Annotated in this window: 85 protein-coding genes, 1 tRNA gene, 2 rRNA genes and 1 other RNA gene (1 of these 89 running past the window's edge); 33 read left to right on the top strand and 56 right to left on the bottom strand. The window is 73.3% G+C overall.

The window, feature by feature from the left end:
- From ACFYWG_RS11510 to ACFYWG_RS11490, 5 genes are all read left to right on the top strand, one after another.
- Positions 1 to 614: the end of a betaine/proline/choline family ABC transporter ATP-binding protein gene (locus ACFYWG_RS11510; RefSeq protein ID WP_383504350.1), read on the top strand. Its footprint begins 628 nt before the window's first position; only the last 614 of its 1,242 coding nucleotides appear in the window; its start codon lies beyond the left edge, outside the window; the stop codon is at positions 612 to 614.
- Between the two features lie 5 nt (positions 615 to 619).
- Positions 620 to 1,429: an ABC transporter permease gene (locus ACFYWG_RS11505; RefSeq protein WP_389200864.1), complete on the top strand. Its 810-nt coding sequence runs from the start codon at positions 620 to 622 to the stop codon at positions 1,427 to 1,429.
- A gap of 116 nt (positions 1,430 to 1,545) precedes the next feature.
- Positions 1,546 to 2,514, top strand: coding sequence for a glycine betaine ABC transporter substrate-binding protein (locus tag ACFYWG_RS11500; protein WP_385420565.1), 969 nt, complete (start codon positions 1,546 to 1,548; stop codon positions 2,512 to 2,514).
- A 65-nt stretch (positions 2,515 to 2,579) separates the two neighbouring features.
- Complete coding sequence (locus ACFYWG_RS11495) at positions 2,580 to 3,155, top strand: ArsR/SmtB family transcription factor (RefSeq protein ID WP_376333350.1); 576 nt, start codon at positions 2,580 to 2,582, stop codon at positions 3,153 to 3,155.
- 14 nt (positions 3,156 to 3,169) lie between these two features.
- Positions 3,170 to 3,349, top strand: coding sequence for a hypothetical protein (locus ACFYWG_RS11490; protein WP_383504357.1), 180 nt, complete (start codon positions 3,170 to 3,172; stop codon positions 3,347 to 3,349).
- Here ACFYWG_RS11490 and ACFYWG_RS11485 read toward each other — a convergent pair.
- The 4 genes from ACFYWG_RS11485 to ACFYWG_RS11470 all read right to left on the bottom strand — a co-directional run bounded on the left by ACFYWG_RS11485 (position 3,346) and on the right by ACFYWG_RS11470 (position 8,989).
- Positions 3,346 to 4,137 carry a S16 family serine protease gene (locus ACFYWG_RS11485; protein WP_383504360.1) on the bottom strand — a complete coding sequence of 264 codons (792 nt, stop codon included), beginning with the start codon at positions 4,135 to 4,137 and terminating at the stop codon, positions 3,346 to 3,348. The genes ACFYWG_RS11490 and ACFYWG_RS11485 overlap by 4 nt on opposite strands.
- 227 nt (positions 4,138 to 4,364) lie before the next feature.
- The gene (locus tag ACFYWG_RS11480; RefSeq protein ID WP_333933606.1) at positions 4,365 to 5,006 is read right to left on the bottom strand and encodes a helix-turn-helix domain-containing protein; all 642 of its coding nucleotides are present in this window, start codon (positions 5,004 to 5,006) and stop codon (positions 4,365 to 4,367) included.
- 299 nt (positions 5,007 to 5,305) lie between these two features.
- Positions 5,306 to 7,105: a DEAD/DEAH box helicase gene (locus tag ACFYWG_RS11475; protein ID WP_376333344.1), complete on the bottom strand. Its 1,800-nt coding sequence runs from the start codon at positions 7,103 to 7,105 to the stop codon at positions 5,306 to 5,308.
- Positions 7,106 to 7,495: 390 nt separating this feature from the next.
- Positions 7,496 to 8,989 (bottom strand): MFS transporter, encoded by a 1,494-nt coding sequence (locus tag ACFYWG_RS11470; RefSeq protein WP_389200860.1) that lies wholly within the window; start codon positions 8,987 to 8,989, stop codon positions 7,496 to 7,498.
- 184 nt (positions 8,990 to 9,173) lie between these two features.
- Between ACFYWG_RS11470 and ACFYWG_RS11465 the strand changes: the two genes are divergently transcribed.
- Positions 9,174 to 9,245: transfer RNA gene (locus ACFYWG_RS11465), tRNA-Cys, on the top strand.
- A gap of 106 nt (positions 9,246 to 9,351) precedes the next feature.
- Here the strand turns inward: ACFYWG_RS11465 and ACFYWG_RS11460 are convergent.
- From ACFYWG_RS11460 to ACFYWG_RS11405, 12 genes are all read right to left on the bottom strand, one after another.
- Entirely contained in the window at positions 9,352 to 9,693 is a 342-nt protein-coding gene (locus tag ACFYWG_RS11460) for a hypothetical protein (RefSeq protein WP_376333338.1), read from the bottom strand.
- A gap of 204 nt (positions 9,694 to 9,897) precedes the next feature.
- Entirely contained in the window at positions 9,898 to 10,395 is a 498-nt protein-coding gene (locus ACFYWG_RS11455) for a DUF6083 domain-containing protein (protein WP_389200858.1), read from the bottom strand.
- A gap of 213 nt (positions 10,396 to 10,608) precedes the next feature.
- On the bottom strand, positions 10,609 to 11,691 hold the full coding sequence (locus ACFYWG_RS11450; protein WP_389200856.1) for an SUKH-4 family immunity protein: 1,083 nt from the start codon (positions 11,689 to 11,691) through the stop codon (positions 10,609 to 10,611).
- Positions 11,692 to 11,980: 289 nt separating this feature from the next.
- The gene (locus tag ACFYWG_RS11445; RefSeq protein WP_383504377.1) at positions 11,981 to 14,290 is read right to left on the bottom strand and encodes a xanthine dehydrogenase family protein molybdopterin-binding subunit; all 2,310 of its coding nucleotides are present in this window, start codon (positions 14,288 to 14,290) and stop codon (positions 11,981 to 11,983) included.
- Positions 14,287 to 16,695 carry a 2Fe-2S iron-sulfur cluster-binding protein gene (locus ACFYWG_RS11440; RefSeq protein WP_389200853.1) on the bottom strand — a complete coding sequence of 803 codons (2,409 nt, stop codon included), beginning with the start codon at positions 16,693 to 16,695 and terminating at the stop codon, positions 14,287 to 14,289. The genes ACFYWG_RS11445 and ACFYWG_RS11440 overlap by 4 nt, the downstream gene beginning before the upstream one ends.
- Positions 16,692 to 17,585, bottom strand: coding sequence for an FAD binding domain-containing protein (locus ACFYWG_RS11435; protein ID WP_376333324.1), 894 nt, complete (start codon positions 17,583 to 17,585; stop codon positions 16,692 to 16,694). Before ACFYWG_RS11435 ends, ACFYWG_RS11440 begins: the two co-directional genes overlap by 4 nt.
- A gap of 260 nt (positions 17,586 to 17,845) precedes the next feature.
- The gene (locus ACFYWG_RS11430; RefSeq protein WP_389200850.1) at positions 17,846 to 19,468 is read right to left on the bottom strand and encodes a beta-N-acetylhexosaminidase; all 1,623 of its coding nucleotides are present in this window, start codon (positions 19,466 to 19,468) and stop codon (positions 17,846 to 17,848) included.
- A 1-nt stretch (position 19,469) separates the two neighbouring features.
- Complete coding sequence (locus tag ACFYWG_RS11425; protein WP_389200848.1) at positions 19,470 to 20,315, bottom strand: carbohydrate ABC transporter permease; 846 nt, start codon at positions 20,313 to 20,315, stop codon at positions 19,470 to 19,472.
- On the bottom strand, positions 20,312 to 21,442 hold the full coding sequence (locus ACFYWG_RS11420; RefSeq protein WP_389200846.1) for a carbohydrate ABC transporter permease: 1,131 nt from the start codon (positions 21,440 to 21,442) through the stop codon (positions 20,312 to 20,314). The genes ACFYWG_RS11425 and ACFYWG_RS11420 overlap by 4 nt, the downstream gene beginning before the upstream one ends.
- A 5-nt stretch (positions 21,443 to 21,447) precedes the next feature.
- Positions 21,448 to 22,746: an extracellular solute-binding protein gene (locus ACFYWG_RS11415; RefSeq protein ID WP_383504395.1), complete on the bottom strand. Its 1,299-nt coding sequence runs from the start codon at positions 22,744 to 22,746 to the stop codon at positions 21,448 to 21,450.
- 211 nt (positions 22,747 to 22,957) lie between these two features.
- A complete protein-coding gene (locus ACFYWG_RS11410) occupies positions 22,958 to 23,239 on the bottom strand; it encodes a DUF3039 domain-containing protein (protein ID WP_333933618.1) in 282 nt (93 codons plus the stop codon).
- A gap of 29 nt (positions 23,240 to 23,268) precedes the next feature.
- Positions 23,269 to 23,841, bottom strand: a complete 573-nt coding sequence (locus tag ACFYWG_RS11405) for a YqgE/AlgH family protein (RefSeq protein WP_333933620.1) — start codon at positions 23,839 to 23,841, stop codon at positions 23,269 to 23,271.
- 252 nt (positions 23,842 to 24,093) lie between these two features.
- Here ACFYWG_RS11405 and murA point away from each other — a divergent pair, with 252 nt between their 5' ends.
- Positions 24,094 to 25,434 carry a UDP-N-acetylglucosamine 1-carboxyvinyltransferase gene (gene murA, locus ACFYWG_RS11400; RefSeq protein ID WP_376333313.1) on the top strand — a complete coding sequence of 447 codons (1,341 nt, stop codon included), beginning with the start codon at positions 24,094 to 24,096 and terminating at the stop codon, positions 25,432 to 25,434.
- 159 nt (positions 25,435 to 25,593) lie between these two features.
- On the opposite strand, the gene ACFYWG_RS11395 is transcribed toward murA, so the two are convergent.
- The 14 genes from ACFYWG_RS11395 to ACFYWG_RS11330 form a co-directional block, all read right to left on the bottom strand.
- Positions 25,594 to 25,875, bottom strand: a complete 282-nt coding sequence (locus ACFYWG_RS11395; RefSeq protein ID WP_003990598.1) for an HU family DNA-binding protein — start codon at positions 25,873 to 25,875, stop codon at positions 25,594 to 25,596.
- A 354-nt stretch (positions 25,876 to 26,229) separates the two neighbouring features.
- On the bottom strand, positions 26,230 to 27,663 hold the full coding sequence (locus ACFYWG_RS11390; RefSeq protein WP_383510011.1) for an NAD-dependent malic enzyme: 1,434 nt from the start codon (positions 27,661 to 27,663) through the stop codon (positions 26,230 to 26,232).
- A 331-nt stretch (positions 27,664 to 27,994) separates the two neighbouring features.
- Positions 27,995 to 30,280, bottom strand: coding sequence for a HelD family protein (locus ACFYWG_RS11385; protein ID WP_389200842.1), 2,286 nt, complete (start codon positions 30,278 to 30,280; stop codon positions 27,995 to 27,997).
- 60 nt (positions 30,281 to 30,340) lie between these two features.
- A complete protein-coding gene (locus tag ACFYWG_RS11380) occupies positions 30,341 to 31,171 on the bottom strand; it encodes an anti-sigma factor family protein (RefSeq protein ID WP_376333307.1) in 831 nt (276 codons plus the stop codon).
- Positions 31,171 to 31,692 (bottom strand): sigma-70 family RNA polymerase sigma factor, encoded by a 522-nt coding sequence (locus ACFYWG_RS11375; RefSeq protein WP_019056398.1) that lies wholly within the window; start codon positions 31,690 to 31,692, stop codon positions 31,171 to 31,173. Before ACFYWG_RS11375 ends, ACFYWG_RS11380 begins: the two co-directional genes overlap by 1 nt.
- Before the next feature lie 353 nt (positions 31,693 to 32,045).
- Positions 32,046 to 32,639, bottom strand: coding sequence for a CGNR zinc finger domain-containing protein (locus tag ACFYWG_RS11370; protein ID WP_376333304.1), 594 nt, complete (start codon positions 32,637 to 32,639; stop codon positions 32,046 to 32,048).
- Between the two features lie 158 nt (positions 32,640 to 32,797).
- Positions 32,798 to 33,949: a uroporphyrinogen-III synthase gene (locus ACFYWG_RS11365; RefSeq protein ID WP_385420517.1), complete on the bottom strand. Its 1,152-nt coding sequence runs from the start codon at positions 33,947 to 33,949 to the stop codon at positions 32,798 to 32,800.
- A 117-nt stretch (positions 33,950 to 34,066) separates the two neighbouring features.
- On the bottom strand, positions 34,067 to 35,452 hold the full coding sequence (locus tag ACFYWG_RS11360; RefSeq protein ID WP_376333299.1) for a nitrate/nitrite transporter: 1,386 nt from the start codon (positions 35,450 to 35,452) through the stop codon (positions 34,067 to 34,069).
- 232 nt (positions 35,453 to 35,684) lie between these two features.
- On the bottom strand, positions 35,685 to 36,908 hold the full coding sequence (locus tag ACFYWG_RS11355) for an acyltransferase family protein (RefSeq protein ID WP_389200839.1): 1,224 nt from the start codon (positions 36,906 to 36,908) through the stop codon (positions 35,685 to 35,687).
- Positions 36,905 to 39,097 carry a bifunctional polysaccharide deacetylase/glycosyltransferase family 2 protein gene (locus ACFYWG_RS11350; RefSeq protein WP_383510025.1) on the bottom strand — a complete coding sequence of 731 codons (2,193 nt, stop codon included), beginning with the start codon at positions 39,095 to 39,097 and terminating at the stop codon, positions 36,905 to 36,907. The genes ACFYWG_RS11355 and ACFYWG_RS11350 overlap by 4 nt, the downstream gene beginning before the upstream one ends.
- 789 nt (positions 39,098 to 39,886) lie before the next feature.
- Entirely contained in the window at positions 39,887 to 40,906 is a 1,020-nt protein-coding gene (locus ACFYWG_RS11345; protein WP_389200836.1) for a hypothetical protein, read from the bottom strand.
- Positions 40,907 to 41,073: 167 nt separating this feature from the next.
- Positions 41,074 to 42,039, bottom strand: coding sequence for a LysR family transcriptional regulator (locus ACFYWG_RS11340; protein WP_376333288.1), 966 nt, complete (start codon positions 42,037 to 42,039; stop codon positions 41,074 to 41,076).
- A gap of 33 nt (positions 42,040 to 42,072) precedes the next feature.
- Positions 42,073 to 42,855 carry a hypothetical protein gene (locus ACFYWG_RS11335; protein ID WP_376333286.1) on the bottom strand — a complete coding sequence of 261 codons (783 nt, stop codon included), beginning with the start codon at positions 42,853 to 42,855 and terminating at the stop codon, positions 42,073 to 42,075.
- 13 nt (positions 42,856 to 42,868) lie between these two features.
- Entirely contained in the window at positions 42,869 to 43,114 is a 246-nt protein-coding gene (locus ACFYWG_RS11330) for a hypothetical protein (protein ID WP_376333283.1), read from the bottom strand.
- A gap of 176 nt (positions 43,115 to 43,290) precedes the next feature.
- Between ACFYWG_RS11330 and ACFYWG_RS11325 the strand changes: the two genes are divergently transcribed.
- Positions 43,291 to 44,568, top strand: a complete 1,278-nt coding sequence (locus ACFYWG_RS11325) for an MFS transporter (RefSeq protein ID WP_389200834.1) — start codon at positions 43,291 to 43,293, stop codon at positions 44,566 to 44,568.
- Positions 44,569 to 44,659: 91 nt separating this feature from the next.
- Here ACFYWG_RS11325 and ssrA read toward each other — a convergent pair.
- The 5 genes from ssrA to ftsE form a co-directional block, all read right to left on the bottom strand.
- Positions 44,660 to 45,048: a transfer-messenger RNA gene (ssrA, locus tag ACFYWG_RS11320) on the bottom strand.
- Positions 45,049 to 45,146: 98 nt separating this feature from the next.
- On the bottom strand, positions 45,147 to 45,629 hold the full coding sequence (gene smpB / locus ACFYWG_RS11315) for an SsrA-binding protein SmpB (protein ID WP_376333278.1): 483 nt from the start codon (positions 45,627 to 45,629) through the stop codon (positions 45,147 to 45,149).
- 46 nt (positions 45,630 to 45,675) lie between these two features.
- Complete coding sequence (locus tag ACFYWG_RS11310; RefSeq protein ID WP_389200832.1) at positions 45,676 to 46,848, bottom strand: S41 family peptidase; 1,173 nt, start codon at positions 46,846 to 46,848, stop codon at positions 45,676 to 45,678.
- A gap of 68 nt (positions 46,849 to 46,916) precedes the next feature.
- On the bottom strand, positions 46,917 to 47,834 hold the full coding sequence (gene ftsX / locus ACFYWG_RS11305; RefSeq protein ID WP_376333272.1) for a permease-like cell division protein FtsX: 918 nt from the start codon (positions 47,832 to 47,834) through the stop codon (positions 46,917 to 46,919).
- A gap of 40 nt (positions 47,835 to 47,874) precedes the next feature.
- Entirely contained in the window at positions 47,875 to 48,564 is a 690-nt protein-coding gene (ftsE, locus tag ACFYWG_RS11300; RefSeq protein ID WP_003990615.1) for a cell division ATP-binding protein FtsE, read from the bottom strand.
- A 291-nt stretch (positions 48,565 to 48,855) separates the two neighbouring features.
- Between ftsE and ACFYWG_RS11295 the strand changes: the two genes are divergently transcribed.
- Positions 48,856 to 49,047: a hypothetical protein gene (locus tag ACFYWG_RS11295; RefSeq protein WP_333933659.1), complete on the top strand. Its 192-nt coding sequence runs from the start codon at positions 48,856 to 48,858 to the stop codon at positions 49,045 to 49,047.
- 120 nt (positions 49,048 to 49,167) lie between these two features.
- On the opposite strand, the gene ACFYWG_RS11290 is transcribed toward ACFYWG_RS11295, so the two are convergent.
- The 4 genes from ACFYWG_RS11290 to ACFYWG_RS11275 form a co-directional block, all read right to left on the bottom strand.
- Positions 49,168 to 49,830, bottom strand: a complete 663-nt coding sequence (locus tag ACFYWG_RS11290; RefSeq protein WP_385420529.1) for a hypothetical protein — start codon at positions 49,828 to 49,830, stop codon at positions 49,168 to 49,170.
- 292 nt (positions 49,831 to 50,122) lie between these two features.
- Positions 50,123 to 51,229 carry a peptide chain release factor 2 gene (gene prfB / locus ACFYWG_RS11285; protein ID WP_376333267.1) on the bottom strand — a complete coding sequence of 369 codons (1,107 nt, stop codon included), beginning with the start codon at positions 51,227 to 51,229 and terminating at the stop codon, positions 50,123 to 50,125.
- 58 nt (positions 51,230 to 51,287) lie between these two features.
- Positions 51,288 to 52,535: a serine/threonine-protein kinase gene (locus ACFYWG_RS11280; RefSeq protein ID WP_383510983.1), complete on the bottom strand. Its 1,248-nt coding sequence runs from the start codon at positions 52,533 to 52,535 to the stop codon at positions 51,288 to 51,290.
- 122 nt (positions 52,536 to 52,657) lie between these two features.
- Positions 52,658 to 54,364 (bottom strand): protein kinase, encoded by a 1,707-nt coding sequence (locus ACFYWG_RS11275; protein WP_385420531.1) that lies wholly within the window; start codon positions 54,362 to 54,364, stop codon positions 52,658 to 52,660.
- Positions 54,365 to 54,725: 361 nt separating this feature from the next.
- On the opposite strand from ACFYWG_RS11275, the gene ACFYWG_RS11270 reads away from it, so the two are divergent.
- The 9 genes from ACFYWG_RS11270 to ACFYWG_RS11230 all read left to right on the top strand — a co-directional run bounded on the left by ACFYWG_RS11270 (position 54,726) and on the right by ACFYWG_RS11230 (position 72,814).
- Positions 54,726 to 58,394 (top strand): FHA domain-containing protein, encoded by a 3,669-nt coding sequence (locus ACFYWG_RS11270; RefSeq protein WP_389201785.1) that lies wholly within the window; start codon positions 54,726 to 54,728, stop codon positions 58,392 to 58,394.
- Between the two features lie 175 nt (positions 58,395 to 58,569).
- Entirely contained in the window at positions 58,570 to 59,982 is a 1,413-nt protein-coding gene (locus tag ACFYWG_RS11265; protein ID WP_383510979.1) for an ABC transporter substrate-binding protein, read from the top strand.
- 4 nt (positions 59,983 to 59,986) lie between these two features.
- Positions 59,987 to 61,333 carry a carbohydrate ABC transporter permease gene (locus ACFYWG_RS11260; RefSeq protein ID WP_385420534.1) on the top strand — a complete coding sequence of 449 codons (1,347 nt, stop codon included), beginning with the start codon at positions 59,987 to 59,989 and terminating at the stop codon, positions 61,331 to 61,333.
- Positions 61,330 to 62,244 (top strand): carbohydrate ABC transporter permease, encoded by a 915-nt coding sequence (locus ACFYWG_RS11255; protein WP_383510975.1) that lies wholly within the window; start codon positions 61,330 to 61,332, stop codon positions 62,242 to 62,244. Before ACFYWG_RS11260 ends, ACFYWG_RS11255 begins: the two co-directional genes overlap by 4 nt.
- A 141-nt stretch (positions 62,245 to 62,385) precedes the next feature.
- Positions 62,386 to 64,647, top strand: coding sequence for a CDP-glycerol glycerophosphotransferase family protein (locus tag ACFYWG_RS11250; protein ID WP_389200826.1), 2,262 nt, complete (start codon positions 62,386 to 62,388; stop codon positions 64,645 to 64,647).
- Positions 64,648 to 64,882: 235 nt separating this feature from the next.
- Positions 64,883 to 67,087: a CDP-glycerol glycerophosphotransferase family protein gene (locus ACFYWG_RS11245; protein ID WP_389200824.1), complete on the top strand. Its 2,205-nt coding sequence runs from the start codon at positions 64,883 to 64,885 to the stop codon at positions 67,085 to 67,087.
- A 7-nt stretch (positions 67,088 to 67,094) separates the two neighbouring features.
- On the top strand, positions 67,095 to 69,335 hold the full coding sequence (locus ACFYWG_RS11240) for a CDP-glycerol glycerophosphotransferase family protein (protein ID WP_383503818.1): 2,241 nt from the start codon (positions 67,095 to 67,097) through the stop codon (positions 69,333 to 69,335).
- The gene (locus tag ACFYWG_RS11235) at positions 69,332 to 71,137 is read left to right on the top strand and encodes a hypothetical protein (protein ID WP_389200822.1); all 1,806 of its coding nucleotides are present in this window, start codon (positions 69,332 to 69,334) and stop codon (positions 71,135 to 71,137) included. Before ACFYWG_RS11240 ends, ACFYWG_RS11235 begins: the two co-directional genes overlap by 4 nt.
- 117 nt (positions 71,138 to 71,254) lie before the next feature.
- Entirely contained in the window at positions 71,255 to 72,814 is a 1,560-nt protein-coding gene (locus ACFYWG_RS11230) for a hypothetical protein (RefSeq protein WP_389200820.1), read from the top strand.
- 11 nt (positions 72,815 to 72,825) lie between these two features.
- On the opposite strand, the gene ACFYWG_RS11225 is transcribed toward ACFYWG_RS11230, so the two are convergent.
- On the bottom strand, positions 72,826 to 73,239 hold the full coding sequence (locus ACFYWG_RS11225; RefSeq protein ID WP_383503821.1) for an organic hydroperoxide resistance protein: 414 nt from the start codon (positions 73,237 to 73,239) through the stop codon (positions 72,826 to 72,828).
- Positions 73,240 to 73,359: 120 nt separating this feature from the next.
- Here ACFYWG_RS11225 and ACFYWG_RS11220 point away from each other — a divergent pair, with 120 nt between their 5' ends.
- On the top strand, positions 73,360 to 73,848 hold the full coding sequence (locus ACFYWG_RS11220) for a MarR family winged helix-turn-helix transcriptional regulator (RefSeq protein WP_376333886.1): 489 nt from the start codon (positions 73,360 to 73,362) through the stop codon (positions 73,846 to 73,848).
- Here ACFYWG_RS11220 and ACFYWG_RS11215 read toward each other — a convergent pair.
- Positions 73,778 to 75,325: a hypothetical protein gene (locus ACFYWG_RS11215; protein ID WP_389201783.1), complete on the bottom strand. Its 1,548-nt coding sequence runs from the start codon at positions 75,323 to 75,325 to the stop codon at positions 73,778 to 73,780. The two genes, ACFYWG_RS11220 and ACFYWG_RS11215, sit on opposite strands and share 71 nt — an antisense overlap.
- Positions 75,326 to 75,482: 157 nt before the next feature.
- On the opposite strand from ACFYWG_RS11215, the gene ACFYWG_RS11210 reads away from it, so the two are divergent.
- Positions 75,483 to 77,138, top strand: coding sequence for a glycosyltransferase (locus ACFYWG_RS11210; RefSeq protein WP_389200817.1), 1,656 nt, complete (start codon positions 75,483 to 75,485; stop codon positions 77,136 to 77,138).
- Positions 77,139 to 77,179: 41 nt separating this feature from the next.
- On the top strand, positions 77,180 to 78,160 hold the full coding sequence (gene galE / locus ACFYWG_RS11205) for a UDP-glucose 4-epimerase GalE (RefSeq protein WP_389200815.1): 981 nt from the start codon (positions 77,180 to 77,182) through the stop codon (positions 78,158 to 78,160).
- A gap of 97 nt (positions 78,161 to 78,257) precedes the next feature.
- On the opposite strand, the gene ACFYWG_RS11200 is transcribed toward galE, so the two are convergent.
- A complete protein-coding gene (locus ACFYWG_RS11200; RefSeq protein WP_383503825.1) occupies positions 78,258 to 78,884 on the bottom strand; it encodes a TetR/AcrR family transcriptional regulator in 627 nt (208 codons plus the stop codon).
- Between the two features lie 211 nt (positions 78,885 to 79,095).
- On the opposite strand from ACFYWG_RS11200, the gene ACFYWG_RS11195 reads away from it, so the two are divergent.
- The 4 genes from ACFYWG_RS11195 (at position 79,096) to ACFYWG_RS11180 (ending at position 84,765) form a co-directional block, all read left to right on the top strand.
- Entirely contained in the window at positions 79,096 to 80,010 is a 915-nt protein-coding gene (locus ACFYWG_RS11195; protein ID WP_383503826.1) for an ABC transporter permease, read from the top strand.
- Positions 80,003 to 80,845, top strand: coding sequence for an ABC transporter ATP-binding protein (locus ACFYWG_RS11190; protein ID WP_389200812.1), 843 nt, complete (start codon positions 80,003 to 80,005; stop codon positions 80,843 to 80,845). Before ACFYWG_RS11195 ends, ACFYWG_RS11190 begins: the two co-directional genes overlap by 8 nt.
- Positions 80,846 to 80,926: 81 nt before the next feature.
- Positions 80,927 to 83,122: a CDP-glycerol glycerophosphotransferase family protein gene (locus ACFYWG_RS11185; RefSeq protein ID WP_389200810.1), complete on the top strand. Its 2,196-nt coding sequence runs from the start codon at positions 80,927 to 80,929 to the stop codon at positions 83,120 to 83,122.
- Positions 83,119 to 84,765 carry a glycosyltransferase family 2 protein gene (locus ACFYWG_RS11180; RefSeq protein WP_389200808.1) on the top strand — a complete coding sequence of 549 codons (1,647 nt, stop codon included), beginning with the start codon at positions 83,119 to 83,121 and terminating at the stop codon, positions 84,763 to 84,765. The genes ACFYWG_RS11185 and ACFYWG_RS11180 overlap by 4 nt, the downstream gene beginning before the upstream one ends.
- Before the next feature lie 15 nt (positions 84,766 to 84,780).
- Here ACFYWG_RS11180 and ACFYWG_RS11175 read toward each other — a convergent pair whose 3' ends face one another.
- The 4 genes from ACFYWG_RS11175 to ACFYWG_RS11160 form a co-directional block, all read right to left on the bottom strand.
- Positions 84,781 to 86,271 (bottom strand): hypothetical protein, encoded by a 1,491-nt coding sequence (locus ACFYWG_RS11175; protein WP_389200806.1) that lies wholly within the window; start codon positions 86,269 to 86,271, stop codon positions 84,781 to 84,783.
- A 177-nt stretch (positions 86,272 to 86,448) separates the two neighbouring features.
- Positions 86,449 to 91,410 carry an NAD-glutamate dehydrogenase gene (locus tag ACFYWG_RS11170; RefSeq protein WP_389200804.1) on the bottom strand — a complete coding sequence of 1,654 codons (4,962 nt, stop codon included), beginning with the start codon at positions 91,408 to 91,410 and terminating at the stop codon, positions 86,449 to 86,451.
- A gap of 472 nt (positions 91,411 to 91,882) precedes the next feature.
- Positions 91,883 to 92,548 carry an HAD family hydrolase gene (locus ACFYWG_RS11165; RefSeq protein WP_389200802.1) on the bottom strand — a complete coding sequence of 222 codons (666 nt, stop codon included), beginning with the start codon at positions 92,546 to 92,548 and terminating at the stop codon, positions 91,883 to 91,885.
- 80 nt (positions 92,549 to 92,628) lie between these two features.
- Positions 92,629 to 93,144, bottom strand: coding sequence for a DUF6912 family protein (locus ACFYWG_RS11160; RefSeq protein WP_389200800.1), 516 nt, complete (start codon positions 93,142 to 93,144; stop codon positions 92,629 to 92,631).
- Positions 93,145 to 94,162: 1,018 nt separating this feature from the next.
- Here ACFYWG_RS11160 and ACFYWG_RS11155 point away from each other — a divergent pair.
- Positions 94,163 to 94,432, top strand: coding sequence for an Rv3235 family protein (locus ACFYWG_RS11155; protein ID WP_376334715.1), 270 nt, complete (start codon positions 94,163 to 94,165; stop codon positions 94,430 to 94,432).
- 131 nt (positions 94,433 to 94,563) lie between these two features.
- Here ACFYWG_RS11155 and secA read toward each other — a convergent pair whose 3' ends face one another.
- Positions 94,564 to 97,410 carry a preprotein translocase subunit SecA gene (gene secA / locus ACFYWG_RS11150; RefSeq protein ID WP_376334714.1) on the bottom strand — a complete coding sequence of 949 codons (2,847 nt, stop codon included), beginning with the start codon at positions 97,408 to 97,410 and terminating at the stop codon, positions 94,564 to 94,566.
- Between the two features lie 281 nt (positions 97,411 to 97,691).
- Here secA and ACFYWG_RS11145 point away from each other — a divergent pair, with 281 nt between their 5' ends.
- Complete coding sequence (locus ACFYWG_RS11145) at positions 97,692 to 98,270, top strand: GNAT family N-acetyltransferase (protein ID WP_389200797.1); 579 nt, start codon at positions 97,692 to 97,694, stop codon at positions 98,268 to 98,270.
- A gap of 102 nt (positions 98,271 to 98,372) precedes the next feature.
- Positions 98,373 to 99,545 (top strand): winged helix-turn-helix domain-containing protein, encoded by a 1,173-nt coding sequence (locus tag ACFYWG_RS11140; RefSeq protein WP_389200795.1) that lies wholly within the window; start codon positions 98,373 to 98,375, stop codon positions 99,543 to 99,545.
- Between the two features lie 148 nt (positions 99,546 to 99,693).
- Here the strand turns inward: ACFYWG_RS11140 and ACFYWG_RS11135 are convergent, their stop codons facing one another.
- The 7 genes from ACFYWG_RS11135 to mtnA form a co-directional block, all read right to left on the bottom strand.
- Positions 99,694 to 100,440 carry a response regulator gene (locus ACFYWG_RS11135; RefSeq protein WP_376334709.1) on the bottom strand — a complete coding sequence of 249 codons (747 nt, stop codon included), beginning with the start codon at positions 100,438 to 100,440 and terminating at the stop codon, positions 99,694 to 99,696.
- A 204-nt stretch (positions 100,441 to 100,644) separates the two neighbouring features.
- Positions 100,645 to 101,346 carry a ribosome hibernation-promoting factor, HPF/YfiA family gene (gene hpf / locus ACFYWG_RS11130; RefSeq protein WP_376334707.1) on the bottom strand — a complete coding sequence of 234 codons (702 nt, stop codon included), beginning with the start codon at positions 101,344 to 101,346 and terminating at the stop codon, positions 100,645 to 100,647.
- 312 nt (positions 101,347 to 101,658) lie between these two features.
- The gene (locus tag ACFYWG_RS11125; protein ID WP_389201781.1) at positions 101,659 to 102,579 is read right to left on the bottom strand and encodes a ComF family protein; all 921 of its coding nucleotides are present in this window, start codon (positions 102,577 to 102,579) and stop codon (positions 101,659 to 101,661) included.
- Positions 102,580 to 102,831: 252 nt separating this feature from the next.
- Entirely contained in the window at positions 102,832 to 104,658 is a 1,827-nt protein-coding gene (locus ACFYWG_RS11120) for an LpqB family beta-propeller domain-containing protein (RefSeq protein WP_383503836.1), read from the bottom strand.
- The gene (gene mtrB, locus ACFYWG_RS11115) at positions 104,648 to 106,930 is read right to left on the bottom strand and encodes an MtrAB system histidine kinase MtrB (protein WP_389200792.1); all 2,283 of its coding nucleotides are present in this window, start codon (positions 106,928 to 106,930) and stop codon (positions 104,648 to 104,650) included. The genes ACFYWG_RS11120 and mtrB overlap by 11 nt, the downstream gene beginning before the upstream one ends.
- A gap of 1 nt (position 106,931) precedes the next feature.
- A complete protein-coding gene (gene mtrA / locus ACFYWG_RS11110) occupies positions 106,932 to 107,621 on the bottom strand; it encodes a two-component system response regulator MtrA (protein ID WP_189561841.1) in 690 nt (229 codons plus the stop codon).
- A gap of 338 nt (positions 107,622 to 107,959) precedes the next feature.
- Positions 107,960 to 109,108, bottom strand: a complete 1,149-nt coding sequence (gene mtnA / locus ACFYWG_RS11105) for an S-methyl-5-thioribose-1-phosphate isomerase (RefSeq protein WP_383503838.1) — start codon at positions 109,106 to 109,108, stop codon at positions 107,960 to 107,962.
- A 140-nt stretch (positions 109,109 to 109,248) separates the two neighbouring features.
- Between mtnA and ACFYWG_RS11100 the strand changes: the two genes are divergently transcribed.
- The 5 genes from ACFYWG_RS11100 to ACFYWG_RS11080 are packed head-to-tail and all read left to right on the top strand — an operon-like array spanning position 109,249 to position 114,925.
- Positions 109,249 to 110,646, top strand: coding sequence for a glycerophosphoryl diester phosphodiesterase membrane domain-containing protein (locus tag ACFYWG_RS11100; RefSeq protein ID WP_389200789.1), 1,398 nt, complete (start codon positions 109,249 to 109,251; stop codon positions 110,644 to 110,646).
- Between the two features lie 4 nt (positions 110,647 to 110,650).
- Positions 110,651 to 111,436, top strand: a complete 786-nt coding sequence (locus ACFYWG_RS11095; protein WP_383503840.1) for a DUF4129 domain-containing protein — start codon at positions 110,651 to 110,653, stop codon at positions 111,434 to 111,436.
- Positions 111,433 to 112,626, top strand: a complete 1,194-nt coding sequence (locus ACFYWG_RS11090) for a DUF4350 domain-containing protein (protein WP_385421917.1) — start codon at positions 111,433 to 111,435, stop codon at positions 112,624 to 112,626. Before ACFYWG_RS11095 ends, ACFYWG_RS11090 begins: the two co-directional genes overlap by 4 nt.
- Complete coding sequence (locus ACFYWG_RS11085) at positions 112,626 to 113,615, top strand: AAA family ATPase (RefSeq protein ID WP_376334717.1); 990 nt, start codon at positions 112,626 to 112,628, stop codon at positions 113,613 to 113,615. Before ACFYWG_RS11090 ends, ACFYWG_RS11085 begins: the two co-directional genes overlap by 1 nt.
- Positions 113,615 to 114,925 carry a DUF58 domain-containing protein gene (locus tag ACFYWG_RS11080; RefSeq protein WP_389200787.1) on the top strand — a complete coding sequence of 437 codons (1,311 nt, stop codon included), beginning with the start codon at positions 113,615 to 113,617 and terminating at the stop codon, positions 114,923 to 114,925. Before ACFYWG_RS11085 ends, ACFYWG_RS11080 begins: the two co-directional genes overlap by 1 nt.
- Positions 114,926 to 115,069: 144 nt before the next feature.
- Here ACFYWG_RS11080 and rrf read toward each other — a convergent pair.
- Together rrf and ACFYWG_RS11070 are read right to left on the bottom strand one after the other, a co-directional pair.
- Positions 115,070 to 115,186: ribosomal RNA gene (gene rrf, locus ACFYWG_RS11075) — 5S ribosomal RNA — on the bottom strand.
- Between the two features lie 84 nt (positions 115,187 to 115,270).
- Positions 115,271 to 115,343: ribosomal RNA gene (locus tag ACFYWG_RS11070) — 23S ribosomal RNA — on the bottom strand; the annotation flags it as partial.

Here is a 115,343-nt window from a genome sequence, read left to right as displayed (position 1 = left end):
CCATCAAGATCGGCGACCGCATCGCCGTGCTGCGCGAGCGCTCGCACATCGCCCAGTTCGACACCCCCGAGGCGATCCTGACCAACCCGGCCGACGACTTCGTCTCCGGGTTCGTGGGCGCCGGGGCGGCGCTGAAGCGGCTGAACCTGACCCGGGTGCGGGACGTGGAGATCACCGACTACCCGACGGTCACGCTGGACGATCCGCTGCAGCAGATCTTCAACCGGCTGCGCGGCAGCGGCACCAACGAGATCCTGCTGCTGGACCGGCGGGGCCGCCCCTACAAGTGGCTGCGGCGCGGCGACCTGATGCGGGCCAAGGGCTCCCTGGCCCGGGCCGGGACGCTGGTGCACGACACGGTCACCCGGGACGCGACCCTGCGGGACGCGCTGGAGGCGGTGCTCACCGACAACGCCGGGCGGGTGGCGGTCACCGGGCGGCGAGGGGAGTACACGGGCGTCGTCGACATGGAGACGCTGATGAACTCCGTGCACGAGATGCTGGAGGCCGACCGCCTGGAGGCGATGGAGCACCAGCACGAACTGGAGTCGTCGCGGGCCTCGCTGACCCACGCCGAGCAGGAGGGCGCCGGCGGCCCGGGGGCGGCGCGGTGACGGCCGTGCGGGTGGAGACGGAGGCGGAGGCCGGGGAGAGCCCCGGGACGGCCGGCGAGACGCCGCCGCCCCCGCGCCCGCCGTCCCCGATCACCTGGCAGAAGCTGACGTTCCTGCCCGTGGCCCTGATCGCCGTGCTGCTGGCGACCTGGCTGTGGTTCCAGCAGGCCGACCTGGACGCGCTCACCCGCAACGCGCTCTCCGGCGGCCAGGTCACCAAGGCGCTGTGGCAGCACATCCAGCTCACCGCGATCTCCACGTTCTTCGTGCTGATCATCGCCATCCCGCTGGGCATCCTGCTCACCCGGGGCCCGGCGAGGAGAGCCACGCCGGTGGCGATGGCCTTCGCCAACATGGGCCAGGCCACCCCGGCGATCGGCCTGCTGGCCCTGCTGGTCATCTGGCTCGGCATCGGGCGCCGGGCCGCCCTCACCGGCATGATCATCTACGCCATCCTGCCCGTGCTGTCGAACACCATCGCCGGCCTGAAGGCCAACGACCCGACCCTGCTGGAGGCGGCCCGCGGCATCGGCATGTCACCGACGGGCGTGCTGACCCGGGTCGAACTGCCCCTGGCCGTCCCGCTGATCCTGGCGGGTGTGCGGACGGCCCTCGTCCTCAACGTCGGCACGGCCACCCTGGCGGTCTTCGGCGGGGGCGGCGGCCTGGGCGTGCTGATCACCACCGGCATCACCAACCAGCGGATGCCGGTGCTGGTGCTGGGCTCGGTCTTCACGGTGGTGCTGGCGCTGCTGGTGGACTGGCTGGCCTCCCTGGCGGAACTGCTGCTGCGGCCGAAAGGGCTCCAGCCGTGACCCGGCACGGACGCCTGCCGGCGGCGGCCCGGGGTGTGCCGGTGGTGGTCCGGTGCGTGCCGGCCGTCGCCCGGGGTGTCCCGGCGGGCCCTCCTGGGGCGGCGGGTGTCCGGTGCCTGTCGGCGGCTGTCCGGTGCCTGCTGGCGGCGGGGCTGCTGACGGCGGCGGCCGGGTGCGGGCTGACCAGCGGCTCGCCCCTGACCGACGACGTGCAGCCGGGCTCGATCGGCAAGGGCGAGCCGCTGAAGGGCGCGCAGCTGACGGTGACGTCGAAGTCGTTCACCGAGCAGCTGATCCTCGGCTCGATCATGGGCATCGCGTTCGAGGCGGCGGGCGCGGACGTCATCGACCGCACCGGCATCCAGGGGTCCATCGGCAGCCGCGAGGCGGTCCGCAAGGGCGACGCGGACGCCGGGTACGAGTACACGGGCACCGCCTGGATCACCTACCTCGGCCACAACCGGCCGATCACCGACCCGGGCGAGCAGTGGGAGGCGGTGAAGAAGGAGGACGCCGGGAACGGCCTGGTCTGGCTGCCGCCGTCGAAGCTCGACAACACCTACGCGCTCGCCATGAACCGGAAGAACGCCGAGAAGTACGGCACCACGACCATGTCCGAGGTGGCGAGGCTGGCGAAGAGCGACCCGGGCGCGGTGAAGCTGTGCGTGGAGGTGGAGTTCGCCAACCGGGCGGACGGCCTGCCGGGCATGCAGAAGCGGTACGGGATGTCCGTACCGGCGCGGGACATCACGCAGATGGACACCGGGATCATCTACACCCAGACGGCCAAGGGGAGTTGCACCTACGGAGAGGTGTTCACCACCGACGGGCGCATCAAGTCGATGGACCTGGTGGTGATGGACGACGACAAGAAGTTCTTCCCCAACTACAACGCCGCCCCCATGGTCAACGCCAAGACGCTGAAGGAGTGGCCCGCGATCGCCGAGGTGCTGAATCCGGTGACGGCGAAGCTGGACAACGCGGTGGCGCAGGAGCTGAACGCCAAGGTGGACGTCGACGGCGAGGATCCCCACCAGGTCGCACTGGACTGGCTGGTGAAGGAGGGCTTCGTCAAGGAGGGCTGACCCCCTGGGGACGACTTACAAAGAAGACGTTGCAAAGCCTCCTTTGCAACGTTACCTTTGGACGCATGCCCGACGACCACTCCGCCCGGCTCCTCGACGCCCGCTCCCTGCGCGGCCTGGCCCATCCCCTGCGGATGCAGCTGCTGATCGCGCTGCGGCGCGGCGGCCCCGCGACCGCCTCCCGGCTCGCCGAGAAACTGGGCGAGTCGAGCGGTGCCACCAGCTACCACCTGCGCCAGCTCGCCGCGCACGGCTTCGTCGCCGACGATCCGGAGCGCGGCAAGGGGCGGGAGCGCTGGTGGAAGGCGGTGGACCAGGGCGTCCAGCTCGACGAGACCTTGATCAGCGACCCGGACCCGGCGGTGCGCGGTGCCGTCGCGCTCTTCCGCTACGAACTCGCCAACGTGCACACCCAGGAGGTCGCGACCTGGCTCGGCACCGCGCACGACTGGGGCGAGGAGTGGGACGGCGCCACCGACCTGAGCGACTTCACCCTGCGGCTCACCCCCGAACTGGCCCGTGAGCTGGTCGCGAAGATGCACGACCTGGTGCAGAGCTACCGCACCGCGCCGGAGGGCACCCCGGGCGCGGAGACCGTGCGCGTCCACACGCACCTCTTCCCCCGCCAGACGACGCCATGAGAGGCGACCATCCGATGCATCCGGACATCCACCTGGCCCTGCACCACGCCCGCGCCGCCGAACTCCGTGCCGAGGCCGACGCCCCCCGCACCACCGCAGACGGTGCCGCCCTGCGCACCCGGGTCGGCTGGGCCCTGGTCGAGGTCGGGCTGAAGCTCGCCCTGCGGCCCCGCCCGGTCCCCGCCCACTCCTAGCAGCTGGGCACGGACCCCTTGCCGGTCTCCAGGGCCACCAGCGAATCGACCGTGCCCTTCAGCGTGGTCACGGGGATCAGCCGCAGCCCCTCGGGCAGCTCGGCCCGCGCGTCCCCGCACTCCGCCTTCGGCACCAGGAACACCGTCGCCCCGTCCCGCTTCGCGGCCTGCGTCTTGAGGGCGACGCCCCCCACCGCACCGACCTTGCCCGCCGCGTCGATGGTGCCCGTACCGGCGATGACCCGGCCGCCGGTGAGGTCCCCGCCCGTGCCGTCGCCGTCGAGCTTGTCGATGATGCCGAGCGAGAACAGCAGCCCCGCGCTCGGCCCGCCCACGTCCGCGAGCTTCAGATCGACCTGTACGTCCTTGTCGTCCAGGCCCAGGTAGTCCAACGCGGCCTCGGTCGCCGCGTCCTGGGACTGCTTCATCTGCTCCTCGTTGTGCCGCTGGATCTCCCGCACGTCGCCGCCGCTCGGGTAGACCGAGTCGCGCGGCATGACCGCCTGGTCGGTGCGGAGCCAGCCGTCGACCACGTCGGGGAGCGAGACGCGGGTGTCCGGGGAGGTGGCCTCGATGGTGGTCATCCGCAGCTGTCCGCGGGTGTCCCGGACGGGCGCTCCCGAGATGGTGATGACCTCGGAGCCCTTGTTCTCACCGAGCACGTTCGCCGTCATCCCCGGCTGCGCCACCGAGAACGGCAGGGGCGCGAACACCGCCGCGGCGAGCAGGCCGACGACGGGCAGGGCGCAGACGGCGAGGGCCCGGGGGCGCGTGAGGCGAGAGAGCACGAAGCCAATCTAACGCGCAGCGCCGCGTCCGCCCCGGGCCGGGGCAGACGGGGCTCTGCCCGCTGCCGTGCGCAGATCCCGAGGTGGGCGGTGTGCTCGTCGCCCCTCGTAGGTCAGCCGGGGGTCCGAGGGGGTCCGTGACCGGTGCGAGTCCACGACGGCCGGAGACAAGCCGGCGGCCGTTCCGCCTGGCCCCGCCCGGACGCCCCGACGGGGCGCGTCCGGTGTCAGCGCAGGGCTTCCGCGACCTCGCGAGCCGCGTCCATCACCCTCGGGCCGACCCGCTCCGGCACCACGTCCGCCAGCATCACCACGCCCACGCTGCCCTCGACGCCCGTCACACCCAGCAGCGGCGCCGCCGCGCCGCAGGCACCGGCCTCCAGCTCCCCGTGGGTCAGCGTGTAGCCGGGGCCGGCCGGCGGGTGACGGCGGGCCGAGAGGATCGCCTTGCCCGCGGCGCCCCGGTCCAAGGGGTGGCGGAACCCGGCCCGGTAGGCGACGTGGTAGTCCGTCCACGTCGGTTCGACCACGGCCACGGCGAGCGCGTCCGCCCCGTCGACCAGCGTCAGGTGCGCCGTCGCGCCGATGTCCTCGGCCAGCGACCGCAGCGCCGGCATCGCGGCCTCCCGTACGAGGGGATGGACCTGCCGCCCGAGCCGCAGCACACCGAGTCCCACCCGGGCCCGTCCGCCCAGGTCGCGGCGTATCAGCGCGTGCTGTTCCAGGGTCGCGAGCAACCGGTACACGACGGTCCGGTTCACGCCGAGCCGCAGGGACAGCTCGGTCACGGTCAGTCCGTGGTCCGTGTCGGCGAGCAGCTTGAGGACGCGCAGTCCCCGATCGAGCGTCTGAGAGGTCTCCGCGGTCACGACGCCCACTCCTTAGTGGTGAGGTCGGCGGCTCTCCGGTCGGCGGATGCGTCACCGGTCCCGTGGGCGACGCGCTTCAGAGGCCGCCGATCGGCCGGCGGCCCGGCCTGTCCGGGCCGCGTCGCTTCACGGCTGCGCTCCGCGGCGGCGCTGCCACGGGGCGTGTGCGTAGCGGGACAGTAGCGAAGCCGGTTCGCTGAGCGGAAGGCTCCGTCCAGAATCCGGTCACGGCCCGGGGCGTACTGCTTCCGTTTGCGGCGGTATGCACGCCCCCCAGGTTGTTTGGCCGGCCCGGGCCGTCACTTCATGCGCGTGGCCCACTCCTGCACCTTGGCGATGCGCTGCCGCAGCTGCCCGGCCGTCGCCTCCGCCGCCGGCGGCCCTCCGCAGACCCGCCGCAGCTCGGTGTGGATCACCCCGTGCGGCTTGCCGCTCTGGTGGACGTACGCGCCGACCATGGTGTTGAGCTGCCGGCGCAGCTCCATCATCTCCTTGTGGGAGACCACCGGCCGCCGCTCGGCGGGCAGCTCGAGCAGGTCGGCCTCCTCGTCCGGCTTCTTGCGGCTGTGCGCGATCTGCCGGGCCTGCCGCTTCTGCAGCAGCAGCTGCACCTGGTCGGGCTCCAGCAGTCCCGGGATGCCGAGGTAGTCCTGCTCCTCCTCGCTGCCGGGGTGGGCCTGCATGCCGAACTCGGCGCCGTTGTACATGACCCGGTCGAAGACGGCGTCGGACTCCAGCGCCTCGAAGGGCAGCATGTCCTGCTCGCCGGTGTCCTCGTCCTGCTCCCGGTTCGCCTCGTCCATCTCCTTCTCGGACTCGGCGTAGGGGTCCTCCTCCCCCGCCTTCTTCGGCTTGTCGAGGACGTGGTCGCGCTCGCGCTCCATCTCGTTGGCGAAGGAGAGCAGGTCGGGCACGGTCGGCAGGAACACGGAGGCCGTCTCGCCGCGCCGCCGGGACCGCACGAAACGGCCCACGGCCTGGGCGAAGAACAGGGGTGTGGAGATGGTGGTGGCGTACACCCCGACCGCGAGGCGCGGCACGTCGACGCCCTCGGACACCATCCGCACCGCGACCATCCACCGGTCGTTGTTGGCGCTGAACTCGTCGATCCGCTCGGAGGCCCCCGAGTCGTCGGACAGCACGAGCGTCGCACTGCTGCCGGTGATCTCCCGGATGAGCTTGGCGTAGGCGCGCGCCGAGTCCTGGTCGGAGGCGATGACCAGCGCGCCCGCGTCCGGGATGGCCTTCCTGACCTCGGTCAGCCGCTGGTCGGCGGCGCGCAGCACGGCCGGCATCCACTCGCCGCGCGGGTCGAGGGCGGTGCGCCAGGCCTGGCTGACGGCGTCCTTGGTCATGGGCTCGCCCAGCCGGGCGGCGACCTCGTCGCCCGCCTTGGTGCGCCAGCGCATGTTGCCGCTGTAGGAGAGGAAGATGACGGGCCGGACGACGTTGTCGGCGAGGGCGTTGCCGTAGCCGTAGGTGTAGTCGGCGGCGGAGCGCCGGATGCCGTCGTTGCCCTCTTCGTACGTGACGAAGGGGATGGGGTTGGTGTCGGACCGGAAGGGCGTACCGGTCAGGGCCAGCCGCCGCGTGGCCGGCTCGAACGCCTCCAGACAGGCCTCGCCCCAGGACTTGCTGTCACCGGCGTGGTGGATCTCGTCGAGGATGACGAGGGTCTTGCGCTGCTCGACGCGGTTGCGGTGCAGCATGGGCCGCACGCCGACACCGGCGTACGTGACGGCGACGCCGTGGTACTCCCGGCCGAGCGGACCGGCGCTGTACTCCGGGTCCAGCTTGATCCCTATGCGGGCGGCGGCCTCCGCCCACTGCTTCTTCAGGTGCTCGGTCGGGGCGACGACGGTCACCTGCTGCACGACGTGGTGGTGCAGCAGCCAGGACGCCAGCGTCAGCGCGAAGGTCGTCTTGCCGGCGCCCGGGGTGGCGACCGCCAGGAAGTCCCGGGGCTGCTCCTGGATGTACTTCTCCATCGCGCCCTGCTGCCAGGCGCGCAGCTTGCTGGCGGTACCCCAGGGGGCGCGGCCGGGGAACGCCGGGGACAGGTGGTGCGAGGCAGTGCTGGTGCCGGCGGTGGTAGTCACGGTCTCCGTTGGGGGTCGGGCGGCTCGTGCGAGGGAGCCTGACGGCTCGGCTACGTATGACAACCGGGCCACCCTACCGGCGCCCCGAGCCGCACCACGCCCGGACCGGGCCGCGCCGCGGACGGGTGGGACCCACGTCACAACGCCCCCCGCTTTCCCCGCCGGGCGGGCGGGGGTGTGACTCCCGCCGGCCTCCAGCCGGGCGCGATCCGGAGCCGGGTGACCGCTCGGCGGGGCTTGGGGCCCGGGCCCGGTGCCCGCTCGGCGGGGCTTCGGGGCGGGGCCCGGCGACCGCTCGGCAGCAGGTGAGCCGCGAATCCGGGTCGGCCCGGCCGGGCTTCAGGTCCGGGGGCCGCTCAGCCGGGCGCGCGGCCGGGGCCCGGTGTCTGCTCAGCCGCGCTCAGGGCCTGCTTCCCGCAGCCGCGTCGACACCCACGCGCCGGCCAGGGCCACCACGGCCATCGGCAGGAACACCGCGGCGAAGGCGGCCGGGTGGGAGCCGGTGGTCCGGTCGGCGGCGTGCGACACCGCGCCGCCGCCCAGCGCGGCGAACGCCGCGCCGCCGGCGGAGAGCAGGACGACGTTGGACAGGCCGTCGGAGATCTGCAGGGCGGCGGAGTTGCTGCCGGCCTCCTCCGGTGCGGAGAGCTTCAGCAGGAGCACGCTCGTGGAGGAGATGACCAGGCCCATCCCGAAGCACCCGAAGGCCCAGGCGACGGCCACGGTCCACACCGGCACCGAGTCGACCAGCACGCTCGGCGCGGTGGCGACGGCCGCCGCAACCAGCAGCATCCCGACCGTGACCAGCCGCTCCCGGTACGGCTCCACCCGCGGCCGCGACTGCACCCACGACCCCAGCGCCCACGTCCCGCCGCCCGCGGCGAGGGAGAACCCGGCCAGGGTCGGGCTGAGCCCGCGCTGGGTGACGAGCATCAGCGGCACGAACGACTCCGCGGCGATGAACGACCCCGCCGCCACACCGCGCAGCAGCACGACGGAGGGCAGCCCGCGGGCGGCCCGGTAGGTGCCGCGCGGCAGCAGCCCGCGCACGGCGGGCACGAGCAGCGCCACACCGGCGGCAGCGGGCAGCAGCGACAGGGGCCGCAGGTCCTGCGCGGCGTACTGGAGCAGACCGGCGCCGAGGGAGATGGCGAGGGCGAGGCGGATGCGGCGCCGGTCGAAGGAGGCGGAGGACGCACCGGCGCGTGCGGACGCATCCGCCGGGGTGGTTTCCTCCACGGGCCCGGACGCGCGCCGCCGTATCTGCGGCAGGGCGAGGGCGAGCGGGAAGACGACGAGCACGGGTATCCCGACGAACACCCATCGCCAGCCCAGCTGCTCGGTCACCGTCCCGGCGGCGAGGGGGCCGACGATCGAGGGCAGGACCCAGCTCGCGGCGAACGCGGCCATGATCGCGGGCCGCAGCCGCTCCGGGTAGGCCCGCCCGACGACGACGTACAGGGCGACGATCACCAGTCCGCCGCCGAGTCCCTGCACGGCCCGGCCCAGGATGAACACCCACATCGCCCCGGCGGTGCCCGACAGCAGCAGGCCGGCTCCGAACGCGGCGATACCGGTGGTGAGCGGCCCGAGGGGACCGCGCCGGTCGGACCACTGGCCCGAGAGCACCATGCCGAACAGGCTGGTCGTGAAGTACCCGGAGAACGCGAACGCGTACAGCGACACCCCGTCCAGCTCCCGCGCGGCGACGGGCATCGCCGTGCCGACGGCCGTGGCCTCGAAGGCGATGAGCAGGACGACGGAGACGATGCCGAAGCTCAGGGCGCGGTACGTGCGCCCCAGCACGGTCTCCTCCGCGCCCGCGAGCGGGAGCGGGCCATCGGCAGCCAGGACGTCCGCGTCACGCGGCTTCGGGACATTCATGCCCGCCAGCGTAAGGCCCGTGCCCCTGTTTGACCCCTGTCGCGAGACGCCCCCGCCCTGAGACCTTGGTCGTACGCCTCCCCCCGTTTCATGAACGCCGTATGGCAGTCCCGTTGCACACCGCCGGCTCCCCTTGAACCCCGGGCCCTCGGGCCCCTACGTTCACTGCACCAGGTACGAACACGGCCGTGTGCCCGAGTGGTTCAGGGGCTCGCCTGCAAAGCGAGTTACGTGGGTTCGAATCCCGCCACGGCCTCTTACGCCTTCACCAGGCAAAAGGAAAGGGCGGCACCCCTGCCGGGGTGCCGCCCTGGTGGAACGTCGTGCGGCTTCTGGAGCGTCAGCACCTTTCGGGCCGACCGTCAGTCGTTGTCGGCGGGACGAACCCGGTAGAAGAGGCGATAGTGCGCTTCGTCGCCCGTGAAATCCTGCGAACGAAGCCCACTGTTCACCTCGGATTCGCTGATGACGATGGTGCCAAGGTTGTCGTCCTCATCAATGTCGTCTTCGTCGAAAAGGGAGACCACGGCGTCACCGTCGACGTTCTTGAAGATATCGAGCTGCCAACTGCCTCCGGTCTCCACATCCTGGATGCCGGCCAAGTGGCCACCGTTGTAGTGCATGTACAGCTCGTCCGCACCATTGTCCTCTGTCTCCAGGCATTCAAGCCTGACGAACTTGACTTCGGCCACCATTTCCGTCACCTCACTCCTGGCTCGCAATTCCATGCAACCGCGGTTCACGCAACTTCGCAACCTGCCCCTGACGCCGAAAATGAAACCCTGATTGAAGCTTCGACAATTACAGAGACAAGCGTTGAAAAAGGTCCCGCAGCCGCTTCGAGCGGAAAGCCGGGGCACGGTTCCTGCCGCCGCTGCCGGCGCTGTGCAGGGCAGGCGCCCGTGCGGTCAGCCGGCGTTCGGGAGGGCCTCCGGGGGCTTCGGGGGCGGTGCGCCGACGGCCCCGCGCAGGGCTCTGCGCGCGTTCTCCGCTCGGACCGCGTCCAGCCAGCGCCACAGGCCGACTTCCTCCAGTCGCAGGGCGGGGCAGGTGATGCGGTGCGGGATGCGGCACACCGCCCCCGGCTCCGGTTCCGTCTCGCGGCTGTTCCACGCCGTGCCGTCGGCGTCGACGTACCAGCGGTGCCAGGCGGGCACGATGTGCGCGGGTACGGGCAGGTCCGGTTCGAGCAGGACGTGCCGGCCGTAGTAGGTGACGCGGCGGTCGCCGACCAGGCCGCAGGCGGGGCAGAGGGGCGGGGCGGGCGGCTCCGGGCCGGTGGCTCCCTCCAGCGCCGCCTGGGCCAGGTCGGTCCTCTCCCACGGCCGCGGCACGCCCGGGGGCGCCTGCCGGTGACCGTCGGGTCCGGGTAACGGGACGATGCTCGACTCGCGTGTATCCCCCATGGGTTCGAGCGTGCGGCCGGTGGCCGGGGACACGCCAGAGCGCATTCGGGGCGCAACGGGCGCAACCAGGAGGGAGCGGGACGCCGTTCGCCGCGACGGGAGGCGCACGGCCGCTCACCGGCACGCTCGGACCGTCGTCGCTCTCCCCCCGCCGTCCTCAGCGTGCGCTCACCCCGGCGCGGTCGAGCGTGCGCGGGCGGGTGCCACCCGTCCTCACGGCGCCCCGTCCGCTCCGTCCGCTCCGTCCGCCCCGTCAGTCCCGTCCTGCGCCGTCTCGGCCCGGTCGTGGCCCTTCGCCCCGTCCGCCGCGACGCCCGTCGGGTCGACCGCGGCCAGGACCTGGAGCATCGTCATGGCCAGCTGGTCGTGCGCGTCGGGCGTCAGCGCGTGGGACACGCGGGTGTCCGGCGTCTGCTCCCGGTGCAGCAGCCACAGGGCGAAGGCGAGGGTGGAGACGTCCGTGGTCAGCGGGCGCAGCGCCGACTCGGTCTCGTCCCAGTCGAGGACCGCGCCCGTCTCGCCGTCCACGAGCAGGCTGTGGCCCTCCACCAGGGAACCGAGCCGTATCAGGTGGCCGGCCCCGGCGGGCGGGCACGCCGGGGCCGCGCAGTCGGCGTGGTACCCGGACGGCGTCGCCAGCGGGACGTCGGTGTCGAGGGAGAAGACGTGTGCCTCCTCCGGCAGGCCGACCTCGCGCAGGAAGCGGCGGGTCGGCTCGTGGGTGAGGGCCGCGGGGAAGTCGACGTCCTCGAAGCGGACGACCCCGCGCGGGCCGAACTCCTGGCCCAGCAGGCGGTGCGGGAGGTCCAGGGACAGGCCGGAGCCGCCGTCGCGGCCCGCGAGCGGCGACAGGGGGCGGATCAGCGGCGCCATCACCGCGAAGGGGCCCGGTGCGCCGCCCTCACCGTCGCGGAAGACGGACAGCAGGTGCCGGGACGCCTCGGCCACCGCCTCCGGGCCGCAGCGGCCGGCGCGGGCGGCGAACTGGCGGCGCAGCCCGGCCAGTTCGTCCGTGACCTCCGCACAGCGGATCAGCTTCCGCAGGGCCGGGGTCAGGAGCCGTCGGTCCATCACGGCGGGCCGGGCCCGGCGGAAGTGCGTGGCGGAGGTCTCGCCGGTCACCCCGGCGACCGTGCGCGGGCCGTCGCCCCTCGGCTGCCCGAAGCCCAGCACGCCGTCGGCGTACGGCAGTCCGGGGCCGATGAGCCAGTGCCCCTCCGGCAGGTACGCCACCCACGGGTCCGGCTCGGGCCGGGTGAGAGTGATCGTCACGCAACCGGTGTCCGTCGTCCTCATGAAGTCCCCCGCATGCGCTCGCCACCGTCCCCCGAAGGGGGTACGGCGAGCCGCCCGGCCAGGCCCGGCAGCCGTCCCCCACTGACCGGAACACTACGCGCCACCACTGACAACGCCCCGGAGCAGCGACGCGCCCGCGAGCCGGATGCCCGGCCCGCACGACCCGTCACCTGTGAGGACGCCCGAACCACCCGTGCGCGTTCCCTCCGAGCCCGTCGGGCCCTTCGCGGCCGGGGACGGACACGCACGCAGGGACCGGCCGCACACCGCCGGAACCCGCCGGACGGCGTCAGGAGCGGTCCGTGACCACCGCGGCCTGGGGGCGGATCGGCAGGCGGTTGACCGGCCGGCCCGTCGCGGCGCGCACGGCGGAGGCGACCGCGGCCGGGGACGCCACCACCGGCACCGCGCTGACCGCCTTCGCGCCGAACGGCGCCACCACGTCCCGTTCCTCAACCAGCCGCACGATGCGGATGTCCGGCGCGTCGAGTGCGGTCGGCAGGGCGTACCCGGTCAGGTCGGGGTGGCGGATCAGGCCGCGGGGCGTGCGCAGGTTCTCCGTGAGCGCGATGCCCACGCCCTGGGTGACGCCCGCCTCGATGCGGGCGGCCAGCTGCGCGGGGTTGAGGACCCGGCCCACGTCCTGGGCGACGGCCAGTTCCACGACCCGTACGGAGCCGATCTCGATGTCGACGTCGACCACCGCGCGGATCGCGCAGAAGGCCATGCCGACGAACGCGTCGCCCTGTCCGGCCTCGTTGAGCGGCTCGGTCGGGTGCGGGCGGCACTGGGCGGTGGCCCACAGCTCCTTGCCGTCCAGCGCCTCGCTGACGGTCGTCGAGAGGACGCCGTCGTACGAGGTGATCTTGCCGTCGGTGATCTGCAGCAGTTCCGTGGACATGCCGAACTTGTGGGCGAGCGGCTGGAGCAGCTGGGTGCGGACCATCTTGGCCGCGCGCTCCACCGCGCCGCCCGACACCCAGGTGTGCCGGCCGCGGCAGCCCGCGCCCGCCGGGGGCTGGTCGGTGTCGACGGGCGCCACGTGCACCTCGTCGACGCCGAGGGTGTCCTGGACGATCTGCCGGGCCAGGGTGGTGAAGCCCTGACCGGTCTCGACGGCCGCGCACAGCACCGTCGCCACCCCGTCGTGGACCTTCACGGTCGCCGTGGAGACCTCGTCCGCGCCCTCGGCGCCGAGCATGTGCACCATGCCCACGCCGTAGCCCACGCCCCGGCGCACGGCGCCCGGTTCGCCCGCGCCCTCGGGCCCGCCGGGCAGCAGCCACTCGTCCTCGGGGGTGTCCTTGGGCAGCCGCGGCAGCGGGAAGTCCCTCACGGCCTGGAGGAGTTCGGCGACCGGGGCCGGGCAGGTCACCGTCTGGCCGGTCGGCAGGACGTCGCCGGTGGCCAGGGCGTTGCGCAGCCGCACCTCGGCCGGGTCGAGGCCGAGCTTCTTGGCGATCTTGTCCATCTGCGCCTCGTAGGCGGCGCAGACCTGCATGGCGCCCTCGCCGCGCACATGGCCGGACGGGGGGTTGTTGGTGCGGACGGCCCAGCCCTCGATGAAGGCGTTGGGCACGACGTACGGGCCGCAGGCGAAGGCGACCGCGGCGGCCAGGGCGTCGGCGGAGGTGTCGGCGTAGGCGCCCGCGTCGAGCAGGATCTGCGCCTCGACCTTGACGAGCTGTCCCTCGCCGTCGGCGTGGTGGCGGTAGCGCAGCAGGGTGGGGTGGCGGTGGGTGTGCCCGAGGAAGGACTCCTCGCGCGTGGCGGTGAGCTTGACCGGGCAGCCGGTGCGCAGCGCCAGCAGGCCGAGCGGGAGCTGGAAGCCCCCGTCCTCGCGGTCGGCGGTGGCGCCGGGGACGCCGGTGACGACGACCTTGACGCGCTCGGGTTCCAGGCCGAAGGCGGCGGCGGCCGCGTCGCGGTCGGCGTGCGGGTCGGTGGAGGCCAGGTACAGCTCCACACCGCCGTCCGGGCGCGGTACGGCCAGGCCCGCCTCGGCGCCGATGGGCGCGGGGTCCTGGCGGCCGATGCGGTACAGGCCCTCGACGACGATCTCGCCGGCCGCCTCGGGGTCGCCGTGGTGCAGCGGGATGTGCCGGATCAGGTTGCCGTCGGGGTGCAGCGGCTCGGCCTCGAAGGCCTGCTCCGGGTCGGTGACCGGGTCGAGCACCTCGTACTCGACGATGACGGCGGCGGCCGCCATGCGCGCGGTGTCGGGGTGGTCGGCGGCGACGGCCGCGATGGGCTCGCCGTGGTGGCGCACCACCTCGGAGGCGAACACCGGGCGGTCGGCCGTGCCGCGCCCGTGCACCGGCCTGCCGGGGACGTCCTCGTGGGTGACGACGGCGCGGACGCCGGGCATCTCGCGCGCGTGGGTGGTGTCGATGGACACGATGCGCGCGTGCGGGTGCGGGGAGCGCAGCACGGCCGCCCACAGCAGGCCCTCGGCCCACAGGTCGGCGGCGTACGGGAAGGTGCCCTCGGTCTTGGCGCGGGCGTCGGCGGCCGGCAGGGAGGCGCCCAGGCCGTGCGGCAGGGGCTCGGGGCCGGGGGGCGCCTCCGCGGCCTGCGCGGTGGCTGCTTCGTTGCTCACGCGGGGCCTCCGTCCTGGCCGTGGGACTGGTCGTGCGGGTGCGGGGAGTGCGGTCCGGACGCGTGCGGCTCCGGGGGCGCTCCGAAGGCGGAGGCGTTGACGCCGCCAGCGCCGGGGCCGGCCTGGTGCGGGATGCGGGCCTCGTCGCCGTCCGCGTCGGCGGGCGCGGCCAGCGCCTCGCGCTCGGCGACGACCTCCTTGACGGCCTCGACCACGCCCCGGTAGCCGGAGCAGCGGCACAGGTTGCCGCACAGTGCCTGGCGGGTCTCCAGCTCGGTCGGGGCCGGGTTGCCCTCCAGCAGGTCGTGCACCGTCATCGCCATGCCGGGGATGCAGAAGCCGCACTGCACGGCGCCGCAGCGCGCGAGCGCCCGCTGCACGTCCGACGGCCGGCCGTCCTCGGCCAGTCCCTCCACGGTGCGGACCTCGCTGCCGGCGGCGGTCACGGCGGGGACCAGGCAGGAGGCGACGAGGCGCCCGTCGACCTGGACGTTGCACGCCCCGCACTCGCCCTGCGAGCAGCCGTCCTTGGCGCCCGCGAGCCCGAGCCGCTCGCGCAGCACGTACAGCAGGGACTCGCCGATCCAGGCCTCGGTGACGGGGCGGTCGGCGCCGTTGACGCGCAGGACGAAGGAGGCGAGGGGGTGTTCCTCCTGCGGGGCCGTGGCGGCGGACCCGCCCGGCGCGCCGGGCTCGTGCGCGCCCGCGGGGGCCGGGGCGCCGTCGGGCGCCCGGCCGTCCGGGCCTCCGTGCTCGGCGGGCTCCCGTTCGCCGTCCGCCTCGGGAGAGGGACCGGCGCCCGGCTCCGCGGTGCTGTCGGCGCCCTCCTGGGCCCGCGAGGCGCCCTCGGCGTGGGCGGCGGGGTCTTCGGTCACCGAAGCGGGCTCCGCGGCCTCCTGGGCGCCCTGTGGCTCCTCGGCCGACTGCGGGTCCTCGGCCCCGGGATGCGGCCGGGCGGACCCGGGCGCGGTTCCGGCCGGGCCGTCGGGGTCCGGGGTGTGTCCGGGTCCGTCCGTCGGCTCGGAGGTGTGGCCGGACTGCCCGGGCCCGGCGGGCGCGGCCTCGGCGCCGGTTTCGGCGGGGAGACCGTCAGGCCCGGGCCCGGACCCGGGCCCGTGCCCGTACTCGTGGGGACCGGACGGGCCGTGGAGCGCCGCGTCGGGGCCGTGGTCGGGGGTCGTCGCGTCGGAGGCGTGGTCGTGGTCGTGGCCGTCCAGGCCGGACGGCTGCCCGCCGTGCTCGTGTTCGATGGCCGGGGGTTCCGCCCCGGCGGGCTCGCCGGGCGCGTGGCCGGTGCCGTCGGCGTGCCCGGCACCGGGGGGCTCCGGCGCGTACTCCGGCGCGTATGCGAAGCGGCCGTGCGGATCGGTGTGGTGCTCGTCCCCGGCAGCGGCAGGGGTCCCGTGGGAGGCCGCGTGAGCGTCCTGGGAGGCGGGGTCCTCGTCCGGGCCCGGGGGTGACGCGTGCGGCAGCGCGGGGTCCTGGTCGGGCCCCGCGTGGCCCGCGTGCGTTCCGGCGTGGCCACCGTGCGGGTGCGCGTGCCCCTGCGAGGGGTCCGCGTGGTCCCCGTCGCCCGCGTGCGGCACGCTCTCCCCCGGCCGGAGCCCGTCAGGCAGCGGTTCCGGGGCGTAGCCCTGCGCGGTGCCGTGCTGCGCCCGGCCGTGGTCCGCTCCGGGGTGTTCCTGCCCGGCGGGGGCCTGCTGCCCCCACGGCTGTCCGGCGGACTGGCTCGCCCAGGGGGCGGGCGCGCCGCCCGGCAGGGTCGCCGGCGGGGTGCCGCCCCACTGCTCGACCAGCGAGGACGTCGTGAACTCGCCCGACTCGTCGGGCAGGTCGCCCCCGGCGACGGGGATGGACCACTGCCCGGTCACGTCATGGCCGGGTGCCGGCCGGTCCGCTCCGGGGTCCTCGTAGGTCCACTGCCCGGTGCTTCCCGGCTCGTAGGTGAACCGGTCGTCGCCGCCGTGCTGCCCCGCGTCCTGATGCCCCGCGCCGGTGCCGTAGGGCGCCGCGGAACCGTACGGCGCCCCGGAGCCGTACGGCACCTGCGCGCCGTACGACGGGTCGGAACCGTAGGGCGGCTCCGGCACGTCGTGGCCCTGCTGCCCGTGCTCCGGGGGGATCCCGTGCCACTGCGCCCCGTCGGCGGGCGCGCCCGGTACGGGCCAGCTGCCGGTGGCCGCCGGGTCGGTGCCGGCGGAAGTCGCGGGGCTGACCGTTATCTGCGGCGGCACGTAGCCGTGGCCCGGCGCGGCGAGCGGGCTGTCGGCCGCCAGCAGGGCGTCGACGCCGCCCTCGGGAAGCTCCACGAAGGCGGTGGCGCCGTCGTCGTACTCGCCCTGGGGCAGCGGGTCCCAGCGGCTGCCGTTGCGGGGCGTGCCCTCTCCGTGCTGGTCGTCGGTCACGACAGCGCCCTCCCCAGTGCTCGTCGGGCCAGCGCGGCGACGGTGCGCCGCAGGTGCAGTACGGCGGGCGGGAGCTGCGGTGCGGAACCGTCCTCGCCCGGGGCGGCGTCGGGGATGCAGGCCGCGGCGACGTACTCCCCGAAGGCGTTCAGGGCCTCCGGGACGAGCGCGCGGTTGTTGTCCCAGTCGATGAGCCCGCCGACCCACTGCTCGGCCTCCAGGGGCCGCAGCGGCATCGGCGCTATGGCGCCCACCGCGCAGCGCACGCCCCGGCGCGCGGGGTCCAGGACGACGGCCACGGACGCGACCGCGCGGCCCGGGCCGGTGCGGCCGGTGGCCTTCAGGAAGACCTGCGGGGCGTGCAGCAGGGGCACGCGCACGTAGCCGATGAGTTCACCGGCGCGCAGCATGTCCATCCCGGCGAGCAGGTGGGAGACGGGGATCTCCCGGCGGGCCCCGCCCGGGCCCGCGATGATCAGTGTCGCTTCCAGGGCGGCCAGCACCGGCAGGGCGTCGCCCGTGGGGGCGGCCGAGGCGATGTTGCCGCCGAGGGTGCCCGCGTTGCGGATGTGCGGCGGTCCGGCGGCGCGCGCGGCGGCGGCGAGCGCCGGGATGAGCGCCGCGAAGTCGGGGCGGCCCATGCGCGCGTGCGTGAGGCCCGCGCCGAGCAGCGCGTGGCCGTCCTGGTACTGCCAGCCGCGGATCTCGCTGATCCGGCCGAGGCCCACGAGCGCGGCGGGCCTGAGCTGCCCGGAATTGACGGCGGCCATCAGGTCGGTGCCGCCGGCCACGGGCACGGCGGCGGGCACGGCGGCGAGCGCCGCCACGGCCTCGTCCAGCGTCGTGGGCAGCGTGACGGCCTGCGCCGCCTGCGGTGCGTGCGTGGTCAAACCGGCTGCCCCTTCCCGCTGCCCCACCTGGTCCCACCTGTGCTGCCGTACGGTACGTGCTGACAGGGCGGACGTGGCAACTCTGGCACATCTTGGCGAGCGCCGAAGACACGGGTCCGGTAGGAGGCATTCGCCCACCTCACCGGCGTCATGGTCCGATTTCGCACGGGTTCGCCAGTGCGTGCCGATTGGCACTTTCGGTGACCCTTGTGCGCTTTTTCCGGGGCCTGTTCGACCTGTCCGGTCGGCGTGACGGACTGTTACCGGTCGGGCGGGGTGCCGTCGGCCGGGCGGCCCAGCACTCCGGGGCGCTGCTGCCAGGGCAGCGGACCGGTGGGCGGCCGGTAGGCGACGCCCAGGGCGTCCAGGCGCCGGTAGTGGGCGGCCATCCGGCGTTCGAAGGCGGCGAAGTCCCGTTCCGCCGGGGCCGGCAGGGCGCTCCAGGCGACCTCCGCGAAGGCCGCGAGCCGGGGGAACGCCTGGTAGTCGACGCGCCCCTGGTCCTCCATCACCTCCGTCCACAGGTTGGCCTGGGTGCCCAGGACGTGCCGGGCCTCCTCGGGCGTCAGCTCCGGGGGGACGGGCTCGAACCGGTAGACGTCCTCCAGCGTGCGCACCCACCCGATCGGTACCGGCTCCTCGGGGCCCGGGGCCTGACGGTGGTCCAGGTACACCTGCTGCTCGGGGCACATGACGACGTCGTGGCCCGCGCGGGCGGCTGCGACGCCCCCGGCGTAGCCCCGCCAGGACGACACGGCCGCGCCCTGCGCCAGACCGCCCTCCAGGATCTCGTCCCAGCCGATCAGCCGCCGCCCGCGCGCGGTCAGCCACGCGTAGAAGTGCCCGATGAACCAGGACTGGAGCGCGTCCTCGTCGGCGAGCCCGAGTTCCCTGATGCGCGCCTGGGCGGTGGCGGAGCGCCGCCACTGGTCCTTGGGGCACTCGTCGCCGCCGATGTGGACGAACTCCGAGGGGAACAGCTCCAGCACCTCTTCGAGGACGCCCTCGTAGAAGCGCAGGGTGGTGTCGGTGGGGGCGAGTACGTTCGGGTTGACGCCCCAGGTGTCCCAGACGGAGAGGGCGGTGGTGTCGACGACGTCGGTGTTGCCGAGTTCCGGGTAGGCGGCGATGGCGGCCTGCGAGTGTCCGGGCACGTCGATCTCGGGGACGACGGTGATGTGCCGCTCGGCGGCGTAGGCGACGATCTCGCGGATGTCGTCCTGGGTGTAGTAGCCGCCGTGCGGTTTGTCCTCCCACAGCGGCGAGGCCCGGTGGCCGGTTTTGGTCCGTGCCCGCCAGGAGCCGGTCGCGGTGAGCCGCGGATGGCGCCGGATCTCGACGCGCCAGCCCTGGTCGTCCGTCAGGTGGAAGTGGAAGACGTTGAGTTTGTGCGCCGCCATCAGGTCGAGGTAGCGCAGGACGCCGTCCTTGGGCATGAAGTGCCGGGCGACGTCGAGCATGAGCCCGCGCCAGCGGAAGCGCGGGGCGTCCTCGACCGTCACGTGCGGCACGGCCCACGCGCGGTCGCGGCGGACGGGGGCCCGGCGGTAGGCGTCGGGGCCGAGCAGTTGACGCAGCGTCTGGGCGCCCCACAGGACTCCCGCCGGGTCGCCGCCCTCGACGAGGACGCCGTCGGGGCCGCTGACGAGGCGGTACTCCTCGGGACCGAGCCCCGGGCGCAGCCCCAGCCGGATGTCGTCCGCGGTCGCGCCGGTGCCGTCCCCCTCGCGCAGCGGCAGGCCGGTGGCCTGGCGGAGAGCGGCGCCCAGCAGGCGTGCGACGCCCTCGGCGGGCGCGTCGGCGTGCAGGCGGGAGTCCGGCGTCAGCCGCACCTCGCCGCCACCCGGGGCGGTGCTGCGCGGAGCCGGGATCAGGTCGCTCATGTCAGTCCTTCACCGCGCCGCCCAGTCCGGAGACCAGGCGCCGCTGTACGAGTACGAAGAAGACCAGCACGGGGATCGTCATCACGGTGGAGCCGGCCATGACGCCGCCCCAGTCCGGGTCGTCCGGCTTGTAGAACACCAGCAGCGCCATCGGCAGGGTCGACTGCGACGTGTCGCTGATGATGAACGACTTGGCGAACAGGAAGTCGTTCCAGGCGGAGATGAACGAGAACACGCTGGTGGCGACGAGCCCGGGCAGGACGAGCGGGAAGAGGATCTGCCAGAGGAAGCGCGCCCGGCTCGCCCCGTCGATGTACGCGGCCTCCTCCAGCGCCTCGGGGACGGCCTTCACGAACCCGCGCAGCATCCAGATCGCGAACGGCAGCGAGAAGGCGATGTGGGGCAGGATCAGCGACCCCAGGGTGTTCAGCAGGCCGGCGTCCCGCATGAGGAAGAACAGGGGGATCGTGAGGGCCTCCACCGGCACCATCTGCGCCACCAGGAACATGATCAGCAAGGTGGTGCGCATCCGGAACCGGAACCGCGTCACGGCGGTCGCGGCGAGGAACGCGATCAGCGCGGAGGCGAGCACCACGCACCCGGCGACCAGGAGGCTGTTGAGGAAGTAGCGGCCGAACTCCTGCTGCCCGAGGACCCTGCGGAAGGAGTCCAGGGAGGGCGCGAGGGTCCATGGCCGGGGCTCGCCCGACTCGATCTCCCCGGCCGGTTTGAAGGCGCTGAGCACCATCCAGTACAGCGGGAACGCGACGACGACGGCGATCAGCAGGGCCGAGGCCTCGCCGGCCGTCCGCCCGGGCCGGCGCACCAGGGCGCGTGCACGGTTCACAGTTCCTCCCCCTGCCGGCGCAGCAGCCGCAGGTAACCCAGCGTGACGGCGAGCAGGATCAGCAGCATCACGACGCCGATCGCGGAGCCGAGGCCGTACTGCGAGGACGCGAACGCCTGCTGGTAGGCGTAGACGTTGAGGACGAGGTTCTGGCCGGCGATGCCGCCCCCGCCCGTCATGACGTAGATCTGGGTGAAGACCTTGAAGTCCCAGATGACCGACTGGATGGTGACGACGACCAGGATCGGCCGGAGCATCGGGGCGAGCACGGACCGCCAGATCCGCCACTGCGAGGCCCCGTCCAGGGAGGCGGCCTCCAGCACCTCGCCGGGGACGGCGCGGATGCCCGCGTAGACGGTGACCATCACGAACGGGAAGGAGCACCAGACCACTTCGAGCAGCACCAGGAAGAAGGCGCTGAGGCGGCCGTACGTCCAGGAGTGGTCGCCGAGGCCCAGCACCCGGTTGACCGGGCCGAAGTCCGGGTCGAAGAGGAACAGCCAGACCGTGGAGCCGGTCACGGCCGGGGTCGCCCAGGCGCCCATCGCGGCCAGCATCAGCGCGAGCCGGGGCACGGCCCGTACGCGGGTGAGCAGCACGGCCAGGGCGCAGCCGACGGCGAGGGTGGAGACGACACAGGCCGCCGCGAACAGCACGGTGGCGAGCAGGACCTGCCAGAACTGCGGGTCGCCGGCCAGCGCGGCGTAGTTGCCGAAGCCCTGGAAGGTGGCCGGCTCGCCGCCGCTGACCTGGGCCTGGGTGTACTCGAAGAGGGAGATCAGGCCGAGCTGGTAGATCGGGTAGACCAGCAGTCCGCCCAGCACGACGAGCGCGGGGGCGAGGTACAGCCACGGCGTCCAGCCACCGGAGACCCGCCCGGTGCTCCCCGCCCCGCCCCGCCGCGCGGACCCGGTGCGCCCGGACCCGCCGCGGCCCGTGCGGGCGGCGGGCACCCTGCCGGGGGCCGGCCCGGACCCGCCGGCGCCGGTGGAAGACCCCGGCCCCGAGCCGTCCGTCCCCCCGGCAGGGCCGTCCGCCGCTCCCGCCGGGCCGCTCGCCACTCCCGCCGAGCCGCCCGCCACTCCCGCCGGGCCGCCCGCCGGGCCGCTCGCCGTGCGGTCGTTCATCCGGGTCACCCCGCGGAGCCGAACGCGGTGTTCATCTTCTTCGCGGCGTCGGCGGAGGCCTTGGCGACGTCCTTCCTGCCGCTGACGATCTCCTGGAACATCGTCGGCAGGACGAGGGAGGAGTCGATCTGCGCCCACGCGGGCGAGGCGGGCACGAACTCGGTGCCGGCCGACAGGGTCCGCACGAACGGCTTCACGAACGGCTCCTCGGCGGCGGCCTGCCGGCGGACGTCCGTGAAGGTGGGCAGGAAGCCCATCGCGTCGAAGAGCGCGCTCTGGGTCTCCTTGCCGGCGAGCTGCTTCATCAGGTCCACGGCGAGCGTGCGGTGGGAGGTGCTCTTCAGGACACCGATGTTGTTGCCGCCCGCGAACGCCGGGGCGATCGAGCCCGGCTTCACCCCGGGCAGCGGGACGACGGCGTACTTGCCCTTGACCTTGCCCGCCTCGACGGCGGCATGGCTGAAGTCGCCGCCGATCGCCATGCCCGCCTTGCCCGCGGCGAACGCCGTGACCGTGTCGTTGCCGCCCATGCCCGCGCACTTGGCCGCCGGGCAGTTGTCGTCGCCGAACAGGGAGGTGTATGCCTTGATGCCCTTGCGCGCCGCGGGGCTGTCGATCCCGGAGGCGTACGAACCGGCCTTGCCGTCGGCGAGTTCGCCGCCGTGGGCCCACACGAAGGGCATCGCGCCGTAGGTGTAGGCGCCGCCGACGGCCAGGCCGTACAGCCCGGGCTTCGCGGCGCGGATCTCGCGGGCGGTGGAGGCCAGCTCGGCCATCGACTTCGGCGGCTTCAGGCCGAGTTCAGCGAAGACGTCCGTGCGGTAGTACAGGGCGCGGACGCCGACGTACAGCGGGGCGCCGTAGACCTTGCCGTCCACCGTGACCGACTGCCTCGCGGTGGGGTCGGTGTCCTCGGTCTCCTTCCAGGCGCCGAACTCACCGGTGACGTCGAGGAGTCCGCCGTCCTTCACGTAGCCGGCGGTGTCGGTGTTGCCGAACTCCATCACGTCGGGCGCGGAGGACGGGTCGTTGAAGGCGGCCTTGACGCGCTGGGCGCGGGTCTCGACGGGGATGTACTCGACGTCGACCCGCGTGCCCTCGTGCGTCTTCTCGAAGTCGGCGACGACCGCGTCGACGACCTTCTCCTTGGGGGCGTTGCCGACCTCCTGGAAGAGCCACACGCGCAGGGTGCCGCTCTTGTCGTCCTTGTCGGAGGAGGCGTTGTCTGAGGTCTGGGGCGCGCAGGCACCGGCCGCGAGGGCCGCGAGCGCGGCGAGGCCGGCGATACGGACGGACAGCTTCATGCAGTGCTCCTCCGCGAGAGTGTTGCAACATGCGCAATGACAGTTTCGCTGTGCACAACACCTGGGAGGCTAGGTACTTCATGAACACGCCCACAAGAGGTCTCAACCACTCTGTGACCGGCGGACGCACCCCGTGCAACGCCCGGGCAGCACAAAGGCCCCCAGGGCGCGCAAAACGCACCTCGGGGGCCTTACCGCCGGAAGACCGGGGCTACTTGTCGCCCTTGCCCTTGTCGTCGCCGCCGGAGCCCATGGACTCGTAGATCTCCTTGCACATGGGACACACCGGGTACTTCTTCGGATCGCGGCCCGGCACCCAGACCTTGCCGCACAGCGCCACGACGGGGGTGCCGTCGAGCGCGCTCGCCATGATCTTGTCCTTCTGGACGTAGTGGGCGAAGCGCTCGTGGTCACCGTCACCGGAGGAGGTCTGCGGCGTCGGCTCTACGAGGGTCCCCGTACCAGTCCCGCGCTCGGGCTCGAGAGTGCTCATAGGCCCAAGGGTACTGAAGGTCACACGCATCAGTTGAGCGACGGGTCGTCCGGATACGTGGCGACCATCGCCAGGTCGCTGCGCTGGCGCCGCAGCACCTCGCGCCACAGCCGCTCGGGCGACGGACTGGAGACGTCGCCGGGCTCCGACTCGACCACGTACCAGGCACCCTCGACCAGCTCGTCCTCCAGCTGGCCCGGGCCCCAGCCGGCGTAGCCGGCGAAGATCCGCAGGGAGCCGAGGGCGGAGGCCAGCAGCTCCGGCGGGGCCTCCAGGTCGACCAGCCCGATCGCGCCGTGCACCCGGCGCCAGCCGAGCGGGGCGGCCTCGCCGGAGGCGCCGCCCGGGACGACCGCGACTCCGAGGGCCGAGTCCAGGGAAACCGGGCCGCCCTGGAAGACCACCCCGGGCTCGACGGCGAGGTCTCCCCAGCCGTCCAGGATGTCGCCCACGTCCACCGGGGTGGGGCGGTTGAGGACGACACCGAGGGAACCCTCCTCGTCGTGGTCGAGGAGCAGCACCACCGCGCGGTCGAAGTTCGGGTCCGCCAGGGCGGGGGTGGCCACGAGCAACCGCCCTGTGAGCGAGGACACCTCGGTCATGCCAGACATGATCCCGCATCTTGCCTCCCCGTGGGGAGCGGATGCGGCACCGGGAGGCAGCGCAGCTCAGGGCGCACCGGTGCATCCCGCGCGCACGGATGTGATCGTGACTGCTCGTGGCCGGCACGGAACGGTTCGTGTTGTGACACACCTATGACGCGGCTGGGTCCTCCTCGGGCTTACAGAAGGGGGGTCAAGGGCGATTACCCTTTCCCTCCTGGCCCCTGCCCGACTCCATGGAACGCGAGATTCATGACCGTCAACGACGATGTCCTGCTTGTCCACGGCGGAACCCCGCTGGAGGGCGAGATCCGTGTCCGCGGTGCGAAGAATCTCGTACCGAAGGCCATGGTCGCAGCGCTGCTCGGCAGCGCTCCGAGCCGGCTGCGCAATGTCCCGGACATCCGCGACGTGCGGGTGGTGCGGGGTCTGCTGCAGCTGCACGGTGTGACGGTCCGTCCGGGTGAGGAGCCCGGCGAACTGGTGATGGACCCGACGCGCGTGGAGAGCGCCAACGTCGCCGACATCGATGCCCACGCCGGTTCCAGCCGTATCCCGATCCTGTTCTGCGGTCCCCTGCTGCACCGCCTCGGCCACGCGTTCATCCCCGGCCTCGGCGGCTGCGACATCGGCGGCCGGCCCATCGACTTCCACTTCGAGGTGCTGCGGCAGTTCGGCGCGAAGATCGAGAAGCGGGCGGACGGCCAGTACCTGGAGGCGCCGCGGCGGCTGCGCGGCACCAAGATCCAGCTGCCCTACCCGTCCGTCGGCGCGACCGAGCAGGTGCTGCTGACGGCCGTCCTCGCCGAGGGCGTCACCGAGCTCTCGAACGCGGCCGTCGAGCCGGAGATCGAGGACCTCATCTGCGTCCTGCAGAAGATGGGCGCCATCATCGCGATGGACACCGACCGGACGATCCGCATCACGGGTGTGGACCAGCTCGGCGGCTACAACCACCGCGCCCTGCCGGACCGCCTGGAAGCGGCGTCCTGGGCGTCGGCGGCGCTGGCGACCGAGGGCAACATCTACGTCCGCGGCGCGCAGCAGCGCTCGATGATGACGTTCCTGAACACCTACCGGAAGGTGGGCGGTGCCTTCGAGATCGACGACGAGGGCATCCGCTTCTGGCACCCCGGCGGGCAGCTGAAGTCCATCGCGCTGGAGACGGACGTCCACCCGGGCTTCCAGACCGACTGGCAGCAGCCGCTGGTGGTCGCGCTGACCCAGGCCACGGGCCTGTCCATCATCCACGAGACGGTCTACGAGTCCCGCCTCGGCTTCACGTCCGCGCTGAACCAGATGGGCGCGCACATCCAGCTCTACCGCGAGTGCCTGGGCGGCTCGAACTGCCGCTTCGGCCAGCGCAACTTCCTGCACTCGGCGGTCGTCTCCGGCCCCACCAAGCTGCAGGGCGCCGACCTGGTCATCCCCGACCTGCGCGGCGGCTTCTCGTACCTCATCGCGGCTCTCGCGGCCCAGGGCACGTCCCGGGTCCACGGCATCGGCCTGATCAACCGCGGCTACGAGAACTTCATGGAGAAGCTCGTCGAGCTCGGCGCCAAGGTCGAACTGCCGGGCAAGGCGCTCGGCTAGAGCGCCGCAACGCCGAGGGGCGGCCACCTGGAGTCCAGGTGGCCGCCCCTCGGCGTTGTCATGCGGCTCTCGGTGGTCCCACGCCCTCAGAGGGCGCGGGGAACTGCGCGACCGGCCGCAGCCGGTCCGCAGTCGCCCACGGCGCTCGCGACGGAACGCCTACTTGCCCTTGGCCGCTTCCTTGAGCTTCGAGCCCGCGGAGACCTTCACGCTGTAGCCGGCGGGGATCTGGATGGGCTCGCCGGTCTGCGGGTTGCGGGCGGTGCGAGCGGCACGGTGCGTGCGCTCGAAGGTCAGGAAGCCGGGGATGGTGACCTTCTCGTCGCCCTTGGAGACGATGTCGCCGACGACGTCGGCGAACGCGGCCAGCACGGCGTCGGCGTCCTTGCGGGTCACCTCGGCGCGGTCGGCCAGCGCGGCCACCAGCTCACTGCGGTTCATGTTGTTACTCCCGTGTTCATCTTGCCGTTGAGGCGTCAGATCGAAGCCGATGCTGCCAGGGTCCTCCATGAGTCCCCGGACCCGGGTCCGTCGTCAGACCCTCGCGCCCAGAGACGCATCCTGCCTCTACCTGCGGCGGGAAAGCCAATCCGGCACCCGCAGGAGTCGTGGGAACACCCTTGGGAGTCACACGAAAAGAGGGCCTGAGCCTGGCGCCACGATAACTCCGCTGCTGACGGGGATCGTGCGACGCGCCGCTCCCCGGGCGGCCGTGGGGTTACTCACAGTCCGGGGGCGCGCCGCGTCCAGGGGCGCGCCGCCCCCGGACCGCGGCAGCGCCCCCCGGGTGCGCCGTCAGACGCCGGACGTACTGCCCGCCGACGCGCCCGCGGCCTTGGCGGCCTGGCGCACGGCCCCGGCGACCGCGCCGGCGACCTTGTCGTTGAAGACGCTGGGGATGATGTAGTTCGGGTTCAGCTCGTCCTCGGTCACCACGTCGGCCAGGGCCTTGGCGGCGGCGAGCATCATCTCCGTGTTGACGGTGCGGGACTGCGCGTCCAGCAGACCGCGGAAGACGCCCGGGAAGACCAGCACGTTGTTGATCTGGTTCGGGAAGTCGGAACGGCCCGTGGCGACGACGGCGGCCGTCTGACGGGCGATCGCCGGGTCGACCTCCGGGTCCGGGTTCGCGAGCGCGAACACGATGGCCCCCTCGGCCATGGCGGCCACGTCGGTTCCGTCCAGCACGTTCGGGGCGGAGACGCCGATGAAGACGTCGGCGCCGCGCACCGCCTCCTTCAGGGTGCCGGTGAGGCCCTCGGGGTTGGTGTTGTCGGCGATCCAGCGCAGCGCCGAGTCCGGGGCGGCGTCCACCAGGTCCTCGCGGCCGGCGTGCACGACCCCGTGGATGTCGGCCACGACGGCGTTCTTGACGCCCGCGGCGAGCAGCAGCTTCAGGATCGCCGTACCGGCGGCGCCGGCGCCGGACATGACGACCCGGATGTCCTCGATCGCCTTGCCGGCGACGCGCAGCGCGTTGGTCAGCGCGGCGAGGACGACGATCGCGGTGCCGTGCTGGTCGTCGTGGAAGACGGGGATGTCGAGGGCCTCGCGCAGGCGGGCCTCGATCTCGAAGCAGCGCGGGGCGGAGATGTCCTCGAGGTTGATGCCCGCGAAGCCGGGGGCGATGGCCTTGACGATCTCGACGATGGCGTCGGTGTCCTGGGTGTCGAGGCAGATCGGCCAGGCGTCGATGCCGGCGAAACGCTTGAAGAGGGCCGCCTTGCCCTCCATGACGGGCAGCGCGGCCTTCGGGCCGATGTTGCCCAGGCCCAGCACCGCGGAGCCGTCCGTCACGACCGCAACGGAGTTGCGCTTGATGGTGAGGCGGCGGGCGTCCTCGGGGTTCTCGGCGATGGCCATGCAGACGCGGGCCACGCCGGGCGTGTAGACCATGGACAGGTCGTCGCGGTTGCGGATGGGGTGCTTGGACGCCATCTCGATCTTGCCGCCGAGGTGCATGAGGAAGGTCCGGTCGGAGACCTTGCCGAGCGTGACGCCCTCGATGCCGCGCAGCTTCTCGACGATCTCGTCGGCGTGCGAGGTGGAGGTCGCCGCGATGGTGACGTCGATCCGGAGCTTCTCGTGGCCGGAAGCGGTGACGTCGAGGCCGGTCACCGAGCCTCCGGAGGACTCCACGGCGGTGGTGAGCTGCGAGACGGCCGTTCCGCTCGCGGGCACCTCCAGCCGGACCGTCATCGAGTAGGAGACGCTGGGCGCCGTTGCCATGGCCGACTTCCTCTGCTTTCACCTGACGCTGTTTTGTGCCGTCCGATCGTCGCACCTACCGCTCGGTAGCGGGTAGCCGGGCCTTGTTGCGTACGTTTTGTTCGCGGGGCGGGCGCGCAAAAAGAGACCCACGTCACGCGGACGTGGGTCTCTTACCGATTGGGTGGCACCGACCCGCCATGCTCGCCTCGCGGCAAGTGGTCGCTCGTAGCGACGAAGGTTGGGCCCGGGGGCTTGGATCGAGCCGGTGCCACGTCCAGGCTAACAAACAGATCCCGCAAGGCCATTCCCGTATCGGTAGTTCATTTCGCCGATAGGTGGGTAACCCCCGTCAGTCCCTCAGCAGATCCGGGATTCCGGCCGCGTCGGGCTCGTCCCGTTCGGCCGACACGACCGTGAGCTGCTGGGTGGCGCGGGTCAGTGCGACGTACAGCACACGCAGCCCGGCCGGGGACTCGTCGGCGATCTCCGCCGGGGAGACCACGACCGTCGCGTCGTACTCCAGGCCCTTGGCCTCCAGGCTGCCGAGGGCCACCACCCGGTCGCCGAGTCCGGCCAGCCAGCGGCGGGCCTCCTCGCGGCGGTTCATCGCGACCACCACGCCGACCGTGCCGTCGACCCGCTCCAGCAGCCGCGCGGCCTCGGCGCGGACGCTGTCGCCGAGGGCGTGGCCGGCGACCGCGAAGCGCGGTTCCACGCCGGTGGAGCGGACCGCCTTCGGGGAGACGGAGCCGGGCATGGCGAGGGCGAGGACCTTCGCGGCCAGCTCGGCGATCTCGGCCGGGTTGCGGTAGTTGACGGTGAGCTCGAAGCGGCGGCGCGGGCGGGTGCCCAGGGCCTCGTCGCGCGCCTCGGCGGCCTCGTCGGGGTCGGACCAGGAGGACTGGGCCGGGTCGCCGACGACCGTCCAGGTGGCGTGCCGGCCGCGGCGGCCCACCATGCGCCACTGCATCGGCGTGAGGTCCTGCGCCTCGTCGACGATGACGTGGGCGTACTCGGTGCGCTCCTGCGCCAGGCGCTCGGCGCGTTCGCGCTGCGACTCCTCGCGCACCGGCATCAGCTCCTCCAGGCCGGTGAGCTGGTCCAGCGGGTCGAGTTCGCGCCGCCTGCGGGGGCGGGCGGGGGCGCCGAGGATCGCCTGGAGCTCGTCGAGCAGGGCGACGTCGTGCACGGACCGGCCCTCGCGCCTGAGGGAGCGGGCGACCTTGCGGACCTCGCCGGGGTTGAGGACGCGCCGGGCCCAGCGGCCCAGGCGCCGCTCGTCGGCCATGGCGTCCAGGACGGCGGCCGGGGTCAGCTCGGGCCACCAGGCGTCGAGGAAGGCGATGAAGGCGTCCTCGGAGGTGATGTCCTCGTCGAAGGAGGAGCGCAGCTCGGCCGCCAGCTCCGGGTCGGTGTGCCGCCCGGCCGCGCCGGAGCGCTCCCACAGGGCGTCCAGCAGCAGCTTGCGGGCGCGCGGGCGCAGCAGGTTGACGGGGGCGGTGCCGCCGAGGGCGGCCCGGCGGATGCCCGCGAGGTCCCCGGCCTCCAGCTCCAGGCGGCGGCCGAAGGCGACCACGCGCAGGCGGTCGGGGCGGTCGCTGCCTTCCAGGGCGCCGCGGGCGGCCTTGCGCAGCACCTTCAGCATGCGCGAGGAGCCCTTGGCGCGGGCCACGGACGGGGAGTCGTAGAGCGTGGCCTCGGCGCCCTCGACCAGGGAGCCGATGGCCCGGATGGCGACCTGGCCCTCCTCGCCGAGGGAGGGCAGCACGCCCTCGGTGTAGGCGACGAGCAGCGGGGTGGGCGAGACGATGAGGATGCCGCCCGCGTACCGGCGCCGGTCCTGGTAGAGGAGGTAGGCGGCGCGGTGCAGGGCGACGGCGGTCTTGCCGGTGCCGGGGCCGCCCTCGACGTAGGTGACGGAGGCGGCGGGGGCGCGGATGACCAGGTCCTGCTCGGCCTGGATGGAGGCGACGATGTCGCGCATGGTGTGGCTGCGGGCCTGGCCGAGCGCGGCCATGAGGGCGCCGTCGCCGAGAGCGGGCAGTTCCTCGCCGTCGAGGTACGCCGTCAGCTCGGGACGCATCAGGTCGTCCTCGACGCCCAGCACCTTGCGGCCCTTGGAGCGGATGACCCGGCGGCGCACGACCCGGCCGGGGTCGACCGGGGTGGAGCGGTAGAAGGGGGCGGCGGCGGGGGCGCGCCAGTCGATGACCAGCGGCGCGTAGTCGGCGTCGAGGACGCCGATGCGGCCGATGTGCAGGGTCTCGGCGATGTCGGCGGTGCCGTCCTCGCGGACCGCTCCCTCGGCGGGCTCGACGGCGGTGTAGGCGCCGTCGGGCCCCTTCTTGCCGTCCTTGCCGCGCAGCAGGTCGATCCGCCCGAAGAGGAAGTCCTCGAACTCGTTGTTGAGCCGGTTGAGGTGGATGCCCGCGCGGAAGACCTGCGCGTCCCGCTCGGCCAGGGCGCCGGGTGTGCCGACCTGGCCGCGCCGGGCGGCGTCGTGCATGAGGAACTCCGCCTCGTGGATCTTCTCCTCGAGGCGCCGGTACACCCGGTCCAGGTGTTGCTGTTCGACGCCGATCTCCCTGTCTCTGAGGGAGTCGAGCGCGGATTCCTGCTGAGCCTGAGCGGCCACCGGGTCCCCTTCTGACGTGCTGGGCAGCCGTCCACCGTACGCCAGGGGGACCCGGCAATGCTACGCGTCGACCTCGACGAGCCGCTTGCCGTCGAAGGTCACGACCTCGAAGTGGTCGATGTCGTTCGGCTGGAAGGCGGCACCGCCCTGGACGTACAGGGGCTGCTTGGCCTTCTCGGTCGTGGCGTCGGGCAGGCCGTAGCCCCACTCCGGCACGGACCAGGAGGCCAGCGTCTCCCGCTCGCCGTTCTTGCCGACGGCGACCAGGGCGCACTTGAGCGGGCCCTTGACGTTCTTCAGCTCCGTGACCGTCCCGGTGCCCCAGTCCTTCTTCTGGAGGGCGACCGTCGCGGTGACCTTGGTGGTCGGGTCGGTGGCCGTGATCTTGTCGGAGATCCCGTCGAAGGCCGCCTTGGCGGGGCTCGCCGCGAGCGGGCGGTTCTGCGCACCGCCGCCGCCGTCACCGCCGCTGGTCGCGACCGCGACGAAGGGACCGCCGACGATGAGCGCACCGGCCGCGGCCACCATGTAGAAGCTGCGCCGGCGCTTCTGCGCGCGGCGGTCGGCGACCTCGTCGACCAGCTTCTCGACCAGGCGGGGCCGGGGCTTCGCGGAGAGCGAGTCGCCGATCGCTGGGGTGCTCCCGGAGCCGGGCAGGTCGGCGAGGGCGGCGAGCATCGGCTCCATGCCGGCCAGCTCGTCGAGCTGCTGGGCGCACCACTCGCAGGTGGCGAGGTGGGACTCGAAAGCGGTTGCTTCGGCGTCGTCGAGGATGCCGAGGGCGTACGCGCCGACGGTCTCGTGCTCGTTCGGCACCGGAGATTCCTGCATGGGGCCAGACATACCCATGCCTCCCGTACCGAACCCTTGGTTACCCCCGTAAACACCCATCACGCCGTCACCCCCCGCTCCTCCAGTGCCAGCTTCATCGAACGCAGGGCGTAGAACACCCTGGAGCGGACCGTGCCGCTGGGTATGCCCAAAGTCTCGGCCGCCTCATTGACGGTACGCCCCTTGAAGTACGTCTCGACGAGCACCTCCCGGTGAGCGGGGGTCAGGTCGTCGAGTGCGTCCGACAGAGTCATCAGCCACAGCGCCTTGTCGATCTCGTCCTCCGCGGGGATGACCTCCAGCGGCGACGGGTCGACCTCCTGCGGCCGGGCCTGCCGGCTGCGGTGGCCGTCGATGACGATGCGCCGGGCGACCGTCACCAGCCAGGGGCGTACCGAACCGGTCGCCCGGTTGAGCTGACCGGCGTTCTTCCAGGCACGGATGAGCGTCTCCTGCACCACGTCCTCGGCGCGCTGCCGGTCTCCGGCGACCAGGCGCAGGACGTATGCCAGCAGGGGTCCGGCGTGTTCGCGGTAGAGCGCACGCATCAGCTCCTCGTCGGGTTCCGAGGACTGGGACATGCGATGTCGGGCCCTCGGTGCTCGTTCATTGGCCACGACGGAATCCTTGCGCACGCCCACCTCCGATGTCCGGGGGTTCCCCCAGTCGGTCGCTCGACAAGCCGTACGCAGAAGAGGCGTTGGGTGTTCAAAGCGAGGTGACAGTTTTCTTCCGGGTGACGTGACGGAGGGGGACATGGGTGCACATTCCCACCCCTCGTTCTTTACATTTCCGCCACACGGGCAAGATCGCGCCTGCTTATCCCTACGGGAGCGTAGGTAAACGGTATGTGTCCCGAATCACTTCGGGTGCGCACGCGCAGAAGTGGCAATTAGGACAGGGAAATTGAGTGCACGGACCACTCAATTCCGTTTCACGGGCGGGCCAGTGCCGCGCGGCGCCGGTGCCGGGCGACACGCTCGCGGTTCCCGCAGACCTCGCTGGAGCACCACCGCCTCCTGCGCCCCCGCGAAGTGTCCAGATACACGATGGGGCAGTTGTCCCCTTCGCACTGCCGCAGCGCCGCGCGGGCGACCGGGTCGGTCAGCAGGTCCACGGCGTCCCGGGCGACCACCGCGAGCAGGGCGGCGCAGGCGGGCGGTGACTCCAGCCGCCGCACGAGCCCGTCCTCCGGGTCGCGCACCGCGCGCGGGGCCGGGGGCGCGGTGCGGGCCAGGTCGTTGACGCGGGCGAGCGCGAAGTCGTAGGTGCTGACGCCCGAGCCGGGACGGCCGCGGACCAACCGGTCGATCTGGTCGCGCAGTTCGCGGAAGGCCGGGGGCCAGCCGGCGTCCGCCTGGTCCAGCGGGGTCCCGGCCGGGACGAGCCCGGAGCCGGTGATCCAGGCGCGCAGCACGTCCACGGAGTGCAGCCGCTCCTCCGGGTGCGTGGTGGAGAGCAGATCGAGGCAGATCCGCCCGGCGTCGAAGCGCAGCTCGTAGGGGGCCGTGGCCGTACCCGATGCCATGTGCCTGTCACCGCCTAGGGTCGGTGAGCGCCAGTGAGAGGGCCGGGAAACCGGTCCCTCTTACAGTGCCTGCCCCGGAGCCCGCCGGAAAGACCTCCGGCGGGGGCGGCGTACGGCCCCCGGCCCGGCCCGTGCCGCGCCACGCGGTGCCCGGCCACTCACCCGTCCGCGTACTTGGTCTCCGCCGCCGGGTCCAGGGCCAGCCGGTAGCCGCGCTTGACCACCGTCTGGATCAGCTTCGGCGTGCCGAGGGCCGTGCGCAGACGGGCCATGGCCGTCTCCACCGCGTGCTCGTCACGGCCGGAGCCGGGCAGGGCGCGCAGCAGGTCGGAGCGGGCCACGACCCAGCCGGGGCGCCGGGCGAGGGCGCGCAGCAGGGACATGCCGGCCGGCGGGACGGGCCTGAGGTCGCCGTCGACCAGGACGGCGTGGCCGCGGATCTCCACCCGGTGCCCGGCGACGGGCAGCGCGCGCGCCCGGCCGGGCAGTTCCTGGCAGAGGAGCTGCACGAGCGGACCGAGCCGGAAGCGCTCCGGCTGGACCGTGTCGACGCCGCGTGCCTGCAGCGGCAGGGCCGTGACCGGTCCCACGCAGGCGGGCAGGACGTCGTGGCCGAGGGCCGCGAGGAGGTCGGTGAGCAGGCCGCGTTCCTCCGCGCGCGACAGGAGGGAGGCCGCGGCCGGCGCGCTGGTGAACGTCACGGCGTCCACCCCCCGGGCGACGGCCGCGTCCAGCAGGCGGTCGACCGGGGCGATGTCCTCCGGGGGCATCCAGCGGTAGACCGGCACGCCGACGACCTCGGCCCCGCCCACCCGCAGCGCCTCCACGAACCCGGGCAGCGGCTCCCCGTGCAGCTGGACGGCGATGCGCAGCCCCTCGACGCCCTCCTCCAGCAGCCGGTCCAGCACCTCGGCCATGGACTCCGACGACGGCGACCACTCCTCGGTCAGCCCGGCCGCCCGCACCGCGCCCTTGACCTTCGGCCCGCGCGCCAGGATCCGTACGCCGCCCAGCCGGGAGAGCAGGTCCTCACCCAGACCCCAGCCGTCCGCCGCCTCCACCCAGCCGCGGAAGCCGATCGCGGTCGTGGCGACCGCGATGTCCGGTGCCTGGCGGATGATGTCCTTGGTCGCGGCCAGCAGTTCGCTGTCGTCGGCGAGGGGCACGATCCGCAGGGCCGGGGCGTGCAGGACGGCGGCCCCGCGGCGCCGCAGCAGCGCCCCGAGCTCGTCGGCCCGGCGCGCGGCCGTGACGCCCACGGTGAAACCGGCCAGGGGACCGTGGTCCGGTCGCTGTTCTTCCTCGTCCATGGCTCTCGTTCCGCACTCGAGTCGTCGTACTGCGCCGGTACGGCGTACCTGCATGCCGGTCGAGCCTGTCAACGGCTCGTGACAGGCCCGGTTCGGCGCGATGTCGCCGGTGTTACGTCACACGTCGGCGTAGCTGAGCTGGGGCTTCGCCTCCGAGGCCGTCGCGGTGACGGGTACCCGGGGAGCCGTGCGGCGAAGGTATACGGCCCAGGTGATCAGGAAGCAGACGGCGTAGAAGGCCAGGAAGGCGACGAAGGCGCCGGTGCCGGAGCCGTAGGAGAGGAAGGACTGGCGGAAGGCGAGGTTGATGCCGACGCCGCCGAGCGCGCCCACCGCGCCGATCAGTCCCATCGACGCCCCGGACAGCCGCCGCCCGTACGCCGCCGCCTCCTCGCCGGTCAGCCCCTGGGCCAGCGCCTTGTTCTGGAAGATGCCCGGGATCATCTTGAAGGTCGAGCCGTTGCCGAGCCCGCTGAGCACGAACAGCACCACGAACGCCCCGGTGAACAGCGTGAGCGACTTCGCCATGGAGGCCCCGACGAGGACCGCCGTCGCAGCGGCCATGGCGACGTAGTTGTACAGGCTGATCCGCGCCCCGCCGAACCGGTCCGCGAGCCGCCCGCCCACGGGGCGGATCAGCGAGCCGAGCAGCGGCCCGAGGAAGGTGACGTAGGCGGCCTGCAGCGGGGTGCGGCCGAACTGGTTCGTCAGGACCTGGCCGAAGGCGAAGCTGTAGCCGATGAAGGAGCCGAACGTGCCGATGTAGAGGACGGACATGATCCAGGTGTGGCCGTCCCGGGCGGCGTCCTTCGCGGCCCCGGTGTCGTTCCTGACGTGCTCCAGGTTGTCCATGAACAGCGCGGCCAGCACGGCGGCCACGACGATCAGCGGGATGTAGATGCCGAGCAGCACGCGCGGGCCGCCGCCGGCGCCGATGATGCCCAGTGCCACGATCTGCGCCACCGGCACGCCGATGTTGCCGCCGCCCGCGTTCAGGCCGAGCGCCCAGCCCTTCTTCCGCAGCGGGAAGAAGGCGTTGATGTTGGTCATGGAGGAGGCGAAGTTGCCGCCGCCGACCCCGGCGAGGAGGCCGACGAGCAGGAAGGTGGAGAAGGAGGTGCCCGGTTCCATCACCGCGAACGCGGCGACGGTCGGGATCAGCAGCATGGCCGCGGAGACGATCGTCCAGTTCCGTCCGCCGAAGATGGCGACGGCGAAGGTGTAGGGGACGCGGACGACGGCGCCGACCAGGGTGACCATCGACGTCAGCAGGAACTTGTCGGCCGGGGTCAGGCCGTACTCCGGGCCCATGAACAGCACCAGCACGGACCACAGGGTCCAGACCGAGAAGCCGATGTGCTCGGAGAGCACGGAGAAGACGAGGTTGCGGCGGGCGACCTTCTCCCCCGTCTCCTTCCAGAACGTCTCGTTCTCCGGATCCCAGTGCCGGATCCAGCGTCCGCCCCTGCTCGGGGGTGCGGGTGCCGTGTCAGGGACTGTCATGACGCCTCCACTGTGCTCCGGGGCTCGCTCGTGCTCGAGTGACTGGTCCCGAAGGTAGGGAGGACGCGTTTCCTGTCTGTGGCACCCGGTGACCGGCAGGGAACGTTGCTCTCACCCCGGGCGCGGGCGGGATGAGAGGTGCTGTGCCCCCCTGTGCACGGCCCGGGCGGTGTTCCCCACCCCGGTGGCGGCGGGGCGGGCCGGACGCCTGGCCGCCCCGCCCCGTCGCGGTTCAGCCGGCCGTCGCCGAACGCCTGCGGCTCCCCCGCCCGCGGCCGCGGCTCCCGGCCCGCTCCCCACCCGTGGGCCACAGCCGGGGGCGCTGCTTCGCGGCCAGGTCCTCCACCCAGCCGAAGGCGAGGACGCAGCAGCCGATCAGCACCCACACCAGGACCAGCACCGGCCAGACGCTCTCCAGCAGTCCCGGCACGTTCTCCTCCAGCACCGGGAAGCCCCACAGCCGGTCCCAGAGGGTCGCGGCGACGAGGATGCAGGTGTTGTGCCAGAGGTAGATCGTGACCGCCCGGGAGTTGAGCCAGGTGATCGTGCCGGCGAAGGCGCGCAGCCGGCGCGGCCACTGCGACCAGGACGGGCTGACGTGCAGCAGCACCAGCACCGTGCCGAAGGACCACAGGGCCTGGGCCAGGGGCAGGGCGTCCAGGTCGTTGCCGGGGCCGAAGCCGTGGCGCAGCGCGTACCAGAGGCCGGTCAGGGCGATCACCGGCGCCACCGAGGGGACGACGTAGCGAGGCAGCCGTTTCAGGATGCCCTCCTGGTGGGCCATGCCGAGGATCCAGCAGGCGCCGAAGGTGGAGAAGTCGGTCAGCGCGGAGGGCACCCGCTCGCCGGGCAGCACGAGCCAGCTGTGCTCGAAGGCCACCGCCAGGGCGACCGGCATGAGGATCGTGACGGCGGGCAGGGCGCGCAGAGCCTTCAGCAGCAGCGGGGACAGCAGGACGTACCAGAGGTAGGCGCGGATGTACCACAGCGGCCCGGCCAGCTCGGCGGCCCAGTTCTCGCCGATCAAGCCGTGCACCCCGGGCAGGCCCTCGGCGTAGGGCGGGTCGCTGAACGGGACGATCCAGAAGGTGAGGTGCAGCCACCACCAGCCGGGGTGCCCCTCGTCGCCCGGGCCCCAGCCCTGAAGGACCATGCCGGTGACGCCGACGACACCCAGCAGCCACAGCGGGGGCAGCAGCCGGCGCAGCCGGCCGCGGATCACCTGCAGGGCCGGGCGCTTCAGCGAGCGGGCCGTGAGGGTGCCGGCGAGCGCGAACATCACGCCCATGGAGGGGAACACCAGCGGCAGCCAGGCCCAGCCGGTCAGGTGGTAGAGCACGACCCGGAACAGCGCGAGGGCCCGCAGCAGGTCGAAGTACCGGTCGCGCACGGGGGTGCGGGCGGGGGCCGGCGCGGCGGGCGCCGCCTCGGGGGCGGAGGTGGTGTGCGTGCTCACCCGACCGGCCTCTTCTCCGCCGGCTGCTGCGGGGTGCCGGTGCCGGGTGCCGGCAGGCCGACGGCTCCGGTGCGGCGCAGCTTCTGCCAGCGCAGCCGGCCGCCGGTGAGGGCCGTGATCCAGGACTGGAGCAGCACGACGTACATGAGCTGGCGGTAGAGGAGTTGCTGGAGCGGGAGCGAGACGAGGTGGACCATGCGTTCCTTGTCCAGGTGGAACGCGTAGGCCGCGCACACCCCTTGCACGGCGAGGACGCCGAACCAGGCGCCGATGGTCTTCTCGGTCGGGCCGAACACCAGCCCGTACAGCAGGAACACGTCGATCAGCGGGGCCAGCAGCGGCGCCACCACCATGAACAGCGACACCAGCGGCAGGCCGACCCGGCCGAAGCGGCCCGAGTGGCCCCGGTCGAACAGGGCCCCGCGGTGCTTCCAGATCGCCTGCATCGTGCCGTACGACCAGCGGTAGCGCTGGGACCACAGCTGCTGGACCGACTCGGGTGCCTCGGTCCAGGCGACGGCCTTCTCCGCGTAGACGACGTGCCAGCCGTCGCGGTGCAGCGCCATGGTGATGTCGGTGTCCTCGGCGAGCGTGTCGTCGCTCATGCCGCCGACGCGCTCCAGTGCGCTGCGACGGAACGCGCCCACCGCGCCGGGGATCGTGGGCATGCAGCGCAGCACGTCGTACATGCGCCGGTCGAGGTTGAAGCCCATGACGTACTCGATGTGCTGCCAGGCGCCGATGAGCGAGTCCCGGTTGCCGACCTTGGCGTTGCCGGCGACGGCGCCGACGCGCGGATCGCCGAAGGGCTGCACCAGTTCGCCCACGGTGGTCGGCTCGAAGACGGTGTCGCCGTCCATCATCACGATCAGGTCGTGCGTGGCGTTGGCGATGCCCCGGTTCAGGGCGGCGGGCTTGCCCGCGTTGAGCTGCCGGACCACGCGCACGCCGGGCAGGTTCAGGTTCTCCACGATGCGGGCGGTGCCGTCGCTGGAGCCGTCGTCCACGACCAGGATCTCGACGGGGTGGTCACTGGCCACCAGCGACCGGACGGTCTGCTCGATGCACTTGGCCTCGTTGTAGGCGGGCACGAGCACGGAGACCGGTTCGGTGACGGGCTCGCCCCAGCGGAAGCCGCGCCGCCGGACCCGGCGGGCGTGCGCGACGGACAGGATCAGCATCAGCCCGAGGCGGGCGAAGACCAGGACGCCGACGACGGCCAGGCCCACGACGAGGACCTCCGTCGTGTGCTCGGACGCCTGCACCAGGAACACCCACGCCTCGCCCTTCAGCGCGTCCAGTCCGGTGACCGGGGTGTGCGCGCTGGGCGCGTCCAGGGCGGCGGTGAGCGTGTGGAAGGTGTAGCCGCGGGCCTGCAGCCCGGAGATGTACCGGTCGAGGGCGGCCACGGTCTGGGAGCGGTCACCGCCGGAGTCGTGCATCAGCACGATGGCGCCCTTGCCGTCCTCCGGCGTGGCGTTGCTGATGATCTTGTCGACCCCGGGCCGGCGCCAGTCCTCGCTGTCGCTGTTGTTGACGACCGTGAGGTAGCCCTTGCTGCCGATGTACTCGGTGACCGGCCAGGAGTTGTTGTCCATGTTGTGCGCGAACGAGGAGTAGGGCGGCCGGAACAGCGAGGTGCGGATGCCGGCGGCGCCGGCGAGCGCGAGCTGGTTCTGCGACAGCTCCCAGTCGACGCGGCTCTTGTCGTGCAGCGCCAGATCGGGGTGGTTGAAGGTGTGCAGCCCGATCTCGTGGCCCTCGTCGACGATGCGCTGCACCAGGTCCGGGTGGCGGGAGGCCATGGTGCCGGTGATGAAGAAGACGGCGTGGGCGTCGTGCTTCTTCAGCACGTCCAGGACCCGGGGCGTCCAGAGGGGGTCCGGCCCGTCGTCGAAGGTCAGCACCAGCTCGCGGTCGGGCAGATCGAGGCTGGTGGGCTTGTCGCCGCGGGTGTCGATGACCGGTCCGCCCTCCAGGATGTCCTTCGGCACCCGGTCGTTGGCGGCGGGTGGTCCGACCCGGTGGTCGGCGAGGATCTCGCTGCGCACGTATCCGCGCAGCATGAGCATCGCCATCAGGGCGACCAGGAGGAGCAGGGGCAGCAGCAGGCGCATGGGCAGACGCCGGCGCCCGGGACCCCCGCGGCTGCGGGAGGCGGGCCCGGATCGGCGGGTACGGAAAGCCATGGGTGGTGGTACTCCGGGTGGTGCGGGAGGAAGTGGTACGGGGACGGGTCGGGCTGGAGCGTGCAGCGGGCGGAGACACCGGAACGGCCGTACGACGGACGGCCGCTGCCCCGGCGGGCCGCCCTGGGTGCGGGCGGAGACGCGGTTCCCGGCTGCCGGCGATCGACGGGTGCCGTCCGGCCCCGGGCGGACGAACGGCAGGCGTCCGGCCACCCGGCGTGGTGAACCCCGGGGCGAGCGACGAACGGGCACCGGGCCACCGAGGCGGGCGACCGATGGCACCGGTCGAGCGAGTGGCTCTCGCTCCCACCCGGGGCGAGCGGACAACCGGCCGCCGGCCAGCCGGGCCGGGCGGCGAGCGGACCTCGGCCTCCCGGGCAGCCGCCCACCGGCCGCCGACCCCCCGGGGTGGGTGGGCGAATGGCTCTCGACCACCCGGGTGAGCGGTGGGTGAGCAAGTGGCTCGACCGCCGGGGTGGGGCGACCACCGGTCGTCGGCCACCGGGCGGGGCGAACGTCGGTTTCCCGTCGAAGCGTTGGCGGTGGCCGGGCCGCGGCCGCAGGAAGGGCGGGCTGGTCGGCCCGCGCCGCGGCGGCGGCCTTCCGGTACCGCGAGCGCCGGGGTGTGGCGCTGTGCGGCCGTCCGGTCGGGCCGGGCGGTACGGCGCAGGAGGCCGGCTCATGGGCCGGTCATCAGGCCGGTGCCCCGCTGATCGAGCGGGAGATCCGGCTTCGGACCGGGCCCGGGAGCGTGTGCGGACGGCACGGTCGTGGTCCGCGCCCGCGGGGTCAGGCGGCGGCGGGCGTCTCGGTCACCGGATCGGCCGTGGCCGGGCCGTCCGCCACGGTGCCCGTGTCGCCGCCGTCCCCACCGGTGCCCGTCGTCGCGGTCGGGGACGGCGTGGGCTCGCCCGTCGGCGTCGGGTCGGTGGCCGGCGTGCTCGGCGGGTCCGCCGGCTTGGTCGGCGTCGGGTCGGTCCTGCCGGTCCCCGGCCGGGGCGTGGCCCGGGTCGCGGTCGGCGAGGGCTCGGCCGGGGCGCCGGAACGCCCCGGCCGGGCCGTGACCGCGGGCGCGGCGGCACTGGGACCGGGCACGGGAGCCGTGGCCCCGACGGGCGCCGGGACGCCGCCCGGAACGGCGGCGCCGGGCTCCTCCGTCGGTCCCGCCTCCGCGGGCGGGGGCGAGCTGTCGACCTTCTCGGCCGGCTGCTCCTCGCTCCTGCCGGGGACGGGCAGCCAGGGCGCGTTGGAGTTCCCCGACAGCAGCGTGGCGACGATGACCACGGCGTACACGCCGCAGGCCAGGGCGACGACCACACCGATCCGGCGCAGGCGGCGGCTGCGGCGGCCGGACTCGTCGACGAAGACGGGCCGGTCGCCCGAGCCGTCGGCACCGGCACCCGGGGCGTCCTCGGCCTGCCGGACGCGCTCGCCGCCCAGCTGCACGGAGTCGAGCTGGACGGTGACCTCGTGCGGGTCGTGGGCCTGGTGCGGGTCGTGGGCCTGGTCGGCGCCGCCCGGATCGTCCCCCGGGGGGCCGGTCTCCTCGGGTTCCTGCCAGGGGTCACGGACGGCCGTACGGGAACCGCGGCCCGGGGGGAGCGCGTCGGCCTCGCCCTCGCTCTGCCGGGGGATGCCGGCCAGGATCTCCGCCCCGGCGGGCAGCGGGCCGCCGGTCGCACGGGCGTCGTCGTCGGCGAGGGCCTGTGCCGCTCCCCGCTTCCGGGCTCTTCCGTCGGCCGCGATCCCGCTCGTCGCCGACGCGGCTCCGGGCCACTCCGACCGGGCGTCTTCTCGCCATTTCGTCACGCGCACGCACTTCCCCCCACAGGATGGTTCAGGTGCGCCTCCGACCTGAGCACTCGCCGTCGGACCGGGCCCCCACCCGTCCGAGCGCCCCCTCTTGCCACAGCGTGCTCAGGCGTCGAATGTAGCGCACGCGGCGACTGTGCGTAGGGCTGTCGTGACGAATCGTGTCAGCCGTGGGACAGCATGAGGACATCGTCGTCGGCCGGAATCCATCCCCCGGCGGGCCGTCGCAGCCAGTCCTCCTGCGCCGCGAGGCGGGCCGCCGCCCGCCGCAGCGCGTCCAGCGCGGGGTGGGTCAGCCCCTTGCGCCAGACCAGGGACAGGGGGGACAGCGGCACCGGGTCGACCAGGGGACGGGACACCGTCGACGGCAGGGCGGGGAAGTCGACGACCGCCAGGACGGGGGTCCGTGTCCGGGCCATGATCCGCTGGAACTCCTCCTCGCCGACGGCGAGCGGCGCGGGCGGCGCCAGTTCGATGCCGTGCCCCTCGAACAGCAGCCGGGCGAGGTCGGTCCACTCCGGGGTGCGGGGGTTGCCCGCGCCGGCGTAGACGGTCTCGCCGGCCAGCTCGGCGAGCGGCACCTCCTCCAGCGCGGCCAGCCGGTGGTCCTCCGGCAGCACGATCGCCATCGGCTCGCAGCGCACGGGCTGGTGGACGAGACCGGCCCGCAGCGCGGGGTCCAGTCCGGCGAACCGGCCGAACGACGCGTCCAGCCGTCCCGCGAGCAGGTCGCCGGCGGCACCGGTCAGGCCGCTCTCGTAGCGGGCCATGAGCTCCTGGCCCGGCGCGAGTTCCCGGGCCAGGTACAGCACCCGGCGGGCGGTGGTCGGACCCGGGGAGTTGAGGTCGACGAGCAGGGGCCGGGCCTGGCCGAAGGCGGCGAGCAGTTCGTCCTGCGCCTGGAGCACCCGCCGGGCGTGGGGCAGCAGCCGCTCGCCGTCGGGTGTGAGTGCCACCTGCCGGGTGGTCCGCACGAACAGCTCGGCCCCCAGCTCCCGCTCCAGTCGCCGTACGTCGCGGCTGAGGGCCTGCTGGGCCACGTGCAGCCGGACGGCGGCGCGGGTGAAGTGCAGTTCCTCGGCGACGGTGGCGAAGGCGCGCAGGAGACGGGGGTCGAGATGGGCCGGCATGCCGCGAACCTACAGCGGTCCGCGGCGGCCGGTTCAGCCGGTCCCGCGTGGGCTCCCGCCCCGGCTCGCGGCCGTCCTCGCACCGGCCGGCGCGGAGGCTCCGCCCCGGTGCCGGGGGGCCGAGCGCAGCGGCGGGCGGGTCAGGGTGATCTGGCGGACGACCTGCTGGAAGCAGGCCAGGGCGGCGATGCCGGGCAGGGCCGCCGCGGCGGTGCCGAGGACGGTCCTGGGCGCCTGGACCACGCAGAGCAGGACGGCGACGCACGAGAAGACCAGCACCACGCACCAGGAGTGCGCGGCACGGCGCTGGTGCAGAGCGGCCCGCAGCACGGACAGGGAGGCCACCAGCCAGGGCCCGTAGACCAGCAGGGGCCACCAGTGGCGCAGGCCCCTCGTCTCGGGCGAGACGGCGACCAGCCGCAGGGGGTCGTAGGCGACCATGCCGCTCAGCAGGCCCACGGCGGCGGCGATGACGGCCGCGAGCGAGGCGACGGCGAGGCTGGTGGTGCGGAACAGGCCCCGGGTCCTGCGGACGCGGACCTTGCGGTGGCGCCGGGGGACCTCCCGCACGGGCGGCAGTTCCTCGGTGATCTCCTGCAGCCGCTGCATGTGGGAGTCCGGTGCCGGGCCGGGGGCCGCACGCGGCGGTTCGTCACGCGGGGCCGGGATGCGCGTCTGCTGCCCGAGGGCCTCCTCGAGGATGAACGCCAGTTCCTCGGCCGGATCCCAGGTCGGGTCCGGGGGCGTCAGCGGTGTGATGAAATCCCGGGCCGGTGCGCGGTGCCGGCCGGTGCCTTCGATTCCATGCTCGTACACGACGCGGCCCCCGCTACTTCGCGAGAACCAGGGCGGGCCATTCCGTGGCGCTGATCCAGCGGCGGGCGAGATCCTTCTCCAGGGTGCTCATGGTGCGGATGAAATCGCGCAGCACCGGTTCGGTCACCTGCAGCGTGACCGGGCAACCGCTTCTGGTGAGCGTGCCGTTGACGGTGGCGGACGAGTGCGCTGGAGCGGGAATGTAGGTGTACGGCCCGAGCGTTACCGCCCAGCCGTCTTTCCTGGTCGCCTCGGTCATGTACCGACTAACCGTCGCCTCACATCACCGGATGCGCGGCAAAAGAGTGAAGGATGTGTGTGAATGAGCATCTTATTCATGCGCCATGAGAAGCATTAGGGCTCTCCATATCCCTGTATGAAGAACAGGGAGCGAATCTTTTCCGCCACGGCCGTCCGGGGTGTTTCACAACGCAGGTGCGTGAGTCCGTGCGGAACAGGTGTTGGACGGGCCGATCACCGCCGGGGGACGGTGGCCGCATGTCCCGACTCACCCCGTACCGCCGCCTGTTCAGGCTGCCCGGCACCCGCGCCTTCACCGCCGGGAACCTGCTGGCCCGGCTGCCGATGGGCATGTTCAGCGTCAGCGCGGTCGTCATGATCGCCGGTGCCCGCGACTCGTACGCGCTTGCCGGTGCCGTGACGGCGACGGGTCTGGCGGCGACCGCGGTGGTCGCGCCCTGGACGGCACGGCTGGTCGACCGGTACGGACAGGCCCGGGTGGCCCTGCCCGCCACGGCGTTCGCCGCGCTCGGCTCCGTCGCCCTGGTGCTGTGCGTCCGCCGGGACGCTCCGGACTGGACGCTGTTCGCCTCCTACGCGGCCACCGCGACGACCCCGAACACCGGGGGGATGTCCCGGGCGCGCTGGGCGCATCTGCTGGCCGGCGACGCGAAGGCGCTGCACACCGCCAACTCCTTCGAACAGGCCGCGGACGAGCTGTGCTTCATGATCGGCCCGGTGCTCGCGGCGTTTTTGTGCGGGACGTTCTTCCCGGAGGCCGGCACGCTGACCGGGGTGGTGCTGCTGCTGTCGGGCACGGTCCTGTTCACCACCCGGCGTGCGACGGAGCCGCCGGTCGCCGCGGGGGTGCCGGCCCGGGCGCCCCTGCGCGCCCCCGGCATTCCGCCGCTGCTCGTGGTGTGCCTGGCGATGGGGGCGGTGTTCGGCGCGACGGAGGTCGTCACGCTCGCGTTCGCCGACACGCAGGGGCACAAGGCGGCGGCGGGCGTGGTGCTCGGACTGCAGGCGGCCGGTTCCTGCGCGGCGGGCCTGCTGTACGGCACGGCGCGGCTCACCGGTCCGGTCGCCGCGCGGCTGCCGTGGTGCCTGGCGGCGATGACGGGCCTGCTGACCCTGCCCCTGCTCGCCGCGTCCGTCACGGGGTCGCTGCCGGTGCTGGCCGCGGCGCTGCTGGTCGCCGGGATGGCGACGGCCCCGGCCATGGTCACCACCATGACGCTGGTCCAGGAGCGGACGCCGCAGGGCCGGCTCAACGAGGGCATGACCCTCGCGGTGACCGGACTGCTGGGCGGGATCGCCTGCGGCAGCGCGATCGGCGGCTGGACGGTGGAGCACATGACGCCGACGGTGGGCTACACGATCCCCCTGACGGCGGCGGCCACGGCCCTGCTCCTCTCCCTCCCCACGGCCAGATCCCCCCACCGTCTCCCGACCCCCCTCACCCGGACCTGACCAGGGGTGTCCCCGCGCCGGCGGCGCCCCGCCCGGCGCATGGCGAAGGCCCCGCCACCCGGAAGTGGCGGGGCCTTCGCCCACATGGGATGAGTGGAGATGGCGGGAATCGAACCCGCGTCCAACGGTGCAGAACCAGGGCTTCTCCGTGTGCAGTTCGCTGCGCTTTTCTCGGCCCCGGCGATCACGCGAACAAGTCGCCGACGGGCCCAGTCACTGTTTGGTTTCCCACCGAACCCCGTGACCGGGCTCGATGGTTTAGTTCCCTAGCTTATGCCAGGATCCGGGTCGGGAACGTCCCCGGGCTGACACCCATTAAGGGTCCTTCACTCACTGCTTATCAGGCAGCGAGGGCGAAGGACTGGGAATCGCGCTTGGTGTTGGCGATTATTTTTTGCGACATATGGTTTACGAGATCATTGCCGCTTCCTCGACACGCTTCCCCTGCTTCGACATCCGCTGTCGAAACCGATCATCCCCATGTTGTGTTGACAATCCCCTCCGGAGAGGGGCCCGCACCCGCCGTGGGGTGCTCGCACCATCGTACGTGACCAACGCAGGTCGGTGCCAGCGTATTCCTACGCCCCGCGCTGCTTGCGCCGCACCGCCGAGATCGCTCGCTCGGTCTCCCGCCGGTCCTGCTTCTCCCGGAGCGTCTGGCGCTTGTCGTACTCCTTCTTGCCCTTCGCCAGCGCGATCTCGACCTTCGCCCGGCCGTCCTTGAAGTACAGCGCGAGGGGCACGATGGTGTGGCCCGTGTCGCCCGACTTCGACTCCAGCTTGTCGATCTCGGAGCGGTGCAGCAGCAGCTTGCGCTTGCGCCGCGCGCTGTGGTTGGTCCAGGTGCCCTGGCTGTACTCCGGCACGTGCACGTTGTGCAGCCACGCCTCGCCGTCGGTGAGCTGGACGAAGCCGTCGACCAGCGACGCCCTTCCCTGGCGCAGCGACTTCACCTCGGTGCCGGTGAGGACCAGGCCGGCCTCGTACGTGTCGATGACGAGGTAGTCGTGCCGCGCCTTCTTGTTCTGCGCGATCAGCTTGCGCCCTTTTTCCTTAGCCATAGTGCCGACCATTTTCGCACTACGCGGGGGTCCGGGGGAAAGCGGATTACGAGTGGTTCGCCAGACCCCGCAGCACGGACTCGGCGCGCTGCAGGGCGCCCTCGTCGGTCTCCAGGTCGGGAGTGATGCCCCGGCCGTCCACCCCGCGCCCGGAGGGGGTGCGGTAGTGGCCGACGGTGAGCTCCGCCACGGAGCCGTCGGGCAGCCGGGCAGGCATCTGGACCGAGCCCTTGCCGAAGGTGCGCGAGCCGACCACCAGGGCCCGTCCGCGGTCCTGCAGGGCGCCGGTGAGCAGCTCGGCGGCGCTCATCGTGCCGCCGTCGACGAGCGCGACCAGCGGCCGGGTCGTGTCGCCGCCGGGCTCGGCGTGCAGGGCGCGCTGCTCACCCTCGACGTCGTAGGTGGCCACCAGGCCGGCGTCGAGGAAGGCGGAGGCGGCGGTGACGGCCTCGGTGACCAGGCCGCCGGAGTTGCCGCGCAGGTCGAGGACGACCCCGGCACCGCGCGGGGCCCGCCGGACGGCGTCGCGGACCTGGCCGCCGGAGTTCTTGGTGAAGGTGTCCACGTCGATCAGGGTGAGGGCGCCCGGCAGGTCCCGGACGGTGACGGAGTCGGTGGACAGGCGGGCCCGGCGCAGGGTCTCGGTCCAGGTGCGGCCGTCGCGCTCCAGGCCGAGGCGGACGGTGGTGCCGGCGGGGGCGTCGGAGGCGTCCCCGCGCAGTAAGGAGACGACCTCTGTGACGGGACGGCCGTCGGTCTTCTCGCCGTCGACGCTGCGCAGCAGGTCCCCGGGGCGGATCCCGGCGCGTGCGGCGGGCGAACCGGTGCGCACCTTGGTCACCGCGACCCGGCCGTCGCGCTCGCTGCCCGCCCACAGGCCGACCCCGGTGTACCGGCCGTCGAGGGCGTCCTCGAACTCCTCGTACTCGCCACGGGAGTAGACGGCGGCCCAGCGGTCGCCGCTGCGGCTGGCGGCCCGCCTCGCGGCCTCCACGGGGGACTTGCCGTCGGCCATGGCCTCTTCGGCCGCCCTGGCGACGTCCGCGTGGCGGGCGAGCGGGGCGGCGGCCGAACGGGCCTCGTCCGGCGCGGACTTCCCTTCGCCCTGGGGCAACGCCCCGGTGGCGGCACCGGCGACGAGCACGCTCGTGAACACCAAGGTCAGGGCGGCCCCGCGGCGGATGCGACGGGGCTGACAGAACGGGTCACGACCTGACATGCCGGTGAGTCTAGGACAAGCGGAAGGGCCGTACGGCCGGTTGACCGTACGGCCCTTCTTGGCATGCGTCACACCTTCAAGTACTTGCGCAGCGCGAAGAACGCGGCCAGCGCGGGCATCAGCAGGCTGGTGGCGAGGATGAGCGGCAGCTTCGTCAGGACGGCGTCCCACCCGATGAAGTTGATCAGGGTGAGCTGATCGGCGAGGGCCAGTCCGTGGTCGATGAGGAAGTACCGGGCGATCAGCAGGAAGGCGCAGGCGAGGGTGCCGCCGATGAGTCCGGCGACCGCGGCCTCCATGATGAACGGCGCCTGGATGTAGAAGCCGGAGGCGCCGACCAGCCGCATGATGCCGGTCTCCCTGCGGCGGCTGAACGCCGAGACGCGCACGGTGTTGACGATCAGCATCAGCGCGACGACCAGCATCAGCGCCATCACCGCGCGGGCGGCCCAGTTCATGCCGTTCAGCAGCTTGAAGAGGTTGTCCAGCAGGCCCTTCTGGTCCTGGACGGACTGCACGCCGTCACGGCCGTTGAAGGCGGTGGCGATGACCTGGTACTTCTCCGGGTCCTTCAGCTTGATGCGGTAGGACTCCTGCATCTGGTCCGGCGTGAGGGAGGCGGCCAGCGGGGAGTCGCCGAACTGCTCCTTGTAGTGCTTGTACGCCTGGTCCTGCGTCTCGTAGGTGACCGTCTCGACGACGTTCATCTCGGCGAGGTCGGCCTTGATCTGCTTCTTCTGGTCGTCGGTCACCGCGCCCTTGGCGCACTTGGGGTCCGACTCGGCGTCGCTCTTGTTGCACAGGAAGATCGAGACGTTGACCTTGTCGTACCAGTAGCCCTTCATCGTGTTGACCTGGTCGCTCATCAGGAGCGACCCGCCGAACAGGGCGAGCGACAGGGCGACGGAGACGACGACCGCGAAGGTCATCGTCAGGTTGCGGCGGAGACCGACGCCGATCTCCGACAGGACGAACTGGGCGCGCATGGCGGCTGGTTATGCCTTTCCGTGGATCTCGGGTGCGGTCTCAGTGCTGGTAGCCGTAGACACCGCGGGCCTGGTCGCGCACGAGCCGGCCCTTCTCCAGTTCGATGACGCGCTTGCGCATCTGGTCCACGATGTTCTGGTCGTGCGTGGCCATGACCACGGTCGTGCCCGTGCGGTTGATGCGGTCGAGCAGCTTCATGATGCCGACGGAGGTCTGCGGGTCGAGGTTGCCGGTGGGCTCGTCGGCGATGAGCAGCTTCGGCCGGTTGACGAACGCCCGCGCGATCGCGACGCGCTGCTGCTCACCACCGGACAGCTCGCCGGGCATCCGGTCCTCCTTGCCGCCGAGGCCGACGAGGTCGAGCACCTGCGGCACCGACTTGCGGATCTCGCCGCGGGACTTGCCGATGACCTCCTGCGCGAAGGCGACGTTCTCGCCGACCGTCTTGTTCGGCAGCAGGCGGAAGTCCTGGAAGACGGTGCCGAGCTGGCGCCGCATCTGCGGCACCTTCCAGTTGGACAGGCGGGCGAGGTCCTTGCCCAGGACGTGCACCTGTCCGTGGCTGCACCGCTCCTCGCGGAGAATCAGCCGCAGGAAGGTGGACTTTCCGGAGCCGGAGGACCCCACGAGGAAGACGAACTCGCCCTTCTCGACCTCCAGGGAGACATCCCTGAGGGCGGGGCGGGTCTGCTTGGGGTAGACCTTGGAGACATTGTCGAATCGGATCACGGATGCACCACGGGTCGCCGGGGGTAGATGAGCGTGACCTTACGCGAACCGGGCAGGGGGCCGCAGTCACCGGTCGCGGTTGCGCAGCGGATGTGCCGTTTTGTACGTCCGTCGGGGGCGTGGGGGGCAGCGCGCCCGGGCGCGGCGCTGCGGGCCCGCGGGGCCGTGCGACCGCCGTCACGTTCGGCGGCGACCGCGCGGCACGCCCGGGAACCTGGCACAGTGGAGGGGGGAACAATCCCGTCCCCCCACACGTTGGACACGTGGAACCGGCGCAAGGAGGGCGAGCGCATGACGTACGACCGGCTGGTGTGCGCGAACTGCGCGGCCCCCGTGAGCGAGGGCCGCTGCCCCGTGTGCCGCGCGAACCGCGAGCGCCTGCAGCAGGAGAACTTCCTCGGGAACCTGAACCCCATGGCGCTGATCGCCCTGCTGACGGTGCTGATCGCGGCCGTGGCGCTCCTGGCGCACCAGACCGCGTGACGTCGTAGCGGCCCGGCCGCGACGACAGGACGACATCCCGGACACGGCCGAGGGCCCGGAGCGTGACGCTCCGGGCCCTCGGTGGTGCGCTGTGCCGACGATGCCCCGCGGGCGCCGTCGTCAGGCGGCGGCGCCGCCGCGGCCACCGGCGAGACGCGGCAGCAGGCGGAAGCCGACACCGCCGGCGATCATCGTGGCGGCGCCGATCACCAGGAAGGTGGTCTGCGCGGCGCCGGTCTCGGCGAGCTCCTTGCCGTCGCCCTGGGCCTGCGGCGCCGGGGTGTTGTCGGAGCCGGTGTCGGTGAGCGCGGAGGAGCCCTCCTGCTGCGGCGAGGTGCCGCCGTCGGGGTCGGCGGCGTTGCCCCCACCGGTACCGCCGCCGTTGCCGTTGCCGCCGCCGTTGCCGCCGCCGTTGCCGTTACCGCCGCCGTTTCCGCCGCCGTTGCCGTTGCCGTTGCCGCCGCCGTTGCCGTTGCCCGGGTCGGTCGGGGGCTCGGAGGGCTCGGTGGGCAGGTCCGTGGGCTCGGGGTCCACGGTCGGCTCGGGGTCGGTGGGCGCCGGGTCGGTCGGGGCCGGGTCCGTCGGCAGGTTGGTCGGGACGTCCGTCGGAGCCGGCTCGGTCGGGGCGGGCTCGGTCGGGTCGTTGCCGACGTTCACACCGACACCGACGTTCACGCCCAGGTCGAGAGCGGATGCGGCACCCGCCGCGGTCAGCGAGGCACCGGCCGCGATGACGGCACCGGCCGCTATGCGAGCGACACGGATCCGCGTCTTCTTCGTCATGTGGTTGCTACCCCCAGTAGCTCATCGTCATTAGGCAGCGCTCGGGGCTGTGCTCGACGGGGACGGCCGCGGTGAGAGGGCCCCCCGGTTCACATGCGCCCCGGAAGACACGCATGCCGCGCTTCACCCTTCCCATTTTTCAAGAACACGTCAAGGCCGTTTGCGGGCGCCATGTCCGACTACGGGGGCTATGCCGGGAGTTCGGATGTGCGGATGTGACGCAGAACCCCGACAAGGGCCCACGGAAAAGGCAACTGCCGCCCCGTGGGCGGCAGTTGCCTTGTCGACAAACTTACTTCTCCTGCTGCTTGCGCCAGCGAATCCCGGCCTCGAGGAACCCGTCGATCTCGCCGTTGAACACGGACTCCGGGTTGCCGACCTCGAACTCGGTGCGCAGGTCCTTGACCATCTGGTACGGGTGCAGCACGTACGAACGCATCTGGTTGCCCCAGGAGTTGCCGCCGTCGCCCTTGAGGGCGTCCATCTTGGCCTGCTCCTCCTGACGGCGGCGCTCCAGCAGCTTGGCCTGGAGGACGTTCATCGCCGTGGCCTTGTTCTGGATCTGCGAGCGCTCGTTCTGGCAGGAGACCACGATGCCGGTCGGGAGGTGGGTGATGCGCACGGCGGAGTCCGTGGTGTTCACGCCCTGGCCGCCGGGGCCCGAGGAGCGGTAGACGTCGATGCGCAGCTCGGACTCGTCGATGTCGACGTGGTCGGACTGCTCGACGACGGGGAGCACCTCGACACCGGCGAAGGAGGTCTGGCGCCGGCCCTGGTTGTCGAAGGGCGAGATGCGCACCAGCCGGTGCGTGCCCTGCTCGACGGAGAGGGTGCCGTAGGCGTAGGGCGCCTGCACGGAGAAGGTGGTCGACTTGATGCCGGCCTCCTCCGCGTACGAGGTCTCGATGAGCTCCGTCTTGTAGCCCTTCTGCTCCGCCCAGCGCAGGTACATCCGCTGCAGCTTCTCGGCGAAGTCCGCGGCGTCGACGCCACCGGCCTCGGCGCGGATGTTGACCAGCGCCTCGCGGGAGTCGTACTCGCCGGACAGGAGGGTGCGGACCTCCATCTCGTCCAGCGCCTTCTTCACGGCGGACAGCTCGGACTCGGCCTCGGCGCGGGTGTCCGGGTCGTCCTCCTCCTCGGCCATCTCGAAGAGGACGCCGAGGTCGTCGATGCGACCGCGCAGCGCCTCGGCCTTGCGCACCTCGGCCTGGAGGTGGGAGAGCTTGCTGGTGATCTTCTGCGCCTCATCGGGGTTGTCCCACAGGGACGGCGCGGCCGCCTGCTCCTCGAGCACGGCGATGTCTGCCCTCAGCTTCTCGAGGTCCAGAACGGCCTCGATCGACTCCATGGTCGAGGAGAGGGACTTGAGCTCTTCGGATACATCGACGACTGCCACGCCCTCCAGCGTAACGGCTCCGCCCGGCGGCCATCGCCGGGCGGCCGTGACGGGCGGCTCACGGCGACTGGGGCGCCGAGTTCCTCGTGTCCTGGGGCGGGGTGTCGGTGTCGTCACCCGACGTGGTCAGCCACGCGCCGACGCCGACCGCCGCCACCAGGGCGACGGCGCCCGCGCCCAGGGCCACCCGGCGGCGCCGGGCCGCGGCGCGGTTGCGGGCCGAGCCGGGGCGGGGGGCGCCGGGGGCGCGGGGGGCCCGGGCGGTGCCGTGGGCGCCGCCGGCCAGCTCGTCGGGGGCGGGCACGCGCATCGAGGTGTGGGTGTCGCGGTTGGAGTCGGCGGGTTTCGCGCCCGGCACCAGGGGGACGGCCCCGCGGCGGCGGATCCGCTCCCCGGCCGGTGCCGCCGTGACGGGCTGCTCCGGGCGGGCGGTGTCCTCGGCGGAGTCCGCCTCCGGCTCGTCCACCTCCAGCGGCGGCATGCCCGCCAGCATCGGCAGCAGCTCCCGCAGCCGGACGCCCAGCTCTGAGGCCCGCAGCCGGGAGGCGGGGGCCTTGGCCAGGCACTGCACGAGCAGCTGCCACAGCTCGTCCGGGATGCCGGGCAGCGGGACGACCGTCTCCGTGACGTGCCGGCGCAGGACCGCGCCGGGGTGGCCGCCGCCGAACGGGGTGAAGCCCGCGAGCAGCTCGTACAGGACCGTGGCGAGGGCGTAGATGTCGACGGCTGCGCGCGGGGGCAGCCCTTCGACGATCTCCGGGGCGAGGTAGTCGGGGGTGCCGATGATCTTCGTGGCCTTGGTGCGGCGCGGGGTGTCGATGAGCTTGGCCACCCCGAAGTCGGTCAGCAGCGCGCGGTGGGAACCGCCGGGGCCGAGCGGGCCCTGCATGTCCAGCAGCACGTTCTCCGGCTTCACGTCGCGGTGCACCACCCCCGCGGCGTGGGCGGCGGCCAGTCCGTCGGCGACGTCGGCCGCGATGGCGACGGCCGCCTCGGGCGCGAGGCGGCGGTCGCGGTCCAGGCGGGTGCGCAGGTCCGTGCCGCGGACCAGGTCCATGACGAGGGCCAGGTCGTTGCCGTCGACGACGAGGTCGCGCACGGACACCACGTGCGGGTGCTCCAGCCCCAGCAGGGCCGTGCGCTCCTGGACGAAGCGCCCGACGAGCTCCTGGTCGGACGCGAGGTCCTCGCGCAGCAGCTTGATGGCGACGGGCCCCTCGGGTCCCTCGCCCAGCCACACCGTGCCGGCGCTGCCCCGCCCGAGGATCTGGTGGGCGGTGTACCGGCTGCCGATCTTCCGTGCCAAGGCTGCTCCTACCGACGCGTGTTGTCGTTAAAACTACGCGTCCGGGGAGCCAACCTTCACCGGGGAGGCGGAAATCACCCGCCAGGTGTCGACAAATCTCCAACCTGGCGGGCCGGTTCCGGTCAGTTCGTGCCGGAACCGCTCGAACCGAGCTTGTCCAGCCAGCCGGTCACCGTGGAGAACCAGTCGGTGAGCTGGTCCCAGTAGCCCTTGGTGGTGCCGATCCACTCCTGGAGCGGGCTCAGTTCCCACACCAGCCAGCCCGCGACGAACAGGATGACGAGGGTGAACAGGCAGCCCTTCAGGCAGCCGAGCCCGGGGATGCGCATCGGGTTGGCGCTGCGCTGCCGGGGCTGCCGGGGCTCGCGCTGGGGCCGCTGGGGCTGCTGCGGCTGGGCCGGGGGCGGGGGCGGGGCGTAGCGCTGCGGCGGCTGGGGGCGCTGAGGCTGCTGCGGCTGCGGGGCGTACTGCTGGGGCTGCTGCTGTTGCTGCGGGTAGCCGTAGCCGGGGCCCGGCGGGGGCGCCTGGCGGCGCGGGGGCTGCTGGGGCCGGGCGACCTGGCGCTGCGGGCGGCGGCGCAGCGGGTCCTCGTTCGGGTCGAGGTACTGGATCTGCGTCTGCTCGTTGCGGTCACGGGCCGCGCGCAGCTGGTTCTGCCAGGGGTGCGGGTCCTGCGGGCCGCCCTGCTGGTTCTGCTGGCCGGGGTGGCCGGGCGCGCCCGGCGGGACCGGCGGCATGACGGCGGTCGGGTCGGCCGCGCCCCGGTGGGGCAGCACGGCGGTCGGGTCGGCGGCGCCGGCCGGGCCCGCGGTGTGGGGCAGGACGCTGGTCGCGGCGTTCGGGTCGAAGGCGCCGGCGCCCTGTGGCAGGACCTGGGTCGGGTCGGCCGCTCCGGGCGTGCCGGGCACGGGCGCGGGGGCCGGGTCGGGCAGCAGGAGCGCGCCCACGCCCTCGGCGGCGGCGATCTGCGCGGAGTTCGCGTGCACCCCGATGCCGTCGGCGACGACCCGCAGGCCGCGGGCGAGGTTCAGGGCGCTGGGCCGCTCGTCGGGGTTCTTGCGCAGGCACCGCTCGATGACCGTCCACAGCGGGTCCGGGACGGTGGAGGGGCGGCGCGGCTCGGCGCTCAGGTGCTGGTGCAGCACCTCCAGGGCGGAGCTGCCGGAGAACGGCGGGCGGCCGGTGACCAGCTCGTAGAGCAGGATGCCGGCGCCGTAGATGTCGACGGCGGAGGTCTGCGGGCGGCCCTCGGCGGACTCGGGGGCGACGTACGCGGGCGTGCCGACGAACTCCTGGGTGCGGGTCAGGCCCGGGGAGTCGGCGAGGCGGGCGATGCCGAAGTCGGTCAGCAGCGGGTGCATCCGCCCGTCGTACTGCTTCAGCAGCACGTTCGCCGGCTTGAGGTCGCGGTGGACGACGCCGTCGGCGTGGCTGGCGGCGAGCGCGTCGGCGATCTGCGCGGTGAGCAGGGCGGCGGCGACCGGGGTGAAGGGCCCGTTCTCGCGCAGGTAGCGGTGCAGGTCGGGACCCTCGACGAGGTCCATGACCAGGGCCAGCAGCTCGCCCTCGACCACCAGGTCGCGGACCCGGACGATGTTGGGGTGGGTGAGGCGGAGCAGGACGGACCGCTCCCGCAGGAACCGCATGACGATGTCCGGGTCGCCGGCCAGCTCCTCCTTGAGGACCTTGATGGCGACGGTCTCACCGGGCTGCCCCGGCACGGCCGCCTCGGCGCCCGCGGTCTCGCGCTGGCGGGCTCGCCAGACGGTGCCCGTGGCGCCGCGTCCGAGCGGCTCCTCGAGCAGGTACTTGCTGCCTACCGGCCGCACGTCATGCGCTCCCTGGTGCTTGCCTTGCCTGCTGGCCTGTCCGCCCCACTGTAGTGCCGGGCGCCCAGGACCGGAGTGTCGTCTTTCCGTGGGTCTTACGCAGCCGCCCCCACACTCGTTCGAAGGGAAGACGCGCACCCCCGTCCTGTGGTTGCCGGGATCGGGCGTGACCGATCTCAAGCGGTCGCCCCCGGGGCCGTTGTCCGGCACTTTTGCGGGCAGAGCCGACCATTCAAGATCACCTTTTCCGGAGGGGCGGGCGCGGTGTCGGTGGCAGGTGCGAGGATGCGTGCAGTACTGGCCGACGTGCCGGGGCGGGGCGGGGGACTCCGCGCCCGGGCAGAAGGGACCGCTGACGGCGATGCAGATCCGGCTGACCGTCATAGATCCGCTGGGCGCATCGGCTCCGGGGCGGGACCGCGCCCCACGCACCGACGTCCTGGTCACGGCACCGGCCGGCACGGCGCTCGCGGCGGTGGCCTCTGCCCTCGCCCAGGCGGTCTCCGGCGGTGACGGCTCGGGCACCCCCGTGCTGTACGCCGGGGAGCAGCGGCTGGACGCCCAGCGCTGCACGCTCGGCGAGCCCCCGCTGACCGACGGCGCCGTGCTGTCCGTGGGCGCGCCCGGGGAGCCCGAGCCGCATCCCGAGCTGGCGGACGCCCCGGCCCAGCTCCAGGTGATCGCGGGCCCCGACGCCGGCGGTGTCCACCTGCTGCACGGTGGCGAGATCCGCATCGGCCGCTCCGCCGACGCCGACGTGCCGCTGGACGACCCGGACGTCTCCCGGCTGCACTGCGCGGTGACGGTCGGCGCGGACGGCCGCGTCTCGGTCGCCGACCTGGACTCCACGAACGGCACGACGCTCGACGGCGTCCGGGTGGGCGGCCGTGCCGTCGGTTTCGCGCCGGGGGCGCTGCTGCGGATCGGGGAGTCCGCGCTGCGGCTGGCTCCGGCGGGCGGGCCGGGGGGCCGGGTGGCGACGACCCCGGACGGCGAGGGGCACGTGCGCGTGCCGGGTCCTTCCGGCGGCGAGGCCGTCGCGGCCCCGGCGGGGCCCTCGGGCCCGACGCAGCACGGCCACGGCCCGGGGACCTGGGGCGCGCCGGGCGGCGCCGGGGCGCCCGCCGCGGTGCCCGGGCAGGGAGCGGCCCCGCGGATCGAGAACGACGGAGCGGCGCGGGACTCCGGCGCCGGTCGGGGGCCGGGCGGGCCCCCGCGCGCGTCCTTCGAGGTACGGCCGTCGGGCGTGGACGTCAGCGCGCCGCGAGAAAGCCCCGGCCCGTCCCGCCGTCAGGGTGAGCCCCGCGCCACGGGCGGGGACGGGGACACGCATGCGGGACGCTCCGGCTTCGGGGCGTTCGGCGAGGCCGCCGCCGGCGGCGGGGTACCGGCCCCCGCGCCGGGACGGGCGCAGGCCCACCGTGCCGAGGGCCCCACCGCCGGCCCGCACCGGCCCCGCGCCGCCGACCGCCCGACCGCCGACGCCCCTGGTCACCGCGCCCCGGGTGCCGGTGGCGGGGTCCCCGGCCACCTGGACGAGGGCGCCGGTGGTGGTGACACCCACCGGGCCGCCGACGCCGTCGCCGACGGCCCGGCGGCCTCCGAGGAGCGTGCCGGGCGGGGGCGGAAGGGCACGCCGCTGCGGGGCACGGACCTGCCGTCCGGGACGCGCCGGCGGGGCGGGCTCGGCGCGTGGGCGCGACGCCTGGCCGGGGGCCGCGGGGAGGCACCCGATCCGTACGAGGTGGACGAGGACGAGCCGTCCGAGCCGTCCGAGGGGGTCGCGCCGCAGCGCCCGGCCTTCGCGGCGCCCGTCCGGGAGACCTGGCCGGACCCGGCTGCCCTGCTGCTGACGGCCCTGGGCCCCGGGCCCCGGCTCTGGGAGCGCGGTCCGGGTCACCCCGAGGCGCTCGCGGTGCGGCTGGGCACCGCCGACCGGCCCGCGCCGGACGGCTCGGGTCTGCTGCCCGCGGTGCCGGTGACGGCCGGGCTGCGCGAGGTCGGCTCGCTGGGGCTGGCCGGGCCCCGGGCGCGCCTGGCCGGGCTCGCCCGCGCGGTGCTGGCGCAGCTCGCCGCGCTGCACTCCCCCGACACACTGGAGATCGTCCTGATCGCCGCGGACCGCTCGCGGCCCCTGGAGGAGCGCGCGGCCGAGTGGTCCTGGCTGGGCTGGCTGCCGCACGTCCGCCCGGGCCACGGGCAGGACTGCCGGCTGCTCCTCGCCCACGACCGGGAGCAGGCCGCGGCCCGCACCGAGGAGCTGACGCGCCGCCTGGAGGACCTGTCGGCCGAGGCGGGTTCGGCCGCCCCGGTGGCGGGCCACGCACCGGTGGGCGCCGCGGAGGGCGCCCGCCCACCCGGCGGCCGGCCCTCCGTGCCCGCGCCCCGCCGCCCCTCGTGGGCCCGGGACGACGAGGCCGGCACCGGTTCGGCGGCCGCCTTCGCGGGCCCGTACACGCTGGTCGTGGTCGACGGCGACCCGGGCGGGGCGGAGCTGCGCAAGGCCGTGGCGCGGCTGGCGCTGGAGGGGCCCCGGGCGGGGATCCACGTCCTGTGCCTGGCCGAGACGGCCGCCGCCTCCCCGGCCTCCCCCGTGACGGAGACCTACGAGGCGGCCTGTGCCGTGGCGCCCACGTTCCGCCAGTGCGGCGCCGTCGCGCTGCTCAGCGGGGACGTGGCGACGGCCCTGCGGCTGGTGCGGGTGGCCCGCGCCGGCGGCGACGGCTCGCCGGCCCGGGCCGTCGGGCACGGCACGATCGCCACGGTCGACGCCGTCTCCCCCGCCTGGGCGGAGCGGTTCGCGCGGGCCCTCGCGCCGCTGCGCCCCGACGAGGCGGGCGGCGGACGGCAGCCGCGGGTCTCCGCGCCGCTGCCCCAGTCCGCCCGGCTGCTGGACGAGCTGGGCCTGGCCCGGGCCACTCCGGCCTCGCTCATGGCCCGCTGGGCGGACGCGGCCGACGACACCGGGGCGCTGGGCGGCCGGGTGCGCGCGGTGCTGGGCGCCGGTCCGCGCGGCCCGGTGTGCGCGGACCTCGCGGCGCAGGGACCGCATCTGCTGATCGAGGGCCCGCCGGGCAGCGGCCGTACGGAGCTGCTGCGGGCGGTCGTGGCGTCCCTGGCTGCGGCGGAACGGCCGGACCGGCTGGGCATCGTGCTGGTCGACGGCCGGGGCGGCCCGGGCGCGGGCGGCGGCCCGGGCGAGGGTCTGCGGGTGTGCACGGACGTGCCGCAGGTCACCACCTACCTCACGGCCCACGATCCGGTGCTGATGCGCGAGTTCGCGCAGTCGCTGAGCGCGGAGCTGAAGCGGCGGAGCGAGCTGCTGGGGCGGTCCGACTTCGCCGAGTGGCACACGGGCCGGGAGCTGTCGGGCCGGATGGTCGCCCAGCGCACCGCGGCCGGCCGGGGCGGCGCCGAGGCCCCGGCGGACGGGGCCTCGGACCTGGACTCGCCGTCCAGTTCGACCATCCGGCTGCGCCCCGGGGCCGCCCGCCGGCAGACCGAGGCGGCGGCGCCCCCGCTGCCCCGGCTCGTGGTGGTCGTCGACGACCTGGACGCCCTGGTCTCCCCGGCCCTCGGCTCGACCGGGCGGCCCGCGGCCGGCTCGGTGATGCGCGCCCTGGAGGCCGTGGCCCGGGAGGGGGAGCGGCTCGGCGTGCACCTCGTGGCCGCCACCGGGCCCTGCCCGCGCACCGCGGAGACCGAACCGGCGCGCCGGGCCACCCTGCGCGTCACGCTCGACGAACCCGCACCGGGCCCGGACGAGCCCGCGCCGGGCCGCGGCAGCCTCACCTCGCCGGACGGGCGCAGCACCCCGTTCCAGGGCGGCCGGGTCACCGGCCGGATCCCGCGGACGGCGACGCTGCGGCCCACGGTGGTACCGCTCGAATGGCACCGCATGGGTGACCCGCCGGCCCGGCGCCCGGTGCGGGAACTCGGAAACGGCCCGACCGACCTGGCACTGTTGGCCAGCGCGCTGGAAAGGGCGGCGCGAGAGGTCGCGGCGGTCCGGGTGCCGTCGCTCCTGTGACAGGGCACGGCCCCCGGCCCCGCCGGACGGCCCCCGCCTCACCCCTGGTCACGAGGGAGTCACGATCGCCCGGTTGACAGCGGACGCCATCTTGCCGCCCCCGCACACCCGGGCGTAGACCAGATCGCACGGGAGCGCGCTCGACGTTCGACGAGGAACGAAGAACGGGGCAGTCATGCGCATGATGAGCAGGACCATCCGGACACGCCGGTCGCCCGAGCGGGACGGGACGACCCCCCACAGCCGTAAGGCCACCCGGGCCGCGGCAGCCGTCGCCGCGGGAGCGCTCGCGCTCTCGCTCACCGCCTGCGGGGGCGACGACAACGGCAGCGGTTCCGACACCGGCACCTCGGAGGAGACCGCCGGCCAGGTCACCCTGCCGAAGCTGAACGGGACGAGCCTGGAGATCGCCGCCGTGTGGACCGGCGCCGAACAGGCCAACTTCAAGAAGGTGCTGGCGGAGTTCGAGAAGCAAACGGGCGCCAAGGTGACGTTCGTGCCCGCCCAGGACCCGATCATCAACTTCATCGGCTCCAAGGTGGCCGGCGGGCAGCCGCCGGACGTCGTGATGCTGCCGCAGCCCGGCGCCATCAAGCAGGCCGTCGACCGGGGCTGGGCCAAGCCGCTCGGCTCCGACGCCCTCAAGGAGCTGGGCGAGAACTACTCGCAGGGCTGGCAGGACATCGGCAAGGTCGGCGGCAAGGCGTACGGGGTCTACTACAAGGCCGCCAACAAGTCGCTGATCTGGTACAACAACCAGGTCTTCGAGAACGCCGGGGCGAGCGAGCCCGAGACCTGGCCGGAGCTGCTGAACACCGCGCAGACGGTGTTCGACTCCGGCGTCACCCCCTTCTCGGTGGGCGGTTCCGAGGGCTGGACGCTCACCGACTGGTTCGAGAACGTCTACCTCTCCCAGGCCGGCCCGGAGAAGTACGACCAGCTGGCCAAGCACGAGATCAAGTGGACCGACCCGTCCGTGAAGGACGCGCTCACCACCCTCGCGCAGGTCTGGGGCAAGCCCGACTACATCGCCGGCGGGGCGGACGGGGCGCTGCAGACCGACTTCCCGGCCTCCGTCACGCAGGTGTTCACCGGTGGGGACCAGCCCAAGGCCGCCATGGTCGCCGCGGGTGACTTCGCCCAGGTCAACATCCCGCAGAGCATGAAGGTCGGCACGGACGCGAAGGTGTTCCCCTTCCCGGCGGTCGGCGACAACGGGCCGGTGGTCTCGGGCGGTGACGCGGCCGTGATCCTGGAGGACTCGAAGGGGGCGCAGGCGCTGGCCACCTGGCTCGCCTCGCCGGACGCGGCGACCATCCAGGCGAAGCTCGGCGGCTACCTCTCGCCCAACAAGAACGTGCCGAACTCCGCCTATCCGAACTCGGTGCAGCAGAAGATCGCCAAGGCGCTCATCGACGCCGGTGACGACTTCCGCTTCGACATGTCCGACCAGGCCCCGCAGGCCTTCGGCGGCACGCCCGGCAAGGGTGAGTGGAAGATCCTGCAGGACTTCCTGAAGAACCCGGACGACGTGGCGGGCACGCAGCAGAAGCTGGAGGCCGAAGCGGCCGCGGCGTACGGGAACTGACGTCATGACGTCGCCCACGGCGGCAGGGGGCGCCACGCCCCCTGCCGCTCCCCCGTCGCGCAAGAGTGTGACCGGCACCCGCAGGATGGTCGCGGCGCTGTTCCTGCTGCCCGCCCTCGTCCTGCTCGGCGCGCTCGTGGTGTACCCGATCGGGTACTCGGTGGTCCGCAGCTTCTACGACCAGTCCGGCGACGGCTTCGCCGGCATCGACAACTACAAGGCCCTCTTCACCGACGAGGGCATCCGCACCGCGCTGAAGAACAACATCATCTGGGTGGTCTTCGCGCCGACGGTGGCGACGGCCCTCGGCCTGATCTTCGCGGTGCTGACCGAACGGGTGCGCTGGGGAACGGCGTTCAAGCTGGTCGTCTTCATGCCGATGGCGATCTCGATGCTGGCGGCGGGCATCATCTTCCGCCTGGTGTACGACCAGGACCCGGACAAGGGCGTGGCGAACGCGGTGTGGGTGGGGGTGCACGACACCTTCGCCCAGTCGTCGGCGTTCCCCAAGGCCCACCCGGGCCGCCAGTCGCCGCTGGAGCCGGCCGGGGGCGGGGCGTTCGTCACCAAGTCGCCGGTGCGCGCCGGGGAGGCCGTCTCCCTGCCCCTGGTGGGCGTGGCGCCCGACCTGATGCCGGACGACGCGAAACCGGCCGCGGCGCCGAAGCCCGAGCCGGACAAGGTGACCGGCACGACCTGGCAGGACTTCACACGCGGCCAGGGCGTCGGCAGGCTGAACGGGGTCGACGCGGCCGAACTGGGCTACGCGGGGATGCGGATCGAGGCCGTGAAGGACGGCAGGGTGGTGGCGTCCACGACCGCCGCCGGCGACGGCACCTTCACCCTGCCCGCCTCCGCGGACGGGGCACTGCTGCGGCTCCCGGACAGCAACTTCAAGGAGCCCTACAACGGCCTGGACTGGCTCGGCCCGTCCCTGGTCACCCCCGCCATCATCGGCTCGTACATCTGGATGTGGGCGGGCTTCGCGATGGTGCTGATCGCCGCCGGGCTCGCGGGCGTGCCACGGGAGCTGCTGGAGGCGGCCCGGGTCGACGGCGCGAGTGAGTGGCAGGTGTTCAGACGGGTCACGGTGCCGCTGCTGGCGCCGGTCCTCGCGGTCGTCACCGTCACCCTGATGATCAACGTGCTGAAGGTCTTCGACCTGGTCTTCATCATCGCCCCGGGCTCCGCGCAGGACGACGCGAACGTGCTCGCGCTGGAGCTGTACCGCAAGGGCTTCTCCGAGGACCAGCCGGGCATCGCCAGCGCCATCTCGGTGTTCCTGCTGCTGCTCGTGATCCCGGTGATGTGGTTCAACGTACGGCGGCTGAGGCGGGAGGTGCGGCGATGACCGCGGACGCGGGCGGTCTGCCCGGCACGGCGGCGCGGCCCTCGGGCCCGGTCGAGGTGAAGCGCTCGCCGGCCTCCCGGCTGGTCGAATGGGTCAGCGGCGGACTGGTGCAGGTGTTCCTCATCCTGGTCGGCCTGTTCTGGCTGGTGCCGACGATCGGTCTGCTGCTGGCCAGTCTGCGCTCGCCGGAGGACATCGCGGCGAGCGGCTGGTGGAAGGTGTTCACCGAGCCGTCCCAGATCACCTTCGACAGCTACTCCAAGCTGCTGGAGAACGACGACATCACCAGCAGCCTGCTGAACACGGTGTGGATCACCGTCCCGGCGACCCTGCTGGTGGTGATCATCGGCTCCCTGGCCGGTTACGCCTTCGCGTGGATGGAGTTCCCGGGCCGGGACTGGTGGTTCCTGGGCGTGGTCGGGCTGCTGGTGGTGCCGGTGCAGGTGGCGCTCATCCCGATCGCCGAACTCTTCGGCACCATCGGCATCTTCGGTTCGGTGATGGGCGTGGTGCTGTTCCACGTCGGCTTCGGGCTGCCGTTCGCGGTGTTCCTGCTGCGGAACTTCTTCGCGGAGATCCCGCGGGAGCTGCTGGAGGCGGCCCGGCTGGACGGGGCGGGTGAACTGCGGCTGTTCTTCCGGGTCGTGATGCCGCTCGGTGCCCCGGCGATCGCCGCCCTCGGCATCTTCCAGTTCCTGTGGGTGTGGAACGACCTGCTGGTGGCGCTGATCTTCTCGGACTCCGGGAGCCAGCCGATCACGGTCGCGCTGCAGACGCAGGTACGGCAGTTCGGCAACAACATCGACGTGCTGGCGCCCGGCGCGTTCATCTCGATGGTGGTCCCGCTGGCCGTGTTCTTCGCGTTCCAGCGGCAGTTCGTGTCCGGCGTGATGGCCGGTGCGGTCAAGTAGGCCATACCACAGCGACATCGCGGGGGCGGGCCCGAAGCGGCCCGCCCCCGCGGCGTTCCCCCGGATGACGTAGCCGCCGTAACCAACCGGCCCCACCGGCCGTTCCCGGGCCGAACGCCCGCGCCGACCGATGGATGCCTCTTGCCCAGGTTCAGTGTCATTGTCCCCGCGTACCAGGTCCAGGCGTACCTGCACGAGTGCCTCGAATCGGTGCTCTCCCAGTCCTGTCCCGATCTGGAACTGATCGCCGTCGACGACGCCTCGCCGGACGCGTGCGGGGCGATCATCGACGAGTTCGCCGCGCGCGACCCGCGCGTGCGTGCCGTGCACCTGCCCGAGAACGTCGGCCTGGGTCCCGCCAGGAACGCCGGGGCGGCCCACGCCTGCGGCGACTACCTGCTCTTCCTGGACAGCGACGACACCCTCACCCCGGACGCGCTGCGCTCGATCGCCGACCGTCTGAAGGAGACGGGCGAGCCCGACGTCCTGGTCTTCGACTACGCGCGTACCTACTGGACCGGGGAAGCGGTCCGCAACCAGGCGGCCCTGCACCTGTCCGAGCAGGGCCCGGCCCCCTTCCGCCTGGAGGACCGCCCCGGTCTGCTGCGGCTGCTGATGGTCGCCTGGAACAAGGCCTACCGGCGGGAGTTCGTCGAGGCCGAGGGGTTCGCGTTCCCGACCGGCTGGTACGAGGACACCCCGTGGACGTACCCGGTGCTGATGACGGCGGACTCCCTCGCGACCCTCGACCGGGTCTGCGTGCACTACCGGCAGCGGCGGCAGGGCAGCATCCTGCGCACCACCAGCGACCGGCACTTCGACGTGTTCGACCAGTACGACCGGGTCTTCGCGTTCCTCGACGGGCATCCCGAGCTGGCGCGCTGGCGGCCGGTGCTCTTCCGCCGCATGGTCCACCACCTGGGGATCGTCTACGCGCGGCGGGACCGGCTGCCCCGCGGCTCCCGCGCCCGGTTCCTGCGGCAGGCCCGCGCCCACTACCGCCGCTACCGCACCCCCGGCGCGCCCGTCCCCCTGCGGTGCCGCATCCACCACACCCTGATCCGCTTCGGCCTGCACCGCACCTACCGGACCCTGCAGCTGGCGTCGGCGGTGCAGCGCGCCGCCGCCCGCACCACGGGCCGGGTGCTGCGCGGGCTGCGGTCGGCCGGGCTGCGGGCCCACTACCGGGTGCAGCGCTGCCTGCCCCTGTGCGCCGACCGGGCCGTCTTCACCGCCTACGACGGGCGCGGCCACAGCTGCAGCCCGGGGGCGCTGGAGGCCGCCTTCCGGGACCTCGCGCCGCATGTGCGCACCGCGTGGGCCGCCCGTCCCGAGCACCACCACGCCATCCCGCCGGGTCCCCGCCGGCTGGTGCCCGGCACGGCCGCCTACTGGACGGCCCTCGCCCGCTCCCGGTACCTGGTGAGCAACACCGAGTTCGACCACCGCCTCGCCAAACGCCGGGGGCAGGTCCTGATCCAGACGGGGCAGGGCACCCCGCTCGGGCACATCGGGCTGGACCTGCAGGAACGCCCGGCGGCGGCCCGCGGCCGGGACTTCGGGCGGCTGCTCAAGGACGTCGACGCGTGGGACTACGTGCTGTCGGCCAACCGCCACACGACGCTGACCCACGAGCGGGTCCACCCCGGCCGCTACACGGTGCTGGAGTACGGCTGCCCCCGCAACGACGTGTTGTGGACCGCGACCGCCGCGGACGTGGCCCGGCTGCGCTCCTCCCTCGGCATCCCCGAGGGCTCGGTGGCGATCCTGTACGCCCCGACCTACCGCGACTACCGCCGCTCGCAGCGCCACAGCCTCGACCTCCAGCGGATCGTGCGCCGCCTCGGCCCGCGCTTCCTCGTCCTGGCCCGCGCCCACCACGCCTGGGGCGCCCCGCTGGCCGAGAGCGCCGGCCGGGTCGTCGACGTCTCCGGCCACCCGAGCGTCGAGGCGCTCTGCCTGGCCTCGGACGCCCTGGTCACGGACTACTCGTCGCTCATGTTCGACTACGCCAACCTGGACCGGCCGATCGTGATCCACGCCGACGACCGGGAGGCCCACGAGGCGGCCCGCGGCACCTACTTCGACCTGCGCGCCTTCCCCCCGGGTGCGATCGCCCGCGGCGAGGACGAGCTGATCGACATCTTCGCCACCGGCCACTGGCGCGGCTCCCGCTCCGCCCAGCTGCGCTCGGCGTTCCGCGGGCGGTTCTGCACCTGGGACGACGGCCGGGCCGCCGAGCGGGTGGTGCGCCGGGTGGTCCTCGGGGAGAGCGAGCTGCCGCCGGTGGTGCCGCTGGAGGAGCGGTGCCCGGTGCCGTCGGCGGCGGCCTCGCAGGTCCGGGAACCGCTCGCCACGGTGCCGCGGCCGGCGGGCCCCGGTCTCGTCAGCGACGTCCTGTGACCACGGCCGCCCGAGGAGTCCGCATGCCCTCCGGTCCGTCCCGGCCGGCGCCCGCCCGGCCGCCTTCCCGGCCGCCCTCCCGGCGCCCGTCGGGGCGCCGCCCGGGACGCCGCGCGGCCTCCTGAGCGGCCGCGTCAGGCCCTCGCCCCGTCCCGGCCCCGGGGGCCCGTCCCAGCGTCCACCCCACGTCCCCCGTGTCCCCCCTCCCCCCGCAGACCTCGACAGAAAGAGCAGAATGCCCCGCTTCAGCATCGTCGTCCCGTCCCATGGGGTCGCGGGCCGGCTTCCCCTGGCGCTCGACTCGGTCCTCGCCCAGTCGTTCGGCGACTTCGAGGTGATCACGGTGTGCGACGCACCCGACGCGCCGGCGGCGGACGTCGCCGCCGGGTACGCCGGACGGGACAGCCGGGTGACGACGGTGCACTCCCCTCCGTCGGACGGACTGGCCGGGGCCCGCAACACCGGGCTGCGGGCGGCGGCCGGGGACCACGTGCTGTTCCTCGACGGCGACGACGAGCTGGCCCCGGGGGCGCTGGCGGAACTGGCCGCCCGGCTGGAGGCGGTGGGCGAGACCGACGTCCTGTACTTCGAGCACGAGCGCACCCCGTGGTGGGAGGGCCGGCCGGCCAATCCGGCCGCGGCCGCCCTGGCCGGCACACCCGCCGGGGCCTTCTCCCCCGACCGGGCCCCGCAGCTCACCGGGGTGACGCTCCCGGCGTGGAGCGCGGCGTACCGCCGGGCCTTCCTCGTCGAGGAGGAACTCACCTTTTCCCGCGGCCACTTCACCGACATCGGGTTCGGCGGCCCGGCCGCGCTGCGGGCGGAGCGGGTGGCGGTCCTGCGCACGGTCGTCGTCCGGCACCACCTGCGCCGGCAGGGCAACCGCCTGAACCTGCCCGGGGAGCACCACACCGAGCTGCTCGACCAGTGCGAGCTGGTGCTCACGCGGGCCGCGGAACGGGGCGTGCCGGCCGAGCGGCTGGGGCCGCTGTTCGAGCAGCTCTTCGCCGCCGTGCTGAGGACCGCCGCGCACCCGGCGCGGCTGCCCGCCGGGCGGTGGGCCTTCTTCCGGCGGGCGGGCCTGCTGTACCGGCGGCACCGCCCGGCCGGCTACCGGGCGCCCGGCGGCAGCCTCGGCGTGCAGCACCGGCTGCTGGCGTCCGGCTCGTACGCCGCGTTCCGCGCCCTGCGCGCCGCCAACCGGCGGGCCGCGCGGGCCGCCGCGCTGCTCCCCCGCCCGCGCGGCCTGCGCACCCGGCTGCGCTACGCGGCCGAACTGCGGCTGCCGATGGACGAGAACCTGGTCGTGTACTGCGCCTACTGGGGCCGCGGCTACGCCTGCAACCCGGCCGCGATCCACGCCAAGGCCCGCGAACTCGCCCCGCACCTGCGCGCGGTGTTCCTGGTGGAGCCGGACGCGGTGGGCAGCATGCCGCAGGACGTGGAGTACGCGGTGATCGGCAGCCGCAGGTACTGGCAGGTGCTGGCCCGCGCCAAGTACCTGGTGAACAACGCCAACTTCGCCGACGCCGTGGTCAAGCGCCCCGGCAGCGTGCACCTGCAGACCCAGCACGGCACGCCGCTGAAGAAGATGGGCGCCGACCAGTCGACGTACCCGGTGGTGGCCGCCGCGACCGGCAGCATCGGCCGGCTGCTGGCCCGGGTGGACCGCTGGGACTACAACCTCACCTCCAACCGCCACTCCACGCAGATGTGGGAGTCGGCCTTCCCCGGCGCGCACGAGACCCTCGAGTACGGCTATCCGCGCAACGACGTCTACTGCACGGCGTCCGCCGAGGACGTGGCCCGGGTGCGCAAGGAGCTCGGCGTCCCGGAGGGCAGGAAGGCCCTGCTGTACGCGCCCACCCACCGCGACTACGCCACCGGCTTCGCGTCGGGCCTGGACCTCGCGGAGTTCTGCGAGGCGATCGGCGACGAGTACGTGGTCCTGCTGCGCGCCCACTACTTCTACGACCGGGGGCCGGGCCGTCGCGGGGGCGGCCGGATCATCGACGTCACCGGGCACCGCTCGTCGGAGGACGTGTGCCTGGCGGCCGACGCGCTGATCACCGACTACTCGTCGATCATGTTCGACTACGCCAACCTCGACCGGCCGATCGTGGTGTACGCCGACGACTGGGACGTCTACCGGGAGACCCGGGGCGTCTACTTCGACCTGATGGCGTCCCCGCCCGGCCGCGTGGCCCGCACGCCCGCGGAGCTGGCGGCGCTGTTCCGCGACGGCACCTGGGCGGACGAGCGGGCCGCGGCGCTGCGAGCGGCGTTCCGGGAGCGGTTCTGCCAGTTCGACGACGGGCGCGCGGCGGAGCGTGTCGTGCGCCGGGTGCTGCTGGGCGAGCCGCCCGAGTCGATCCCGCCCGTGATCCCGCTCGCGCAGCGGGTCCCGGCCCCCGCGGCCGCCACCCTCGTGAGGAGCTGACGAAGACGTGCCCCGCTTCAGCATCATCGTCCCCGTCTACAACGTGCAGGGGTTCCTGCGCGAGTGTCTCGACTCGGTGCTCGGCCAGTCCCACGGCGACTTCGAGGTGATCGCCGTGGACGACCGCTCCCCCGACGGCAGCGGCGCGATCCTCGACGAGTACGCCGAGCGCGACCCGCGGGTGCGGGTGCTGCACCTGCCGGAGAACGTCGGCCTCGGCCGCGCCCGCAACGCCGGCCTGGACGAGGCGGCGGGCGACTACGTGCTGTTCCTCGACAGCGACGACCGCTACACGCCGGGGCTGCTGGCCGCCGTCGCCGCGCGGCTGGCGGCGGCGGACGACCCGGACATCCTGGTCTTCGACCACGTGCGCACGCACTGGTGGGGCCGGGGCGGGCGCAGCGAGGCGGCGGACCTGCTGGCCGCCGCGGGCCTGGGCACCTTCCGCGTCCGGGACGAGCCGGCCTGCCTCAACCTGTTCCTGGTCGCCTGGAACAAGGCCTACCGGCGGGACTTCTTCCAGGGCCACGGCCTGCGGTACGCGCCCGGGCTGTACGAGGACGCGCCGGTGACCTACCGGTCGATGGTCCTGGCGGAGCGGATCGCCTGCCTGGACCGGATCGGTGTGGAGTACCGCCAGCGCCGGCAGGGTGCCATCACCAGGACTCCGGGGCGCCGGCACTTCGAGATCTTCGCGCAGTACACGGGCCTGTTCGCGTTCCTGGAGGAGCGGCCCGACCTGGACTGGGCGCGGCCGCTGCTGCTGGAACGGGCCCTGGACCACATGCTGTTCGTGCTGGCCCGGGAGGACCGCGTCCGGCCCGCCGACCGGGCCGCGTTCTACCGCGAGATCCGCGCCTTCCACCGCCGCCACCTGCCCGAGGGCGGCTTCCCCCGGCCGGACGGCTGGCGCGGGCTGGAGATGCGGCTGCTGGCGGCGGCCCCCTACCCGCCGTACGCGGCGGTGCGGGGGCTGCGCGACCTGCGGGCGGCCGCCGGGGCGCGGCGGCGCAAGCTGGCGCAGCGGACCTCCGGCGGGGCGCTGCGCACCTGGTACGCGGCGCAGGCCCGGCGGCCCCTCGATCCGCACCTGGCCGTCTACGCGGCGAACCACCACCGGGGGATGACCGGCGACCCGGCCGCGATCTACGCCAGGGCCCGCGAACTCGCCCCGCACATCCGGGGCGTGTGGGTGGTGCGGGAGGACGCGGTGGCGGCGCTGCCGCCCGGCGTCGACCACGTGGTCGCGGGCTCGCGCCGCTACCACGAGGTCATGGCCCGGGCCACGTACTGGGTGAACGACGTCAACTGGCCCGGCACGCTGGCCAAGCGGCCCGGCAGCGTCCACGTCCACACCCACCAGGGCACCCCGCTGAAGTACATGGGCGCGGACCTGCTGACCAAGCCGGGCGCCCGGCACGGCTTCGACGTGCCGCAGATGCTGCGCCGGGCCGACCGCTGGGACTACAGCCTGGTCGCCGGGCGGCACGCGGAGCGGGCCTGGGAGCGGGCCTACCCGTGCCACTTCACGTCGCTGCGCACGGGCAGCCCGCGCAACGACGTGCTGGTCGGCGCGGGGCCGGAGCGGGGCGCGGCGGTGCGCGAGCGGCTCGGCATCCCGGCGGGGAACACGGTGGTGCTGTACGCCCCGACCCGCCGCGACTACCGCAAGGGCGGCCATGTGGACCGGTTCGACCCGGCCCGGTTCGCCGAGGACCTGGGGCCCGGCCACACCCTGGTCGTCCGGCTGCACCCCTCCCTGGCCGGGGGCATCGCGCGCGGGCTGGGCCTGTCCGACCTGCACCGGCGGGGCGTGGTGGTCGACGCGACCGACGAGCCGCACGTGGAGGACGTGATGCTCGCCTCCGACGTGCTGGTCACCGACTACTCGGCCCTGATGTTCGACTACGTGCTGCTGGACCGGCCGGTCGTGGTGCACGCCGACGACTGGGGCGCGTTCGCCGCCAGCCGGGGCGCGTACTTCGACATCACGGCGGACGCCCCGGGGCACGTGTCCCGCTCCTACCCGGAGCTGGCCCGGCTGTTCGCCTCCGGGGCCTGGCAGGACGCGGAGGCGGCCCGGCTGCGGGCGGACTTCCGGTCCCGCTACTGCGAGTTCGAGGACGGGCGGGCCGCCGAGCGGGTCGTCCGGCTGCTGATGCTGGGCGAGCGGGGCGCGGCGCTGCTGCCCGCGGCCCGCAGGGACCCTGCCGTGTCCGCGCGGTCCGGGGCGCTGATCGAGGGATGACGACACCCACCACTCCCGAGGCGCTGCCCTCCCTGCCCGGCCAGCGCGCGTCCTCGGCCCGCCCCGACGCCGCGCCCGGGCGGCCGTGGCCGGTGCGCCGGTGGAACGCGGCCCTGGTCGCCGTGCCGACCGCCGCCCTGTTCGTGCTGGGCTACCGGCGGCGCTGGATCTGCGACGACGGGCTGATCTACCTGCGCCCGGTCCGGCAGATCCTGGCGGGCAACGGGCCGGTGTTCAACGTCGGCGAGCGGGCGGAGAGTTCGACCGGCACCCTGTGGCAGTGGCTGCTCGCCCTCGCCGCCTGGGTCAGCGGCGCGGACCCGGCGTTCCTCGCGGTGGGACTGGGACTGCTGCTGAGCACGGCCGGGTTCGCGCTCGCCCTGCTCGCCACCTGCCGGCTGCACCGCGGGGCCGGGCTGCTGCTGCCCGCGGGGGTGTGCGTGCTGCTGGCGGTGCCGCCGTTCTGGTCGTACATGACGTCGGGGCTGGAGAGCGGGCTCGGTGCCTTCTGGACCGGTCTTTCGTGGTGGCTGCTGACGCGTGCGCGGCGGGGGCAGGCGCCCCGGGAGAGCTGCCCGGCCGCGTTCGTCCTCGGGCTGGGGCCGCTGGTCCGGCCGGATCTGGCGGTGGTGACGGTGTGCTTCCTGGCGGCGCAGTGGTGGGTCCTGCGGCCCTCGCGCCGGGGCACGGCGGCGCTGCTGGCCTCGGCGGGGGCGCTGCCGCTGGCCTACGAGGTGTTCCGGGCCGGGTACTACGGGATCCTGGTGCCGCTGCCGGCCATCGCCAAGGAGGCGAGCGCCAGCGACTGGGGCCGGGGTGCCGGGTACGTGCAGGAGACGCTCGGGCCGTACTGGCTGTGGCCCGTGGTGCCGGTGCTCGGCGCGCTCGCGGTGCTGCTGGTGCGCCGCACGCGCCGGCCGCTCCGGGACCTCGTCCCGGACCGGTCCTCGCCGGTGGTGCTGCTGGCGCCGCTCGCTGCCGGTGCGCTGCTGGCCGGGTACGTCGTCCGGGTCGGCGGCGACTACATGCACGCCCGCATGATCCTGCCCGCACTCCTGCTACTGCTCCTGCCCGTGCTGGTCGTCCCGGCCAACCGGGTCACCGGTGCGGCGAGCGCGCTGCTGGTGGTGTGGCTGTGCGCGGCGGTCAGCCCGCTGCGGGCGCCGTTCGACGTGCGCAGCACCCCCGGGTCGTTCAACGTGCGCAGCTCCGACGTGGAGGGGCTGGGCGACCACAACCCGGTGCGCACGAGCACCTGGGTGCGCAACTGGCCCGCCCTGCCCGAGGGGCGACGCATGCTGGCCGAGGCGATGCGCTCGCCCCGGCCGACCCTGCTCTACTTCGATTCCGGACGGCGGTTGCACGCCACGCCGATGCGCCCGGACGCGCCGTACCACGTGGTGATGGTGGGCCGTCATCTCGGCGTCACGGGTGCGGCGGCGCCGCTCGACGCGTACGTCAACGACGCCTGGGGGCTGGCCAGTCCGGTCGGCGCGCACCTGGCGCTGGAGCGGTGGAGCTGGCCCGGGCACGAGAAGTTCCTGCGCAACCACTGGGTCTTCGCGGAGTGGGCCCTCGCCGAGCCGCCGCGGCGGGACCTGCTGCGGGCGGGGGCCTCGCGGGAGACGGTCGAGGCGGCCCGGGCCGCGCTGGGCTGCGGCGAACTGGCGGAGCTGAGGGAGTCGGTGCGGGCGCCGCTGACCGCGCGGCGGTTCTGGGACAACCTCACCGGGGCGGCCGAGCGGACCCGGTTCCGCTTCGCGCGCTGGCCGGCGGCGGCCGAGCGTGCGCTGTGCGAGTGACGGCGGGCAGGTGGGCCAAGCGGTCTCACCCTATGAAGTGATCCGGTGTCAGGGCAGGCGTAGGGGCGGGAACGATCGGCGCATGCCTGTGACCTCCCTGCCCCTGCCGGCCGTCCTGTGAGCGCCCCGGTCCTCGTCCGGCGGGCGGTGCGCGGCGCGAGCGCGCTGCGCGGCGGCCGGCTGCGGCGACCCACCCCGTACCAGTTCTACGGCGCGCTGTTCTGGCTGGTGATGACGCTGGCGTACTGGCGGGTGCCGCTGTGCTGCGACGCCGGGCAGCACGCGGCGGTCGTCGAGCGCCTGAAGGCCGATCTGCTGCACCCGGCCCACACGATGGCGGACCTGCCGGGCGAGGGCAGCCCCTACTACGGGCCGTACGCGGTCGCGCAGGGGGCGGTCGCGCGGCTGACGGGGCTGACCGGCTGGGAGGTCGTGAAGCTGGCCGGGCCGGTGCACCTGGTGGTGCTGCTGACGGGGCTCGGCCGGTTCGTCCGCACCCTCACCCCGCGGGCCTGGGCGCCGGTGCTGGCGCTGCTGGCCATGACGCTGCTGTGGGGCACCGCCCGGGTGCTGTGGAGCGGCTACCTCGGGCTGATGCCGATGACGACGAATCTGGGGTATCCGTCCGCGCTCGCGATCGGCCTGACGTTCTGGGCGTGGGCCTGGACGGCCGCGCGCGCGGGCGACGGCGCCCGGGCGGTGCGGTTCGTCGGCCCGAGCGGTCTGGGCGGCTGGTGGGGCTACGCCGGGATCGGCGTCCTGTACGCCCTGATCCTGCTCACCCACCCGGTCACGGCGGCCTCCGCCCTGACGGGTGCGGTGGCGGTCGTGGCGTCCCGGCAGCGGGACTGGCGCCGGCCGGTCGTGGCCCGCTGGGCGCTCACCGCCCTGGCCTGCGCTGCGGTGGCCCTGTCCTGGCCGTACTACGACGTGCTGACGCTGGTGGGCGACACCGGCATGGACGCGATGCACCGGCGGCTGTACGAGAGGCTGCTCGCCAACTCCTGGCTGGCGGTGCTGGGGCTGCCCGCGCTGTGGGTGCGGGCGCGCAGGTCGCCGCGCGACCCGCTGGTGCTGCTGTTCGCCGTGGAGTGCCTGCTGCTGGCCTACGGCTGGGTCAGCGGGCACTACACGTACGCCCGGGTGCTGTGGGCCGTGCTGGTACCGCCGCAGTTCGCCCTGGCGGTGGAACTGGCGGCGCCCCGGCCGTGGCGGCGGGCCCGCAAGGTGCTCGGCGGGGCGGCGGTGGCCGGGGCGTGCGCGGGGTTCCTGACCGTGCACGCCGGGGCGGTCGTGCCGCGCTCGGTCGACCCGGTGGGGTTCACCCAGCCGACGCGCTGGCCGTCGTACGACTGGGCGGCGCGGTACATCGCCCCGGGCGAGGTCGTGATCACCGACGGGTACTTCGCCAGTCACGCCCTCGCCGGGTACGGGCCGAACCTGGCCGCGCCGATCTGGCCGGACCCGGCTCTGGACGAGCGGGAGCGGCGGCGCCGGGCGGCCGATGTGCGGGCCTACCTGGCGCACGGCTCGACCCGCGCCGAGCGGTCCGCCGTGGTCCGCCGCTACCACGTGCGCTGGCTGCTGCTGACGCGTTGGCACCCGGTGCCCGAGGAGGCGGTGGTGGTGGCGTGGAGCGGACGGACGGGGGAGGTACTGGCGCGGGTCGCGGGGTGAGGCGCCGGTGACTACTCGATGACGAGGTCGACGTCGATGTTGCCGCGGGTGGCGTTGGAGTAGGGGCAGACCTGGTGGGCCTGCTCGACCAGCTTGCGGCCGGTGGCCTCGTCCACGCTGTCGGGGAGCTCGACGCGGAGGACGACGGCGAGGCCGAAGCCCTCGCCCTGCTTGCCGATCGAGACCTCGGCGGTCACGGCGGCGTCGGAGACGTCGACCTTGGCCTGGCGGCCGACGAGGCCGAGGGCGCTGCCGAAGCAGGCGGCGTAACCGGCGGCGAAGAGCTGCTCGGGGTTGGTGCCCTGGCCGTTGCCGCCCATCGCCTGGGGCACGCCCAGGGCGAGGTCGAGCACGCCGTCGGAGCTGACGGCCCGGCCGTCGCGGCCGTGGGTGGCGGTGGCGACAGCGGTGTAGAGCGCGTCCATGGAAAACCTTCCCTCTCGGTCGTCGTTCGGCGGCCCGCTTCCGGACCGCCCGACCCCAGAATTAGAGCACACAATTAAGTTGTGCGCAATTTAATGGTGGGCCCGAGCTACCCTGGACCCATGAACACGCCGGACGACGACTGGCTCCGCCTGGACCAGCAGATCTGCTTCTCCCTGCACGCGGCCTCGCGCGCCTTCAACGGCGTCTACCGCGAGATCCTCAAGGACCTCGGGCTCACCTACCCGCAGTACCTGGTGATGCTGGTGCTCTGGGAGCACGAGGAGCTGCCCGTGAAGAAGCTCGGGGAGCACCTGCGCCTGGACTCCGGCACGCTGTCGCCCCTGCTCAAGCGGCTGGAGGCGGCGGGCCTGGTGATCCGGGAGCGCAGTGCGCGCGACGAGCGGTCGGTGGTCGTGCGCCCGACCGCGGACGGTGTCGCGCTGCGCGCGCGGGCGCTTCAGGTGCCGCGCCGCATCGCCGCCTCGACCGGATTCGACGCCGACGGGATCCGGGCCCTGCGCGCCTCCCTGGACGAGCTCACCACCGCGCTCGACGCGGCCGCCCTCGCCGGGCCGGCGGCCGGTCCGCCGGCAGACGGGCGGTCGTAGCGGCGCCGGGCGGTACGCCGGGCTGCTCGGCGGGCCGGCGCCGGACGTGCAGGCGCAGCACCACGGCGCCCTCGGTGTGCTCCTCGCGGACGGTGAACTCCTCGGCCAGCACGGCCAGCTTGGTGCGCTCGACCGGGTCGGACGGCGCCCGGCGCGGATCCAGGTCCGCCCGCTCGGCGACCACCCAGACGCGGTCCACCGAGGCCAGCCGCTGCCGCAGCCGGTCCGGCGCCGCCTCCCGGCCCCACAGCGTCCCCGACCGGGGTGCCGGGTCCGCCAGCGCGATGTCCCGCGCCCGCCGGAACCCCTTCGGATAGGCCAGCGCCGCGAGCCTGCCCACCGACGGCACGAACAGCACCGGGTCCCCCGGGCGCACCTGCCTGAGGGCGAGCGCGGAGACCACGGCGAGGTTGTCCGGGCGGTGCGCGGCCGTGCGGTCCTGGCGGTGGACGGGGAGCTGGGCGAGGAAGCCCGCCGTGAGCGCCAGCACGCCGCAGACCCCGACCGCGGCCCGCACCTGGCGGCCGCGGATCCGCACCCGCCGCCCGTCGAACCGCACCCGCCCCAGCGCCCCGGCCACCCGCCCGGCCCCGGCCGCCACCAGCAGCGACGCGCCCGCCAGCGCGTACAGGACGTACCGGTCGTGGTACAGCGGCCGCACCTGCGAGACGGTCATCAGGAGGGCCGGCGGCACCAGCAGCAGCGGCAGCGCGACCGCCGCGGTCCGCCGCTCGCGCAGGCCCAGGGCCGCCAGCAGCAGCGACGCCCAGAACACGGCTCCCTCCGGGCCCGGGACGACGTTCCGGGCGAGCCGCTCGACCCGGTCCCAGCCCGGCGCGACCAGCCACGCCACCTGCCCGGACTGCCGCTGCGAGACCCACACCAGCGGCAGCAGCAGCACCGCCACGGCGCCGGCGGCCCGCCCCCAGCCGCGCCACACCCCGCGGGGCACCCGCAGCCAGGCCAGGGTCACCGCGTGCGCGCACAGCACCGGGACCGCCAGCTCGTGCAGCACGCACGTCACCCCGAGGACCGTGCCGTACGGCCACCAGCGCCGGGCGCCCGCCCCGTCCACGGCCCGCACCAGCAGCAGGGTCGCTCCCGCCGCCCCGGCCGCGACCAGCGCGTAGGACCGGCCCTCCTGGGCGTAGTGGCCGGTCATCGGCGTGAGGGCGTACAGGAGCCCCGCCAGGAGGCCGAGCCGGGGTCCGGAGAGCCGGACACCGAGGGCCGCGACCAGTCCGGCCGCGACGGTGGCCGCGCACACCGAGGGCAGGCGCAGGACGACCTCGTCCGCACGGACGGCCAGGACGGCGTGCATGAACAGGTAGTAGAGGCCGTGCACCGCGTCCACGTCGTGCAGCAGCCGCCAGATCTGCGGAACCGTGCGCTGCGCGACCTGGAAGGTGACGCTCTCGTCGCCCCACATGCCGCCGCGGTCCAGGCCCCACAGCCCCGCCGCGAGCATCACCGCCATGGGCGCCGCCACGGCCGCCGCACCCCCGCCGAGCCGGCCGCTCCCCGTCGACTGTCCGCTCTTCACCCGCCGATTCTGTGGCGTTGCCTCCTCTTTGCCGGGCTTCGGTGGTGTGTTACCACTTTCATGTCATTCGCCCGGCTTACCATCCGTCGTAATGAATGCCCACAGGGATGCCGGCGGCGATGCCGCCGAGCCGCTCGCCGAGGCCGCCGTCGTGGTCATCGGCTACGACGACGCCGCCCATGTGACCGACGCGGTGCGTTCGGCGCTCGCCCAGGGCCCGGTGGTGCGCGAGGTGGTGGCCGTCGACGACTGCTCGGCGGACGGCAGCGCCGGCCTGCTGGAACGGCTCGCCGCCTCGGAACCCCGGCTGCGCGTGATCCGCCGCCGGGTCAACAGCGGCGGCTGCGGCACCCCCCGCAACACCGGGCTCGACGCCGTGACCGCGCCGTACGTGATGTTCCTGGACAGCGACGACGTCCTGCCGCCCGGCGCCGCCGACGCCCTGCTGCGGGCGGCCCGCGGCGCGCACGCCGAGGTGGCGAGCGGCCTGTGCGTCCGCCGGGAGCTGCCCTCGGGCCGCGAGGTGCCCTGGCAGCCGCGCCTGTACGCCCTGCACTCCGCCGTGCCGCACCCCGCACGCCGCCCGCGCCTGGTCCACGACACGCTCTGCGTCAACAAGCTGTACCGCACCGCGTTCCTGCGCGAGCACGGCATCCGCTTCCCGGAGGGCCGCTTCCCGTACGAGGACGTGGTGTTCACCGCGCGCGTGCTGGCCGCGGCCCCGCGCATCGCCCTGATCCCGGACCGGGTCTACGTCTGGCACGTGCGCCGGTCCGCCGAGCGGCTGTCGATCTCCCTGGACCGGGCGGGGATCGTCAACTGGCGGGCCCGCACGGAGGCGTGCCGGCAGGCGTACGAGATCCTGCTGGGCGCCGGCCAGAAGGAGCTGGCGCGGGCAGCGCGCGCCAAGTTCCTCGACCACGACCTGCGGATGTACCTGCGGGAACTGGGGTTGCGCGACGCCTCCTACCGGCGCGCGTGGTGGGACCTCACGCGGGCGCACCTGGCCGGGTACGACGCCGACGACTGGGCCCGCAACCCGGCCGCCCCCGGTCCGCTGGCCGGGCGGGTCGTCCTGGCCGGCCCGGAGCCGCGCGACCTGCCCCGGCTGCGGGAGCTCGCGGCCCGGCCGGCCCGCCTGCTCCCGCCGTACGCCCGGGCGGCCGACGGCACGCCCGTGTGGTCGGCCGACCTGCCGCAGGTCTCCCTGGAACCGCTGCTGGGCCGGCCGGTGCGCGCGCTGCCCCTGGCCGTCGACGCGGCGCTGCGGCCCCGCGTCCGCGGCACCTCGCTGCGGCTGCGCCTGCACGAGCTGTACGGGCGGGTGGCCGGGGCGGGCCCCCGGAGCGTGGAGGTGGAGTGGCTGCACCGGGACGACGGGGACCTGCTCGTCCGGGGCGGCACGGCGGAGTTCGTACGGTGCCCGGACGCCTCCCGGCCGGACGGGAACGGCGCCTGGACGGCCGAGGCCGCCGTCGACCTGGCCGCCCTCGCCGCACTCGGCGCCGGGACCTGGGACCTGCGGCTGCGCATCCGCTTCGAGGAGGGCGCCGACCGGGTCGTCACGGCGCACGCCCTCACGGGCGCCGGGCTCCTGCACCGCCGCGCCGTCCCCAGCGCCCGGTGCGGCGTGGTACTCGTACAGCCCTACGCCACCCACTCCGGTGCGCTGGCGCTGCGGGTGGCGCCCGGCGCACGCGGAGTGCTCTCGGTCGTCCGCGGAAGGCTGCGCCGGCTGCTTCACTGAGAGCACCACCACCGGGCCAACTGACGAGGGGACGGCCGCACATGACCTGGTTGATCACCGGCGGCGCCGGCTACATCGGCGCGCACGTCGTACGGGCGATGACCGCGGCGGGGGAAGCGGCGGTGGTCTACGACGACCTGTCCACGGGCATCGCCGCGCGCGTGCCGGACGGGGTGCCGCTGGTGCCCGGCTCCACGCTGGACCGCGAGCGCGTCACCCGCGTTCTCACGGAGCACGGGATCACGGGCGTGGTCCACCTCGCGGCGAAGAAGCAGGTGGGCGAGTCGGTCGAGCAGCCGCTGCGCTACTACCGGGAGAACGTCGAGGGTCTGCGCGTCCTGCTGGACGCCGTGACCGAGGCCGGGGTCGGGACGTTCGTCTTCTCCTCCTCCGCGGCCGTGTACGGCATGCCGGACGTGGACCTGGTCACGGAGGAGACGCCGTGCGTGCCGCTGTCGCCGTACGGCGAGACCAAGCTGGCCGGTGAGTGGCTGGTGCGCGCGGCGGGCCGGGCGGCCGGGCTGTCGACCGCGTGCCTGCGGTACTTCAACGTGGCGGGCGCGGCGGCCCCCGGCCTCGCGGACGTCGGCGTGTTCAACCTCGTGCCCATGGTGTTCGAGAGGCTCACGCTGAACGTGCCGCCGCGTGTCTTCGGCGACGACTACCCCACCCCCGACGGCACCTGTGTGCGCGACTACATCCACGTGGTCGACCTGGCCGAGGCCCATGTCGCCGCGGCCCGCGCCCTGCGCTCCTCCCCCGGCCGCGCCCTCACGCTGAACATCGGCCGGGGCGAGGGGGTGTCCGTCCGCGAGATGATCGACCGCATCAACGCGGTGACCGGCCACGACCTGTCCCCCGAGGTCGTCCCGCGCCGCCCGGGCGACCCCGCCCGGGTCGTGGCCTCCGCCGACCGGGCGGCCGCCGAACTGGGCTGGAAGGCCCGCCACGACGTCCAGGACATGATCACCTCGGCGTGGCAGGGCTGGGTCCGGCTGCATCCGGAGGCCGAGAGGCACTGACCGCACAGCGGCGGCCGGGAAGCACGCACCGCCGCAGGCCGGAAGGCAGCACCGACGCGGCGGTCCCCCCTGAGGGCCCAGGGGCGGGACGTCCGGGCTACAGGGCGCGCAGGGCCGCCGCCGTCGCCCGGGTCAGGGCCTCCAGGTAGCCCTTCGGCGGCTTCGGGGCGCGGATCACCACCGACCGCCAGTACAGGGGGCCGGAGATCAGGTCGAGGGCCAGGTCGTGGTCCAGGCCCTCGCTCAGCTCGCCCCGCCGCTGCGCCGCCGTGACGATGCCGGTGGCGACCCCGTCCTGGCCCTCCCGCAGGGCCTTCTGCAGGGCCTCGGCGATGTCCGGGTTGCGGGCGGCCTCGGCCTGGAGGTCGGGGATGACCTGCGAGGCGACCGGGTGGCGCAGCGCCCGGGACGTCACCTCGTACAGCAGCCGCAGGTCGCCCTCCAGGGAGCCGGTGTCCGGGACCGGCAGGCCCTGCACGGCGAGCGCCGCGACGATGTCGAGGACCAGGTGCAGCTTGGAGCGCCAGCGGCGGTACACCGCCGTCTTCCCGACGCCCGCCCGGCGGGCGATCCCCTCGATGGACATCCGCGCGTAGCCGACGGCCGCGAGCTCCTCGAAGACGGCGGAGCGGATGGCCTCCGTCACGTCCTCGCGCAGGACGGCGGCCCCCGCGGGGGCCCGGCGGCGCGGGGGCTGCTGTGGCTCGTCGGGCGTCGTCGTCATGCGGACAGCATAGGGCGCCACGACGAAACGGTTGCGTTCCGACGTCGCACGGACGTACGCTCCCGTTACGACGAAACGGTCCCGTCCCGACGTAAGAGGCCGTGAAGAGCACGGTGAGAAGCCCTCCCGCGCGGGCGCCCGCACGCCGGGGCCCTTCGAGCCGCTCTCCGCGAATCCGCAGGTCCCGTCCCCCCGAACGAAAGCAGCGGATGTGAGCCAGGTCCTCCACGCACCGCCCCCGGCCCCGGTCCCGGCCGACGACGACCTCGCCGCGCTCGCCGCCCGGCACGGCCTCGCGGTCAGCGGCGCCCGCCCCTCCCTGCCCGCCTACGTCCGGCAGCTGTGGGCCCGCCGGCACTTCATCACCGCGTTCGCCACCGCCAAGCTCACCGCCCAGTACAGCCAGGCGAAGCTCGGCCAGGTCTGGCAGGTGATGACCCCCCTGCTCAACGCGGCGGTCTACTACTTCATCTTCGGCGTCCTGCTCGGCACCAAGCACGGCGTGCCGGACTACGTGCCGTTCCTGGTCACGGGCGTGTTCGTCTGGACGTTCACGCAGAGCTCGATCATGGCGGGCACCCGCGCCATCGCCGGCAACCTCGGGCTGGTGCGGGCCCTGCACTTCCCGCGCGCCGCACTGCCGCTGTCGTTCTGCCTCCAGCAGTTGCAGCAACTGCTGTTCTCCATGGCCGCGCTGGTCGTCATCCTGCTCTGCTTCGGCGTGCCGGTCGGGATGTCCTGGCTGCTGGCGGTGCCGGCGCTGTTCCTGCAGTTCACGTTCAACGCGGGCGTCTCCATGGTCATGGCGCGGATGGGGGCCAAGACCCCCGACATCGCCCAGCTGATGCCGTTCGTGCTGCGCACCTGGATGTACGTCTCGGGTGTCATGTGGAGCATCGACCAGCTGGCGGACAAGGACAGCCTGCCGCGCGCGGTGACCCTGCTGCTGGAGACCAACCCGGCCGCGATCTACATCGACCTGATGCGCTTCGCGCTGATCGACAGTTTCCACGCGGACCGGCTGCCCGCCCACGTGTGGGCGCTCGCCGCGGGCTGGGCGCTGATCGCCGGCGTCGGCGGCTTCATCTACTTCTGGAAGGCTGAGGAGACGTACGGCCGTGGCTGAGCACCCGAGCGAGAAGATCCCCACCGTCGTCGCCGACGGCGTCGACATCGTCTACCGCGTCAACGGCACCGGCGCCGGACGCGGCTCCGCGACCGCCGCCCTCAACCGCATCCTGCGCCGCAGGCAGACCGAGAAGACCTCGGGCGTGCGCCGCGTGCACGCCGTGCGGAACGTGTCCTTCGTCGCCCACCGGGGCGAGGCGATCGGCCTGATCGGCACCAACGGCTCGGGCAAGTCGACCCTGCTCAAGGCGGTCGCCGGGCTTCTCCCCGTGGAGAACGGCCGTATCTACACCGACGGCCAGCCGTCCCTGCTCGGGGTCAACGCGGCCCTGATGAACGACCTGACGGGCGAGCGCAACGTGCACCTCGGCGGGCTGGCCATGGGCATGTCCCGCGAGCAGATCAGGGAGCGCTACCAGGAGATCGTCGACTTCTCCGGCATCAACGACAAGGGCGACTTCATCACGCTGCCGATGCGGACGTACTCCTCCGGCATGGCGGCGCGGCTGCGGTTCTCCATCGCCGCCGCCAAGGACCACGACGTGCTGCTGATCGACGAGGCCCTGGCCACCGGCGACCGGGCCTTCCAGAAGCGCTCCGAGGGACGCATCCGCGAGCTGCGCAAGCACGCGGGCACGGTGTTCCTGGTCAGCCACAACAACAAGTCCATCCGCGACACCTGCGACCGCGTGCTGTGGCTGGAGCGCGGCGAGCTGCGCATGGACGGGCCCACGGAGGACGTGCTCAAGGAGTACGAGGCGTTCACCGGGGCGAAGTCCGCCAAGCCCAAGCCCAAGGCCCGGCCCGAGCCGAAGGCCGCCGTTCCCTCGTGAGGCGCAGCCCGCTCGATCGTTTTGTCGCATTGATGGCACCATGACCGAGTACGGCGTGTCCGGTGAGAAGGGGGTCAGGTGATGGCCGAGCTCAGCATCGTCGTGCACGGGCCGAACGTGCAGGGCCACCTGACGGAGCTGCTCGACTCGCTCGCCGCCCACCCCCTGCCGGACGCCGAGCTGATCGTGGCCGCGGTGGGCGACTGGGCCCGCGAGACGGCCGAGCGGCACACCCCCGACGTGCAGGTCGTGCCGCTCCCGGACGGCACCGGCGACGCGGCGGCCCGGGCGGCGGGCGCGGCCCGGGCCTCCGGCCGCTGGCTGCACTTCGTCCACGCCAAGGACGGCCTGCCCGCCGGCACCCCGCGCACCGTCGCCGAGCGGGTCGCCGAGCTCCCCGACGAGGTCGACGTCCTGCTCCTGGACCATCTGCGCAGCACCTGGCACACCTCCGGCCTGCCCTCCCCGGACGGCCCCCTGCTCGCCCGGGCCGGCCGCGCCGACGTGACCCTCGACGACTGCGCTCCCCTGCTGCGGCTGACCCCGCTGCTCGGCACGCGGGTGCTGCGCACGGCGTTCCACCGGGAGCACGGGCGGCACTTCGCCACCGACGACGAGCCGTACGCCGCCCTGGCCGCCCTGCTGCTGGCCGGCCGCGTCGCGTGCCTGCCGCACGTCGCCTACGAGGACCGCAGGCTGCGCCCCGCGGGCCTGCCCCCGCCCACGCCCGAGCAGCGCTACGGCCTCGTCGCCCGCTACGAGTCCCTCCTCGACCTCGCCCGGGACCGCCGCGCCGCGCACACGGTGCTGTACGACGTCATGGTCCGCGACTGCCTGCGCACCTTCGCGCGCGGCGGCATGGACGAGGAGGTCGCGCGGGAGTTCTTCCGCCGGGCGTCCCTGGCCGCCGTGCGCCGCCGGCCCGAGGACCACCGCCGCCCCGGCGGCCTGGAGGGCGTGCGCCGCTCCCTGCTGGAGGAGGGCGCGTACACCAGGTACCGGGCCTTCCAGACCGTCAACCGCACCCGCCGCACGGCCAGGTCGGCCGTACGCACCCGCAGGCGCCAGGCCGGCGCCCTGCTGCGGGACCACCAGTACCGCAGGGCGCTCGGCCGCCCGGTCGACCCGAACCTGGCGGTGTTCGCGGCCTACTGGAACCGCGGCGTGGCCTGCAATCCCGCCGCGATCGCCGCCAAGCTCGCCGAACTCGCCCCGCGCATCCACCCGGTGTGGGTGGTGACCGCCGAGAACGCGGCCCTCCTCCCGCCCGGCACCGACCACGTCGTGCCCGGCACCCGCCGCTACTGGGAGGTGCTGGCGAGCGCCAGGTACCTGGTCAACAACGTCAACTTCCCCAACGCGGTGGTCAAGCGGCCCGACGCGATCCACGTCCAGACCCATCACGGCACCCCGCTCAAGCGCATGGGCCTGGACCAGATGGCCTTCCCGGCCGCCGCGCAGGGCCTGGACTTCAAGGCGCTGCTGGAACGCATCGACAAGTGGGACTACAGCGTCTCCGCCAACAGCCACACCACCCGCATGTGGGAGCGGGCCTACCCCGCGCGCTACGTCTCGCTGGACCACGGCTATCCGCGCAACGACGTCTACTACACCGCGGGCGCCGCCGAGATCCGCGCGGTGCGCGACCTCCTCGGCATCGCCCCGGGCCGCCGGGCGGTCCTGTACGCGCCCACGCACCGCGACTACGAGGCCGGCTGGACGCCCCGGCTGGACCTCGCGGCCCTCGCGGACCGCCTCGGCGAGGACACGGTCCTTCTCGTGCGCGGCCACTACTTCTACGGCGGCGCCGCCTCCCCCCTGACCAACCTGCGCCGCACGGGCCGCATCATCGACGTCTCCTCCTACGACCCGGTGGAGGACCTGTGCCTGGCGGCGGACGTCCTGGTCACGGACTACTCGTCGATCATGTTCGACTACGCCAACCTCGACCGGCCGATCGTCGTGTACGCCGACGACTGGGAGACCTACCGCACCACCCGCGGCGTCTACTTCGACCTGATGGCCGAGGCCCCCGGCCCGGTGGCGCGCACCCAGCGCGAGCTGACGGACATCCTGGCCGGCGACGCATGGCGCGACGAGAACGCGGCCAAGACCCGGGCCGTCTTCCGGCGCCGGTTCTGCGAGTACGACGACGGACGCGCCGCCGAACGCGTCGTGCGCCGGGTCTTCATCGGCCAGGACGAGCGGGAGCTGCCGCCCGTGCTGCCGGTCGAGGAGCGCACCCCGGCCCCGAGCCCGCAGGAGGCGACCGCATGAGCACCCCCGACGTCACCGTGACGGTCATCGTCCACAACGACGCCGAGCGGCTCACGCGCGCCGTCGACTCGGTGCGCCGGCAGACCCACGCCGACCTCGAGATCGTCATCAGTGACGACCACTCGACCGACGAAACCCCGTTCGTGGCGCGCCGGCTCCAGGCCCGCGACCCCCGGATCCGCTACCTGCGCCTGGAGCGCAACAGCGGCGGCTGCAGCGCTCCGCGCAACCGCGCCCTGGACATCGCACGCGCCCCGTACGTGATGTTCCTCGACAGCGACGACGAGCTGCCCCCCGACGCCGTCGCGACGCTGCTCGCGGCGCACCGCGAACGCGAGATCGACTTCGCCATGGGCACGGTGGAGCGGATCCGCGTGGACAACGGCCGCCGCTCGACGTGGATGCCCCACCTGGTCGCCGAGCGGCGCACCCTGGACGGCATCGAATCCGACCCGCGGCTGTTCTTCGAGCACCTGTCGACCAGCAAGATGTACGCCCGGTCCTTCCTCGACCGGCACGGCCTGCGCTTCCCCGAGGGCATCCACTACGAGGACCAGCTGTTCTCGGCGCAGGCGTACTGCCTGGCCAAGAGCTTCACCGTCGTCCCGGAGCCGGTCTACCGCTGGTACGTGGCGCCCTTCGCGGCGTCCGAGGCGGCCTCCATATCCAACCAGCGGCACAAGCTCGCCAACGTCCGCGACCGCATCCACGTCCAGCACCTCATCGACGCGTTCCTGGCCGAGAGCGGGCACGAGTTGCTGCGGGAGGCCAAGGACCACAAGTTCCTCAAGCACGACTTCCGCATGTACGCCGGCGACCTGCCCTACCGGGACGACGCCTGGCTCGCGTCCTTCCGCGACCTCGTCACGCCCTACCTCGACACGCTCGCGCCGGGCGCCTACGCCCGCCTTCCGCGCCCCGAGCGGGTGGTCCTCCAGCTCGTCCGGGACGGACGGACGGCCGACGCCCGGCTGGCGTCCCGGGGCCTGGGCCACGGGGTCGCCCCCCGGCACGTCACGACGGACGCCGAGGGCCGCACCTACTGGGGCGAGGAGGTGCCCGCGACGGAGTGGGCCCGGCGCGAACTGGACGTGAGCGACCTGGAGCTGGAGACCCGGCCGTTCACCGGGGCGCAGTTCCGCCACGAGATCACGGAGATCACCAGGGGGCCGGGCGCCTCGATCGACCTGGCGATCCGCACCTACGATCCGGTGCTGCGCCTGCCGGTCGGACCGCAGCGCGCGACCCTGCTCATCGCCCCGGGCGGCCGCCGCCTCAGCGTCCCCTTCCGGCTGTCCCCGGTCCGGCCGGGCGTCTTCGAGGGCCGCGTCCACCTCGACCTGGCGGCGGCCTCCCTCCCGCTGCAGGGCTTCGCGGGGGTGCGTCACCCCCTGCTCCGCCTCCACCACCAGGGCCTGACCAACACCGGCCTCCTCCTCGCCCCGCTCCGCTTCCCCACGCTGACGACCCGCGTGGCGTCCCACGTGCTGACGGTCGAACCGGAGGGCCACGGCCCGGGCCGGCTCCAGGTGCGCTGGGAGCCGACCGGGGTGACGGCGAAGCTGATCCGGCCGGCCGTGCGCAGAGTGGCCCGGCCGAGGGTGAAACGGGCGGCCCGCCTGATCGCGAGCGCCCTGAAGTAGCACGGAGACCCCTGCTCACCTCAGCACCCGGTAGAGCACCTGTCCCTCCGGGCCCCGGGTCACCTCCCTCAGGTCGGGGTGGTGGGCGTCCGGCCCCGCCACGACCCACCGCACCTCGTACGTCCGCAGGATCTCCGCGCGCTCCCGCTCCGGCGTCCCCGGGGCGAACCAGCGCCGAACGGCCCGCTCCCGCGCCGCCTCGTCGGGCAGGAAGAAGTCGGGGTAGCCGGGGGCGACCGTGTACGCCCCGTAGGCCGGGATCTGCCGGGCCGGCCGGCCCGGGCGGGCCATCACCACGTCCCCGTACCGCACCCACGGCGTCAGCCAGTGGTAGCCCGGCCAGGGCCGCCGGTGCTTCTCGGCGACGGCCGCCGGCAGGTCCCGCGGATCGACGACGTAGCCGAGCGTCCCGGCCTGCGTCCACGCGCCGAGCGCCAGCGCCGCGCCCAGCACGCACGCCCACCCGGCCCGCAGCGCGCGCCGCCCGGCCTCCACCGTCTCCAGCGCGGCGGCGAGCTGAGCGGGGATCAGGGCCGCGGGCAGCGCCCGCCCCCAGGAGTAGTGCCCGCTCAGTCCGCCCGCCGCCACGACGGCGAGCCCCAGGGCGAAGAACAGCACCAGCGGGTCCCAGTGGTCCCGCCGCCACCGCGCCCCGAGCGCCACCACCCCGAGCAGCACCAGCCAGTACCGCCCCGGCAGGTCGTCGTACAACGGCCGGTGCACCGCCTCCAGCCCGGCCTCCGAGCCGAGCAGCGCGAAGAAGTCGTAGTACGGCCACAGCAGCAGCACCCCGAGCCCGGCCGCGGCTCCCGCGCCGAGCCGCAGCCACGCGCGGCGCCCGGGCCGGGCGGCGACCACCGTGGCCACCGCCCCCAGCGACGCCACCACGCCCACGAACTGGTGGCACAGCAGGATCACCGCCCACAGCACCCCGAGCCCGAGCCACCCGCCGAGCCCCGCGTCACCGCGCGCCGCCCGCCCCAGCCACGCCCACAGGTGGAAGGCGAGCCCCAGGGTGAACACGCTCGGGTACGACACCGTCAGCGCCAGCGAGTTGAGCCCGTGGAAGCCGCTCCAGCTGAAGAGGGCCGTGCCCCACAGCAGCAGCAGGCTCAGCAGGGCCAGGGCGGGCGCGGCGCGATGGCCGCTCAGGGTGCGCACGTACCGCCACACCCCAGTCAGCAGCAGCCCGAGCGCGGCGAACGCCCCGAGGCGCAGCACCACGAACACCGACAGGTCGCTCACCCGGGCCACGCAGCCGAGGACGAGCATCCACGGCGAGTAGTAGGGGCTCGGCACGTCCGCGTCGACGAGCGGATCGCCGGGGGCGACCAGGCTGTGCCGCAGACGCTGGACCGTGGCCGCGTGCATCCCGAGGTCGCCCGCCCAGGGCAGCCGCAGGACCACCAGGACCAGCAGCAGCACCACGAGCGCGGCGGCGGCCCCCACGGCGAGCACGACCGGTCCGGGCGGGGCGGGCGCGGCCGGTCTAGGCGGGGCGCGCATGGGGCGGGGTGCCGGGAGGGGCGGGGGCCCGCTTCCGGTACGCGTCGACGGTCACGCCCCCAGCCTCGGCCCGATCCGGTGAGTCCTCCACTCGACCCGCCCGGAGGCGGCGCGGACAGCGGAACGCCCCGGGCCGGTCGCGGCCCGGGGCGCTCGGTGCGCGGTGTGCTGTGTGCGCTAGGAGTGCGTGCGCAGCAGCGTCCTCATCGTGCGCATCGCCACCGACAGGTTGGCGAGGTCGAACGCGTCGGAACCCTGGATCTCCTCCAGTGTGCTGCGGGCACGGCCGAGGATCGCCGCGTTCTTCTGCTCCCACGCCTTGTAGCGCTGCTCGGGCGTGGAGCCGCCGTCACCGACCGCCAGGACGTCGGCGGTCAGTGCCGCGTGCGCCGCGTACAGGTCCTCGCGGATCGCCGCGCGGGCCATGGACTGCCAGCGGTCGGCGCGGGGCAGCTCGATGATGCGGTCCATCAGCTGGGTGATGCGCAGCCGGTCGGCGAGGTCGTAGTAGACCTCGGCGACGTCCATCGGCTCCCGGCCCATGCGGTCCGCGACCGAGACGATGTCCAGCGTCGGGAAGGCGGAGGAGAAGCCCGCCACGCGCGTGGCCAGGTCCTCCGGCACGCCCGCGCCGGTCAGCTCGTCGTAGATCTTCTGGTACCACTCCAGGTCGGCGCCGCGCAGCAGCTTCGGCAGCTGGCCCCAGACCTGCTCGACGCGGTCGGCGAAGAAGTCGACCGTGTCGGCGAGCTGGAGCGGCTGCGGGCGGTTGTTGAGCAGCCAGCGCGTGCCGCGCTCCACCAGGCGCCGCGAGTGCAGCCGGATGCGGGTCTGGACCTCGGCCTCGACCTTGTTGTCGAGGGACTCGACCGCGTCCCACACCGGGTACTGGCGGAAGATGGCCCGGGCCGCGGTCTGCGCCCGCACGATCTCCTCCAGCGACGCGCCGGTCTCCTCGCGCAGCCGGTGCAGGTAGGTCGTGCCGCCCGTGTTGACCGTGTCGTTCACCAGGACCGTCGTGGTGATCTCACGGCGCAGCGGGTGGCTGACCAGGTGCTCCGGGAACTGCTCGCGCAGCTCCTTCGGGAAGTACGCGTGCAGCAGCGTGCTGAGGTACGGGTCGTCCGGCAGCGAGGTGTGCAGCAGCTCCTCGGCGACCGTGATCTTGGTGTAGGCCATCAGCACGGCCGTCTCCGGCCCCGTCAGGCCCTGCCCCTGGGCGAGCCGCTCGCGGATCTGCCGGTCGGTGGGCAGGAACTCCAGCGCCCGGTCGAGGTGCCCCTCGCGCACCAGGTGCTTCATGAAGCGCTGCTGGGCGTGGAGCATGGCGCCGGACTGGGCCAGGGCGTTGGCGATCGCCGTGTTCTGCGCGTAGTTGTTGCGCAGGACCAGCCGGCCGACCTCGTCGGTCATGTCGGCGAGCAGCTTGTTGCGCTGCTTGACGGTCATGTCCCCTTCGGCGACCAGGCCGTTGAGCAGGATCTTGATGTTCACCTCGTGGTCGGAGGTGTCCACGCCCGCGCTGTTGTCGATGGCGTCGGTGTTGATCCGGCCGCCCTGCAGCGCGAACTCGATCCGGCCGAGCTGGGTCAGGCCCAGGTTGCCGCCCTCGCCGACGACCTTGACGCGCAGGTCCTGGCCGTCGACGCGGATGGCGTCGTTGGCCTTGTCCCCGACGTCCGCGTTGGACTCGGCCGAGGACTTCACGTACGTGCCGATGCCGCCGTTCCACAGCAGGTCCACCGGGGCCTGGAGGATCGCCTTCATCAGGTCGGCCGGGGTCAGCTTGGCGACCTTGGCCTCGATGCCGAGGGCCTCGCGGATCTGCGCGTTGACCGGGATCGCCTTGGCCGTGCGCGGGAAGACGCCGCCGCCCGGCGACAGCAGCTCGGTGTTGTAGTCCTCCCAGCTGGAGCGGGGCAGCTCGAACAGGCGGCGGCGCTCGGCGTAGGAGGTGGCCGCGTCCGGGTTCGGGTCGAGGAAGATGTGCCGGTGGTCGAAGGCGGCCACCAGCCGGATGTGCTCGGAGAGCAGCATGCCGTTGCCGAACACGTCACCGGACATGTCGCCGATGCCGACGACCGTGAAGTCCTGGCTCTGGGTGTCGACGCCCAGCTCCCGGAAGTGGCGCTTGACGGACTCCCAGGCGCCGCGGGCGGTGATGCCCATGCCCTTGTGGTCGTAGCCGGCGGAGCCGCCGGAGGCGAAGGCGTCGCCGAGCCAGAAGTTGTACGTCTGGGCGACCTCGTTGGCGATGTCGGAGAAGGTCGCGGTGCCCTTGTCGGCGGCGACGACGAGGTAGGTGTCGTCCTCGTCGTGCCGGACGACGTCGGCGGGCGGGACGACCTCGCCGGCCACCATGTTGTCGGTGATGTCGAGCAGCGCCGAGATGAACGTCCTGTAGCTGGCGATGCCCTCGGCCATCCACGCGTCGCGGTCCACGCTCGGGTCGGGCAGCTGCTTGGCGACGAAGCCGCCCTTGGCGCCGACCGGCACGATGACGGTGTTCTTGACCATCTGCGCCTTGACCAGGCCGAGGATCTCCGTGCGGAAGTCCTCACGCCGGTCGGACCAGCGCAGACCGCCGCGGGCGACCTTGCCGAAGCGCAGGTGGACGCCCTCGACGCGCGGCGAGTACACCCAGATCTCGAACGCGGGGCGCGGCGCCGGCAGGTCGGGGATGGCCTGCGGGTCGAACTTCATGGAGACGTAGTCGTGCGGCTCGCCGCCCTCGGCCTCCTGGAAGAAGTTGGTCCGCAGGGTCGCCTTGATGACCGTGAGGAAGGACCTGAGGATCCGGTCCTCGTCGAGGCTGGCGACCTGGTCGAGCGCGGCGTCGACCTCCTCCAGCAGCGCGTCCACGATCTCGTGGCCCGCCCGCTGCCGGTCCGGCGACATCCGCGCCTCGAACAGCGAGACGAGCAGCCGCGTGGTGTGGACGTTGTTGCGGAGGGTGTCCTCCATGTAGTCCTGGCTGAACGTCGACGCGGCCTGGCGCAGGTACTTGGCGTACGCGCGCAGCACCACGGCCTGGCGCCAGGTCAGCCCGGCACTGAGCACGAGCGCGTTGAAGCCGTCGTTCTCGGCCTTGCCGGTCCAGGTGGCGGCGAAGGCGTCCTGGAACCGCTCGCGGGCGTCGTCGCCGAGGTAGTCCCCGCCGCCGTTCTGCGCGCGGGGCATGCGCAGGCCGAAGTCGTAGATCCAGGCGACGCTGCGGTCCGAGCAGCGCAGCTCGTAGGGCCGCTCGTCGACGACCTCGACGCCGAGCCGGTTCAGCACCGGCAGCACCGCCGACAGGGAGATCGCGTCGCCCGTGCGGTAGATCTTGAAGCGCCGCTCCTCGGGGGCGGCGCCCACCGGCTCGTAAAGGCTGAGCGCGAAGTCCTCGCCCGCCTCGGCGTTCAGCTGCTCCAGGTGGACGAGGTCGGCGACCGCGGCGCGCGGGTTGTGGTCGGCCTTGTAGCCCTCGGGGAAGGCGTGCGCGTAGCGGCGCATGGCCTCGGCCGCGTGCTCCTCGCCCAGCTCGGCGTTGAGCGCCTCGGCGAAGGCGTCCTCCCAGGAGCGGGCGGCCTCCACCAGGCGGGCCTCGATGCGCTCCTTGTCGGCGTCGGACAGGTGCTGCAGCTCGGTGCCCTGCGGGACCCGGACCACGAAGTGCAGCCGGGACAGGATCGACTCGGTGTTCCACGCCGTGAAGTCGACGCTGATGCCGCCGAGCTCCTCCTTGAGGATCTCGATGATCCGCAGGCGCACGGCCGTGGTGTAGCGGTCGCGCGGGAGGTAGACGAGGGCGGAGTAGTAGCGCCCGTACTCGTCCTGGCGCAGGTAGAGCCGCAGCCGGCGGCGCTCCTGGAGGTACAGCACGGAGGTGACGATGGCGCGCAGCTCGTCGGCCGGGGTCTGGAACAGCTCGTCGCGCGGGTAGGTCTCCAGGATCTGCAGCAGGTCGCGCCCGTCGTGGCTGTTGGGCGAGAACCCGGCCTGCTTGAGGACCTCCTCCACCTTGCGCCGGATGACCGGCACGCGGCGCACGGACTCGGTGTAGGCCGCGGAGGAGAACAGTCCGAGGAACCGGCGCTCGCCGATGACGTTGCCATCGGCGTCGAACTTCTTGACGCCGATGTAGTCCAGGTAGGACGGCCGGTGGACGGTCGAGCGGCTGTTCGCCTTGGTCAGCACGAGCAGCTTGTGCTCGCGCGCCTTGGCCCGGGCGTCGGCGGGCAGCCGCTCGAAGGACGGGCTGACGGGGTGGCTCTCCTCGCCGGCGTGCTGGGGGTCCGCGCGCAGTATGCCGAGCCCGGTGCCGGGGACGGCGGCCAGCGAGTCGTCGTCGCGCAGCTGGTACTCGCGGTAGCCGAGGAACGTGAAGTGGTCGTCGGCCAGCCAGCGCAGCAGCTCGCGGGCCTCCTCGACCTGCGGGCCGGGCAGGTCGCCGGGGATGGGCTCGTCCGGCAGCCCCTCCGCCAGCCGGATCGCCGCGTCCCGCATCTTGCCCCAGTCCTCGACGGCCTCACGGGCGTCGGACAGCACGCGCAGCAGGTCGGCGGTGATCTGCTTCAGGTCGGCGCGGTCGGTCTCGCGGTCGATCTCGACGTGGATCCAGGACTCGACGTGCGCGTCGTGCGGGAGGTCCGAGGCACCGGTCGCGGGCGTGGGCAGGACCTCGATCAGCTTGCCGGTGACATCGCGCCGCACCACGAACTGGGGGTGGATGACGACGTGGATCCCGCGGCCCTGCCGGGTCAGCTCGTTGGTGACGGAGTCGACGAGGAAGGGCATGTCGTCGGTGACGACCTCCACGACCGAGTGGCTGCAGGTCCACCCGTTCTCCTCGACCGTGGGCGTGTGCACCCGCACGTTGGCCGTGCCCTGGGGGCGGTTCTCGGCCAGCCGGTAGTGCGACACGGCCGCGCCGAAGACGTCGACCGGGTCGCGGTCGGTCAGGTCCTCCGGGGCCGTGTGGAGGTAGTAACGCTGGAGGAACGTGAGCAGGGACTCGCGGTCCGGGGCGTGCGGGGCGTCTGGGGTCTCCTCGCCCGTCGACCCGGTCGGTAGGTGCCCCCCGACCGGGCTGTTCTCAGCTACCCGGGTGGCCCTTTCGAGCAACTCGGCCTTGGCTTCGTCCAGCTTGGTCTGCATTGTCCTCTGGCTCCTGTCGCGCGCCGTTGCGTGACGTAGAAGGAAGTACGGCCTCTGCGCTTACGACCTCACGTCGTGACACGGGGTATCCGGTCTGGTCCGACGGTATGCCGCAAGGTGAGATGTGCGGGGGTGTCTGAGCCATTCTTGAGCTGCTCCACCGGTGTGACGCTGCCGCGTGCGACGCCCGGACCCGGGTGGTGCTCGGCGTCCCGGACGTCCTCGACGCCCCGTCCCGCCCGCGAGGACCAGCGACCGCCGCCCGGACACGGATGTCGTCCGTGCTCTCCGGGCGCAGGGCAGGGACGACATCGTCCCCGCGAACTATCGCGCTGATCACGCCACCAAGGCTATCGCTCCTTGCCGGGCCCCCGTCATGAGCCGTATGTGTACAAAAGCAGGCCCTGAACTTTGACGTTCTGCACAGTCGCGGTGCCTTTCCGCAGGCCCGAGGCTCGCGCCCGGCTCCTCGCTAGGCGGCCAGCCGCTCCGCCTCCGCGACGGCCTCCTCCAGGCTGTCCACCACAGGCACCCCTACGGACTCCAGACTCGCCCGGCTGTGCGAACCCCCGGTGTACAGCACCGCTCGGGCCCCCACGTGCAGTGCGGCCACCGCGTCGTCCGCCGCGTCCCCGATCACCACCGTGCGCTCCGGGTCCACGCCGCCGAGCGAGCGCAGATGGCGGACCATGTGCTCGGCCTTGCTGCCGCCCGACGGCCCGGTCCGCCCGTCCACCCGTATGAAGTGCGTTTCGATGCCGAACCCGCGCACCAGCGGCACGAGCTCCTCGTGCACGTACATGCTGAGGAGCGACTGGCTGCGGCCCGCCGACCGCCAGCCGGCCAGCAGCTCCGCCGCGCCCACGGTCAGCCCGCACGCCACCCGGTGCTCCGCGTAGTACCGGTGGAAGATGTCGTCCATGACCAGCCACTCGGCCTCGGTCGGCAGCCGCCCCATCAGCCGCTCGTAGAACTTCGGCACCGGTACGCAGTACAGCTCCCGGTACTTCTCCAGCGTCAGCGGCTCCAGCCCCAGCTCGGCGAAGGCCGCGTTCGTCGCCCCGATGATCGCGTCGATGTCGTGGAACAGCGTGCCGTTCCAGTCCCAGACGATGTGCCCGCCCGTCTTCGTCCCCATGTCACAAAACGTACCCGCCTCCACTGACAAACAAGAGGACGGGCCGTGGGGAGCCCCCGGCGGACGGGAGCCCGGCCGGCTCAGTCCGCGCGCCCCACCAGGTTCGGGATCTCCTGCGTGGCGAACCACAGCAGCTCGTGGTCCTCCGCCCCGTCCACCACGAACCGGGCGTCGTCGTCCCCGCCGTCCGCGGCCGGCAGCGCGTCGGCCGCCGCGGCCACATCCGCCTCCGCGTCGGCGGCGTCGACGTGGACCGAGGCCGCCTTCGCCAGCGGCACGACTCCCGCGACCCGCACCTCGCCGAGCGCCTCGGGGTCGAGACCGCGGTCGGGGTCGGTGCCGACCACCCGGTCGGCGACGTCCACGGCGACCACGACCCGGCGCCGCGGCGCCTGCGGGTCGGCGGCCAGCAGACGGAGCGAGGCCAGGGCGGCCCGGTTCAGCGCGGCGTACTCCAGCTCCTCGATGTCGTCGGAGAGGTACCACTCGCGCAGCGCGGGCGTCACGGCGTACGCGACGAACGGCCCGCCTGCCAGCTCGCCCGTCGCGTGCGCCTCGGCGAGAGCGGGGAGGGTCAGGGGCACGTAGACACGCATGGCTGGCCGCTTTCGTGGTGGGGGTCGGGGGGGCGGGCTTCGGGCCGGTCCCGGGCGGGTCGCGCCGGCCGGGTGGTGCGGTCGGGCACGGCGGCGGCGCCCGGGGCTCGGACGGCCCTCAGGATACGTGCGCGCTGTCCCCTTTCGAGTCCCGCCCCGTGACGCCGGACGTGTCCACCCCGCTCCCGGCATTCACCCTTCGCCGCCCGGCGGGCACGGGGCCCGCCCCCGGCACATCACCCGGATAAGTGAACCCACCCCGGCCTCCGGCACGGGCACCCCTCGCCTTGCCGCCGCCTCCGCGGAGCCCGTACAAGATCACCGACCACGAAGTTACTCCCCGGTATCCCACCGGACCCACGAAACGGGGACCCCCATGTACAAGGTCATGACCAGGACCGGCCGTCCGCCCGTCTCACCCCCAGCCGCCGACCCCACCCCACCTCCGCCGGGCCACCGGTTGCCCGGAACCTCGCCCCGCCTCCCCGCCGACACCACCGGCCGAGCGCCAGCAGCCCGCGCCGACGAACAGCCCGGCGCCCCGGTCCGCGCTCCCGGCGGCGCCGTCACCCGGGCAGCCACCGCCCGCGCCGACGGTCAGCCCGGCAGCCCGGTCGGCACATCCGTCGCCGCCGCCCCGCCCCGCAAGCCCGGTGGCGGCAGCGGCCGGGTGACCGCCGCCGGGGGCCGGCCCCCGGCGTCCGCCCGCGGCGGGCGGCCGCACACCCGCCCCGGCGACACCCGCCCGCCGACCCCCACGGGCACGCGCCGCACCCCTCCGCGCGCCACCGGCAGGGCGCCGCGGAGCAGCTCGTCGCCGGGCCCCGCGCCCACGACCCCGTCCTCCGCGACGTCAGTCGCGCGGGAAGCCCTCCGGACTCCCGCCCCGGCTCCCCTTTCCGCAGCACCCCGCGTACCGGCACAGAGCCCTCGCAGGCACGTCCCCCACCTGCTGCCCACCGACCGCTTCGCCGACCTCCTCCTCGCCGTGCTGAGCGGCCACCGCCCCGTTCACTCGATGCTCCGCCACACCCGGGGCCGCGCCTACGACGAACTGGCCTGGCTGGCCGAACGCGGCCCGCTGCGCACCCGCGGTGCCCGGCCGGTCGTGCGGGACATCGGCTACTGCGAGCCCCGCCCGGGAGCCATCGAGGCCTTCGCCCGCATCGGCGCCGGTGACCGGCTGCGCGCGATGGCCTTCCGGCTGGAGCTCGGCCAGGACCTGCGCTGGCGCTGCACGGCGGTCGAACTCGGCGGCCCCCGCCCCCCTCGCGCCGACCTCGACTGACCACGGCCGAGAACCCGCTCCGACCGGCACGGCCGCGTCCGGTGCGGTACGGCGAAGGGCCGGACACCCCTGAGGTGTCCGGCCCTTCCCCATCTCACACGGTCACGGCTGCCCTGCCGCGTCCGCGTGCGTCACTTCTTGCGGCGGCCCCGGCTCTTCGCCTGCTTGCGCCGCTCCGCCCGGGTGAGGCCGTCGGCCTCGGAGCGCACCGGCTCGCCGTCCTCGGTGAAGTCGCCCTCGATGGTGCCGCCCTCACCGTCGACCGTCGGCGCGGAGAAGTGGAGGTTGCGCCGCTGCGGGACGTCGAGGCCCTTGGCGCGGATCTCCGGCCGCGACCCGGCCTGCGCCGGCACCGCGTCCTGCTTCTCCAGGTCGGCCACCGGCTTGGCGTCCTCGACGGGGACCTCCTCGACCTGCTGCTCGACCTGGACCTCCAGGTTGAACAGGTAGCCGACGGACTCCTCCTTGATGCCGTCCATCATCGCGGTGAACATGTCGAAGCCCTCGCGCTGGTACTCGACCAGCGGGTCCTTCTGCGCCATCGCGCGCAGGCCGATGCCCTCCTGGAGGTAGTCCATCTCGTAGAGGTGCTCGCGCCACTTGCGGTCCAGGACCGACAGCACGACCCGGCGCTCCAGCTCACGCATGATCTCGGAGCCGAGCTGCGCCTCACGCGCCTGGTACTGCTCGTGGATGTCGTCCTTGATGGAGTCGCCGATGAACTCGGCGGTCAGTCCGGCACGGTCACCGGCCGCCTCCTCCAGCTCATCCACCGTGACGTTGCACGGGTAGAGCTGCTTGAAGGCGCCCCACAGCCGGTCGAGGTCCCAGTCCTCCGGGAAGCCCTCGGCGGTCTCGGCCTGGACGTAGGCGTCGATGGTGTCGTCCATGAAGTGCTGGATCTGCTCGTGCAGGTCCTCGCCCTCCAGGACGCGGCGGCGCTCGCCGTAGATGACCTCGCGCTGGCGGTTGAGGACCTCGTCGTACTTCAGGACGTTCTTGCGGGTCTCGAAGTTCTGCTGCTCGACCTGCGACTGCGCGGAGGCGATCGCGCGCGTGACCATCTTGTTCTCGATCGGCACGTCGTCCGGGACGTTCGCCATCGACATGACGCGCTCGACCATCTGCGCCTTGAACAGCCGCATCAGGTCGTCACCGAGGGAGAGGTAGAACCGGGACTCGCCGGGGTCGCCCTGACGGCCGGAACGGCCGCGCAGCTGGTTGTCGATGCGCCGCGACTCGTGCCGCTCGGTGCCGAGCACGTAGAGGCCGCCGAGCTTCTCGACCTCTTCCTTCTCCGCCTTGACGGCCTTCTCGGCCCGCTCGAGCGCCTCGGGCAGGGCGTGCGCCCACTCCTCGATGTGCTCCTCCGGGTCGAGGCCGCGCTGGCGCAGCTCGGCCTCGGCGAGGTCCTCGGGGTTGCCGCCGAGCTTGATGTCCGTACCACGGCCGGCCATGTTCGTGGCGACCGTGACCGCGCCCTTGCGGCCGGCCTGGGCGACGATCGTCGCCTCACGGTCGTGCTGCTTGGCGTTGAGCACCTCGTGCTGGATGCCGCGCTTGCTGAGCTGCTGGGAGAGGTACTCGGACTTCTCGACGGAGGTGGTGCCGACGAGGATCGGCTGGCCCTTGCGGTGCTTCTCCTCGATGTCGTCGACGACGGCCTCGAACTTGGCGACCTCGGTCCGGTAGATCAGGTCGGACTGGTCCTTGCGGACCATCGGCCGGTTGGTCGGGATCGGCACCACGCCGAGCTTGTAGATCTGGTGGAACTCGGCGGCCTCGGTCATGGCCGTACCGGTCATGCCGCACAGACCCGGCTGTTCCTTGCCGCCGTGGTCGTGGCGCTTGTAGAGGCGGAAGAAGTTCTGGAGGGTGATCGTGGCGAGCGTCTGGTTCTCGTCCTTGATCGGCACCCCTTCCTTCGCCTCGATCGCCTGGTGCATGCCCTCGTTGTAGCGGCGGCCGGCGAGGATACGTCCGGTGTGCTCGTCGACGATCATGACCTCGTCGTCGATGATGACGTAGTCCTTGTCCTTCTTGAACAGTTCCTTCGCCTTGATGGCGTTGTTCAGGTAGCCCACCAGCGGGGTGTTCACCGACTCGTACAGGTTGTCGATGCCCAGCCAGTCCTCGACCTTGGCGACGCCGGACTCGTGGATGGCGACCGTGCGCTTCTTCTCGTCGACGTCGTAGTCGCCGGTCTCCTCGATGCCCTTGAGCGGCTGGCCCGCCTCGCCCCGCTTGAGGCGCTTGACCAGCTTGGCGAAGTCCCCGTACCACTTCGTGGCCTGGTCCGCCGGGCCGGAGATGATCAGCGGCGTACGGGCCTCGTCGATGAGGATCGAGTCGACCTCGTCGACGATGGCGAAGTTGTGGCCGCGCTGGACGAGCTCGTCCTTGGACCACGCCATGTTGTCGCGCAGGTAGTCGAAGCCGAACTCGTTGTTCGTGCCGTAGGTGATGTCGCAGGCGTACTGCTCGCGGCGCTGAGCCGGCGTCATGTTGGCGAGGATGCAGCCGACGCTCAGGCCCAGGAAGCGGTGGACGCGGCCCATCATCTCGGAGTCGCGCTCGGCCAGGTAGTCGTTGACCGTGATGATGTGGACGCCCTCGCCGGACAGCGCGTTTAGATACGCCGGCAGCGTGCCGACGAGGGTCTTGCCCTCACCGGTCTTCATCTCGGCCACGTACCCCATGTGCAGGGCGGCGCCTCCCATCATCTGCACGTCGTAGTGACGCTGGCCGAGGACGCGCTTGGCGGCCTCACGGACGGTGGCGAAGGCCTCGGGCAGCAGGTCGTCCAGGCTCTCACCATCGGCGTACCGCTGCTTGTACTCATCGGTGAGGGCCCGCAGCTCGGCGTCGGAGAGGTCGACGAAGTCCTCTTCGATGGAGTTGACCTGGTCCGCGATGCGGTGCAGCTTGCGCAGGATCTTGCCTTCGCCTGCACGCATGATCTTCGAGAGGACGGACACGGGGGTTGGTCTCCTTGCCGGTCGGGCCTGGGACGGTCGGTTACCACTTGACTTACTGAGCAACGGCCATCGTATGCGAGGACCCCACCGCGCCGGGAGGGCCTGCCGTGACGGCTACCGTCCGCTGCTTCCTGTCTGATTCACGTGTGTTCCATGAAGGACAACGCCCGGGCCCCTCGGATAGTGCCGCACCCCTCCACCGACTTGTACGAAGCGTGATCGACTCTTCACCGAGGGCAAAGGGATGGCTCCCGCGTGGCCACTGCGCGCAGAATCGGCCGATGGACCCCGTCACCCTCGCCACGGACCGCCTCCTGCTGCGCACGGTCGGCCCCCCGGACACCGGCGCGGTGCACGACGCCTGCCAGGACCCCGACATCCAGCGCTGGACCACGATCCCCTCCCCCTACCTGCGGGAACACGCCAGGGACTTCACGGAGCGGATGGCACCGGACGGCTGGGCGGACGGCTCCCTGTTCACCTTCGGCGTCTTCCTGGACTCCGGGGACCTGGCGGGCATGCTCGGGCTCACGATGCGCGGCCTCGGCACCGCCGAGATCGGCTTCTGGGCCACGCGACGGCACCGCTTGCGCGGCCACATCACCGAGGCGACCCTCGCGGTGTGCCGCTGGGCCTTCACGGACCTCGCGCTCGACCGCGTCGAATGGCGCGCCGAGGTGGGCAACCGGGCCTCCCGCGCGGTGGCCGAGCGCGCCGGCTTCACCGTCGAGGGCACGCTGCGCGCCGCGACGAACAACAAGGGAGTACGCCGCGACACCTGGGTCGGCTCCCTGCTCCCCTCGGACCTGGGCCTGCCGTCCACGGCCCCCTATCTGCCCGCGGCACGAACCCGGCCGTGAGCCCGCACCTGCCCCCGGCACAGACCCGGCCGTGAGCCCCCCGGGAACCGGTTCTTCGCAGGTCGCGGCGGACTGTCAGTCCCACCCCCTATCGTGCGGAGCATGACCACCCCGCGCCCCATCGCAGACCTCTCGGCGGACGAGGCCCGCAGAATCGCGCTGCGCGCCCAGGGATTCCTCGGCGCCCCCGACCGCCGCGCCGGTGTCCGCGGCGTCCTGCGCCACCTGGGCGCGGTCCAGCTCGACACGATCTCGGTCCTGGCCCGCTCGCACGAGCTGGTCCCCTACGCCCGTCTGGGCGCGGTCGGCCGCAGGACCGTGGAGGACGCCTTCTGGCGGGACACGCACGCCTTCGAGTACTGGTCGCACGCCGCCTGCATCCTGCCCATCGAGGAGTGGCCGCACTTCGCCTTCCGCCGCCGCGCCTACCGCAGCCGGCCGCACTGGAACCACGACCTGCCGGACGGCGCCTACGAGCAGGTCATCAAGCAGCTGCGCACCGAAGGCCCCCTGACCGCCACGGAGTTGGGCGGCGCCAAGAAGACGAACGACTGGTGGGACTGGTCGGGCTCCAAGGTCGCCGTGGAGCGCGCCCTGATGCACGGCGAGGTCGTCTGCGTGGAACGCCGCGGCTGGAAGCGCGTCTACGACCTCGCCGAGCGCGCGATCCCGGAGCCCCTGCTGCACGACGAGCTGGACGACGCCGAGTGCCTGCGCCGCCTGGTGGCCCTGGCGGGCCGGTCCCTGGGCGTCGGCACGCGTGCGGACATCGCCGACTACCACCGTCTCAAGGGTGAGCAGGTCGACGCGGTGATCGCCGACTCCGGGCTCGTCCCGGTGACGGTCGAGGGCTGGGCCAAGCCCGCCTGGGCCGATCCCGCGGCGCTGGCCACTCCGCCGCGCGGCCGTCACCGCACGACTCTGCTGTCGCCCTTCGACTCGCTGATCTGGGAGCGGGCGCGCACGGAGCGGATCTTCGGCTTCACCCACCGCCTGGAGGCCTACGTCCCCCGGCCCAAGCGGATATACGGCTACTTCGCGATGCCCGTCCTGGCGGGCGGCCGGCTCGTCGGCCGTGTCGACCCGGCCCGGGCGGGCAGCACGCTGGTGGCCAAGCAGGTCACGCTCGACGGTCCCAAGGCGGTTCCCGCCGTCGCCCGGGCCCTGGCCGAGGCGGCGAGCTGGGTGGACTGCACGGACGTCCGCGTGGAGCGGGTCGACGCCCCGGAGCTGCGCCCCGCCCTGGTGACGGAGCTGGCCCGGCTGACCGCGTGATCGGTGTACAGGGCCGGTCGACCTGGGTCGGCCGCCTGCCGGGGTGACCGGCTGGGCGGGTGACCGGCCGGGCGGGGACCGGTTGGGCGAGGAGCGATCCGGTGACCGGCTGATCGCGTAGGGGCTCCTGCCGCGCGGCCCTCCGGCGTCAGCGGATCTCGAGGATCTTCTCCCGCATCGCGTACACCACGGCCTCCATCCGGGAGTGCAGCTGCAGCTTCTCCAGGATGTTGCGCACGTGGTTCTTCACCGTGTTCTCGGAGATGAACAACTCCTTGGCGATGTCCCGGTTGTTCATACCCGTCGCGACGAGTTTGAGGACTTCGAGTTCACGGTCCGTCAGGCGGGGCGCGGGCACCAGCCGGCGCTCGTCCGTGCGCTGGATCATCGACTTGAACTCGGTGAGCAGTTTCGACGCCATGGAGGGGCTGATCTGCGACTGCCCGTCGGCCACCGCTCGAATGGCGGTGGCCACCTCGTCCGTGGAGATCTCCTTGAGGAGATAACCGGTCGCGCCCGCCTTGATGGCGTCGTAGAGGTCGGCTTCCTCGTCGCTGATCGTCAGCATGATGATCTTCGCGCTGGGAGCCACCTCCTTGATGGAGGTGCAGGCCTCGATTCCGCCGCGCTTGGGCATCCGGACGTCCATCAGGACGATGTCCGGCAGCAGATCGGCGGCCTTCTCGACGGCCTCGGCGCCGTCACCCGCCTCCCCGACGACCTGGATGTCCTCCTCGGCCGCCAGCACGATCTCCAGACCCCGGCGGAACAGCGCGTGGTCGTCCACCACGAGGACTCTGATCGGTTCCTTGCGTGGAGTCCCCGTGTCCGGGCCCATGCCGACGACGCCGCCGTCGGCATCACCGTCACGCATCGGTCCGAAGCTGTCCGCCATCGTTCCTCCCCCTGAGGCTGCGGCCTGTGGTCCTGAGCCATCGCCAACCCAGAGCAACGACCCACCGGTTGGGCCGTGGCCCTCATGATTCCATGCCCGGGCGACGCCGGGGTGACGGAGCGGGGCGCGAAGTGGTCGCACAGGGGTGCCCCTGGGGGCGCACACGCGCTCCAGGGGCACCGTCTCCGCTGTCACCCGGCACGGTCAGCCGCCGAGCGCACCGCCCGCCTCGTCGGAGTGGGACTGGGTGACCATCGTGTCCGTCCTGAGGTGGATCACGCCGTAGTCGTAGGCGTGCCGTCGGTAGACGACGCTCGGTTCCTTGGTCTCGGAGTCGACGAACAGGTAGAAGTCGTGCCCGACCAGCTCCATCTCGTAGAGAGCCTGGTCGAGGGTCATGGGTGCTGCGACGTGGGTCTTCTCGCGGACGACGATGGGGCCGTCACCCTGTACTTCCAGCGAGCCGATCTTCTTCGTCGGGACGGCCGCCTCCGACTCCTCGCTCTCGGCGGACGTCGCCAGGCCGTTGCCGTTGAGCGTCGCCACACCCGGCACGTGGTCGGCGACCTCGGCGGCCGGGATCCGGCGCGAGCCCCGACGCGAGTACCGCTTGTCGTGCTGCCTGCGCAGCCGGGCTTCCAGCTTCTCCGCCGCCAGGTCGAGCGCCGCGTACGGATCGCTCGCCGCTGCCTCCGCCCGGATCACCGGACCGCGGGAGCGGAGGGTGATCTCCACCCGGTCGCAGCGGTCGGCCTGCCTGGGGTTCGGCTCCTTGGACACCTCGACGTCGAGGCTGATCACCTTGCCATCGAGCTTCTGGATCTTCTCCAGCTTCAGCTTCTCGGCCACGTGCTTCCGGAACCGCTCGGGCACCTCGGTCTTGCGGCCCTTGACGACGATGTCCACGCAGAACTCCGTTCCCGGATCGCTCCGCTTCTCTGCGGAGCGTCTCCCTTTTGCACCAGGCTCCGGTGAGTCCCGGAACCTCGGACTCGGTGACTTCCACCTCCTCCCCCATGAGCGAGATCTCCACTCCACCGGTGCGGGTGATGAACAAAAACCCGCAGCACGGCATTCGGATTCGAGAAGGTGTGGCCTGCGCCTTTCCCTCTCAACCGAACATATCTCGCCCGGACGGATGTCGTCACCCTCTACTGCGGCGTACCTCCGTTCAGGTGAATAGGTCCTCTCATTACCTGCAACGACACAAGATCTCAGTCAGTTCCGGTTTATTTCGAAAGAGGCCGGTGACGCCGCGACCACTGCCGCGCACACCACGTCGACGCCCCGGCAGACGCCGTTCAGGCGCGCGTTTTCCCGCCGACCGGACCGCCGATCCGTCCTCTCCCCTCTTGATCCGACGTTCTGTTCCTCTCTGCCTTCCCAGGTCTCTCCCCCGTACACGGACCAGATTCCCGCAGCGTTCGGAACCGGCCCCGCCGCCGGACCGGCCCGGACCGCGCGCACGGCACGAGCGGCCTCCGCGAGGGACGCGCCGGTGGTCATCAGGTCGTCGACGAGGACGACCGGCCCTCGGCACAGCAGCCCGGCCGCTCCGGGTGCCACCGCCAGCGCGCCCGCGAGATTCTCCACCCGCTGCCTCAAGTTGAGCCCGGACTGGTCCGCGACGGCGCGCCGCTGCTCCAGCACTGCGACCACCCGGGCCGCCACCCGGCGCCGGCGCAACTCGCTCGCCGCGGCGAGGGCGATCCGCCGGGCCGGATCATGTCCCCGGGCTCGCACCGTCCGCCGCCCGGACGGCACCGGCACCAGCAGCACCGGAGCGCGGCAACCCGCCCGTCCGGCCGCCCCCGCCAGGCGTGCGGGACCCGCACCGACCGAGACGCTGCGCAGCCCCGCCCGCACCGCCCCGGCGAGCGCCGCCCCGAGCGGTCCGGCCAGCGCGAGAGCACCCCGTTCCTTGTGGGCGAGCAGCGCGGCCCTCACCTCGTCCGCGTACCGTGCCGCCGCGTGCACCTCCGGCAGGCCGGGCGGCTCCGGATCCGGCCGCACCCGGTACGCGCCCGCTCCGCCGAGCGCGACACGGCACGTCTCGCACAGCACCGCACGGGGCGCCCCGCAGCCCCCGCACTCGCCCGGCAGCACCAGGTCACCGAGCTCCCGCCACCAGCCCCGCATGGTCATCGCCTCACCCCCGCACGGCGACCACTCTGCCGACCGGGCCGCGGCCCTGCCACCCCTGTGGAAAACGGCCTGTGGACAAGTGAGGGACGGCTGGCAGACCTGTCACTCGGACGGGTGAGGCCCCGTGCAGGGGGTGTGCAAGGGGCGCGCGACACGGACCCGCCCGCCTGGGCAGGCCGCCCGGGAGGAGGAGTGACGCCGCGGCGCCGGGCGGGCGCCGCCACCGGACCGGCAGAAAGCCGGCCCTCAGCCCGGGTAGACCGGCGCCGTCCCCTGCGTGACCTTCTGCCACTGCGCACCCGACGGCAGCCGCACGATGCCGTCCACCGAGTCCGCCACCAGCGGCAACTGGTCGTCCTCGGAGGCGGTGACCCCCTTGACGCCGGACAGGGCGGCGGGCGCCGGCACGTCCGGTGTGGAGCCGTCGACCTGGACGTACCGCATCTGCTCCACGCCCCCGTGCTCGCGGCCGACCACCACGAGCCGGCTGTCCCCGGCCCACGACATGGTGGTCACCTTCTCCAACTCGGGCGACGGCGAGCGCAGTTCCACGATCCGGACGTCCGGCTGCCCGCCGGGCTTCTCGTCCCGTTCGATCAGCCCGATGAGCAGCGTCTTCTTGCCGCCCTTGTCCACGACCAGCGCGATCCGCACCCCGTCCGCGGCCACCCGGACGGACTGGATCCGCCCGTCCAGCTCCGGGGTGCGCACCTCGACCGGCTCGCCCTTGCCCTCCTGCAGCAGGAGCAGCCGGGGATTGTCGGGGTCGCGGTCGGCGATCCACAGGCCGTCATCGGCGTCCCAGCTGGGCGTCGTCAGCCGGTCCGCCTCGCTCGGGCCCGTGCTGCGCAGCACGGGCTCGCCCAGCGACCCGCCCGAAACCAGCGATCCCACGTACAGCGACTTGCCGTCGAGGCCGACGCCGGCAGCGGTGTGCTCGTCGCGTGAGACCGCCACCGACCGCAGGGCCGTGTCGCCGTCGCCGAGCGCCCCGGGCGCCGGGTCGGTCTCGGTGCCGTTGCCGACGGAGGTCCGCACCAGCCGGTGCTTGCCGTCGAGGAAGTACAAAAAGTTCGGGGGGCGTGCCGTGGTGCGGAAAGCGGCCGCGTCGGCTCCCGCACGCCCGAGGGTGCACAGCTCCGCCCCGCCGGCCCGCAGCTCGACCGAGTCCACGGTGGGACTCAGGTTGCGCAGCGTGAACAGCAGCTGGGCCGCCATCTCCTCGCACCGGTTGGTGCCGACACCGGCGGCCTTGTCGTTGAGGGGGACCGTCAGCCGGTTCCGGTCGTCGGGCGTCAGCGCGCCGGCGTTCTTCGCCAGTGCCGTGCCGGTCGGGAAACTGGACCGCACCACCGGCCCCAGCCACCGGTTGGGCCCGCTGAGCAGGGAGTTCACCATCTGCTTCACCGGTTCCACGCGCCGGCGCACGTAGACCGGGTCCGCGACCGCCGTGGGCTGGCTGTCCGCGGCCGCTTCGGCGGTGTTGGAGGCGAAGTAGTACTTGTTGGCGGACATGTAGGTGCGCTGGAAGTCCGACTGGCCCATGACGACCCCCTGCGGCAGCACGTCGATCCGCCACTGCCGCTTGTCGTCCTGCGTCAAGTGCACCGTCCTGTCGTACGCCCCGGTCGCCGGCGCGTACGACTCCTGCGCGTCCACCGTGGCCACCTTGGTGCCGGTGAGCACGTACGACATCTCGCCGGCGTCCTCCGGGCCGTCCGCGCCCACGGCCTTGGCGCCGGGCGCGTCCGTCAGCACGGTGGTGGACAGCTCGGGCCGCCACGTCTTCGCGGCGTCGCCCGTCAGGTACTGGCGTGCCGTCTTGTAGTCGGGGTCGTCGCTGGTCAGCGCCTCGAGGAAGCCCTGGACGATGTCCTGGGGCTTGGCGTCCTCGCCCGGCGGCACGGCGAACACCCGCACCTGGGTCTCCTGGCGCGGCGTGGACTCCACGTCCCGCAGATCGCCGCTGTCGGGCATCGAGGCGCATCCCGCCAGCACCAGGACGCCCCCGGTGGCGAACGCCGTCACGCGCGCGTGCCTGCGCCGGCCGCGCCCCTCGCGGTCAGCGGCCACGAGATGCCTCCCCCTGCCTGTGCGCGTCCGCCGGCCGGGACTCCCCGCCGGAGGCCGCGGCTGCCTCGTCCCTGTCCGCGCTCCGCGGCCCGTCGACCCGCGCGTCCGGTGCTCCGTTCACCTGGGCCTGCCGCTGTCCGTTCGCACGCGGGTCCTGCGGCCCGTTCGCACGCGGGTCCCGCCCGGTGTCCGCAGCCGTCCCCGCCGGAGCGGGGCCGGCCGTTCCCTCGGCACCCGCATCCCGTTCCTGGTCCCGGTCCTGACCCTGGCCCCGGCTCTGAGCCTGAGCCGGGCGCCCGGTTCCCGAGGCCGGCCTGGGCACCACGCGCGAGCCGTTGCCCGGCAGGGCCGTCGGATCCGCCGTGGGCGGAACGCCGGCCGCACGCGGCGGTATCGGATCCCGCGCCGCCCCCGCCGCGGACCCGCCCGCGGGCTGCGCCGGCACGGTGGCCCGCTTCTCGCCGTCCCCGCCGCCGGAGGGCAGCCCGGCGTCGTCGAGCCCCCGGTTGCGCCGGGAGTCCTTCGGCTCCAGCGGTATCGGCGACCCCCGCAGCGGCTCGTCCGCCGTCCGGGGCAGCGTCAGCCGGAACTGCGAACCGCCGCCCGGCTCACCCCACGCCTGCAGCCAGCCGCCGTGCAGCCGCGCGTCCTCCAGGGCGATCGACAGCCCCAGGCCCGTACCGCCGGTGGTACGCGCGCGTGCCGGGTCGGCCCGCCAGAAGCGGCTGAACACCCGGGTCGCCTCACCCGGCTTCAGCCCGACCCCGTAGTCCCGCACCGCGACGGCCACCGCACCGCCCGCCGCGGCGAGCCTGACGACGACGTCCTTGCCCTCACCGTGCTCGACGGCGTTGACGACCAGGTTGCGCAGGACACGCTCCACTCGGCGCGCGTCGGCCTCGGCGACGACGGGCTGCTGGTCGCCCAGGACGCGTATCCGGGTGCCCTTGCGCTCGGCGAGCGGCTCGGCCCCGCTGACGACCCGCCGGACCACGTTCCTGAGGTCTATCGGCTCCGCCTCCAGCGCCGCCGCGCCCGCGTCGAAGCGGCTGATCTCCAGCAGGTCGGCGAGCAGCGACTCGAACCGGTCCAGCTGGTCCGCGAGCAGCTCCGCCGACCGCGCGGTCACGGGGTCGAAGTCCTCGCGCGCCTCGTGGATGACGTCCGCGGCCATCCGTACGGTCGTCAGCGGCGTGCGCAGCTCGTGCGACACGTCCGACACGAACCGCCGCTGCATCCGCGACAGGTCCTCCAGCTGGCTGATCTTGAGCTGGAGGTTCTGTGCCATCTTGTTGAAGGCCTCGCCGAGCCGCGCGATGTCGTCCTCGCCGGTGACCTTCATCCGCTCCTGCAGCCGCCCCGCCGACAAACGCTCGGCGATCCCGGCGGCCATCCGCACCGGCGTGACGACCTGCCGCACGACGAGCCAGGCGATGGCCCCCAGCAGCACGACCACGAACAGCCCTGCCGTCGCCAGCGTGCCCTTGACCAGGCTCAGCGACTTCTCCTCCTGCGTGAGCGGGAAGAGGTAGTACAGCTGGTACGGGTCGCCGTTGGGGTCGTTGACCTGCTTGCCGATGGCCAGGCCCGGCTGGGAGTCCTTGGTGTCGTTGTTGTAGGTGATGCGCGTGTAGCTCTGGGCGGCCGCGGTACCGCGCCCGACGCGCTCGCGCAGGGCGGGGGGCACGCTCTCGCTCCAGTTGACCTCGCCCGAGGCACGCTGCCCGCGGCCGTCGGCACCGGCCGCGTCCGAGGCGGGCAGGGTCACCACGTCGAAGGCGCCCTGGCCACCGCTGGACAGCGACGAGACGAGGTCGCTCATCCACTGGGTGACGTTCTGCGCGGACCGGCCGTCCCCGGCGGCGACGTCGTCGCCGGTGGTGCTCGCCTCCTCGTCGGCACGCTGCTTGGCCACCGCGAAACCACCGGTGGCCTGGCTCTGGGACGCGTTCACCTTGGCGTCCAGCAGCCCGTTGCGCACCTGGCCGATGACGACGAACCCGAGCAGCAGGACCACGCCGAGCGACATCAGCAGCGTCGTGACGACGACCTTGAGCTGGATGTTGCGCCGCCACAGCCGCATGACGGGCAGCAGCGGCCTGCGCACCCACCGCATGAACAGGCGGATGACCGGGCTGCCCTGGACTCCGCCCTGGAGCAGCCCGCCGTCCAGGAAGCGTGCCCAGCGCGCACGCGTCTTCCCCCGCCCGACAGGCCGCCCCGGGCGGGCCCCGGACCGGCCGGGCGCCGAAGCGGCACTGTCACCGGACATGTCAGCTCGGTCCTGCCTTGTATCCGACACCACGGACCGTCACCACGATCTCCGGCTTCTCCGGGTCCTTCTCGACCTTGGAGCGCAGCCGCTGCACATGCACGTTGACCAGGCGCGTGTCCGCCGCGTGCCGGTAGCCCCACACCTGCTCCAGCAGCACCTCGCGCGTGAACACCTGCCACGGCTTGCGAGCCAGCGCGACCAGCAGGTCGAACTCCAGCGGCGTGAGCGCGATCGACTGCCCGTCCCGCTTCACGGAGTGCCCGGCCACGTCGATGACCAGGTCACCGATGGCGAGCTGCTCCGGAGCCGGCTCCTCCGACCTCCTGAGCCGCGCCCGGATCCGGGCCACCAGCTCCTTGGGCTTGAACGGCTTCACGATGTAGTCGTCCGCGCCCGACTCCAGGCCCACGACGACGTCGACCGTGTCGCTCTTGGCCGTGAGCATCACGATCGGCACGCCCGACTCCGCCCTGATCAGCCGGCAGACCTCGATGCCGTCGCGGCCGGGCAGCATCAGGTCGAGCAGCACCAGATCGGGCTTGGACTCGCGGAAGGCGGCCAGCGCCTTGTCGCCGTCGGCCACGAAAGACGGCTCGAAACCCTCACCACGCAGCACGATGCCGAGCATCTCGGCAAGTGCGCTGTCGTCGTCGACGACAAGGACTCGTCCCTTCATAAACGACATCATCCCATTCTCATAACAGTGGCGACGGCAGTGGTGAGGTAGGTCACCGGCCAGTGACCATAGTCGCAGCAAGCGCCACTGTCTGCCCTCGCCCGCCCGCCCATGATCCCCACATCGGGCAACGCCGCCACCGCGGGCCGGGAGGAGCACGAGTCCGCGCACGGCCGCAGCCCCGTGAAGCGAGGCCCCGCACGCGGCCGGACACCGGGGGGAGACGGCCCGGACGCCACCGGCGGCCCGAGGCATCCCGGAAGGGCCGACCGCCCGCCGAGAACCGCCCCGGAACACGCCGAGGGGGCGAGACGCCGTCCTGCCGTCCCGCCCCCTCGCCCAGCCCCAGCTCAGCCCTGCGCGGTCCTGGGCGAGCGCCCGCACACCTCGGCCAGTGCCTCCGCCGTCACCGGCGACACGACGCCCTCCTCCGTGACGATCGCCGTCACCAGCTCCGGCGGCGTCACGTCGAACGCCGGGTTGTAGGCCTGCGTGCCCAGCGGCGCGATCGGGATACCGCCGCCCGCCTCCACGCCGACCACCGGCACCTGCGGGGCCACCACTTCCGTCACCTCGTGCCCGGGCCGCTGCTCGACCTCGATGGACGCCCCGTCCGCCGTGTCCAGGTCTACCGTCGTCACCGGCGCCACCACGATGAACGGCACGTGGTGGTACCGCGCCAGCACCGCCAGCGGGTAGCTCCCCACCTTGTTCGCCACCGACCCGTCCGCCGTGATCCGGTCCGCGCCGACCAGCACCGCGTCCACCTCACCGGAGGCGAACAGCGACCCCGCCGCGTTGTCGGTCAGCAGCGTGTAGGCCATCCCGCTGCGAGCCGCCTCGTAGGCCGTGAGGCGCGCGCCCTGCAGCAGCGGACGCGTCTCGTCGACCCACAGCCTCCGCAACCGTCCCCTGCGGTGCGCGGCGAGCGCCACCGCGAACGCCGTCCCCTCACCGCCCGACACCAGCGCACCGGTGTTGCAGTGGGTGAGCACCCGGTGCCCGCCGCCGGGCAGCAGCTCGTCGAGGAGTGCCAGACCGTGCTCGGCCATCCGCTCGCTGGCCTGGGCGTCCTCCCGGTGCAGCTGCCGCGCCGCGGCCAGGGCCGCCGCTGCCGCCTGCCGGAGGTCACCGCCCTCGGCGAGCGCCGCCTCGTGCGCCGCGCGGGCCCGCCGCACCCCGACGGCGAGGTTCACCGCGGTCGGCCGGGCGCTCGCCAGGGCGTCCGCGGCCTCGTCCACGTCGAAGCCCCGCACGGCCGCGAGCGCGACGCCGTAGGCGCCCGCGATGCCGAGCAGCGGTGCCCCGCGCACGGACAACGAGCGGATCGCCTCCACCAGCGCGGACGCATCCGTGCAGACCAGTTCGACCTCCTCGGCCGGCAACCTGGTCTGGTCGAGCAGGACCAGAACCGGCCCTTCCGGTGGCTCTTCCCAGCGGATCGCCGGGATCTCGGTCGGCCGCTTGTCATCGCCGCTGTGCGCGTACTGATCAGCCATGCCGTCAGTCTGCCCCCTTTCGCGCGGACAATTGACGGTACGCAGCCCCTACCGCGGCCGGTCACTCGAAGACCACCCCATGGCACGATGGCTGCCAACCTGCCGCCGCGACCGCGGACGGGCACCGTGAAGGAGCGACGATGAACGACACTCCGGGCTGGGCCTCGCCCGGATCCGCCCCGTCCGACGGGCAGAAGCCTGACGCGTCCGGCCCTGCCGAGCCCGCCGACCGCCCCGGCCCCGCGCAGCCCGCCGACCAGCCGGGACAGCAGGGACAGCAGGGACAGCAGGGACAGACCCCCCAGGGCCCCGGCCCGCAGTGGTCGAAGGAGCAGCCCCCGCCTGCTCAGTGGTCCTCCCCGAGCGGCTCCTCCGGCCCCGGCGGAACCCCGCCGCCCCCGCCGCCCGGCCCGGGCTGGGGAACCCCGCCCCCCGGTGGCCAGGGCGGCCACGGCGGCTGGGGACCCGGAGGCCCCGGCCACGGAGGCCCCGGCCACGGAGGCTACGGACACCCCGGCGGCTGGGGAGGCGGCTGGGGCGGCCCGCCGCCCGCCGCCAAGCCCGGCGTCATCCCGCTCCGCCCGCTCGGCGTGGGCGAGATCCTCGACGGCGCCGTCTCCACCATGCGCACCTACTGGCGCACGGTCCTCGGCATCTCCCTGACCGTCGCCGTCCTGACCGAGATCATCGTCGTCCTGTTCCAGGGACTGGTCCTCGACTACTCCAGCACCGAGGCCCTCAACGACCCGAGCGCCACCCTCGACGAGCTGAGCCGCGCCATGGGCGACGCCATGCTCCACTCCACGGTCATCTTCGTGATCTCCCTGGTCGGCACCGTCGTCGCCACCGCCCTGCTCACCACCGTCACCAGCCGGGCCGTGCTCGGCAGGCCCGTGAGCATCGGCGAGGCCTGGCACGACGCGCGCCCCCAGGTCCTCAAGCTGTTCGGCCTCATCTGCCTGCTGCTGCTCATCACCGCCGGCATCGTCTTCGCCGGCACCCTGCCGGGCATCCTCGTCTCCGTCGCCGGCAGCAACGGCGCGGGCATCGCCCTGACCGTCCTCGGCATCATCGGCGCCGGTGTCGTCGCCCTGTGGCTGATGGTCCGCTTCTCCCTGGCCTCGCCCGCCCTGATGCTGGAGAAGCAGGGCATCAAGAAGGCCATGGCCCGCTCCGTGAAGCTGGTGCAGGGCACCTGGTGGCGCATCTTCGGCATCCAGCTGCTCGCCACGATCATCGCGAACGTCATCGCCTCGATCATCGTCATCCCCTTCACCTTCCTCGCCGGTGCGCTCAGCGGGGACGGCATCACCGGCTGGCTCAACTCCGGCGGGAGCGGCCTCGGCTGGACCTTCCTCATCGTCAGCGGCATCGGCTCGGTGATCGGCTCCATGATCACGTTCCCGATCACCGCCGGCGTCACCGTGCTCCTCTACATCGACCAGCGCATCCGCCGCGAGGCCCTCGACCTCGAACTGGCCCGCGCCGCCGGTGTCCAGGGCCACGGCTCCGCCCCCGGCACCACCCCCGGGAGCTGATGCGGTGAGCCGGGCGGGGGAACTTCTCACCACGGCGCTGCCCCGCGCCGCCGTACGGACGCTGCAACAGGCCGGTGACATCTCCGTGCTGTCGCCGGCCCGCTCCGCCGACGACCCACCCGTCACCATCCCGCGCGACCCCGCGCGGGAGGCGGCGCGGCGCGAGCTGTCCAAGCGGATGTACCACGAGAACGACCCCAGCCTCCTCCAGCGCGCCCTGGACGCCTTCTGGGACTGGATCGACGACCTCTTCAGCACCGCTTCGTCCGCCACCCCCGGCGGCGCCTTCGGCCTGGTCGTCATCGTCCTGGCCGTCGTCGCGGTCCTGGCCGCCCTGTGGTGGCGGCTCGGCACTCCCCGCCGCCGCCCCGTCCCCTCCGCCGCCCTCTTCGACGACCGCCCCCGCAGCGCCGCCGACCACCGCGCCGCCGCCGAGGCGCACGCCGCCCAGGGCCACTGGAGCCAGGCCGTCCAGGAACGCATGCGCGCACTCGTCCGCGCACTCGAGGAACGCGCCCTGCTCGACGTCCGCCCCGGCCGCACCGCCGACGAGGCGGCCGCCGAGGCCGGCCGGGCCCTGCCCGCCCACACCGACCGCCTGCGCTCGGCCGCACGCGACTTCGACGACGTCACATACGGCGGCCGCACCGCGACCGAAGAGGCATACCACCGCATCGCCGGACTCGACCGCGACCTGGAGCGCGCCAAGCCCCGGCTCACGACGAGCAGCGCGAGCACTGCAAGCACCGCGAGCAGCACGCCCGAGGCCCGCCGGGGAGCCGCCGAATGACCACCGAGGCCACGCTCCCCGCCACCTCGGCCTCGCCCACCGCACGCCAGGTCTGGACCCGCACGCGCGGCATCGCTCTCGCCCTCGTCCTGCTCCTGGCGGGGGCCGTCGCCATCGCCCTGCTGCGCTCCGACGCCCGGCACGGCGAACTCGACCCGCGCTCCGCCGACCCGGGCGGCAGCCGCGCCGTCGCCGAACTCCTCGCCGACCGGGGCGTGGACACCCGCGTCGTCACCACCCTGGACGAGGCAGCCGCCGCGACCGGCGAGGACACCACTCTCCTGGTCGCCGTCCCCGACCTGCTGACCCGCAGTCAGCAGAAGCGGCTGCACAAGGCGTTCGCCGACTCCGGGAACCGCACCGTCCTCGTCGCCCCGGGCAGCCCCTCCGTCGAACGGCTCGCCCCCGGCGTCACCGCCGCCCCCGCCACCAGCCTCGACGCGGCCCTCGCCCCCGACTGCGCCCTCCCCGCCGCCCGCCGCGCCGGCACCGCCGAGACGGGCGGCCGCCGCTACACCACCACCCACCTCGGCGCCGACGCCTGCTACCCCAGCCAGCGCCTGGCCACCCTGCTTCGCCTCCCCGCCGACCAGGGGGACGGCGACACCGTCGTCCTCGGCGCGCCCGACATCCTCCTCAACGACCGCCTCGACGAGCAGGGCAACGCCTCGCTCGCCCTCCAGCTCCTCGGCTCCCGCCCCCATCTGGTCTGGTACCTCCCCTCGCTCTCCGACGCGTCGGCCACCGCCGACGACGAACGCGGCTTCTTCGACCTGCTCCCCTCGGGCTGGCTCTGGGGCACCTTCCAGCTCTTCTTCGCCGCAGCCCTGGCCGCCCTGTGGCGGGCACGCCGACTCGGCCCTCTCGTGCCCGAGAAACTCCCCGTCGCGATCCGCGCCTCCGAGACCGCCGAAGGCCGCGCCCGCCTCTACCGCAAAGCCGACGCCCGCGACCGCGCCGCCGACGCTCTCCGCTCCACCACGCGCACCCGCCTCGCCCCCCTCGTAGGCGTCCCCGTCACCCAGGCGCAGACGCCCGAGGCGCTGCTGCCCGCCCTGTCCTCCCACCTCCACGGCGACGGACAGGACCTGCACGCCCTCCTCTTCGGACCACCGCCCAGCGACGACGCGGCACTCGTCGCACTCGCCGACCGACTCGACGCCCTCGAAAGAGAGGTACGCCGTCCATGATGGACCCGACCACTGACAACGCCGGGCAGAGCGGGAACCCGGGCGACGCCCGGGCCTCCCTGGAAGCCCTGCGCGCCGAGATCGCCAAGGCCGTGGTCGGCCAGGACCCCGCCGTGACCGGGCTCGTCGTCGCCCTGCTCTGCCGCGGCCACGTCCTCCTCGAAGGCGTCCCCGGCGTCGCCAAGACCCTGCTGGTCCGCGCCCTCGCCTCCGCCCTCGAACTCGACACCAAGCGCGTCCAGTTCACCCCCGACCTCATGCCCAGCGACGTCACCGGCTCCCTGGTCTACGACACCCGCAGCGCCGAGTTCTCCTTCCAGCCCGGCCCGGTCTTCACCAACCTCCTCCTCGCCGACGAGATCAACCGCACGCCCCCCAAGACCCAGTCGTCCCTCCTCGAAGCCATGGAGGAACGCCAGGTCACCGTCGACGGCACCCCCCGCCCCCTCCCCGACCCGTTCCTGGTCGCCGCGACCCAGAACCCGGTCGAGTACGAGGGCACCTACCCCCTCCCCGAAGCCCAGCTGGACCGCTTCCTGCTGAAGCTCACCATCCCGCTGCCCTCCCGCCAGGACGAGATCGACGTCCTCACCCGGCACGCCGAAGGCTTCAACCCCCGCGACCTCAAAGCCGCCGGCGTACGCCCCGTGGCGGGCCCGGCCGACCTGGAGGCGGCCCGGGCCGCCGTCGCCAAGACGACGGTCTCCCCGGAGATCACCGCCTACGTCGTCGACATCTGCCGCGCCACCCGCGAGTCGCCCTCCCTCACCCTGGGCGTCTCCCCGCGAGGCGCCACCGCCCTCCTGGCCACCGCCCGCGCCTGGGCCTGGCTCACCGGCCGCGACTACGTCATCCCCGACGACGTGAAGGCCCTCGCCCTGCCCACCCTCCGCCACCGCGTGCAGCTGCGCCCGGAGGCCGAGATGGAGGGCGTCACGGCCGACTCCGTCATCAACGCGATCCTCGCCCACGTCCCCGTTCCCCGCTGATGGCACTCACCGGACGCGCCGCCCTCCTCGCGGCCCTGGGCTCCCTCCCCGTCGGGATCTGGGAGCCCAGCTGGACGGGCATCCTCGCGGTCAACGCGCCCCTGGCCGTCGCATGCGCCTGCGACTACGCCCTGGCCGCCCCCGTGCGCCGCCTGAGCCTCACGCGCTCCGGCGACACCTCCGTGCGCCTGGGCGACACCGCGGACGTGACCCTCACGATCACCAACCCGTCCCGCCGCACGCTCCGGGCCCGCCTCCGCGACGCCTGGCCCCCGAGCAGCTGGCAGCGGGGCACGGAGACCGCCGCCTCCCGGCACCGGCTCACGGTGCCCGCGGGCGAACGCCGCCGGGTCACCACCCGCCTGCGCCCCACCCGTCGCGGCGACCGCCGGGCCGACCGCGTCACCATCCGCTCCTACGGCCCCCTCGGCCTCCTCGCCCGCCAGGGCACCCACCAGGCTCCGTGGACGGTACGTGTCCTCCCCCCGTTCACCAGCCGCAAGCACCTGCCCTCCAAGCTGGCCCGACTGCGCGAACTCGACGGCCGCACCAGCGTCCTCACCCGAGGCGAGGGCACGGAGTTCGACAGCCTGCGCGAGTACGTCCCCGGAGACGACACCCGCTCGATCGACTGGCGCGCCACGGCCCGCCAGACCACGGTCGCCGTCCGCACCTGGCGCCCCGAACGGGACCGCCACATCCTCCTGGTCCTCGACGCCGGCCGCACCTCGGCCGGCCGCGTCGGCGACGCCCCGCGCCTCGACGCCTCCATGGACGCCGCCCTGCTCCTGGCGGCGCTCGCCTCCCGAGCCGGAGACCGCGTCGACCTCCTCGCCTACGACCGACAGGTCCGCGCCCTCGTCCAGGGCCGCACAGCAGGCGACCTCCTCCCGGCGCTGGTCAACACGATGGCCACCCTCGAGCCCGCACTGGTCGAGACGAACGCCCGAGGCCTCACCGCCACCGCCCTCCGCACCTCCTCGCGCCGGTCCCTGATCGTCCTCCTCACCACCCTGGACGCGGCACCGATCGAAGAGGGCCTGCTCCCGGTCCTCACCCAGCTGACGCAACGCCACACGGTCCTCCTGGCCTCGGTGGCGGACCCGCACATCTCGACCATGTCCAAGGCCCGCGGCGACATCGACGCCGTCTACGAGGCCGCGGCGGCGGCCCAGGCCCAGTCGGAACGCCACCGCACGGCAGAACAACTCCGCCGCCACGGCGTCACAGTCATCGACGCCACCCCCGAAGACCTGCCCCCCGCACTTGCAGACGCCTACTTGTCCCTGAAGGCCGCCGGCCGCCTATAACGAACAGCGCAGACACTCACGGCATAGCACAATGGCCCTGCCTCCCGAACTGCGAAAGCGAGCTGAGACGTTCCTGAGCTCGTAAAGGCCCCTGAAACGCAGAAAACCCCCGCATCTTTCGATGCGGGGGTTTTCCCAACAATTGTTCGGCGGCGTCCTACTCTCCCACAGGGTCCCCCCTGCAGTACCATCGGCGCTGTAAGGCTTAGCTTCCGGGTTCGGAATGTAACCGGGCGTTTCCCCTACGCTATAACCACCGAAACACTATGAAACTGTCAGCCGCACCACGTGTGGCACGTGGGGCTGTTCGTGGTTTCAGAACCAACACAGTGGACGCGAGCAACTGAGGACAAGCCCTCGGCCTATTAGTACCGGTCAACTCCACACGTTACCGTGCTTCCATATCCGGCCTATCAAC

This window comes from Streptomyces sp. NPDC003456, from assembly GCF_042878735.1.
In the GTDB taxonomy this organism is placed as follows: domain Bacteria; phylum Actinomycetota; class Actinomycetes; order Streptomycetales; family Streptomycetaceae; genus Streptomyces.
This window is presented reverse-complemented; position numbering and strand designations above follow the sequence as displayed.

Coding starts and splice junctions, on each gene's coding strand:
- ACFYWG_RS11215 (WP_389201783.1), bottom strand. CDS start 75,325: ATGGCGGTGATGCTCGCGGCGGGGCTGTGGGGCCTGGACCGCGGCGGC.
- ACFYWG_RS11430 (WP_389200850.1), bottom strand. CDS start 19,468: ATGAGCGACCTGATCCCGGCTCCGCGCAGCACCGCCCCGGGTGGCGGC.
- ACFYWG_RS11235 (WP_389200822.1), top strand. CDS start 69,332: ATGACGACACCCACCACTCCCGAGGCGCTGCCCTCCCTGCCCGGCCAG.
- ACFYWG_RS11185 (WP_389200810.1), top strand. CDS start 80,927: ATGGCCGAGCTCAGCATCGTCGTGCACGGGCCGAACGTGCAGGGCCAC.
- galE (WP_389200815.1), top strand. CDS start 77,180: ATGACCTGGTTGATCACCGGCGGCGCCGGCTACATCGGCGCGCACGTC.
- ACFYWG_RS11170 (WP_389200804.1), bottom strand. CDS start 91,410: ATGCAGACCAAGCTGGACGAAGCCAAGGCCGAGTTGCTCGAAAGGGCC.
- ACFYWG_RS11100 (WP_389200789.1), top strand. CDS start 109,249: ATGAACGACACTCCGGGCTGGGCCTCGCCCGGATCCGCCCCGTCCGAC.
- ACFYWG_RS11375 (WP_019056398.1), bottom strand. CDS start 31,692: ATGTCCCAGTCCTCGGAACCCGACGAGGAGCTGATGCGTGCGCTCTAC.
- ACFYWG_RS11245 (WP_389200824.1), top strand. CDS start 64,883: ATGCCCCGCTTCAGCATCGTCGTCCCGTCCCATGGGGTCGCGGGCCGG.
- ACFYWG_RS11405 (WP_333933620.1), bottom strand. CDS start 23,841: ATGACCGAGGTGTCCTCGCTCACAGGGCGGTTGCTCGTGGCCACCCCC.
- ACFYWG_RS11420 (WP_389200846.1), bottom strand. CDS start 21,442: ATGAACGACCGCACGGCGAGCGGCCCGGCGGGCGGCCCGGCGGGAGTG.
- ACFYWG_RS11390 (WP_383510011.1), bottom strand. CDS start 27,663: ATGGCAACGGCGCCCAGCGTCTCCTACTCGATGACGGTCCGGCTGGAG.
- ACFYWG_RS11490 (WP_383504357.1), top strand. CDS start 3,170: ATGCATCCGGACATCCACCTGGCCCTGCACCACGCCCGCGCCGCCGAA.
- ACFYWG_RS11270 (WP_389201785.1), top strand. CDS start 54,726: ATGCAGATCCGGCTGACCGTCATAGATCCGCTGGGCGCATCGGCTCCG.
- ACFYWG_RS11360 (WP_376333299.1), bottom strand. CDS start 35,452: ATGACAGTCCCTGACACGGCACCCGCACCCCCGAGCAGGGGCGGACGC.
- ACFYWG_RS11365 (WP_385420517.1), bottom strand. CDS start 33,949: ATGGACGAGGAAGAACAGCGACCGGACCACGGTCCCCTGGCCGGTTTC.
- ACFYWG_RS11455 (WP_389200858.1), bottom strand. CDS start 10,395: ATGGGGGATACACGCGAGTCGAGCATCGTCCCGTTACCCGGACCCGAC.
- mtrB (WP_389200792.1), bottom strand. CDS start 106,930: ATGTCCGGTGACAGTGCCGCTTCGGCGCCCGGCCGGTCCGGGGCCCGC.
- ftsX (WP_376333272.1), bottom strand. CDS start 47,834: ATGCGCGCCCAGTTCGTCCTGTCGGAGATCGGCGTCGGTCTCCGCCGC.
- ACFYWG_RS11265 (WP_383510979.1), top strand. CDS start 58,570: ATGCGCATGATGAGCAGGACCATCCGGACACGCCGGTCGCCCGAGCGG.
- ACFYWG_RS11310 (WP_389200832.1), bottom strand. CDS start 46,848: ATGTCAGGTCGTGACCCGTTCTGTCAGCCCCGTCGCATCCGCCGCGGG.
- ACFYWG_RS11350 (WP_383510025.1), bottom strand. CDS start 39,097: ATGGCTTTCCGTACCCGCCGATCCGGGCCCGCCTCCCGCAGCCGCGGG.
- ACFYWG_RS11140 (WP_389200795.1), top strand. CDS start 98,373: ATGACCACCCCGCGCCCCATCGCAGACCTCTCGGCGGACGAGGCCCGC.
- ACFYWG_RS11180 (WP_389200808.1), top strand. CDS start 83,119: ATGAGCACCCCCGACGTCACCGTGACGGTCATCGTCCACAACGACGCC.
- mtnA (WP_383503838.1), bottom strand. CDS start 109,108: ATGGCTGATCAGTACGCGCACAGCGGCGATGACAAGCGGCCGACCGAG.
- ACFYWG_RS11380 (WP_376333307.1), bottom strand. CDS start 31,171: ATGGGTGTTTACGGGGGTAACCAAGGGTTCGGTACGGGAGGCATGGGT.
- ACFYWG_RS11395 (WP_003990598.1), bottom strand. CDS start 25,875: ATGAACCGCAGTGAGCTGGTGGCCGCGCTGGCCGACCGCGCCGAGGTG.
- ACFYWG_RS11370 (WP_376333304.1), bottom strand. CDS start 32,639: ATGGCATCGGGTACGGCCACGGCCCCCTACGAGCTGCGCTTCGACGCC.
- ACFYWG_RS11415 (WP_383504395.1), bottom strand. CDS start 22,746: ATGAAGCTGTCCGTCCGTATCGCCGGCCTCGCCGCGCTCGCGGCCCTC.
- ACFYWG_RS11165 (WP_389200802.1), bottom strand. CDS start 92,548: ATGGGGACGAAGACGGGCGGGCACATCGTCTGGGACTGGAACGGCACG.
- mtrA (WP_189561841.1), bottom strand. CDS start 107,621: ATGATGTCGTTTATGAAGGGACGAGTCCTTGTCGTCGACGACGACAGC.
- ACFYWG_RS11135 (WP_376334709.1), bottom strand. CDS start 100,440: ATGGCGGACAGCTTCGGACCGATGCGTGACGGTGATGCCGACGGCGGC.
- ACFYWG_RS11085 (WP_376334717.1), top strand. CDS start 112,626: ATGGACCCGACCACTGACAACGCCGGGCAGAGCGGGAACCCGGGCGAC.
- ACFYWG_RS11450 (WP_389200856.1), bottom strand. CDS start 11,691: ATGAGGACGACGGACACCGGTTGCGTGACGATCACTCTCACCCGGCCC.
- ACFYWG_RS11295 (WP_333933659.1), top strand. CDS start 48,856: ATGACGTACGACCGGCTGGTGTGCGCGAACTGCGCGGCCCCCGTGAGC.
- ACFYWG_RS11330 (WP_376333283.1), bottom strand. CDS start 43,114: ATGACCGAGGCGACCAGGAAAGACGGCTGGGCGGTAACGCTCGGGCCG.
- ACFYWG_RS11255 (WP_383510975.1), top strand. CDS start 61,330: ATGACCGCGGACGCGGGCGGTCTGCCCGGCACGGCGGCGCGGCCCTCG.
- ACFYWG_RS11340 (WP_376333288.1), bottom strand. CDS start 42,039: ATGCCGGCCCATCTCGACCCCCGTCTCCTGCGCGCCTTCGCCACCGTC.
- ACFYWG_RS11160 (WP_389200800.1), bottom strand. CDS start 93,144: ATGCGTGTCTACGTGCCCCTGACCCTCCCCGCTCTCGCCGAGGCGCAC.
- ACFYWG_RS11470 (WP_389200860.1), bottom strand. CDS start 8,989: ATGAATGTCCCGAAGCCGCGTGACGCGGACGTCCTGGCTGCCGATGGC.
- ACFYWG_RS11290 (WP_385420529.1), bottom strand. CDS start 49,830: ATGACGAAGAAGACGCGGATCCGTGTCGCTCGCATAGCGGCCGGTGCC.
- ACFYWG_RS11225 (WP_383503821.1), bottom strand. CDS start 73,239: ATGGACGCGCTCTACACCGCTGTCGCCACCGCCACCCACGGCCGCGAC.
- ACFYWG_RS11145 (WP_389200797.1), top strand. CDS start 97,692: ATGGACCCCGTCACCCTCGCCACGGACCGCCTCCTGCTGCGCACGGTC.
- ACFYWG_RS11200 (WP_383503825.1), bottom strand. CDS start 78,884: ATGACGACGACGCCCGACGAGCCACAGCAGCCCCCGCGCCGCCGGGCC.
- ACFYWG_RS11080 (WP_389200787.1), top strand. CDS start 113,615: ATGGCACTCACCGGACGCGCCGCCCTCCTCGCGGCCCTGGGCTCCCTC.
- ACFYWG_RS11410 (WP_333933618.1), bottom strand. CDS start 23,239: ATGAGCACTCTCGAGCCCGAGCGCGGGACTGGTACGGGGACCCTCGTA.
- ACFYWG_RS11090 (WP_385421917.1), top strand. CDS start 111,433: ATGACCACCGAGGCCACGCTCCCCGCCACCTCGGCCTCGCCCACCGCA.
- smpB (WP_376333278.1), bottom strand. CDS start 45,629: ATGGCTAAGGAAAAAGGGCGCAAGCTGATCGCGCAGAACAAGAAGGCG.
- ACFYWG_RS11220 (WP_376333886.1), top strand. CDS start 73,360: ATGAACACGCCGGACGACGACTGGCTCCGCCTGGACCAGCAGATCTGC.
- ACFYWG_RS11125 (WP_389201781.1), bottom strand. CDS start 102,579: ATGCGGGGCTGGTGGCGGGAGCTCGGTGACCTGGTGCTGCCGGGCGAG.
- ACFYWG_RS11155 (WP_376334715.1), top strand. CDS start 94,163: ATGCTCCGCCACACCCGGGGCCGCGCCTACGACGAACTGGCCTGGCTG.
- ACFYWG_RS11175 (WP_389200806.1), bottom strand. CDS start 86,271: ATGCGCGCCCCGCCTAGACCGGCCGCGCCCGCCCCGCCCGGACCGGTC.
- murA (WP_376333313.1), top strand. CDS start 24,094: ATGACCGTCAACGACGATGTCCTGCTTGTCCACGGCGGAACCCCGCTG.
- ACFYWG_RS11210 (WP_389200817.1), top strand. CDS start 75,483: ATGAATGCCCACAGGGATGCCGGCGGCGATGCCGCCGAGCCGCTCGCC.
- ACFYWG_RS11260 (WP_385420534.1), top strand. CDS start 59,987: ATGACGTCGCCCACGGCGGCAGGGGGCGCCACGCCCCCTGCCGCTCCC.
- ACFYWG_RS11495 (WP_376333350.1), top strand. CDS start 2,580: ATGCCCGACGACCACTCCGCCCGGCTCCTCGACGCCCGCTCCCTGCGC.